The organism is Lysinibacillus telephonicus (assembly GCF_039654155.1).
Lineage (GTDB): Bacteria > Bacillota > Bacilli > Bacillales_A > Planococcaceae > Ureibacillus > Ureibacillus telephonicus.
This window is the reverse complement of sequence record NZ_CP155468.1, coordinates 3,575,832-3,691,174: the sequence shown is the minus strand read 5'-3', so window position 1 is coordinate 3,691,174 and position 115,343 is coordinate 3,575,832. Positions and strand designations below refer to the sequence as shown.

Below are 115,343 nucleotides of genomic sequence, written 5' to 3'. Positions count from 1 at the left end.
ACTCTCAACATAAGAGTTTCTCCTCCAATTTTTAGGCTTCTACAGTTAAATTCCAATAAGCAGATTGAACTTCTTTAACTTTAGCAATGTACTCCTTTTGAATATCAAATAACTCTTCAATTGGAAGATCTTTAAACCCTTCTATAAACGGATCTTCAACATCTGTTCGATATCCACTTAGTTCTTCTACAATAGCGAGTGAACAGAACGGCACATATGCAGCGCTATATCCACCTTCGTGACAAGCTACAAGCTTTCCATTACAATGTTTTTCAGCTAAATCAAGCATAAATCGCGTCATTTGTCTGTATCCTTCTGCATTTACCATCATTCGAGCAAGCGGATCAAACACACTGGCATCTTGTCCGGCTGATATGATGATTAAATCTGGTTTAAATTGGTCGGCAATTGGTTTTACAATTTCATTTAATGCGTGCATGTATCCTGCATTTCCCGTCCCTGCAGGAAGAGGAATGTTTACATTGCGACCAATACCATTTCCATTACCAGTATCTTCTCGATTTCCACGGCCAGGTGGATATAGGCGTTCTTGATGCAGAGAAATAAATAAAACGTTTGGATCGTCATAGAAAGCTGATTCTGTTCCATTTCCATGATGCACATCCCAGTCAAGAATCATTATTCTTTCTAGACCGAGTACCTTACGGGCGTATTTAGCAGCAATTGCAACATTATTGAATAAACAGAATCCCATTCCTAGCTCTGCCTCAGCGTGATGACCTGGGGGACGCGTCAAAGCATAAGCGTTATCTACTTCGCCTTTTACTACAGATTCAACTGCTGTAATTGCTCCACCAGCTGATAATAAAGCGATTTCATAAGAGCCTTTACCTACCAGTGCTAGTGCACCTGCATCTCCAAAACCAGCTTCGCTTAGTTCCTTTACCTTATTTATATACGATTCAGGATGATAAAATTTAATTTCCTCAACAGCAGCTTGTCGAGGTTTAATTTGGATTAATTTATCCATTAATCCGCTTACTTCAAGTAGATTTTTAAAGCGTCGTTTTGTTGCGGGATTTTCCGAATGAACATCAGTTTCGATATAACCACCAGGGGGCATAAATAAAGCACCATTCCCAGTATCATGCCAGAAATACTTTTCATCATAAATAAATGCCGTCTTCTTCAAATATAATCCCTCCACCTTTAATTTTTATTATTGCTATTTCCATTAAAATATTTTTATTAGAAACTTACTATTACCCAAGTGGGTGATTTTATAGAATATTCATAACATTTAAACTACAGAAATATATATAATTAGGAGATTAATAAGGAGGGAAATTATGACTAGTCATAGTTTGACAGCTAAGGAATACGAAAGAATTATCCATTTTTCGTCCGAAATTGCTTATCCAGTGGAAAATATACGCTTACACATTCAACATAAACTAGCTGACATTTTTGTGTATGATCAAACTATTTTTTGGTATGCAGACGATAATGGGAATTTAAGGGATCCTATTAATTACAAGCTTAGTGATAGAGCATTAATAGACTATCTTGTTGAATATCATCATTATGACTTATTACATCCGAATAAAAATGTTAATTTGTTTCGTGAAAAAAGAGCTATTCGATTAGTTGATCTTATGGCACCTAAACAGTATGAGAAATCTCCTTTTTACAGTGAGTTTATGAAGGAATATGGATATCATGATGAACTAGTAGTAGCATTACTTCATCAAGGAGTTTTTGTTGGAGTTATAGGAATGGCTCAAAAAAAAGATTCTTATAAATTTACAGCAAATGATTGCATAACATTACGCTTAGTATCAGATGTTATAGCATCTGTACTTCAACACCAATTTAATAATAAAAATGGTATCGGTCTTCTTTCCGAAAGAGAACAAGATGTTGCGATTTTAGTTAAAAAAGGGTGGACTAATTCAGCAATAGCTAAAGAATTGCATATCTCTATTAATACAGTAAAGAAACATTTGCAAAATATTTATGAAAAATACGATGTAAGTAATCGAACTCAGCTGGTACAAAAACTATAGTATTTGTTTTCCCTGCTCCTAAAAAAGAAAAAGAAATCATTTTATGGCTGCAAAATGTAAGAGAAGTGAGTATTTAAATGACATACTCACTTCTCTTAATTGGGAATTATAGGTGGATTAAGGATCACTAAATTTAATTAGGTATTATATTTAATTAAATTTCAGTTTGAATTTACAATGATCATCTCCGTCTGTTTTACAACAAACTCGGCGAACTTGATCCGTGTCCAGTACATTTTTAAACATTTCTGTCTCACAACGGCAAGCCATTTTAAACTCCTGTGCAACAGAATAGATAGGGCAGTTATATTCAATCAACTCAAAGGTTTGGTTATCTAATTGGGTAACATTTGCCATATAACCTTTTTCATTTTGTATGTTAACAAGTTCATCAATTTTTTCAGTTATTGATTTATTGTTCATTCGATTTTTGTATTCTTGAGTAAGTCGATTTTCTCTTCTCTCGAACAAAAGCTGGATGGATTTCTCACCATGAAGTTCTTCTATATCCCTAAGAAACTCAAGTGTTATTCCCTCGTAGTTTTTAGGGAAAATTTGATCCCCTTTATCTGTCAATGAGTAAACTTGAAGTGGTCGACCCATTGATTGTTTAGTTTCAGTAGATTTAACAAGTCCTTCATTTTCTAAAACAATTAGATGCTTTCTAACAGCCATATGAGTAATATTTAATAGCTCTGTTAGTTCATTAACTGACAATGAAACTTCTTTTTTCAGCAGCTCTAAAATACGATCTTTAGTATTGATTTTAGCTTTAATCATACAATTCACCTCAATTCTTAAGTAAATCCATACGATGATTTAAACCTGATTAAACTATAAAATGGGTTGGGAACTACCACACTACTTATTTATTATACTATAAAGTATAAAATGTAAAATAGGAACCATTGTCACAAATTTAAAAGCTAGTTTAAAAAAATAGAAAGTTAATAGAAATACATAAATTTTGCAAACACACTATCCAGTTAAAAAAGGTTTTAGCTTTTTAAAGAATATAGGAAAAGGATGTGAAAGATATAGTAAAAAATATTTATAGTCATCCTTTTAACTATAAAGTATATTTTAATTAGATAATGAGAACGGAATATTGTTCCTCATTTGAAAAAGGCAAATCTATCGAAAGGTAGAGACGCAAAGTCACAGATCTTCCGTAATTATACAAAGATGGCTGGGCTGCCAAATGAAGAATGGAGAAGCTACTCAGATAATACCTGAGTCTATCAAAATTCTTCCCTAATAAATTTTGGAGGGATTTTTTTATGTCAAAAAAGTATTTTATTAGTAATGTCAGAAATGTGTTGGCTACAAGTGTAATGGCAACGGCGTTTGCTTTTGGAAGTGGACAGGCATTGGCAAATGAAGAGCAGCCAGTTACTCAACAAGTTGAAGAGCAAGTTGTAGAAGAAAAAGAAGTTAAGGAAGTTGCACCTTCCGAGGAACAACAAACAACAGAAAATACTATCGATGATTCTAAAACTGTTGAAGGTGTAAACGAAGATTCATTAAGTAAAGTTGAATCTGAACCAAAAGTTACAAACGAGACTGAAGAAGGAACTAACGAAGAAACAGATGGTGAACCAGTAGTAGAGGAAAGCGAAGATACTGAAAAAATTGAAGAAGAACCTTCTTTAATACCAGGCGACTTTTTTTATTTTATGAAAAAATTAAAGGAAAATGTCCAATTGGCACTTACATTTGATGATGTAAAGGAATCAGAGCTACTAGCATCTTTTGCAGAAGAACGTATTGCAGAAGCAGAGGCATTACTTGCAGACGGTGAGGAAGAGTTAGCTAGTGAATTGCTAGAAAAAGCATTAGAACAGCAAGAACTAGCTTTAGAAAAATATGAAGAAGAAAAAGAAGCAGAACAAGAAGTTGAGGAAGAAGGAACTGAAAATACTGAAGAGACAGCTGCAGAAGAAGACGCTGATTCAGAAGGTTCTGAGCTAGAAACTAAATTCGCTGCAAATATCATTGCTTTACAAGCCGTTTTAGAAAAAATAGAAAACCCTAAAGCGAAAGAAGCAATTGCAAAAAATATCGAAAAAGCACAAGAAAAGCTTGAAAAGAAAATAAATAAAGAATTAACTAAGCAAGCAAAAAAAGCTGAAAAGAAAAGTGAAGAGCTTGAAGCTACTACTGATGAAAAAAGCTTAGAAGAAAATGTGGACGTTGAAAATAAAGAAGTAATTGTAGAAGAAAATGAAATTGATAATGATGCTGAAGCTGCAACTTCAAATCAAGAAACAACGAATGAATCAACTGTTAATACCGAGAAACAACAAAAAGCTGTAGAGGCTCAGAAGAAAGCAGCAGAAAAACAAGCTGAAGCTGTGAAAAAGGCTGAGGAAAACCAACTAGAGGCTGCAAGGAAGCAAGCAGAAGCTGTAAAAAAAGCGGAAGAAAAACAACTTGAAGCCGCAAAAAAAGCGGAAGAAAAACAGCTTGAAGCTGCAAAAAAAGCACAAGAAAAACAAGCAGAACAAGAAGCAAAGCAACAAGAGAAAATTAATAAAGCACAAGAAAAACAAGCTGAAGCTGCAGCAAAACAAGCAGAAAAGGAAAGTGAAAAAGCTGTAAAACAACAAGAACAGCAAAATAAAGAATCGGAGAAAAAAGCAGAAAAGGAAAGTAAAGGCAATGGAAAAGAAAAAGGAGAATAAAAAGTAGAAGTTTTTATTCTCCATCAAAAAATGTCCCGAAAGTATTCAAATCTATACTTTTGGGACATTTTTTAGTTTCGATTCGTTAATATAACCCCGCCAATTACAGCCAGTCCCCCTATTACTTGGGCAAGCTTAAGTTGTTCTCCTATGAAAACAGTGGCAAATATCGCTGAAAAAAATGGGATGAAATTTAAATAAATGCTTGCACGATTTGCACCAATTTGAATAACGCCGTAGTTCCAACTTAAAAAAGCAACGATGGATGCTAAAATGCCTACATAAAAGACTGCCCCTATTGTTTTAACAGACCAAATGATTGGACTATCTAATGTAATATGCTCATAAATTGCGAATGGCAATAGCATTAGTGCACCGATTGCAATACTTACTAAAAATGTTGAAAAACCTGGCAATCGATCAGCGTATTGTTTAACTAATAACGAATAAATACTCCAACAGAAAACAGCTACAATAACAATTAAATCCCCTTTATTAAATGTAAATTGCTGTAGACTTTCCAATGAACCTCCTGAAAGAATAAAAGTAACTCCTAAAAGTGAGATAGCAGTTCCAATCATTTGATTTCTGGATAAACGTTCTTTTAAAAAAATAAAGGAAAGAATATAAATAAAGATAGGTGTTGTTGAGTTCATTAAGGAAGCATTTATGGAAGTAGTTGAATAAACACCAATATAAACAAGTGTATTAAAAGCTGCCACTCCTGTTAATGCAAGGACAAGAACAATCTTCCAATGCCCTTTGAATTTTGGCCAATCTCGTTTAGCATGCTTAAAAGCAAGAGGAAAGAATACGAGAAATGCTAGACACCATCTTAAAAAGGCAAGGGTAAACGGAGGAATTTCACCTGTTACCGCGCGCCCAATTACAAAATTTCCTCCCCAAAGAATGGTCGCTAATATTAGTAAAATATATGGTGGGAATTTCATACAAAAACTCCTTCAATTTAATATATTTATTATAGCGATACAGTAATTGCTTGTTCAACGCCATTTTCATATTTCGGAATAGTTTAGAAAGAGTTATTTTATACCTCACCATAGAAGACGTTGGTTGTAGATACAAATAATCTGTATCAAAGCCCAAACAGGTACAAATAAATTTTGTACCGAAGCTTAGGACGCTGAGTAATTACGCTGATAAGTAATTGATATGGTACAATCTTTTTATCAAAGTCAGGGGGAAGTATAAATGAAAATTCGACCAAAGCGATTAAATATTGGGGATACAGTAGGCGTAGTGGCGTTAAGTAGCCCGCTTGCGATGGAAAAGCTGCCAGAAAAGCTGGAGTTTTTAGAATCACTCGGACTTCGTTATAAATTAGGCGAAACAGTTGGACTAACAGGCAACTATTTATCAGGAACAGATGAGGAACGGCTAAATGATTTACATAAAATGATACAAGATCCTGAAATAAAGGCGATTTTTTGTTTAAGAGGCGGCTACGGGGCTGCCCGTATTGCAGACCGTATAGATTACCAGCTGCTTACCGAAAACCCTAAAATCTTTTGGGGATTTTCAGATATAACATATTTCCACAACGCTTTTCAGGAATATTCAAATATCGTAACGTTCCATGGACCAATGCTGTCATCAGTTGGATCAAATCATTTTTCAGAGCTATCGAAAAAAATGTTCCAACAGCTTTTCATACCATTTGAAATTCAATACGATGCAAATATTTCCCCTCTTCAAACAATTGTGCCAGGGTCTGCCCGTGGGGAATTAACAGGTGGAAACTTGCATCGGCTAGTAAGTACATTAGGGACAAAATTTGAATTTGATGCAAAAGGCAAGATTCTGTTATTTGAAGATATTGGGGAGCCTCTGCAAAAAATAGACGGCATGCTTAATCAGCTCCGCCTTGCACGGAAGCTGGATGAGGCGGCTGGTTTTGTAATAGGCAATTTTTCAGAGCTTGAGGATGGAGCACAAATAGAAGATGTGTGGAACATTTTTGAAGAATATTTAAAACCGCTTAAAAAACCCGTTGTTACAGGATTTATGATAGGACATTGTGAACCAAACATAGCATTGCCATTAGGGGTAGATGCTATTTTAGATGCAGATTTAAAAATATTAAGGGTATTACCTGGGGTTGAATAATTAAAAAGAAGCCGTCTCAATTTGAGGCGGCTTCTAACATAACGTCTGTCAAAATTAAGATTACTATTAATCAAGTCTTGTGGGCTTTTACTATAGTTGGTTATTAGTTAAAGGTCACAAAGTAACAGGTTAAAGGTAATCGGTTTCACATTAAGTTTGCGTGGCAGGCAAAGGACAGATCGTTATGCCTCGGGTTGGAGTCTCACCTTCCCGAGGTTTACTAGAAGTAATTTGAATCGTCAAATTCAATTTCTACTTGATAATTTTTTGCGTTGATTAAGTTTGATAATCTATGAGCATCTTTTTCTAATTCATTTGCACGATTGCGATACTCAGCAGGATCGTACATCGCAACTTGATAGAAAATAATGTTGTCGCTAGTACTATATAGTCGTTCTCTTTCTTCTTTGCCGAGATCTTTATAAAGGCTGGCTTCAGCTCGTAATTGGGAAGCTAATTCAATTGCTTCAACTATCGGCAGTTCTTCCCCTTTAAAAGATATAGTATTGTCGATATTTGCTCGGTAAATAAGCTTATCAAGTGTCCGGGAGTCTTTGCGTACTTGAGCAAGTTCCTTCTCTACTTCATTAAGTGGTCTTCCAGATGGATTTGGTTTCTCCCCCTTTTCTACAACGGCATGAGAAACTAAATGAATTTCACTTATTAATTCTTGAATTTTTTTTGTCAAAATGCTCTTTAATTTAACCCCTTCTGCTAAAGGTATCTTTTTCACACAATCAGCTCCTCTAAATTGTTAATACTGGATTATCTTTTGTTAATAATTCCGTTGTATAGTCGCCGCCATTAATTTGTGTAAACATCTTACCGGCAGATTCCAGCAGCTCCTTGCATTCGTTTTCCTGCAGTGATGGGCGCAAATAAAAGATTTGAATTGCATCATGAGTTTCTTCAGTTACTGCAGTTCTTATTGAATCAACAAATGGACTACCGAAAGCCCCTTCTGCATCTTTACTAAATAAAATGTTTTTTAGCGAATTGAATCGGCCATTTAGTCCTTCATAGCCTGTTTCTTCATCGCCTAAAGCAATTTCAATATCTCCATGAATTTTTGCAATATCGTAAATGCCTATTGGAATTTCATATTGTAATGAAAAGAAATTATTTAAATCTACTGCTGAATGAAATGGAGTTAAATAGTTTTGTTTTGCAATACGACGTATTAAACTTTCAGCGGAATGGCGATAGCGGTTTGGGTCAGCGCCCAATGACTTCCAAATTTTCCGCCACTCTGCAATCCCAGGACGCTCAGTAACAGGATTTTCTTGAAGTTCTAAATATAGGTTCTCTTGATAAAGTTGTGTGCGTCCTTTTATCATTTGAGGAGATTCTGACACAATAATTTTGGTATAATGGATAATGCCGATTTTTAATTGGTCATTGGTAGTTAGAAGTGAATTGCTTAATGAAATGTTCATTGTTAAAATCACCTACTATAGTTAAATTACGCGTAATTTTGCGATGTTACCATAAATACTAACAGAAAAGGAGAAGGATGGGAAATGAAAATCGAATCTTTGCAATCCGAGTTAATTGAATACGCAAAATCAATTGGCGTCGATAAAATCGGTTTTACACATGCTTCTCCATTTAATGAGTTGAAAAACCGACTAAAACGCCAACAGGAATTAGGCTATCAATCAGGCTTTGAAGAATCCGATATCGAAAAGCGCACCGAACCAATAAGACTTTTAAATAGTGCGGAAAGTATTATTGCCATAGCCTTAGCCTACCCTTCGAAAATGAAGGATGCTCCAGTTGGAAAAAAAGGGTCGCGCCGAGGGATTTTTGCCCGCGCATCGTGGGGAATTGATTATCACGTGGCAGTTAGAGAACGCCTCAAATTAATCGAAGAATGGCTAAAAGAACGAGTGCCAACTGTCCAAGTTAAGTCAATGGTGGATACGGGAGAACTTGTTGATCGTGCAGTAGCTGAACGTGCGGGCATTGGTTGGAGTGGGAAAAATTGCTCCATCATCACACCTGAGTTTGGTTCATACGTTTACCTAGGTGAAATGATTACAAATATTCCGTTTGCACCAGATGACCCTATTGAAAATGAGTGTGGCGACTGTACACTTTGCTTAGACGTTTGCCCAACAGGTGCTCTAGTAGAAGCAGGTCAATTGAATGCTCAAAGGTGTGTCGCATTTTTAACGCAAACAAAAGACTTTCTGCCAGATGAATTCCGTACAGAAATTGGAAATCGGATTTATGGCTGTGATACTTGCCAAACTGTATGTCCAAAAAATAAAGGGAAAACGAATTGGATACATGAGGAATTTAAGCCTGATCCCGAGCTGGCAAAACCATTGTTACAGCCATTATTAAAAATTTCAAATAAAGAATTTAAAGCAAAGTTTGGTTCAATGTCTGGCTCATGGCGTGGGAAAAAGCCAATTCAGCGAAATGCAATTATTGCATTAGCACATTTTAGAGAACAGTCTGCAGTACCAGATTTAATTGATGTGATGAAAAAAGATGAACGACCAGTAATGCGCGGTACTGCTGCTTGGGCAATCGGCAAAATTGGGGGTCCGTTAGCAGAAGAAGCCTTATCAAAAGCTTATGAACAAGAGAGTGATGAGGACGTGCTTCGTGAAATAGAAAAAGGAATTAAACTATTAAATGTTTCATTATAATAGAAATTGTTTAGAAGAAGTATAAAATTTTTTGAAGAGTGTCTAACTCCAGCACCCGGCCCCTCGACATCGCGGTCTGCTCTCGCTCGAAAGCTAAAAAAGCTTCACGGATTCAGGCCCCGCAACACATGGATGTGCAAGTGCCGACAATGCCATACGATGTGACGTTTTATCGACACGGGGCTAAGCGGAGTGCTTACGCTTTTCTAAGAGGGAAGTGTCTAGTTTGCCATTGCATATTGTGTTATATCAACCTGAAATACCTGCAAATACAGGAAATATTGCGAGGACCTGTGCAGGAACAAATACATCATTGCATTTAATCCGTCCTTTAGGATTTTCAACTGATGATAAAATGCTAAAGCGCGCGGGTCTTGATTATTGGGAGCATGTTAATGTCGTATATCATGATTCGCTAGAAGACTTTTTGGAGTATTCAAAGGATGGCGATGTGTATTTAATCGAAACATATAGTGATGAGCCATTTACGACTCATGATTTTAGTAATCGTGAGCGAGATATTTATTTTATGTTTGGGAAGGAAACAACAGGTTTACCAAAGGATTTCGCATATGAACGCCGGGATATGTGCTTGCGTATTCCACAAAGTAATCATGTTCGTTCGCTAAATTTATCGAATACTGCAGCCATTGTCATTTATGAAGCTTTAAGGCAGCAAAATTATCCAGGCTTGAAATAAAAAAGCATTTTACTTCTACAAATGTAGGGGTAAAATGCTTTTTTATTTGCTTCATCTCAACATTTTAGCCATTGAGCTAGTGTAATAAACTCATACTTATAGTTTAATCTAAATCATTCACCCTCTAAAGTGAAGATGATTCGAATTCCAGAAGGATCAATAGTAGAAAACGCTTGGCTGCCGCCAAAATTAGGAGCCTCTTCAAAGTGCTCTATTTTTGCTCCGATTTTTGTTAAACTATCTTTAATTTGTTCAGTCTGTTCAAGATTATTTAATACAAGCGTAAATGATTTTAATCCAAGGCTATTTACTGGTGCAGGTGCCCCATCAGCGCTGTTCCAAATATTAAGCCCAATATGATGATGATACTTACCTGTTGAAATAAATAGAGCTTGAGTTCCGTAGCGCGCTACAACTTCGAATCCTAATCCTTCAGTATAAAATTTTTCAGAGTCATGTAAATTTGCGACAGAAAGATGGATATGTCCCATTACTGTCCCATTAGGGAGCCCATCCCACAAATTATTGGCATTAGCCAAAATCGAAGGGATATTGAGTTGTTCAGTTACCATATGGACTGTTGAATCACCGTACCAAATCCATTCATCTTCAGGTCGATCTGAATAAACTTCGATTCCATTTCCATCTGGATCATTTAAATATATAGCTTCACTAACATGATGATCTCCAGCACCTATTCGAACATTGTGCTTTATAATATGCTGAATAAAGTTTCCTAAATCTTTGCGGGTCGGTAAAAGGATTGCAAAATGATAAAGACCTGTTTGACCGTTTTGTAAAGGCTGTGCGTTTGGTACTTCTTCCAAAGAAAGAATACTATCTGTACCATCGATTGTTAAAATTGCTGTATTTGTAGTTTGTTCAAGCACTTTGAATCCAATAATCGTTTTATAATAATCAACTGAACTTTGTAAGTTTGATACTTTTATTTGAACATGGGAAACATAATTGTTAGGCTTTTTATGAAAATGTGTAGGCATATAAAGGCCTCCTTGTTTTTTAAACTAATGAAAACATTAACATAGGAAAAGAGCAAGCGCCTTGCTTGAAAAGTTAAAAAGGCGATAAGTTTATAAAAGAGAGCGATATTGTCACTAATATGGGCGATAAATTCACAAATTAGAGCGATAATTTCACAAAATCGGGCAATAATAAATCAAAAATCTCTACAATAGAATAAAAAAGAAGAAGTGACAACAATAGTTATCACTCCTTCTTTTGAGATTATTTTTCTGAAGTATAGTCACCTTCGTAGCCAGCTGTGAAGATAGCAACTAGGAAAGCTACAATAACACCAAGAATTAATAATAAGTTCATGGAAGTATCCTCCTCATGTTATAAAATCTCTATTTTTAGTATAGCTCATAGATAACAACTTTACTACATTAATTTATGTCTATAATGGTTCAGAACTTATTACTTGGCGGCATCATTATATATTTACTTGATAGTCCTTTAGATCCTCGCGGAGTTTTGCTTTTAAAAATTTACCTACAGATGTTTTCGGAATTTCGTTTATAAATACAACATCATCTGGCAGCCACCATTTAGCAAATTGTCCTTCTAAAAAGCTTATTAACTCCTCTTTCGTAGCGTCTTTCCCTTCTTTTAATACAACACATGCAAGGGGACGCTCTTGCCATTTTTCATGAGGAATAGCGATTACAGCTGCTTCAAAAACGGCTTCATGTGTCATTAATGCGTTTTCCAAATCAACAGAAGAAATCCATTCGCCACCGCTTTTAATTAAATCTTTTGTTCGGTCCGTAATCTTTATATATCCTTCAGGAGTAACTACTGCTATATCGCCTGTATAAAGCCATCCATCTTTAAATGCTTCTACTGTTCGTTCATCTTTATAGTATTCATCTGCAATCCAAGGACCGCGAATGCGAAGTTCACCCATTGTTTGACCGTCCCAAGGAACCTCGCCAGCTTCATTTACCACTTCTGTGTCCAATAAAGATACAGGTAATCCTTGTGTTGCACGAATATCTAATTTTTGTTCTCGAGTCCAATCTTCCATTTCAGAAGTATAGGTTGATAAAGAGACAATTGGTGTTGTTTCAGTCATTCCATACCCAACGACAAAAGGAACATTAAATTTGTCTTCAAATGTTTTAATAAGTCCTTTTGGAGAGGCAGACCCGCCGCAAACAACTGAGCGAAGAGATGATAAATCTCTCGGATTTTTCTCTTGCTCTTGAGCAACACCTAGCCAAATAGTTGGAACGCCAGCAGTAACTGTAACTTTTTCTTGTTCGATTAAATCAAGCAGTAGAGAAGGTGTGAACATAGGACCAGGTAGAACTTGAGTAGATCCATAGTTTACAGCAGCAAACGGCATTCCCCATGCATTTACATGGAACATTGGCACAATTGGCATAATGACATCTTTTTCACGAATACCCATGCTATCACTTAAACCAAGTGCAAGACTGTGTAGTACTAAACCGCGGTGTGAATAAACGACACCTTTAGGCATGCCAGTAGTTGCGCTTGTATAACACATGCCAGCAGGGGAGTTTTCATCTAAATCTTCAGGGAAAGCAAAGTTATCATCTGCTTCCGCTAATAGTTTTTCGTATGAGTAGACATTTGGGAAAGTTGATTCAGGAACTTCCATATTATCTTGCATTACAACAATATGTTTTACTGTTTTTAAGTATGGAATCGCTTTACTAAGCAGTGGGAACAAGTCCCCATCAATTAATAAAATTTCATCCTCGGCGTGGTTGATGACATAAATAATATGTTCAGGCGAAAGGCGAATATTAACCATATGCAAAATTGCCCCTGCACAAGGTACAGCAAAATAAGCTTCTAAATGACGATGATGGTTCCAAGCGAATGAACCAACTTTTGTCCCTTTTTTCATACCTAGTTTTGTTAATGCAGCAGCAAGTTTGTGAGTTCGCTTTACATATTCCTTGTACGTAATGCGGTGTATTGTTTCAGGGCTTGTTCTAGAGATGATTAATTTGTGAGGAAAATATCTCTCTGCACGTTTTAAAAAGCTTGTTAATAGTAAAGGTGTTTCCATCATAACGATCAGCTCCTTTTCAAAAATATTCCATACAAAAATTACGTGACCATGATAAAAAGGTCTTTCTTATTAATATATTTATAGTTCAAGAGTCTTAGAACGAGAATGATGGTAGAAATTAAATATATTTTTTTGAAATTTACTAAATAAGAATCTATTTTTCCAACGAAATTAAGAAAAAATTAAATAATTAAGCATATCTTTTAAGTAAAGATTACAGTTCATCGTATAATGGAAGATATTGAAAAAGGGGAGTGAGCAATTTGACAGTTATACCATCAAAAGTTTTAACAAATGGAGTGAATATGCCTTACTTAGGTCTAGGTGTGTTTAAAATGACTGATCCTGAGGAGGCTATTCAAGCAGTTTCAAAAGCCTTAGAAGTTGGGTATCGTGCAATTGATACAGCAGCACTTTATAAAAATGAGGGAGAGGTTGGAGAAGCAATTCGCAACTCTCGAGTTCCTAGAGAAGAAATTTTTGTTACAACAAAAGTATGGAATTCAGATCAAGGTTATGATGAAACATTACGTGCATTTGAAACATCATTGGAAAAACTTGGGCTTGATTATATTGATTTATATTTAACACATTGGCCTGTAGAGGATAAATTGGTGGATACTTACCGTGCAATTGAGCGACTTTATGAAGAAAAGTTGATTCGTGTACCAGGTGTATCAAATCATCATGCACACCATCTAGAAAAAATCTTCGCTACAGCGAACGTGAAACCTATGGTAAACCAAATTGAACTGCATCCTTATCTTACACAATTAGAGCTGCGTGAGTTTTGTAAAGAAAACGATATCGCTGTAACTGCATGGTCGCCTCTTGGACGTGGAGGAGTTTTACAGGATGCAACGATTACAAAAATCGCACAGCAATTAGAAAAATCAACTGCTCAAGTAATCCTGCGCTGGCATTATCAACATGGTATTATTTCGATACCAAAGTCTGTTACACCAAGCCGAATTGAAGAAAATATGCAAATTTTTGATTTTGAGCTTTCACAAGAACAAGTGGCCCAAATCGATAAATTAAATAAAAATCAACGTTTTGGTCAAAACCCCGACAATTTCCATTTTGATTTCTAATCGTTAGAGTAATTATAGGTTGACTCTCTTTGGGTCAGCCTTTTTTAATTGAAACATTGCAATGGCAAAACATACGCAATTGCAGGCAGTCATCTGAAATTTATCGTTAATTATTAATAGTTGACGGGTAATCGTTCTAACACTACAATGAGTAATGTGAGGTGAGGTAATTTGAAAATTCGAAAGTTTAATATGCAGGAAAGTGGTTTAAACCGCTTTTTCGGACCTCTAGAGGCAAAAATTATGGACATCCTTTGGGATAATGAACAGATGACGATTAAGGAAGTTCAATCAGTTCTCGAAAAAGAAAAATCTACAAATTTTAATACTGTAATGACTGTAATGAATCGTTTAGTGGAGAAGGGAATTCTTGATCGGAAAGTTGTAGGAAGATCCTCATATTATAATCCGATTCAATCAAGGCAGGATTTTTTAAATACACAATCAAAAGAAATGACACATGAGTTAATGGACGAGTTTGGAAATGTAGTCGTTAGTCATATGTTGGATGCACTTGAGGATGTTGATGACGATCTTGTAGCAAAGCTTGAATTGAAGATTAAAGAATTGAAAAAGGATAAACGCAATGAATAAATGTCAATCAACAAAAATGTTCTTCTTGTCTATTGTCATATCTGGAACGATTTTAATTCAAATGATTGCCTATTTAATTGCTCTATTATCTGGGACAAATTTAAATTTTAATATTATTGAAGTATGTCAAAATACATTAAAAATGATAGGTTTAACTTCACTTCAATATGCTGTTGATATATTAGTTTTGTCCACTGTTCTTTTTTCCTTATGGAAAATTGGCACCCAAATAATCCATACGATTCGTTTAAAGGCAAAATTACATCAATATGAAAATAAAAAACTATCAGAAGAATATAATTATCGTTACGGAACTGGAAAAGAGGACTTTATTGTCATTTCTTATCCTGTTCCAGTAGCTATTACAATAGGATTTATTTCCCCTAAAATTGTTCTGTCAACAGCATTAGTTGCAGTGCTTAGTGAAGAGGAATTAGAGGCGGTTATTTTTCATGAGATGTATCATAAGAAGAGCCATGATCCTTTAAAATTATTTTTACTTTCAATTAGTGCAGCAATATTACCTTACATTCCTATTTTAAAATGGTTTAATGAAAATTACCGCATTATTCAAGAAATTATGGCGGATGAAAATGCAATTGAAAAACAACAATCAGCAATTCATATTGGAAGTGCATTATTAAAAATGCTGAAAGTAGGAAAACTAGATTCAAAGTCTTTTGCATATGCCTCCTTTGCTGAGTCTTCTGTAAATTATAGAATTGAATATTTGTTAAACCCATTACAAAGTAATCAAATTAAGATACCTTTGGTTATGGCGATGTGGTCACTTATTGTATTTAGCTTAATTTGCATTATTTTTATTTACGCTTTAATTTAGCGTAAATTTTTTACCTAATTACACTACATAATGTAGTTTTGAGGAGCGAAATATTATGTCAAAGAAAATTTTTTGGATTATCGGTATCATAGCTGTCTGTTTAATCGGAATCATAGTGTTAACAGATGTTAGTGAAAAGTCAGCAGAGCTTTCATATGAAAATCAACCATTTGTTGGGGAAGAATCTGCACCTGTAGAAATCGTAGAGTTTGGGGATTATAAATGCCCGCATTGTGCAGAATTCAATAATACTCTTTTGCCTCTTATCCATGAACAATTTATAGATACAGGGAAAGCCAAGTTTTATTTTATGAATTATGCATTTATTTCAACTGATTCAACAACAGCGGCAACATTTGCAGAAACAGTTTATCAAGAATTGGGAAATGAAAAATTTTGGGACTTCCATGAACACTTATTTGCAAATCAAACAACTGTTGATGGAAAAGAAAACTTTATGAGCGAAGAATTTCTCGAAGCTGTTTTAGCTGAAGTAGCAACTGCTGAAGAAACTGAGCAGGTGATGCAAGCATTCGGTGAAAATAAAGGAAAAGATGGCCTTGAGAAAGATATGGATATGGCCAATAGTTTAGGCGTTAATTCAACTCCATCAATCTTTATCGGTGGAAAAAAGTTTGAAGGAATGACAATGGATGATTTCGCCAAGATGGTAGATGAGGCTGCTAATGGTCAATAAATCAATTTTACTTGCGTGGATTACATCGATTATTGCTATAAGTGGCAGTTTATTTTTTAGTGAACGCATGGGATTTGTACCTTGTACACTTTGTTGGTACCAACGAATTTTAATGTATCCACTCGTCATATTTTTAGGAATTGCGTTCTATCGAAATGATAAGGAAATATATAAATATATTTTACCGATTTCTTCTATTGGCGTGTTAATGGCTGCATATCATTATGCACTGCAAAAAATCCCTTCAATGAATGAATTTAGTGCCTGTACAAACGGCGTACCATGTTCGGGCCAGTATATTAACTGGTTTGGATTTGTGACGATTCCATTTTTATCACTAGTTGCTTTTACTATGATTACAATTGCTATGGTCATATTGTGGAAGCGTAAATAAAAAATTATGGAAATAAGGCCTGGTGAAATATGAACAATAAAAAGAAAACAAGGACGGTCGTTCGATTCTTAATACTAATCGTTTTATTTGGGGCTATTATTTTTACTATCTACTCTAGTTTAACAAAAGAAAAAGTTGAAGTTTTACAAATTGGAGATGAAGCGCCAGATTTTGAATTAATAGATTTGAACGGCGAAAAACATCGTTTGTCTGAATATAAAGGGCAAGGCATATTTTTAAATTTTTGGGGAACTTGGTGTGAGCCATGTAAACGGGAATTTCCTATTATTGACAGGCAATATCATGAGTATAAAGAGAAAGGTGTACAAGTGTTAGCTGTCAATATAGCTGAGTCCGATTTTGCTGTTCAAAATTATATCGATAGTAAAGGTTTAACTTTTCCAGTAGTAATTGATAAAAATAAAAGTGTTATGGAAGCATATAATATTAATCCATTGCCGACAACATTTTTAGTGAGTCCAGAAGGTAAAATAGAAAAAATAATTACTGGTGAAATGAATGAAACGATGATAAAGCAATACATGGAGCAAATAATGCCAGATGAACTGTAAATAGTAAGGGGGTGTCTCAGGATGACACCCCCTTTTTTAATTAATGTTTGAACGGCCATATCTCATATAGTGTGGTCATTATCCTTTATGGTAATTGTTTTGTTTAAAAATGGATGTTCAAATTCAAGCTGAATGGCATGCAGCTCATAGTCTCCTGATGCTGTTTTTCTAGCATTATACATTGTGTCCCCTACAATTGGGTGTCCGATATGAGCCATATGAACACGAATTTGATGTGTACGGCCAGTTTCAAGAACTAAATGAACAAGGCAGGTATTTTTAAACCGTTTTACTACTTCAAAATGGGTGACAGCATGCTGGCCAGACTTTGAAACGACACGTCGGGTTGCATGGTGGCGGTCCTTTCCGATTGGTGCATTAATCGTACCACTTTCTTGTCGTATATTGCCTTGCACTTCCGCTTCGTAAGTCCGAATTATAGATTTTTCTTCAATCATCCGGTCAAAAATTGATTTTGCAATTGGATGTTTTGCAACTAATAATAATCCTTTTGTTCCGCGGTCTAAACGGTGAACATGCTCTGCATACTGTCCACCGTTTTTTTGAATATGTGCAATAACCTGATTCATGCATGTATCTTTGTCTTGTGGGTCATTTGGATGAGTTGCCATCCCTTTTGGCTTTGACACGATTAAACAATGGTCATCTTCATATTGAATAGCTATGTCAAAAGAATCTGATGGTACGTAGTTTGACTTTGGTATATCAAATGTAAATTGAAGAATTGTTCCAGCTTCAAGATTATCCTTCCATTGTACTGGTGCACCATCTTTAAAAGTAACCGCTTTAGCCATTCGCAATTCATGGACAATCTTTTTCCCCAAACGCCACTTTGATCGCAGCAATTCTTCTATTGTTAATCCATCTTGTGTTATTTCATATTGAAACATCTAGTACCTCCAATAATATCGTAAAAAAGAAGACAAAGCCGATTTTCGACCTTGTCCTTCAGTTTATCCTTATTTTACTTGTTCTAAAAAATCATAAATAACTTGTTCTTTGTCTGAGTAATCACCAACAATGCGACTTACTTCTTTGCCATCTTTAAAATAAATTAAAGTTGGTGTATATTCCACGTTGTATTCATCCCAGCCTTGGTCATACTCCAGAATGTTTAATTGGTCGATGTGTACACCTACTTCATCTGCAATAGGCATTAATGCTGGTGTCATTTTCATACAGTGTGGACATTCAGGGCTAAACATATAAGCAACAACAGGCTCTCCAGAAGCAATTTTTTCTTCTAATGCTTCAGGCAGTATAATATTTTGATAATTTTCATTATCAAGCAAATCAATTGTTGATTGTCTTAAATTATCTGTTCCATATGGATTATCTTTTAATTTATTTTGATTCGCTAAGTTTGTAAGTAAAATGATTACGATAAATAATACTACAACAACTGCACCAATAATTCCTAATTTCTTCAATTATTTATCCCCCTTTAATTGTTTAATCATATAAAAGCTTGTAATGGCGATTAAAATAAATGCTACTCCAGCTAAAAATGGAATCGTAATAAATCCTAAAACATTAATATATTGTCCTGTACATGGAACTCGTCCACAAGCCGGGGCTGAATCCGCTAAAAAATCCAGCTTTTGAATTCCGTAATGGTAAATAGAAATAGCACCGCCAATACATGAGAAAACTGCAGTTGTAATCGCAATACGAGCATTTTTTTGTATGTAGGCTATCGTTGTCATAATGACAATTGGGTACATTAAAATACGCTGATACCAGCATAATTCACATGGTTCATAGCCGCGCACCTCGGAAAAGTAAAGGGACCCCAGTGTCGCTACTAATGATACAAGCCATATAAATAGTAAACTATTTTCTAGTTTTTCATTCATTACGCATCTCCTATATTAGATTCTATCGCTGTTTTGATTATAGAGTGTTCATAAATAGAAGTAAATTAAATTGAATTCAGTTCTCACTAACTATTATACACTGAAAATCCTTTTAACTTTGCCTAAATTTTAGAATGTAAACGAAACAAATTTCATCCAAAAGTATGAGTAGAGAAGAAATGCAGATATATTAGGTTCAATGATATGATAAAAAAGAATAAATTAGAGGTGAATCGGACATGTCTGTAAACGATCATTCCAATATTACAATTTTAAAAGAAATCGCCGAGCTATTGAATGAAGAAACCGAAATGATTCCTATGTTGAATGGAGCGTTAAGTAAGTTTTTAAATGGTACGAAATTTGAGACGGGTTGGATTTTTTTCATTAATGAAAAGGGAAAGTCGGAGTTGGTTGCTCATGAAAATTTGCCCGACGCCCTTGCCTTTAATCATTGCCAGCATTTAAGCAAAGGCGGCTGCTGGTGTGTTTCTAGATATCGAAATAATGAGTTAAGAAAGGCGTCTAACATTATTGAATGTCAACGAATTGAAGCTGCTATTGAAGCGGATATCGGGGATCATGCGGGCATTACCCACCATGCAACAGTCCCGCTGCAATCAGGAGATGAACGATTCGGCATTTTAAATGTTGCTACTCCAAACACGATTAGCTTTTCTGATGAGGAGCTTGAATTGCTTGAGTCAGTTGCATTTCAATTAGGTTCTGCAATTAAACGAATTTATTTAACAAAACAAGAACAGGAAATTGCTTTAGTACAAGAACGGAATCGACTTGCCAGAGATTTACATGATTCAGTAAATCAACTTTTATTTTCAGTAACGCTGACTGCTCGTGCAGGTATTGAAATGAGCGAGCAACAGGAAATTAAAGAAACCTTTAAGGAAATTCAACAGCTAACACAGTCTGCGCTGACTGAGATGCGGGCACTAATTTGGCAATTGCGGCCAAAAGGGCTTGAGAGTGGTTTAATCGAAGCAATAAAAGCGTATGCAGAGATGTTAAATATAAAACTAACTGTAAATGTTTCCGGGGTTATACAATTCCCATCTCGTATAGAAGAAACATTATTCCGAATTACACAAGAAGCATTAAACAATGTTAGAAAACATTCAGGTGTTCAAGAAGCAATTATTTATATAACTGTTACAGCCACTGATATTTTGCTTGTTATTAAGGATGAGGGAAGAGGATTTGTTATTGACCCAGAGTTAAGTATCCCATCAATCGGCCTGCAATCGATTCGGGATCGGGCAATTGCAGTTGGCGGAACTGCAGATTGGGTTACTGAAATCGGCAAAGGTACGGAGCTTTTAGTCCGTCTACCATATTAAGGGGGGAAGAAAAATGATTCGAGTTTTAATTGCAGATGATCACCATGTCGTCCGTAGAGGTTTATTGTTCTTTTTAAAAACTCAAAAGGATATTGAAGTTGTTGGGGAAGCAAAAAATGGACAAGAAGCTGTAGAACTTGTGGAAGCATTGCAGCCTGATATCGTTTTAATGGACCTAGTTATGCCTGAGATGGATGGAATTCAAGCAACAAAAAAAATAAAATCAAAATGGCCGAATATAGCGATTCTTATGCTTACTAGTTTTTCTGATAAGGATCATGTTCTGCCTGCTATTGAAGCAGGGGCGGCGGGCTATCAATTAAAGGATATTGAGCCAGATGATTTAGTTAACTCGATACGCCAAATAATAAACGGTGAAAATATTATCCATCCCGCTGCAACTTCTCAATTGGAAGAAACACTTCGTGAAGAGGAAAACTTGCCGCATGTGAAAAATGCTCTTACCCCAAGAGAACGTGATGTTTTGGCTGAGCTTACGAAAGGGAAAAGCAATCGGGAAATTGCCTCATCGTTATTTGTTACTGAAAAAACAGTTAAAACACATATATCCAATATCTTTACAAAATTAGAAGTACAGGATCGTACACAAGCAGCTCTTTACGCTGTTAAGCATGGGTTGACGGAGGGCAGTGAACAATCGATATGAGTGTGTAGTGGAAAAGTGTTCACTATCCTATTATGAAAATCGTTATAAAACACAGTAAAAAACCTACCTAGTAGCACGAATACTCGGTAGGTTTATTTATTAATTAGACTGCGATTTTTTATTAGAAATGATAATCCTCTTCAGTAGCAGTTTGAATCTCATGTGGTTCAATATGGACAAGTACTGTACTAAATGGATTAAATCGTTTGACAGTTGACTCAATTTTTTCTGTTATTCTATGGCTTTCCCAAACATTCAAGTGTGGATTAACTGTTACAGTAACATCAACAAAAGTCATATTGCCATGAGTTCGTCCTTTAAGATCCAATAAATGAATTACTCCGTCTACATTTTGTATAAGGACTGATAATGTTTCTGCCTCTTCTATATCAAATCCATCCGTCAATGTTTGAACTGATTCCCAAAAAATTTCAATGGCAGTTTTAATGATAATAATGGCAACAATGATTGCAGTGATTGTATCAAGTATTGGAAAACCAATAATGGCTCCAAATATCCCAATTGCCGTACCGATACTAACAAGTGCATCAGAACGATTGTCATATGCTGCTGCTTTTACTGCCGAGCTATTAATTTTCTTAGCTAATGATAAATTGTATCGATAAACACCGTACATGACAGCTGCACTGCCTAATGCGACGTAGGCAGTTAATGGGGCTGGAGTTTCTTGGGCAGGATTCCACAAATTCATTACAGAGCTGGCAAGCACCTGCAATCCAACAATCATCATAATAAATGAGGCAATTAAGGCCGCTATTGTTTCTGCACGAAGATGACCATATTGATGGTTTAAATCTGGAGGTCTTTGTGAAATTCTTAATCCAATTAAGACAGCAACCGATGCAATAATATCTGTTGTGTTGTTAAGACCGTCTGCTTTTAATGCTTCGGATGCCCCAAAATGGGCGATAATGAGTTTAATAGAGCTAAGCAAGAGATATGTACCAATTGATAGCCATGCGCCTTTTTCCCCTGCCCGTAAATTTGTATATAGCTCCACAATGTTTCCTCCCTACAAAACTTTAGAACATGATAAAACGACTTTCCAAGTGCTGGAAAGTCGTTAGTTTATGTTTAGTCTTCTTTTATTTCTTGGTCTTCTTCTGATTGATTTTCTAATTCTGGCAATTTTGTTACTTCAATGTAAAGAATATGATGGCCATCTAATTCTTTAATTTTAAATTCATATCCTTCAAAATCGAAGCTATCTCCTTCAACTGCATCAAAGCGTTGAGTTAAGAACCATCCACCGATTGTATCGATATCATCATCTTCAATATTAGTTCCTAACATATCGTTAACTTCTTCAAGCAACATTTTTGCGTCTAAAATATAGTGGCCACTACTAATTTCTTGAACTTCAGGGATCTCATCCTCATCGAATTCGTCTTGAATATCACCAACAATCTCTTCAATGATATCTTCGATTGTGACTAGTCCTGATGTACCACCATATTCATCCATTAAAATTGCCATATGGATGCGTTCCTGTTGGATTTTAAGTAATAAATCACTGATTGGAACGGTTTCGAAAACACGAATAATTGGCTGCATATAATCAATAACTGGTTTATCACCATTTGCTGGATTTTTTATAAACGCAGTTAATAAATGTTTTAAATTCACTAGCCCAATAACATGGTCTTTGTCGCCATCTGTTATTGGATATCGAGTATACTGTTCTACACCCATTACATCAAATACTTCTTTAACTGTTAAATCTTTTTCGATGCTAACAATTTCAGTTCGAGGTACCATAATTTCCTTCGCAGTACGATCAGAGAATTCGAAAATACTATTTACGTATTCGTATTCAGAGTGGTTAATTTCTCCACCTTTATAGCTATCTGCTAAAATCATGCGAAGTTCTTCTTCAGAGTGAGCTACTTCAGATTCAGAAGCCATTTTATATCCGAATAGACCGGATAAAGCACGTGCTGATCCATTTAATGCTCTAATAAAAGGATACATAATATTATGGAACAACAATAATGGTCCTGAAAGATTTAAAGTAAGTTCTTCTGATTTTTCGATGGCAAACGTTTTAGGTGTTAATTCCCCTACGACAACGTGTAAGTAAGTTACAATTACGAAAGCAACAACTATTGAAAGTACCCCGGATAATCTAGGATCTAAATGAAACATCTCAAATAAAGGATGTAAAATTAAATCGAAGGTAGGTTCACCTAACCAACCTAAACCAAGGGCAGTAATTGTAATCCCTAGCTGACAAGCAGATAAGTACTCATCTAAATTTGAGATAACTTTTTTTGCTTTCATTGCCTTTTTATTGCCTTCAGCAACTAGCTGATCAATTCGTGTTGTTCTTACCTTTACAATTGCAAACTCAGTTGCAACGAAAAATGCCGTAGCAGCAATTAACAAGAAAAATGCTGCCAACCTAATGGTTAACTCTACTATGTCTACGTCCAAATACATTCTTTGTTCCCGACCCAAATGAGGGGAGCGAACAAAGAGTACACCTCCTATAATAAAAAAATAATTGAATAATACAATGATAAAATATTTTAATTAAAAATACAAATTGTGAACGCGTTATAAAAAAGAAAATTTTGATTATTTTATAAAGTATAAGATTGTTAAAGTTATAGATTTAGATTGACTAAATATTTAACTGTTTCCTATATAGCTTTGCCAGTTATCTAAAAATTATTGACATTCAAATTTGTTGTGCTAATGTTAATGACATAACAAAAAATGTAAGAAAGTTATGGTATAGGTTATGACAAAAAAGCCGCCAGCAAATAAAATCATAGCCTAAGCCTGTATATAATTTTCTTTCATTTAGCTTAAACGCGCATAATTTAAGCATGGGGATACAAGCACTAGCTGCTTGTATTCCTTTTTTTCTTAAGAGCAATCAATATCATATAAATGCTACTAAAGAATATTTAAAATGTAATATTACTTAAGGTCATTCACGCTGGCCGCAGCCGACGTGTGAGCTAAAGTCTGCGATCGAAAATCGCAGACTTGGATCTCACACTTTGGCTCCTGCGGCATGAGAGGCGTGAATGAAAATCTATTTTGTTGAGAAGATAACCTACTTAAAATATATTCAAAATAAGTGATACATTATTTACTTGCTCTTATAATTAGAAACAATCTTTTTAGTCATACACATGAAAAAGCATTAGTTCGTGGACCATTTTTTCTACTGCTTCTTTTTCATTGGCGTCTGGGGTAATACCCAACCACTTAATCCCGCCATCTTTTTTATACTCTGCATTATAATATTGCTGTTTATAGTAGAATGATATAGCCCATCCAGGCAATTGCGTATTTTCATATAACGGTTTGAAGCTAAAGTGCTGAATCATTTGAATCCCCCTTGCAACATTCTAGTTACGATTTATCGTACTAAATGTTTGCAAGAAAGGCTAACATTATCTTTAGACTACATACCTTTGCTATAATTGTGGAAGAGTTTGAAAGAAATGAGAGGAATTATATGGAGAATGCAGTAATTACAATAATTTTCATGGCAATCGTCGGAGCTGCAATAGGTGGTTTTACAAATTTCTTAGCCATAAAAATGTTGTTTCGACCATACAAAGCAATTTATTTAAAAAATTGGCGGCTGCCATTTACACCTGGTTTAATCCCCAAACGGCGCGGAGAGCTCGCTAAACAATTAGGAGTTACAGTTACAAATTATTTATTAACACCTGAAGTCTTTCGGAAAAAATTATTTTCTGAAGAAATTCGCAGCTCCGTCTTAACGTTTGCTCAACAAAAAATTGAGAAAATGATATTTACAAACGACAAAACGATTTTGGATTGGTTGAAGCTTGCGGGCTTTGAACATTTGCCGCAAACAATCGAAAACAATGTGGATATTATAATTGATGATCAATTTTTAAATATGAAGAATACATTATCTACAAAGACGATTGAACAGCTTTTACCTAGCAACATGGAACAGTATATTAATAAAAAAATCCCAGAGGCTGCATCATATATATTAGAAAAAGGAAAAGAATATTTTACTTCATCTAAAGGTGAGATGACGATAAAAAATATGATGGATGATTTCTTAGAGTCTAAAGGTTCTTTTGGTGGTATGATTCAAATGTTCCTTGGAGATTCATCTAGTATAGTAAATAAAATTCAACGTGAAATCATAAATCTATTAAATGCACCTGGAACAAAAAATTTATTAGTTAGCATTTTCTCGCAGGAATGGGATAAAATTAAACAGCAGCCTGTTATGAATTATTTAACAGATGTTGATTTTGAACCAATTTTAAAAAATATTCAATCATACGTGAAAAAAGAGCTTGCCATCCATGATAGATTGAACAAACCAATCAATCATTATTGGAAAGACGGCAATGAATATGTCAAAACAAATCTGTTGCCAAATTTAGTTGATAAAGGTTTTGCACAAGCTGAAAACAAACTTGAAGATGTGCTAAATCGTTTAAACTTGCAGGAAGTAGTAAGAGAACAAGTTGATTCATTCCCACTAGAAAAATTAGAAGAACTTGTTATCAATATTGCAAACAAAGAGTTAAAAATGATTACCATTTTAGGTGCTGTTTTAGGTGGTCTAATAGGAATTATTCAAGGTTTAATTGTTTTAGTTTTAAATTAAAAAATGAGAGTAGGTAATCAATTGATTAACATTTACAATGACATTAACAAGTTAGAAGCAACTTTGCGCCAAACGGAAGAGTTTAAAGTGCTAAAGGAAACTGTTGAAGCAGTTCGAGCGGATGAAGAGGCTAAAAATTTATTTACAAACTTCCGCGATATTCAAATGAAACTACAGCAAAAACAAATGGCTGGTGAACAATTGCAAGAAGATGAACTAGTTTATGCTCAAAAAGCCGCGCAATTAGCACAACAAAGCACGAAAATTTTAGCAATGCTGGAAGCAGAAATGGCACTAAGTAAAGTAATAGAAGAAGTAAATCGCATCTTAGTAAAACCAATTCAATCATTATATGACGGGTTGTAATCTATACTTTTTTATTTAATAAGAATGACAGTTCAGATGTCTTCATTCTAACCACACAAGTTTGTGTGGTTTTTTTATTTTTAATTCAATAAAATAGTATAAGTGCTAAAAATTCAACACGCGTAAATATAAGTGAAAACCGCGTAAAAAGTAATGAAAATCACGTAAATAATTGTGCAATCTGCTTATATAAGAAGTGAAATCGCGTAAAAAATCAAATACGCGTAAATATAAGTAAGAACCGCGTAAAAAATAGTGAAAATCACGTAAATAATTGAGCAATCCGCGTAAATAAGTGTTGAAATCGCGTAAAAAATCAAATACGCGTAAATATAAGTAAGAACCGCGTAAAAAATAATGAAAATCACGTAAATAATTGAGCAATCCGCGTAAATAAGAAGTGAAATCGCGTAAAAAATCAAATACGCGTAAATATAAGTAAGAACCGCGTAAAAAATAATGAAAATCACGTAAATAATTGAGCAATCCGCGTAAATAAGTGTTGAAATCGCGTAAAAAATCAAATACGCGTAAATATAAGTAAGAACCGCGTAAAAAATAGTGAAAATCACGTAAATAATTGAGCAATCCGCGTAAATAAGAAGTGAAATCGCGTAAAAAATCAAACACGCGTAAATATAAGTAAGAACCGCGTAAAAAATGCTGAAATTTAAACCCGTATAAATAAACAGAAAATCACGTAAAATACCCTCGCAAGCATAAGAGGTTTGTTATATTAAGATGAAATGCTATAATTAACGTTTGGAATTTAACAATAAGATTTTTAAGGAAAGAGAGTTTAATCATGAAAAAGATTGAAGTAAACGAACTGTTTAAAGAAGATTGGAATCGTGTGTTAAATCATATTGCAAATTTATTTTTTGAAGACTCTAAGATTGTTGTAACTTCAGATGATGCTGAACTTTCTTTTCGTTTTCAGCATTCTATAGATAAAGATTTTACCATCCATACAGCAAGTGAATTAGTTGCTGAAGGTCAAACATATACAAGTACTTACTCAATCCGTTATGAGACAGAAGGAACAGAAAAAGAACAAGGCATTCGTATGAAAAGAGCTCTTTCTCACGTTATGCTTGATGTACTTGAGCAATATACCGGCATGACGCAGCAATGGGGAATTTTAACTGGTGTTCGCCCAACTAAGCTTTATCATAAATACCGTAAAGAAGGATTAAGCGACGGCGAAATTTTTGCTATTTTAAAGAAGGATTTCCGCATCTCAGATTCTAAAATTGCTTTAATGCGTGAGATTGTCGAGCGCCAATTGGTTACAATTCCTGATCTCGATGAAATTGGAAAAGAACTCTCTGTTTATATTGGTGTTCCATTTTGCCCGACAAAATGTGCTTATTGCACATTCCCTGCCTACGCTATTGCAAGCAATCGAAAAGCGGGTCGTGTTGAATCATTTATAGACGGACTGCATGTTGAAATCCGTGCAATGGGGAAATGGTTAAAGGAAAACAATATGAATATTACATCTGTTTATTGGGGTGGAGGTACGCCAACTTCTATTGAAGCTGATGAAATGGACGCTCTATATAAAACGATGTTTGAATCCTTTCCAAATCCGGATAAAATTCGGGAAATAACAGTAGAAGCAGGTCGTCCTGATACAATTACGCCTGAAAAAATAGCGGTCCTTAAGAAATGGGGAATTGACCGTATTTCTGTAAACCCGCAATCTTATACAGACGAAACATTAAAAGCGATTGGTCGTCATCATACGGTTCAAGAGACAATCGATAAGTTTTGGTTATCGCGAAATTCAGGCATGAACAATATTAATATGGATTTAATTATTGGGCTCCCCAACGAAGGTATTGAAGAATTTCAGCATTCTCTAGATGAAACGGAAAAAATGCAGCCGGAATCTTTAACTGTTCATACATTATCCTTTAAACGTGCATCTGAAATGACACATAACAAGGATAAGTATAAAGTTGCAGATCGTGAAACTGTAACAAAAATGATGGATATGGCAAGTGATTGGACAAAGCAAAATGGCTACAAACCATACTACTTATACCGACAAAAAAATATTTTAGGTAATTTAGAGAATGTCGGTTACTGTAAACCTGGTGAGGAAAGCATTTATAACATTGTTATCATGGAAGAAGTACAAACAATTCTTGGAATTGGCTGTGGTGCTTCATCTAAATTTGTAAATCCAAATAGCGGAAAAATTACTCAATTCCACAATCCAAAAGATCCAGCTGCCTATATCATGACATTCGAGGATGCAATAGAGAAAAAGATTGAGATGTTAAATGCTCTATATAATGGCATCATTGTAGAAAAATAATAAAAAACTCAGGGATCCCTGAGTTTTTTTTTCAGAAATGAAGGATAGAAACTATGAAAAAAATAATTATTTTGTTTTTAAGCATTTTATTAGCTGCTTGTTCAGATGGCAGTTCGGTTGAACAAACACACAGTACAGCCAATAATATTTCAGGGAAAGCCATGTCAGTACATTTTATTGATGTTGGACAAGGAGATTCAATTTTGATTGTAGGTCCAAATGGTAAAACGATGCTGGTTGATGGAGGAACGAAATCGGCTGGCGAAGATGTTGTTAGTTATTTGAGTAATCAAAATATAGACCATCTGGATTATGTTGTTGCAACTCATCCAGATGCAGATCATATTGGTGGATTAATATCAGTATTAAACTCAATTTCAATAAATAATTTTATTGATTCAGGTAAGCCTCATACATCTGCAACATATGAGGAAATGCTATACGCGATTCACAATAAAAATATTCCTTATATAATACCTAAAATAGGTGATGAAATAAAATTAGATGAGGAAGTCGCAATAAAAGTACTACATGCAGATGAACATGCTTCAGATAACAATGAAGCGTCTATCGTTTTAAAAGCTGAATATGGAGAAGTTTCATTTCTTTTAATGGGTGACGCTGATATTGACATGGAAAAGAAATTGATGGCAGCTCAAAATGTTAAAGCCACTATCCTTAAGGCAGGGCACCATGGTTCTAATACGAGTAGTTCTTTGCCTTTTATCCAAGCCGTAAATCCAGAAGCTGCAATATTGAGCTATGGTCAAGATAATTCTTATGGACATCCCCATGCTGAAGTGATTAATAATTTAAAGAAAGTTAATAGCAAAATTTATGGTACAGCCGAATCAGGAACAATTGTAGTAAAAACTAATGGGAATACATATCAAGTATTAGCTGATGAGTGGACGGGAATCGGCGCATCTAATTCAATTGTTCAGCAAAATACTAATAGTACTGGTGAAGTAGTAATTGACAGTAAGAATGTAGAGGATGAAATTGTAGCGATTAAAAATAATGGGACGGAATCAGTGAATTTAATGGACTGGCAGCTAGTTTCAGTGGAAGGTAATCAAATTTTTAATTTCCCGAATATTACATTACAACCCGGGGATACCATTTATATTACAAGTGGTCCTGAAGCTAAAGAAGGCAATGGTTACATTCAATGGACTCGTCGACAAATTTGGCTTAATTCAGGCGATGAAGCAAGACTTATTAATCCGGAAGGGGAAATTGTAAGTGAACTTCAATAACTATACATTAGACCGCTTTGAAGGAGACTACGCAATCTTTTTGAAACGTCCAGAAGAAATAGATCAGCTCCTTATTCATCGTACAGAAATCGATGTACCAGTAAAAGAAGGCGATATTGTACAAATTACGGATGATGGTGAAAAATACACATTCAAAGTACTAAAAGAAGACACAAAAAATAAAAAAGCAAGTATTGAAAAAATGATTGATGAATTAAAAAATAAAAATAAAATTTAGTAAAAATGTCGATTTCCCACAAGCCTTGTGAGAAATCGACATTTTCATTTCCTTTATGAAAATTTACTGTTGAATTTTTAAAATTGGTTTTATGACAGAACCATTTTTTGAAGCTTCAAATGCTTCGTTTATTTGGTCGAATTCAAAATATTTTACTAGTTTATCAAATGGAAACTTGCCTGCTTTATAATATTCCACCAGTTGAGGGATAAATACACGGGGTACTGCATCGCCCTCAATTACACCCATCATTGTTTTTCCCTCGGCCATTAAATCATTATGAACATCTATAGTCATTTCTGGTGTTACACCAACAATTGCTGCTGTACCAAGTGGTCGCAGCGCTTGTAAACATTGCCGTACCACTGGGGGAACTCCTGTTGTATCAACCGCATAATGAGTGCCGCCATTTGTAATTGCTTTTATTTCTTTTACTACATCTACTTTTGAACCATTAAATGTATGCGTTGCCCCTAGTTTCTTTGCTAGTTCTAAACGACTATCATGAACATCCACTGCTATTATTGTTTTACAGCCAACAATAGCCGCAGCCATTATAGCACTTAATCCAACTGCTCCTGCTCCATATATTGCGATTGTTGATCCAAATTCGGGTTGAATTCTATTTAACACTGTTCCTGCACCTGTTTGGATACCACATCCTAATGGACCAAGCAACGCCAAATCTACATCTTTATCTACTTTCACGACATTGCGTTCGTGTGAAATGGCATAAGTACCGAATGATGATTGTCCAAAAAAAGTTGAAAGGTCTTTTCCATCTTGACTTAAACGATGAGTATGATCGTCATTAATTCCTCCGAAGTTCAAGTCGTTAAACGTTTCACATACAGTAGGGTGGCCTGTTAAACAATTTTCACAATGTCCACAATGTGCAAATGATAGTACAACATGGTCCCCAGGTTGGATTGTTGTTACTCCTTCACCTACACGTTCAACAATTCCAGAGCCTTCGTGTCCGAGAACTGCCGGAAGTGGAGCAATTGCTGCATCACGTGCAACTGCGTCTGTGTGACAGACACCAGAAGCAACAATTTTTACTAACACCTCGTTTGATTTAGGATCTGCTAATTCAACTTCTTCAATTTTAAAGGGTTCTCCTTGGGCGTGGGTAATAGCTGCTTTAATTTTCATAACTACCTCCATTAACAGAAATTTCTGTAATAGTTTAGGCAAATAGTTATCGTATTATAAATTTTTATTAATAAATTTTACTCTTATTAGTTATATTAAAAAAATCCCAAAGGTTTCATAGTAAACCTTTGGGATATTCATTAAAGATTAGTTTTTAATAAATAAATCAAATATGTCGCCAAAATCTTCAGTATTGTATGTTTTACTATTTTCTTGCAACCATGTATTTGTAAACTCGACGATTGATTTAAACGAATCAGCTGGGGATGTTTGCCCATGACCTGTTGTTGCAAGACTTCTTGTCGCATACTCTAAGCTATCTAATGCATAATTTCTATTTTTCTCGTTTTCTCTCATGATGCGTTCAATTGTAATTAAACTTTTATATAAATCTCTAATCTTCTCAGCATAGTTTTTGTTAATATCGAGACTTAATGGAGTTTCTCCAATCGTAAATTTAATCTCAACATCAAGATCGATTGTTCCTGCTGTTTCAAGAGAGACATTGCGGATTGTGTTGAATTTATAATCATAGCGTCTTAAAGTACGCTTTTTGCTGACAGCAGAATCTCCATCAACGTGGATTAGTGCATAGTTTGTAAAGCAATATTCGTCTGCTTTTGTTTTGATTAGAAAATAAATTTTTTCTCCTTTTTCATGCAATACATAATCATCTGATTCAGTTTTATCGTAGTCTTGTGGTTCAATTACTTTCCCAATATCCGATAGTCCAAGTGCATCTGAAGCAAACTTTTTTAACATAGAATCCCTCTCCTTATTTGAAAAAAATAAAATTTTTGAATAATGGCTAGCGTATGCCAACGAGCATCTAAAGTTAATTTACCGGTCCCCGATTGGCACAAAGGTATTTTATGCATACAGGAGTGTGTAGTATGACTTTTTTCCAAAAGCTGTTCACAAAGGGAAAACTATAAACACTGCTCCTGAGATGGTACAGCCATTTTCGTAGAAAACTGTCGTCTCGAATCAGACGACATCTTTATTATAACGAAACTTTAACGGTTATCCTAACAATTCTGAAAATATGTTAAAATAAATATAAGAATACTATAAAAATACATAGGAGAATTTGAAATGTCAATAAATACCATCATATTTGATTTAGACGATACATTATTATGGGATAAAAAAAGTATAAAAACAGCTTTTGAGAAAACGTGTGATTATGCAGCACTCAAATGTGATGTAGACCCGGCAAAATTAGAAGAAGCGGTTCGACAAGAGGCTCGACGCCTTTATGAATCATATGAAATATATGATTACACTGTATTAATTGGAATTAATCCTTTCGAAGGGCTTTGGGGAACTTTTGATGATCCAACTGATTCATTTCAGAAGATGAAGGGAATTGTTCCAGAGTACCGAAAAAATGCTTGGACAAATGGACTAAATGCTTTAGGTATAGACAATGCTCAACTTGGTGCTGAACTAGGAGAACACTTTGTTGAAGAGCGCAAAAAATCACCTTTTGTATATGAAGATACTTTTGCAGTATTAGATGCGTTAAAAGGAAATTATCAATTAGTACTATTAACAAATGGAGCGCCAAGCTTGCAAAATTTAAAATTAGAAATTACCCCGGGAATTGTACCGTATTTTGATCATATTATTATTTCAGGTGATTTTGGTAAAGGGAAGCCAGATGCATCGTTGTTCGAATTTATGATGGACAAAGCAGGTATTACTGCAAGTGAAGGAATTATGGTCGGGGATAATTTAAATACGGATATTTTAGGCTCCTCTCGAGTTGGCATGAAAAACGTGTGGATTAATCGAGAAGGAAATATGAACAACTCACAAGTTACTCCAACATACGAAGTAAAATCATTAACTGAATTTAAAGAGCTTCTAAAAAGTCTATAAAAACAACAAAGCGAAATGATGAGATAATAGTCATTTCGCTGTTTTATTAAAGAAGAAGTATAAAATTTTTAAAGAGTGTTCACGGAAGAAGCACAGCCCCCGAGGTAATTTGTGTTCCACGGAATAAACGAAAATCTTCTAAATTTTTACCTTTACAACTTAATAAGAAAATTAATCTTTAACAAAGCGTTTCGCACTTTCCTATTACTCAATACTAATATTTGTGAAAAGCGGAATGATTGCAATAAGTAGAGCTAAAATAAAAACTGCAATTGAGCCTACTTTATTTTTTTCTTTCCAAAGCGTAATTGAAAAACCAACCGAATAAATTAACATTATCATTATGATTACCCAAATGAATACATTCAAATTTAATCTCTCACTTCTTGTAAATCTGGCAGTTCACTTTGACGACCGAACTCGCCAAACTTGATTTCTACTGAAATATTTACTTTCATACTTGGATATGTTTTCACCCAGTCAAAATTATCATATTCTGGAATTGTCAAGAATTCCTTCCTTCCTATTAGCGACCAACCAAATGGTTGACCTTTAAATTCCTCCTGCGTTCTCTTTACAAGATTATTAAATTTACTTGTTATTCTGTCATCTAAATATTTCTTTAAGTAATCTCTTTTTTCTTTGTTTTTTGCATAGTTAACCATGCTGTGGTTTGATAAAACTTCAATATAAAGTGGAATAGTAACGTCAATAGTAGGAGTTCCGTTTTTTAAGTTCATTTTCACTTTATTTTTACTTTTCTTCATAATTCTGGTGGTAATTCGATACTTTTCATTAAATGGATCAGGAAATGTTGTTAACATATCTTCTGCATTTAAAGATTCATTTAATATGGTAGAAAGCCGTGTTTCTTCACTATTTAGTTTTCCAACCATTTTACCTTCCTTAAAAACAGCTGATCCGCTAAATTGAGTATTATTTGTTTGTCCTTCTGTTATCAACTCTCCTGCTAAAAATTGATCTTCATCACCATGGTTTTGTCCGGAATTATTCCTCTCGGTTGTTCCATAAATTGCTAAATAGAGATCGGCATCTGCTTCGGTTATCCTAAAATATCCGTAAAGTCTTGAATCAGGTATATAGCCCTTTTCGATGCCATCATCAAGTATTAATTCAAAATATTTATGGATTCTTGTCTCGAGTTTAGGTTGATTTTCTTTTAAGAATCACTTGCATTTTCTTTTGTTACGATAAAACGTGTACTACGTTTAATTTCTCTATCTTTTGTAGCATCATACATCCATCTTATTAAATCCTTGTCCTTTGCTAATTCCTCTGATACTAAAAAGACACCTAATTGGCTATATGTTATTTCTTTTGCAACTACAGTATTTGCCATATCTTTGGCAGATATCAAATCGTTTGTTTGGAATGTAATAATTTCTCGTGGCGGTTCGTTACTTGAGCCCCCTTCTTGCTTTGAAAGCTCTGGATTTGTAATTAAATAAGTAATTTTAATTTGATTTTCATTATCGCCTTTATCTAAACCGATGGCAATTACATATGCTCTTTCATCTATTTTTGTTTGATCCCAGCATCCACTTAGGATTAGCAATAGAAATAAGAAATAAATAATTTTACTAAGAGGTTTTTGTTTTTTCAGGTTTAACATCCCCTTTCAGTTTTGCCAAAACCCATAATAGGAAGGGTAATAACAAAAATATAGGAGTTGCGGTGTGTAGAAGAGCTACTCTTAAATAAAAAATAGAGAAAGTTGGAGTCTCTGGTATTGAGCCTAAAAGTACGGTTACGGTTGCCAATGTAGGGATGATATATTCAAACTGGCGTATTTTAAATATCGTTCCAAAAAGTAAAGAGCTAATATAAAAATAAAACGCAAAGCGTGTAAAAGTAGAAAGCAGCCAAAAAGGGAAAAACAAGGATTCCACATTAGTTAAAAAACCGAATTGAATATATCGGATAGCCTCATGAAATGGATAAATAAAGTGATTAATAATGCAAGTAACCGTAAAATTCTTATAAAATTTCCGTATAAGAATCTCAAATAGTAGTCCTCGGAAGTATGGAAAAATGACCAAAAGGTAGCGGGCAGCACCAAAGAAGATGGGGAATTTTCCATCAATAAAACGATGAAGCCATCTTCAATAAATGAAGCTGCTCGGTCAGGTCTTTCAGTATATAAAATGGTTGGGAAAATGGAATTTTTACGTTCTTCAATATATTGTTCCATTAATGAAAGATTTTGAATTGAATCGACTTCTATGGAATTAACTTTTTCTTTAATAGTATTTAGCAATTCATTATTAACTAAATCTTTCTTATAAACTATATACAATTCATTTTTTGAAGTTTGGGAGACAGTAATTACTTCAACAACAAGATTTTCACTCTTAATTTTTTTCCTGATTAATGAGATGTTCGTGCTGCCTTTTTCATTAAACGCTTCTTTGGGACCTTTTAAAACAACCTCATTCTCTGTTTTTTCAATAGCTCTGCCTTGAAAGTTGCTGGAGCCAATTAGAAAGGCTTCCGAATATCCATCTACAAGAAGTGCTTCATTTCCTTTATTTATTTCCGACAGCACATCTTCAATTTTTTCAAAGGTTTTAATTGATTGAGCGGAGACGATATTTTCTATATCTTTAGAATCATCATTGTTTGAAAGTAAAGGCTCAATAACTTGTTTCTCAATTATTTTAGAATCTGAAATTGTACTAATATAAATAATTGAGGCTTTTTTGTTTAAACCGCCAATTAAAATGTTGCGGATTTTTATATCACTATTTAAAGGTATGGAATAAATCGTTTTTAAAATTTCAATTGTACTTTCTAAATTAGGGTCAATGCTTTTTTTCTTTAGAAGAGAATTTTGTTCTAATTGTTGATGCTGTTTTGATTGATTATCAAACAATTTTTTGTTTCCCCTTTTTTGTTTCTCTTTGCATACATTTCATTTATTTTGCTCTTAGAAAGAAAATTTATGTATTCATACCAAACTTATTGAGCCAATAAAAAGAGAGCCAGCAATATATGCGTGGCTCTTAACCGATTTAATATAAAGTTATAATGTAATTGCTTTTACTTCATCAATATTTTCAAGTTGAGCAACATATTCCAAGTCTAATGCCGTAACTTCATTATCAATTGTAAGCATCATTACAGCTGTACCGCCTACTTGATCACGTCCTACTTGCATTGTTGCGATGTTAATCTCTTTTTCAGCCAGCTTTGTTGCTACACGCCCGATTGCACCTGGTTTGTCAGTGTTTTTAATGTATAATAAGTGACCTTGTGGAATCACGTCTACTACATAGTTTTCAACTTTTACGATACGAGCACCTAAACCATTCAGTAATGTACCAGCTACTGAATGCACTTCGTTTTCAGTTTTTACTTCAACTGTAATTAAGTTAGTGAAGCCTTTTGCTGTTGTTGTTTTATGTTCATTAATTTTAATGCCAACACGCTCAGATAAGTAGCGTGCATTCACATCGTTTACGTGTTCGCCATGGTTTTTCTTTAATAGCCCTTTTAATCCGTTTGCAGTTAGCGGGCGAACATCATAATTTGCAACTTCACCAGCATATGAAATGTTGATTTCTTTTACTGGGCCAGCAGTAACTTGAGATAAAAATGCTCCTAATTTTTCAGCTAATTCAAAGAATGGCTCTACTTGTGCAAGCAATTCTTTTGGAATTGACGGCATATTAACTGGGTTTGTTACAGTGCCTGTTTTGAAGAATTTAATAATGTCGTTAGAGACGTCAACTGCTACAGATTCTTGAGCTTCAATTGTTGACGCACCTAAATGTGGTGTAGCAATTACTTGCGGCAACGTTAATAGTTTGTGATCTGTTGCAGGCTCTTCAACGAATACGTCAAGGGCTGCACCTGTTACTTTTCCTTCTACGATTGCATCGTATAGGTCATCTTCGTTAATAATACCACCACGAGCACAGTTAATAATACGTACGCCATCTTTCATCATAGCGAATTTTTCTTTGTTAATTAAGTTGCGTGTTTCAGGTAATAATGGAGTATGCACTGTAATAAAATCTGCAGCTTCGCAAATTTCTTCAACTGTTGCTTTTGTTACGCCAAGTTCTTTCGCACGTTCTTCTGTTAAGAATGGGTCATATGCCATCACTTCCATACGTTGACCTTTAGCGCGGTAAGCAACTTCTGCACCGATACGGCCGAAACCAACAACACCTAAAGTTTTATTTTTAAGCTCAACCCCAACATAAGATTTACGATCCCACTTACCATTTTTTAATGAATTATAAGCTTGAGGAATGTGGCGAGCAAGAGACGTCATCATTGCAATTGTATGTTCTGCCGCAGAGTTTGTGTTTCCATCTGGTGCGTTAACTACGATGATCCCATGTTCAGTTGCAGCAGCTAAGTCGATATTATCAACACCAACACCCGCACGACCAATTAATTTTAAATTTTTAGCAGCTTCAATAATTTCACGAGTAACTTTTGTTTGGCTGCGTACAAGTAAAACATGTATGTCTTCGATTTTTGCGATTAATTGTTCTGCTGTAAGACCTGTATCTATAATGACATTTAAGTTTAGTCCAGTTTCCTGACGAAGAGGGAAAATACCATCTTCACTTAACGGGTCAGCGATAAATACGTTAATTACATTAGTTGCAGTTGTAGTTTTTGTTACCATTGATTAAAACTCTCCTTTAAAAATAATTTTTCCAAATAATTTTGATAATTTTGTACCTAAACCACTAGCTCATCTTGTGGAAAGGGTAATAAATATAAAAAGCCTTTCACTCCCTACAATTATGTAAGGGGCGAAAGGCTAACTTAACATTACTTACGCGGTACCACCCTTTTTCGTTGCTGAAATACAATAAATATTTCAAACAACCTCGAAAGCAAATGCGTAACGTGCATGATTCGGATATGGCATACTACAATTTCCGCCTATCAATTCGGGAGTGGAACTACAGTCATTGAAAACGCTGATTTACACCAACCATCAGCTCTCTTTAGATTCCAAATGAAGGAGCATGTCTCCGTCATAATATTTTTTCGTTGATTTAATTGTTAACATCATAATCCCAATTGTTCAGCTTTGTCAACAGATTTTAATAAAAAAATTAAAATTCCTTATGAAAACGCTTAAGTAAACGTTAAAAACACGAACATTAAACAATTTAAATGCGAATAAAGTTCGTATAATAGAGTTTTTCTAATTTTTCAAAAATGACTATCACGGTTGTGATTTCCTGTTGAGAAATCAGAATATTATAGCGATTATATCAAAAATTCTCGTTAGAAAAATGTTCAGTAACTTTGTGAATAAAGCGAATGATAGCTTTATAACATGAACAAAAAAATAACTTGCAATTAAAGGGAAATAAAAAGGGAATCAAGAAGTTTTATATTAACTTTTACAAAGGGGTGGAAGTGTGAAATATGATGTCATTATTGTTGGGGCTGGACTTGCGGGATTGACAGCGGCATGTGAGTTAATTGACGCAAATAAAAATGTATTAATTGTTGATCAAGAACCGGCAAATTCAATTGGTGGGCAAGCCTTTTGGTCATTTGGAGGATTATTTTTAGTTGATTCACCTGAACAGAGAAGACTTGGAATAAAAGACAGCAAAGAGCTGGCTTGGCAAGATTGGCTGGGAACTGCAGGGTTTGATCGATTAGATGATGAAGATAAATGGGGATATCAGTGGGCGAAGGCGTATGTTGATTTTGCAGCCGGTGAAAAGTACCAATGGTTAAAGTCGCTTGGAATTAAATTTTTTCCTGTTGTAGGTTGGACAGAAAGAGGTGGCTCTTTGGCAGGGGGGCATGGAAACTCTGTTCCTCGTTTTCATATCGTATGGGGAACAGGCCCAGGACTTGTCGAGCCTTTTGCAAAAAAAGTAGAGCAAGCTGTAGAAGTTGGGAAAATTCAGTATAAACCACGGCATAAAGTGGATGAACTTCTTACAACGAATGGCTCAGTTGTCGGAATTCGAGGAAAAATTCTTGAAGAAAGCTCTATTCAACGTGGACAAGAAAGTTCCAGAGTAGAAATTTCTGATTTCGAATATTATGGAGATGCTGTCATTGTAGCAAGTGGAGGAATAGGAGCGAATTTAGAGCTTGTTCGAGAAAACTGGCCAACTAGACTTGGTACGCCGCCTAAAAGTATGGTATCGGGAGTGCCCGCTTATGTAGATGGAAGTATGTTGAAAATATCTGCAAATACTGGCGCGCGAATTGTAAATCGAGATCGCATGTGGCATTACACAGAAGGACTAAAAAATTGGAATCCGATTTGGAAAAACCATGGGATAAGAATATTACCCGGTCCATCATCTATGTGGTTTGACGCATTAGGAAACCGATTTAATGCACCTAACTTTCCGGGTTTTGATACATTAAGTACTTTAGAAGCGATACAAAAGACAGGTTATGAATATTCCTGGTTCATATTAACAGAAAAAATTATCGAAAAGGAATTTGCTTTATCTGGCTCTGAGCAAAATCCTGATCTTACAAATAAGAGTATAAAACAAATATTAAAACGTGTATTGCCAGGACCTCCAGTACCTGTGCAAGCATTTAAAGACCATGGTGAAGATTTTATCATTGCTGATAGTTTAAAAGATTTAGTGGATGGGATGAATAGACTTGCGGGCAATGAACTAATTGATTTTATTAAGATTAAGGATCAGATTCTTGCAAGAGATAGAGAGATGGATAATAAATTTACAAAAGATTTGCAAGTGATGGCAATTCAAAGTGCGAGAAATTATGTGGGAGATAAATTAATTCGAGTAGCTAAACCGCATAAATTACTTGCCCCTGAAAATGGTCCGCTTATTGCTGTTAGGCTAAATATTTTAACACGAAAAACGTTGGGTGGATTACAAACAAACTTAAATGGTCAAGTGCTTAATGAAGCTGGAGAACCAATTCAAGGATTATTTGCTGCGGGAGAGGTGAGTGGATTTGGTGGAGGCGGTGTTCATGGTTACAGATCGTTAGAGGGTACTTTTGTTGGAGGATGCCTGTTTACAGGAAGACAAGTTGGGAAATATTTAAGTAAATAAAGGAAAAGTGAAACAAGAAATTGAATATAGTTACTGAATGAACGTTCATTAATTAATTGGGGGTGGTCTTTGTGGCATATGAAACGATAAAAGTTGATATTGCAGATAGACGTGCAACTTTAACGTTTAACAGACCGAAAATAGCAAATGCAATGAATTTATTAATGATGCAGGAGTTAGCTGATTGTTTTGAGTTTTTGAAGGACAATCCAGAAGTTCAAATTTTAGTAATAAAGGGAGGAGGAAAAATATTCTCAGCTGGTGGAGACATCAAAATGATGATGACATCAGGAGATCCAGTCGACTTTGAAATTATTATGGGTTACATAACTCGAATGGTACTGGCTTTATACCAACTGCCGATGGTGACGGTAGCTCAAATACAAGGTGCTGCAGCAGGGTTAGGATTTAGTTTGGCACTTGGGTGCGATGTAATTGTTGTAGAAGAAAATAGTAAGCTTGCAATGAATTTTATCGGTATTGGACTTGTCCCAGATGGCGGTGGTCACTTCTTTATGAAAGAGCGAGTAGGTATAACTAAGGCAAAGCAATTAATTTGGCAAGGCAACATTATGGAACCAAAAGAAGCTTTAGATTTAGGATTAATTGATCAAATTGTTGAAAAAGGGGAGATGGAAGCTACGGTAGACCAGATAGTTGGTAAATTCCTTGCGTCTCCTATTTTAGCGGTACTTGAAACTAAAGCAATTTTGCATGCCCAAAAGCTGCCAGAGCTTAAAAAAGTTTTGGAAATGGAAGCAGCTGCTCAATCGAGAATGAGAAAAACAGATGATCACTTGGAAGGAATTAAAGCCTTTATAGAAAAACGTACACAGCAATTTAAAGGTAAATAAAAAATCGAGGCGGTTCGAAAATTTGGATCGCCTCGATTTTTGAATTTATATCGTATTATATTTCATTTGTGAAGTTACCGCCCTGATTAACAATATCGCCCATGTTTGTGAAGTTACCGTCCTGATTAACAATATCGCCCATGTTTGTGAAGTTATCGCCCTAATTTATGACAATATCGCTCTTAAATATGAAATAGAATAAGCTTCCCTGAAGAATTCACAAGTCGATGGGTTTTATCGGCTACTGCCATTTCTTCAATTTTTTTTTGTCCTTCTACTTTTGCCAGTGCTTCGCTTTCAAAAGTCCATACTTCATCGAATAAAACTTCCCCTGTTTTTTCAAATGCTGTAAAACGATAATTCTCCATAGTATCCAACCCCTTTAGATAGAAGATATTAACATTATACATAATATATTGAGATAATTCATGAAAAATATCGATTTATCGATGTATTAAAGGAATATTAGTTTTATATAGAGTTCATTATGTTTTCAATCGTTTCAGTTGTGTTCCCATGTTACAATAGAATTAAGAAAAAGAGAATAAAAAGTAATAAACGAATAAAGGAGTGTTTGCTTATGAAAGGAATTACACAACTCCAAGCGGGTGAGCCAGTTAATCAGTTTCTATTAATTAAACAAGCTATAAAAGGAGTTACAACAGTAGGAAAACCTTTCATGACACTCATCTTACAAGATAAGAGTGGGGATATAGAGGCGAAGCTTTGGGATACAAATGAAGAGCATGAAAAAATTTACCAACCAGAAGTAATTGTCCATATTGGTGGAGAAATTCATGACTATAGGGGAAAAAATCAACTTCGCATTAAGCAAATAAGAGTTGCGAAGGCTGATGAAGGAATTCAAATTAATGATTTATTGCCTTCTTCTACTACCCCTAAAGAGGAACTTTTTGAGGAGTTAACACAATTTTTCTTTGAAATTAAGAATCCTAGTATTTCTAGAATTACTAGATATTTAATTAAAAAGCATCAACCTGAGCTAATAGTTTTTCCAGCTGCATCTAAAAACCACCATGATTATGCTTCAGGTTTGCTCGATCATGTTGTATCAATGCTGCGGCTTGGAAAGACGATTTGTGACTTATATCCGTCCTTAAACCGTGATTTAATTTATGCCGGAATAATTCTGCACGATGTAGGTAAGGTAAAGGAACTTACAGGCCCTATTGCAACTTCTTATACAGTAGAGGGTAATTTATTAGGCCATATTTCAATTATGGTGGATGAGATAGGTCAAGCAGCAAAAGAGTTGGGTATTGAAGGTGAGGAAGTAGTAGTATTAAAACACATTGTTCTTTCTCATCATGGTAAAGAAGAATGGGGAAGCCCGAAAAAGCCAATGATTCAAGAGGCTGAAATTCTTCATTACATTGATAATATTGATGCAAAAATGAATATGTTAACAAGAGCATTGTCAAAAACTAAACCTGGCGAATTTACAGAAAGATTATTTGCATTAGACAATCGTTCATTCTATAAGCCAACGTTTGAATAAATAATTTTGAAGGCATCCCAAAGTTGGGGTGTCTCTTTTTTGATTACATACGCTTTGGCGGTCTATAAATTAAAGGTTCTATAATAAATGTTGGGGTTTTTAAACAATTTCTAAAATAAAAATGCACAACATCACCTATTTTACTATACTTGAATTGACGAGAAACAAGTAGTAAAGGTGAGTTGTGCAATATGAATTTTAACATGCATTTACCAGGATTAAAAGGAGTAAACCTTGAGGAAATTGTTGAACAAGAAAATAGAATTTTAGTGTATATTTCAATACCCATAAAAGAACACATTTGTCCAGCATGTGGTGAAAAGACGTCGAAAGTACATGACTATCGAATGCGTAAGATTGGGCATCTTCCAATGTGGGGACGTTCAACGCAATTGATGTATAAATGCCGCCGTTATCGTTGTATTTGTGGGAAGCGATTTGCCGAAAAGGCCCCATTTGTTGAGCGTTACCAGCGTTTTTCTAAGGAAACAAATCAAGCCATGATTATTCAATCGGTTAAATCAAAAACATTTAAAGATGCTGCAATGATACTCAGTACATCCATTTCAACGATACTACGTAGATTCAATAAACAGACAAAAGCAGCGTTACCAGAAGGGTTTCGTTTACCAAAGGCGATTGCCATTGATGAATATAAAGCAGATACAGATGCCGGGGAATATCAGCTAATTATAGCAAATGCGGAAACACATGAACCAATTGATATTTTGCCGAATCGGCGACTACAAACGATAAAAACATATTTACAAAAATATGGACAAGATGTAGAAATTGTTGTGATGGACATGAATGGAAGCTTTAAAGCAGCTGTCCATCAAGCATTAGCAAAGCCAATCATTGTAGCGGATCGATTCCATTATTGTCGTTATATTCATTGGGCTTTAGATGACGTCAGAAGGAAAGTTCAAAAAGAAATGCATGCTTATGATCGCAAAAAATGTAAACGTATGCGATTTGTTTTACATAAAAACTCTGCAAAATTAACAGAAGATGAGCGTTGGTATTTAAACCGTTATCTTGGATTATCACCTGAATTAAAAAAAGCCTATGAGTTAAAAGAAGCGTATAAAAAGTGGTTTACACAAGCTAAGGAAGAGAAGAATATTCAAAAGGTGAAGGAAGGTTTAGAAGCGTTTTACCGCAAGGTAGAAGAGGCAAACATTCCATCTTTTATAAAACGTATTCAAACGATAAAAAACTGGCAGGTAGAAATCTTAAATAGCTTTGTCTTTAACTATTCAAACGGGTTTTTAGAAGGTATTAACAATAAATCAAAAGTGCTCAAGCGAAATGCTTATGGCTTCCGCAAATATGAGCACTTTAAAGCAAAAATATTATTAGGTCACATGTATAGAAAAATAGGGTTGTATGTTGGGTGAGGGAGCGAAGCGAGCCGCGACCTACCCATACATTCCTTCCTCGCTACGCTTCGGAAGAAATGTATGGGCAGGAAAAGTTAATCTTATACTCAAATTCTCTTGTTCTCTCAAGTGTTACCCCAACATTTGACAAAGGACCAAATTAAAAAGATTGAAAAGTAATATAACCTTATATATACTTTTATAAATGGAAAATGGAGGATATAAAATTGAATTTACCAAATTGCCTGAAATGTAACTCACAATATACGTATCAAGATGGAGAGCTTTTCATTTGTCCAGAATGTGCATATGAATGGACAGTAGATGAGCAGGTTGAAGAAGGTTTAGTTGTTAAAGATGCAAATGGCAATATTTTAGTAGATGGCGACGCGGTTGTGGTTATGAAGGATTTAAAAGTAAAAGGGAGTTCATCTACTTTGAAAATAGGGACGAAGGTAAAAAATATTCGATTGGTTGAAGGAGATCACAATATTGATTGTAAGATTGATGGGTTTGGTGCAATGAAATTAAAATCAGAGTTTGTAAAGAAAGCTTAAATAAAGAATACAAGTATCATAAACGCAAAACCCTATGCTACTGGGATTATTCAGAACAAAACACACCGCATAAAAGTTACACGGTGTGTTTTGTTTATTATTATTTTATTATTTAGCTTCTTCTTTAGTCTCTTCTTTTGAATCTTCTTTAGCTCCGTCAGAATCTGATGATGTTGTGTAGTGATCTAAAGCTGCTTTTAAGTCTTCATCTTTAATATCGATATCAGCTTCTTTTACTAACTCTTTGATTTTTGCATTCCAGTCGCCTTTAGTAGCTGCAATTGCTTCTTTAATTTCATCTTTTTTCTCTTCTAAAGTGCCGTAATCTTTAACTTCACGCTTGTCCGTAACTTGGATAATATGGTAGCCGAATTGTGATTTTACTGGTTCACTAATTTCATTAACTTCTAATGCATAAGCAGCATCGTTAAATTCTGGAACCATTGAGCCAACAGTAAACCAACCAAGTTCTCCGCCGTTAGAAGCTGATCCATCTTGAGAATATTCTTCCGCTAATTTAGCGAAGTCTCCACCATTGTTAAGCTTCTCAACTACTTCATTTGCAGTTTCTTCATCTGCAACTAAAATATGACGGGCATTTAATTCATATTTACCTTGTTCATAGTAGTTTTTAATTTCTTCGTCTGTTACTTCAACATCTTTTGTAGCTTTTTCTTGTAGAAGTGAGAAACGTACATTATCCTTGAATGCACTTTCAGTTAGGCCGTTTGCTTCTAATACTGATTGGAAAGAGTCACCATATTGTTCTTTAACAGTATTGAATTGTTCTTCCACTTCTTCATCTGTTACTTCATAGTTATTTTCAAGAATTTGTTCAATGACTACTTGTTCTAATAATGCATTCCCAGCAAGGTTTTTTATGTCTTCATAAAATTGATCTTTTGTAATATCGCCATACGTTGTTGATACAACTACTTCATCGCCCGAGTTACATGCAGCTAGTGCGAAGACAGAAGTAGCAAGTGTTAATGCTAATAATGGTTTTTTCATCGGTATAATACTCTCCTAACATCATTTAAAATCAGTTAAATCAATAGTAACTATAACATAAACGATTAAAAAACAAAATGGTTGCATGTTCGTTTGCCTAGGTACCAATAACACGGGTGCATAATATAGACTTTGAAAGGGGGTGTCGTGATGGGAGGCAACTACGGTGGTGGCGAATACGGCCATGGTAATGGATTTGCGTTATTAGTTGTATTGTTCATCTTATTAATTATTGTTGGTGCAGCGTTCATCTACTAATATTTAACAAGTATAAATACAACTGGGAGCTAAAGGCAAACGCCTTTAGCTCTTTTTATTGTTCGAATTGCGATTCGAAACTTACATAGCGAAGGATACTTCAATATAAAAGGAAACTAATAGAATAGTTATAAGTACATTAATTGTACGGAATATTTTTTCATGTTTTTCTTCTGGTATTTCTTTCTGTATAACAAGTGCATATGTCATACGATTAATTTGAAATAAATAAAACACCGAGAATAGCACTACAACTAGAAGTAGCAAGTCTATTCCTCCCCTCTTTCACTTCCTTTAAGGATAACAAAAAAAGTTAAAATAATACAAGCAAATACACTTTTATAGCGCAGGCGGAACTAAAATTTCGTACCCTTTTGGAGTTTCTTCAATTACCGAGTTTTTTGGTGCAAGTATTAAATTTTTAACATATAGTATGTCGATTAAGCAAATACTACAATGATACGAAAGCAATAAACATATATAATGTGTAAATTGCGGGTAAGCTAATAAGAGAATAACTAATATGCAATTTATTAAAATAAATGGTGCAAGTAATGTTAATATATAACGTCTTTTTGGAATTAATGTCTTAATACGCATACGGATAATTGGGATAAATTTATGATCAATTCGGATGCGTAGTTTTACAGATTTTCTATATTCGAATAATGAAAAATAATGGACAACTTTATGAAATGGATAAAGTAGGATGACGGATATAGAAAAAAGCCAAAAATAATCATCCCGGTAAAGGGTAGGGTGTATCCGATCAAATAATACAAATGAAAATGAAAACACGATGACAAATAAAGTTACAGACATAATTGATAGCCATGCTGTTCCATATTCCGTTTTAATGTTAATTGTTTTCCAGCAATGCAAATTTGATAACCCCTTTAACGAGTGATAGTGAAAATATTGTATATGAAAAAAAGGTGAAATACTATACTTTTAAAACAAACAATTCAGGAAAAAGAAAAAGAGTGTATCGCTACACTCATAGTAATCCTTGACATTTTGTAAATTATTCATTCACCTAGTAAGTTTATCAAGTAATTTATTTATCTTTTAACACTAACTGTGTCAGCCTCTTCAACTAAAGATTCTTTAAAGTTTTTGAATGATCGTTCAAAGATTTCGATAAAATCTTCACCATAAATGTTTCGAATTACGGCCATCACATCTAAAAACTCTGGGAATCTACCATATAATTCTTTTAATGCTAGTGAGCCTTCAAGGATTGAATGATGTGTATCGTAATAATGATCATACATAAGTAAAATAAGCTCGGTACCTTTTTCTGTGAGTTCGACATATGTATTGCGTTTGTCGTCATCACGTTTTGAAAACTTCAATAAGCCTCTTTCTTCTAGCTTTTTCGAAAAATTGAAAGCGGTTGAAACATGCATTACGCCAAATCTCGCAACATCTGAAATAGATGCGCCCTTTAAATGGTATGAGATCCATAAAATGTGATGTTCATTGATGTTTAAATCATAAGGTTTAATCCATTGTTGCCAGTCTTTTTCTACAGCTTTCCAAAGTGCTTTTGACAATTGAGCAATTCTTTGACTATAAAGCATTGCTTCCTTCATTGTGTATGTTTCATCAGACAAAGCAATCACCTTCTTCTTTCATTAACATTATGAAAATATTATAGCAATAAAAGAAAAAAGTTTAAAGTTAGAAAAATTAAATAATTGGAAGTTGCCTAAAAAATGCCATAAATTACTTAAAAATGATTGAAAATTACTTAATGAAACGATATTTTTTAGGTAATTTTGAGTATAAATCTATCTATTCATTTTTCTTTTTATTATTTATTTCTGAAAGATTATTCTCGATTTCTGTAATGGTTTTCTGCAATCCTGCTATTTCTTCTTTTAACTTTAATGTTTCAGGTTCGATTTCATCCCTGAAATTGGTAATAGAATATTTTAAGTCATTAATTATTTTTGGTATATTATTTTTCGCTTCATATTTTAATGTCGAAAAAGACTCTTTTAATGATTGTGAATGCACTTTCATTTCTTTTAAAGTCGTCTTTGTTTTTTTTGCATTTGAAACGATATTCGAACGAATCTGCTGTCCAGATTGTGGTGTTGTCAATAAAATTGCTGCGATTCCTCCAATAACTCCTGTTGATAATCCGATTAAAAATGGTTTTCCGCGCATATTAGTCATCTCCTTATTTTACTTGTATAGTTATTACTTAATATGGGATAGGTAATCACTTTCTATTTAAAAAATTTTACTATTCTTAAACTTATTAAACCATGAAAAGGCAAATTAAAAAAGCAGAAGTGGCTGTTAAAAATGCTATAAGGAAATTCGTTTAAAGCCAAAAAAATAAGTGTAGACAAAGTCATATGAAAGACTTTGTCTACACTAACTAACTACGCTTGTGAAACCGATGTGTTGAAGTTCGAGCGTTTTAATAGACTTGTGATAATTGGGTAGATGATGATAAATGCAACAGCATTTAAAACAACAGCCGGTAATACTACAGCTGCGAAAAGTACACCAAAAGCAGCATCGCCAGGTAAACCTACTAATACTAGTGCCATAGATAGGAAAGTTACTCCAGAAAGAAGTGTTCCTAAGCAAACTAATACAGTTCCAACTGCAACCTTTTGTGCGGCATGTCGTAATAAAACAACAACAACAAAAAAGATTATGCCTGTAACAACTTTATCAATTATATTTGGTACAAATCCACCAGGGAATGATGAAAATAATCCGGAAAGGACACCAGTCGTAATTGCTAATAAAAATGTTTCTTTAAATGTAGGGAATAATAATATTCCGATAAACATCATTGTTAGCATAAAGTCCGGTTTCATCCCCTCACCGTAGCCTGGGATAATTAGATAAAGCGCAGCTCCTACACCAACTAAAAGCGCCATTAAAACAAGATTCTTTGTATTCAATTCAAATCTCTCCTCTGCAGTTCTATGCTCATCCATTTCCCAACGTGCACTCTTTGCCGTTAGCGAAACTTACATATGATTTTAATTGTAAAATAAATAATTTGCAACCTCATGTAATAGAATAGAAAAAACATAGTTTCATATTCTTTAAAGAGAGATGTTTCATAGTTGAATCTTTGCTGAAATTTATAGTATTTTCGGTTAATTCAAGATACTAAGCATTTAATTTATCATGAATTTGTGCAGCAATTGATTGTAATGCTTCAGGTGTAAATTCGTTTTGTTTTGTTTCCCATTTTACTTTTAGTCCATCATTTTCATCGTAGCGTGGTATAAAATGTAAGTGGTAGTGGAAAACAGTTTGTCCGGCAAACGCACCATTATTATTTAATGTATTCATACCAGCAGGGTTAAATGCCGATTTAATTGCATTAGCGATTTTTGGTGCAGCTCCATATAGATTTTTTGCTACTTCCTCTGGCATTTCAAAAAGATCTTTTACATGTTGTTTTGGAATTAATAAAGTATGACCTTTCGTTAAAGGTGCAACATCCATGAAAGCATAGACGTTCTCATCTTCATAGACTTTCACGCTTGGAATAGTACCATCAATAATCTTGCAAAAAATGCAATCGCTCATAGGAAACATCCTTTCAAACAAGTTTTAATTTATTTTAACATATGACAACTGATTCCATTCGCATTTTTTGTTAAACTGTAGAAAGAATAGGAGTGACGTTAAAAAATGACATTGTTACAACTAACTGATGTTACAGGCGGCTATACGAGAAAACCAGTAATTAAAGATTTATCTTTTTCTATAGAAAAAGGAGAGCTAGTTGGATTAATTGGTTTAAATGGTGCGGGAAAAAGTACAACGATAAAGCATATTATCGGTACACTCCTTCCACAACGAGGAAAAATTCGATTAAATGGCGTAACGTTAAATGAAAATATTGATTTATATCGATCATCATTTTCTTATATACCTGAAACGCCAGTATTATATGATGAATTAACTTTAAAAGAGCACCTTGAATTAACTGCAATGGCTTATGGAATAGATGAAAATACACTAAAAAATCGTTCACAGGAATTACTAAAGGAATTCAGAATGGAGAAGCGTCTTAATTGGTTTCCTTCGCATTTTTCAAAAGGAATGCGTCAAAAAGTAATGATAATGTGTGCGTTCCTAGTTAATCCTCAGCTTTATATTATTGATGAGCCGTTTGTCGGCCTTGATCCTCTTGGTATTCAGTCTTTGCTTGATCAAATGGATGAGAAGAAAAAGGAAGGCGCTTCAATTTTAATGTCCACGCATATTTTATCGACTGCTGAAAAGCATTGTGACCGAATTATTTTATTGCATGAAGGACAAGTTCGTGCACAAGGGACGATGGATGATTTAAGAAAAAGCTTTAATATGCCAAATGCTACATTAGATGATTTATATATCGCAATGACCGAGGAGACCTATAATGAATAATTTGCAGGAAGTTTGGTCAAAACGATTTAATCACTATATAAATGAAGTGCAAAAATATATGCGCTTTGTTTTCACAGGGCATTTGGCGCTCGTACTAGTCTTTGTCATTGGTGCGGTTGGATATCAATATAGTGAGTGGTTAAAAGTTGTTTCTGATGCGTTTCCTGGTGAATGGGTTGTAGCGGCTATTGTCGGCCTTATTTTAGCATTCAGTCGTCCTGTTACGTTATTGCGAGAACCTGACCAAGTGTATTTATTACCTTTGGAATCTAAAATGTCCTATTTCTTTAATAGAGCGCTCAACTGGACATTTTGGTCTCAAGTAGGACTTGCGGTTGTTGTTTACATTATAGGTATCCCATTATTAAATACAGTAACAGAGCTATCCTCTACATTTATTTGGCTGGGGCTAGCTGTGGTCGTTATTTTAAAATATTTGAATGTGCAAATTGAATTTAATTATCGCTATTGCAATCGAGGGAGCAATACGTTTGTAGATCGAATTGTTAGAGTAGTCATTTCAATACTAACAGTTCAAGCGATGCTCTCTTCTAATTTTGCATTGGCTATTATTTTTGTAGTGTTATTGATTTTCTATAATAGCTCGTTGAAAAGAAGGGTTAAGGTACAGCCAGTGCCTTATGAGCATTTTGTAAAATTAGAACAAAACCGTATGATGGGGTTCTATCGCTTTGCAAACTACTTTACTGATGTACCACATTTACGGGGGTCAATTCGACGTCGTGGCTGGCTAAACTTTGTTTATAATTTAATACCATATAAAAAAGAAAATGCTCATAATTATTTAGTGTTCAGAACGTTTATCCGCACAGATGACCATTTTTATCTCTGGGTTCGCTTAACGTTTATCTCTGGGGTGATAGCAATTTTTGTCAATATTCCAATTGTTATATGGGTTGTAGCCGGTGCTTTATCCTTTGCAACAACGCTTCAATTAAAATATGCGCTGCTGTCATCTTCAGACTTTCGAATGGATAGGCTTTATCCAATTGATAGCAATCTTAGAAAAAAAGCTGTTCAAAAAGTATTACGCATTTTTATGGTAGTACAAGCATTCATTGTTCTAATTTGTGCTATTGAACAACCATTATTTTTTGTACCTGCGATTGTTGTTATATTAATAAGTGAAATAACATTTATAATGTCTAAAGATCCTTCACGTGAATAAAAAAGTGCTGTAGAAGCAAGTATGTTAAATTGCTTTTACGGCACTTTTATTTTTTTAGTTTAAATAGATTTGCGTAAAAACAAGTAGAAACCGCATGAAAAATAAACCCGCGTAAATATGAATGGAAATCGCGTAAAAATAAGGGGAACCCGCGTAAAAATGGGACGAACCCGCGTAAATAATTGAGGAAACCGCGTAAAAAAGCGAGCTAACCGCGTAAAAAAATAAACCCGCGTAAATATGAATGGAAATCGCGTAAAAATAGGGCGGACCCGCGTAAATAATTGAGAAAACCGCGTAAATAAGTGAGGAAAAACCGCGTAAAAAAATAAATCCGCGTAAAAATGAGTGGAAATCGCGTAAAAATAGGGCGGACCCGCGTAAATAATTGAGGAAACCGCGTAAAAAAGCGAGAAAACCGCGTAAAAAAATAAACCCGCGTAAAAATGAGTGGAAATCGCGTAAAAATAGGGCGAACCCGCGTAAATAATAGAGTAAACCGCGTAAAAAAGCACGGCAACCGCGTAAAAAAATAAATCCGCGTAAATAATTGAGCAAACCGCGTAAAAAAATAAACCCATATAAATATGAATAAAAACCATATGAAAAGTTCCGAACCCGTGTTAAATAACAGCTCCTTTGAAGAAAAAACAGCATGTAAAATCTTATAATAAAACAGTACAATTCAGCACGATGCCCAATTGTACTGTTCTTACAGTTAAAATAACTTTTATTTATTCTTCAGATACCTTCCCAGAATAGGTAGTAATATAACTTGCTGCATTGAAAATATTTTGTTTTTTAACGCCGGGAGCTGGATCGGGTTTACTATGGGCATTTTTAAAAGACTGAGAGTTCTTCCAAGCTTCATATGAATTCGGACCAGTCCATTGAGTTAGTACGATGTATGTGTCTGAATCGAGTGGACGCAAAAGGCGAAATGCGATAAATCCTGGTTCATTTTCGATTGCACGGGCACGATTTAAAAAACGTTGTTCAAATATAGGCCTGCCTTCATCCGATACAGGTATATTATTTAAAACAAAATAGCCTCTTTGTTCAAGAACGTTTACTTGATCGATTACTTCGTATTTGCGAGGTGTAGCAAATAGTGATTTTTTTTCTGATTCATGAAGAAGCACAGAATTGCCTGAACCGTGTAATATAATCATATTTTCCTTCTCAACATACTTCTTGCGCATCTTCTCCATATAATCTGCTGTTCCTGAAGTAATATATACAAACATCTTTTAGTAAGCCCCTCTCTAGTTAGATTTTACAATTCTATAATTTTATTTAAAGAAATAATACTATTTTCTGTCAAAAAATAACGATTAAAAATTTTGCATTAACGAACAATTTTATGACATTTGGTCGATAAAACTATACAATACAAACGCAAAAGTATATATTTGAAAACGGATATCAATGAACAAACACTATATTAAAAGCTTATTCTGTATAGAATTGCCTATACTGAATAAAAACATGCCTTTGTAAATTTATAGCAAATTTTTTGTAAATAGTTTAACAGAGGGCTTATTAATTCGAGGGGAAGGTACAAAAATGAAAGCGATTAATGATACATTATTGCGAGCAGCTAGAGGAGAACGTACTGAATACACACCAGTTTGGTATATGCGCCAAGCTGGACGTTCACAACCCGAATATAGAAAAATTAAAGAAAAGTATTCACTAGAAGAAATTACACATCAACCTGAGCTGTGTGCATATGTAACGAGATTACCTGTAGAAAACTATAATGTTGACGCTGCAATTCTTTATAAAGATATTGTGACACCTTTACCAGGTATTGGCGTTGATGTGAAAATTAAAGCTGGTGTTGGACCTGTTATTTCAAATCCTATTCGTTCAGCAGCAGACGTTGAAAAGCTTGGTCAATTTAATGCGAAAGAACATACTCCATATGTTCTAGAAACAATTAAACTTTTAACTGAAGAACAATTAAATGTACCATTAATTGGCTTTGCAGGAGCACCTTTCACTTTGGCTAGCTATATGATCGAAGGCGGCCCATCAAGAAATTACAATAAAACGAAATCATTCATGGTTTCACAGCCGCAAGCGTGGTTCGCATTAATGGATAAATTAGGAGATATGATAATTTCCGACATTACAGCTCAAGTTGAAGCTGGTGCAAAAGCAATTCAAGTATTCGACTCTTGGGTTGGTGCCTTAAATGTTGAGGATTATCGTGTATTTATTAAACCGATTATGACTCGGATTTTTGCAGAACTACGAAAGGAAAACGTTCCTTTAATTCAATTTGGTGTTGGTGCAAGCCATTTAGTAAATGAATGGAATGACCTTCCAATTGATGTAGTTGGACTAGATTGGCGCATGCCTATACGAAAAGCACGCGAATTAGGTGTAAATAAAGCTGTACAGGGCAACCTTGATCCATCATTGCTTTTAGCAGATTGGTCTGTAATTGAGCAACGTACGAAAAATATTATCGATCAAGGGTTGGAAGTACCTGGCCACATCTTTAACCTAGGTCATGGGGTTTTCCCAGAAGTAAATCCTGATGTATTAAAACGTCTTACTACACTTATCCATGAATACAGTCGTCAACAAATAGGTCAAATGGATTAATGTGTTAATATAATTTAGTGAAATTGTAAAAAAATTTGAGGTGAAATTTATGAAACCCGTACGTGGATTATTAGTGATGGCATATGGCACTCCATATAAAGAAGAAGATATTGAAAGATACTATACACACATTCGTCATGGACGCAAACCTTCAGAAGAGCATTTAGAAGATTTAAAAAGCCGTTATAAGGCAATTGGTGGGCTTTCTCCACTTGCAAAAATGACGCAATTACAAGCTGAAACTCTTTGTAAACGTTTAAATGAAGTACAAAATGAAGTTGAATATAAAGTATTTATCGGTTTAAAACATATTGAACCTTTTATTGAAGATGCTGTGGAAGCTATGGTTAAAGAAGGAATTGAAGAAGCGGTATCGATTGTTTTAGCACCGCACTTCTCAACTTTCTCAATCAAATCATATAATGGCCGTGCGCAGGAAATGATTGAAAAATTAGGCAGCTCGATGAAGCTAACTTCAGTTGAAGCTTGGTACAATGAGCCGAAGTTTATTGAGTACTGGAAACAGGTGGTAAACAATGCGTTTGCTGAAATGTCTGAGGAAGAGCGCGAAAAAGCATGCTTAATCGTTTCGAATCATTCATTACCAGAGAAAATTAAAGCTGCAGGAGATCCATATGAGGAACAATTAATTGAAACTGCACGTTTAATTCAGCAAGCTACTGGGGTAAAAAATGTTGAAGTTGGTTGGCAATCAGCTGGACAAACACCAGAACCTTGGCTTGGTCCAGACGTTCAAGATTTAACTCGTGAGCTTTATGAAGAAAAAGGATTCCGTTCATTCGTATATATTCCTGTCGGCTTTGTAACAGAACATTTAGAAGTACTATATGATAACGATTATGAATGTAAAGTTGTTTGTGAAGAACTTGGGGCAAATTACAGACGACCACCAATGCCAAATACACATCCATTATTTATAGATGCAATGGTAGATGCGATTAATAAAAAGTTAGCGAACTAACGTAGAGAGTGATGATGAGGGTGACTTTAGGTAGACGAAAAGTTGCTGTTATAGGTGGTGGTATTACCGGCTTAACGACAGCATTCTATTTACAAAGATATGCACAACAAAACAATTTACCAGTTGATGTCGTTTTAATCGAATCATCTTTACGTGTAGGTGGGAAAATTCAAACTTTAAGAAAAGATGGATTTATTATCGAACGTGGTCCTGAATCGTTTTTAGATTATATGAACAGTGTTCGCGATTTAGCAAAGGACTTAGGAATTGAAAAAGAGATGGTTTCGAATAATGACGGGCAAACTTATGTTGCGGTAGGTAGTCAATTGTATCCTATTCCGTCTAATTTAATGTTCGGTGGGGCGCTTGAAGTCTCCTCATTCATTACATCAGGATTATTTTCATTAAGTGGAAAAGTCCGTGCAGCAGGTGATTTATTATTGCCAAAAACTAGAGAAGAAGAGGATGAACCAATAGGTGACTTTTTTAGACGTCGTTTTGGCAAAGAGGTTGTTGAAAATCTAGTAGAACCATTACTTGCAGGAACATTTGCTGGTGATATTGATCATTTAAGCATTCAATCAATGTTTCCACAGTTTTATCAGCTGGAAAAACAATATCGAAGTTTAATTCTAGGATTAAAAAAATCAGGGCTGTCTCACAGTAAAGATTATATTAAATCCTATCAAACGTTTAAGAATGGCCTCGAAACTTTAATTGAGTCATTGGAATCTCAATTGTTGCCTAACTCTGTTTTAAAAGGGATCAAAGTTGAATCGATTGATAAACTAAGCGATGGTTCAATTCAAGTTTATTTTAATAATATTGCTCCACTTAAATGTGATGCGGTAGTTATGACGACGCCTTTTAATGCAACAAAAAGGATTTTTAATAGTTATGGTTTACTAGAAGAAATGCCAGATATGAATTATGCAACCATTGCTACTGTAACGTTGGCTTTTAAGCAAGAAGAGATTAAAAGACATAAAGATGCAATGAACTTCTTTGTATCAAGAAATAGTGATTTAGCCATTACAACTTGTACATGGTGTAATCATAAATGGAATAATGTTGCTCCAGATGGCTATGACATGCTGCGAGTTTATATTGGACGCGTAGGAGATGAGACAATTGTAGAACTGTCAGATAGTGATATAGAAAAAACAGTTCTTCAAGATTTAAAGAAAGCAATTGGTATTTCTGAGGCTCCTTTATTTACTGTCGTTACTCGTTGGAATCAATCTATGCCGCAGTATACTGTTGGTCATGAAAAACGAATGGAAGAAATTCGTCAACAAATACAAACTGAGTTTCCTAAAGTAAAATTAGTAGGCAGCTCTTATGAAGGAATAAGTATTCCGAGTTGTGTTGCACAAGGAAAAAAAGCTGCTTCTGACGTACTAGAAGAAATGTTTGAGATGCAGTTAACATAAAGTTCTTTATTTAGTGGCCAGAGTAAAGATCCAATAAAAAGAGAAACGAAGGCGGAAATCTAAAGAATATAGTGGCACCGAAAGCGATGGTAGGCTGGTGTAATTGCGGGGAAAAATAATTGATTTAAAGTCGACAAGCTCAAAATACTTGAGATTGTCGATTTTTTTTCAATCAAAGTTCACATTTATACAGTAAGATGGCTATAGAGGTGATGGGCAAAAATGAACTATATAAAGACATTTATATTTCTTTTATTAATCACTGTAATTGCAGGTTGTAGAGATGAAAAATTTTCATCAATCAACCATCATCAATCATTCGTCGCCTCTGTAAGTATATTGGAGCCATCTGTTACCTTTTACAATCCATTAGGGGAAGAGATTGCAGTTTGGAACTTTAACAAAGCTTATACCGGTGCGGCATTAATACAGCAGGATCGAATATTATTATACGGCCATCAATTAGATGAAGCCGATATTTACGAGTTATCTTCTGGAAAGAAGCTCCAAACAATAAAAACCGGCATTGGAACGACAAATGTTTATTATGAAGAAAAAGAGAAAAAGATTTTTATTGCTAATAGTGAGCGAAATAGTGTCACTAGTTATGATGATAAAGGAAATAAATTAAATGAGTTAGAATTGCGTAATTACCCGATGTCAATGGCATCTTATAATGGCAAGCTCTATGTAGTGAATTATAAAGATACCCTTCTATCTGTAGTAAATATGGAGAATTTAAAGCTAGAAGCAGAATGGCCAATTGCAAAATCTTCAAACGGAGTTTTGATAATACCTGAAGAAAATACCATTTGGATAGGGGGCCATGGTGAGGGTAGTCGTCCAAATCAGTCAATAGATGTTCTAGACTTACAAACTGGGAACCTTGTAGATAAAATAAAAGTCTCTATGATGCCCATTGGTTTTTCCCGAAATGAAGATGTAGTATATATTGTCAATCATGGAGCAAATGAATTATATGCAATGGATTTAAAAGGCAATACATTATGGAAAACTGAAGTTGGTGCAAACCCATTTTCAGTTGCGATTATTGAAGATGAAGTTGTTGTAGCTGGCTACGATGATCATAAATTATATTTCTTAAAGAATGGACAAATCACGAAAGAAATTTATACAAACAAAGGCCCTTTTCAACTATTAGTAAGGGAGGTATAGAAGAAAATGACAACAGTATTAATAGTTGATGATGAACTAGATATGCGTAATTTAATTGAAGTGATGCTGTCGCAATCAAACTTTAAAACATTATCTGTGCCAAATGGAGAAGAAGCATATCAAATTATCGCCTATGAAGATATAGACATCGTATTGCTGGATGTCATGATGGATAGGGAAGATGGTTTTGCTGTATGTGAAAATATAAGAAAGCTTTCTCCTGTCCCAGTAATATTTTTAACGGCAAGAGATGCTAATGAAGATAAAGTGAGAGGGCTTACAATTGGTGGGGATGATTATATTGTAAAACCCTTTACAGCTAGTGAATTAGTTGCACGAATCAATGCTGTTTTAAGAAGAACTAAGCCTCAAAACGATTTTGTAAATCAGTCGAATATTGAATGTGGTGTTATAAAAATAGATGAAATTTCAAGGAAGGTTTTCATCCGTGAGAAATCTGTTCCGTTAACATTAAAAGAATTTGAACTGCTATATTTATTTATAAAAAACCCTGGTACTGTCTATTCGAGAGAACAATTACTTGAGAGAATTTGGGATATGGAATATTCAGGTGGGACAAGAACAGTTGATACTCATATAAAAACGTTAAGGCTAAAACTAGCGAAGGAATCGAAGGAAGCAAGCGAGTATATACAGACAGTTTGGGGTATTGGTTACCGCTTCGAGAAAAACGAATGAAAAAGATATTTGCTAAAATTTGGGGATTAATTGTACTGTTTATTGTGGTAACAATTGTTTTCATGTATGTCTTAACCGATTATTTATATGAGCAATTATATGTTGAAGACACAGAGGCCTCGATGATAGAAGTAGGTGACAAGCTTCAAACAAAGTATAAGGGCGGCAAAGTAACCGATGCATTAATTGCTGAAATAGAGGATTACAATACGTATTCAAATTTAGATGTATTTGCTGTTCGAAATCCCCGGGAATTAAGTGCGTGTGTTCCATTTGAAATTGATTATGATACACTCATTGGTCCTAATGAAAGACAGCATTTGCTTCAAGGTGAATCTGTTACAAAAATTGGCTATGAAGAGCGATTTCAAAGACAAATAATTTCAGTCATTTTTCCTTTAGTAGATCAAAATCGTTTAGAAGGGATAATTTATATATATTATCCATTGGCTAAAATAACAGAGCTAGCGAATGAAGAAGTACTGCTATTAATCGGAAGTGCCATTATTTTTTCTTGTATATTAGCAGCCTTCGTATATCAAGGAATTAAGCATATTTTGAGGCCTTTAAAGGAATTGCAGAGTGCAGTTGAAAAAATGTCAAATGGTGAATATAGCACTAGGGTAAATGTTTCATCCAAAGATGAAATGGGCAAGCTTTCCGAAGCATTTAATGAGATGGCAGCAGCGATTGAACGGGAAGATGATCAGCAAAAAACGTTTCTTGCAACGGTATCACATGAATTACGTACTCCGATTAGTTATGTTAAAGGCTATGGTGAAGCGATACAGAAGAATTATATTGAAGGCAAGGAACGGGAGCAAGCGATGAATTTAATCGTTAGAGAAGCTGAACGGATGGAGCGGCTCACGAATGAGCTTCTTGAACTAGTAAGAGGATCAAATGAAAATACAGCTGTAGAATTTTATCCAATCGTTTTATCAGAGACCGTTAGAGAAGCTATTCGCCTTCTAAAAAATCAGGCAGACTCAAAGGACATTCATTTTGTAACATCATTTGATGAACAAATAATCGTTGAGGGCAATGAAGAAAAACTAAAGCAAATTTTTATTAATGTAATTGAAAACGCCATTCGCTATTCAAATAACGATTCAAAGATTTCCATTTTGACTAAGATGATGAAAGATAATGCGGTGATAGAAATTACCGATCAGGGCATTGGCATCCCAGATAAAGATTTGCCTCATATTACAGAAAGATTCTACCGAGTGAAAAAGGCAAGAAGCCGAGCAGACGGTGGAAGTGGTTTAGGTTTGTCTATTGTTGAACAGCTAGTAAAACAGCATAAAGGTAATTTAACAATTCAAAGTGAAGTTGGAAAAGGAACAAAAGTAACAATTAATATTCCAATGATGGAGGAGTTATAAATGAAACAGTTATTTTTAGCTTTTATAGCAGTACCAGCATTATTAGTTGGATGTTTTTCAAATGAAACTGAGGTCGATACAAATGATGAGCCGGTAGATGTAGAAGCGCTGGAAGTAAAGGTTAATATTTTAACACCGGAAAAAGCAGCGGTTAATGAACCGATAGAACTTGCAGCACATGTTACACAAAATAATGAAAATGTAGATGATGCAGATAGTGTTCAATTCGAAGTATGGGAATCAGGCTACCGCGATGATGGGCAAATGATTGATGGTAAACTAGAAGGCGAGGGTGTGTATAAAGCAGAAATAACTTTCGATCACGATGGAGTTTATTATATGTATGCACATACTAATGCTCGCGGACTTCATGTTATGCCTAAACAACAAATTATCGTTGGCAACCCAGATATGAGCAAAGTTAAAGAAGATGAAGGCAGTGAATCAATGATGAATCATGAGCTTGAAACAGATGCTCATGAAGAAAGTGACATGAATCAGGAGCAAGATAGCAGCAGTAATCATCAGCATTAAATTATAGCAACTAGAAAACCCTCAAAGCTTGAGCGAGCTTTGAGGGTTTAATTTTTTTAGCGCAAGCCATACAGCCCATCGAGGACGCGGGCTCCTCTCGTCGATTAGGGCTTGAGCATAACCCTTTTGCGACGACAACGCAGCGAAGTAGTAGGACAATTACGCTTTTCTTTTTGTGTAAGCTATTTACTTATAGGTTCATCTCTTGAAATTAGGTCCCCTATACAGATTGTCAATAATATAGTGATTGTTTATAAAGAGTTACATTTATCACAAGTACTGCTGTAGCATTCACTTTGTTCTTCGATTTTTTCTCCACACTGAACACAAACTTTATCAGGCAAGTTTTTGAAAAATTCTACAACACTTTCTAACATGCGTAAGTCCCTCCTTTTGGACAATCTGTTATAATACTGTTTTGATATTTTTAATTGTATTATAACAGTTTGCATTCGTCAACACATAAATTACATTTTCGTGTAAAATAAATAAATGTAGCTTAGAAGGAGTGATGAACATGTATTTTATAGATAATAAGGGCATTACAGATCCACGAATCAACCTAGCAATAGAAGAGTATATATTAAGAAATATGGATATTGAAAAAGATGACTATTTACTGTTCTATATCAATCAGCCGTCCATTATCATTGGAAAAAATCAAAACACAATCGAAGAAATTAACACAGATTATGTAGAAGAGAACAATATTATTGTCGTTAGACGTTTATCAGGCGGTGGTGCTGTTTACCATGACTTAAATAATTTGAATTTTAGTTTCTTAACAAAAGATGACGGAAACAGCTTCCACAATTATAAAAAGTTTACGCAGCCAGTTGTTAATGCCTTAGCTAATTTAGGCGTTAACGCAGAGCTGTCAGGGAGAAATGATATTTTAGCAGAAGGACGCAAAGTATCAGGAAATGCGCAGTATGCTACAAAGGGGCGTATGTTTAGCCACGGAACATTAATGTTTAAAACTGATATTGATGCTGTCGCAAATGCGTTAAAAGTAAAAAAAGATAAAATTGAATCAAAAGGCATTAAATCAGTTCGCTCACGAGTAGGCAATATTTCAGATTTTATAAAAGAACCGATGACAGTAGAACAATTCCGAATGGAAATTTTAAAATCAATATTCGGCGGCGAAGAAAACATTCAATATTACGAGTTGACAGAAGAGGATTGGGAAAAAATCAATCAAATTTCAAAAGAACGTTATCAAACATGGGAATGGAATTATGGAAAATCACCACGTTTCAACATTCAAAAAACACATCGTTTCCCTTCAGGTAATATAGATATTCGTTTAGAAGTAAATAAGGGAATTATTGAAGAAGCAACAATTTTCGGAGATTTCTTTGGTGTTGGGGACGTAAAAGAGATTGAAAAATTACTAGTCGGCACTAAATACGACCGTGGAAATATTGCAGCAGCCCTTGAAGCAATCGATATCCCCCACTACTTCGGCGGCGTAACAAAAGAAGAATTTTTACAGTTGATTTACTAAGCTATATTAGTGCGTTTCTGAAGTTGTTGATTTCCATTAGAAAGCAAGTACCATTCATTATGTATCAAAGATTATATAACAGCTGGACAAGCACGAATGACAATTAGTTTACATTCTAAGGGACCATCTTTTATGAGATGGTTCTTTTTTGATAAAATGAAAGAATAACACCTTCCAAAAAATATCGGGGGAATGATTATGGAAAATCATCGAATATTTATCGTTGAGGATGATATAAAAATCGCCTCACTTTTAGCAGATACATTAAGAAAATATCAATACGAAGTAGAAATTGTGCAAAACTTTGAAGAAATCGTTGAGGAATGCCTTGCCTTTGCACCTCATATCGTGTTGCTTGATATAAATTTACCTTCTTATGATGGCTACTACTGGTGCCGCCAATTAAGGCAGCATACAAAATGTCCAATAATATTCATCTCTGCGCGTTCAGGTGAAATGGATCAAATATTTGCTCTAGAAAATGGTGGAGATGATTTTATTACAAAACCATTTAATTATGAAATTGTTCTAGCAAAAATTAAAAGTCATTTACGCAGAACATATGGTGAGTATTCGACTAGACATGAAGAACGAACGATTCAGCTTGGACAACTAACATTGTATTTAGAGAGAATGGAGCTTCATTTAAAAGATGTTGAGATTCCGTTGCAGAAAAAAGAATGCATCATTTTAGATTTACTAATGGGACAATCCCCAAAAGTTGTTTCTAGAGAAAAGCTGTTGGAGGAGCTTTGGGATGACCAAGCATTTGTAGATGAAAATACACTAAATGTAAATATGACACGTGTTCGAAAAAAGCTTGCGGATTATGGGGTGCTTTCAATCATTGAAACAGTGCGCGGTGCCGGATATCGGTTTGTTTTAAACTCGGAGGAAATGTAATGGGACTTAAATTGTTTATTAAGGAACATTTTTCATTTATCATTTTTGAATTAATAATTGTCATTTTTATCTTATCCTTATACTGGTTAGACGGATTTCGAAATGTTGATACTGCAATATACTCTATAACTATTAGCATAGTTTTAATGACGTCCTTTTTAGGGGTGCGTTATTATTTGCGTCAAAGCTATTTGAAAAAAATTACCCATCTTCCTACTACAATGGAAGATGCATTGCAGAAAAATGCTAAGACCATTGAATATATGCAAACAGAGCAATACTTGCATGAATTATACCGCGTATATCAACACGAAGTTCAAACATTATATGCTATCCAAAATAGACAAGAGAAATTTTTGAACCAATGGATCCACCAAATGAAAACACCTATTTCGGTACTGGAATTATTATTGCAAGAAGAGGGTAATCTTGATAAAAAAAGTGTTCAAGAAGAAGTGGATCGTTTGAAAAAAGGATTAGAAATGGTGTTAATGAACGCAAGATTAGAAAAATTTGAAGAAGATATGCAGGTTGAGCAAGTAAAGTTAAAGGAAATAGTCAGCGCAACAATAAACGAAAATAAACGTTTATTTATTACAAATCGTGTCTTTCCTGAAATGCAAATTGATGAAACGATTACAATTACTACCGATTCAAAATGGTTGAAATTTGTTATAGGGCAGTTTATTACCAATGCCGTTAAATACACATTTGAACAGAACAAGCGTATTATTGTTTCAGCAATTAAAAATGAATCAAATGTGCAGCTATTGATTAAAGATGAAGGAATAGGTATTCCAAAATCAGATTTAATTCGAGTGACAAAACCATTTTTCACAGGAGAAAATGGTCGTAAAACTGGAGAGTCTACTGGGATGGGTTTATATTTAGCAAACGAGATATGTGAAAAGCTGGGTCATAAGCTGGAAATTGATTCTGAAGTTGGAGTTGGAACGACGATTACACTAACGTTTTGACACGGTTAAAAAGGATAGTTCTATAAAAATTCAAGGGTACAATTTGACTAAAGTAAATTGATTAAAAAAAGAGGGAGCACTAATGTCAATATTACAAGTGAGAGATGTCACCAAGGTATATGAGGGAAAAGTGACGAATAGAGCCATTAATCAACTTACTTTCGATGTTGAAAAGGGCGAATTTTTAGCTATTATGGGACCTTCAGGAAGCGGGAAAACAACATTATTGAATTTAATTTCTACAATCGATAAACCAACATCAGGTGAAATTATATTCAATGATATAAAGCCTCTAAACTTAAATAATACCGAGCTTGCTTATTTTAGAAGACGTGAGCTGGGCTTTGTGTTTCAAGATTTTAATCTGTTACCGATGCTGACAGTCGAGGAAAATATCGTCCTCCCTTTAACGTTAGACCAAAAACCAGTTCAAGTAATGGAAGAAAGATTACAATCACTTGTGAACAGACTTGATTTAAAGTCATTTCTTTATAAGAGACCTAATGAAATCTCAGGTGGTCAAGCCCAAAGAGTAGCTATTGCAAGAGCTTTGATTCACGAGCCAACTATTATATTAGCAGACGAGCCTACAGGTAACTTAGATTCAAACAATTCTCGGGAAGTTCTCGAATTATTAAGCAAAATTAATAAAGAGAAACAGGCTACCATTTTGATGGTAACTCACGACCCGATTGCTGCAAGTTACTGTGACCGTGTTTTGTTTATAAAAGATGGAGAGTTCTTCAATGAAATTTATCGCGATGACAGACGCCAAACATTTTTCCAACGCATACTGAATGTACTTAGCTTATTAGGAGGAGGAAAAGTAGGTGACCTTTCATCAATTCGCTTACCGTAACGTCGTCCGAAACATCCGAATATACGCTGCTTTTTTCATGGCAAGCTTCTTTTCAGTATTTGTGTTCTTTATCTATTCAATGTTGGTATTTCACCCGAAAATTGAGAATGGTTTTCTAGGAACTGTACCAATTTTTTGGATGGTCATTGCTGAAATTATATTAGTATTATTTTCGTGGTTTTTCATCTTTTATTCGATGAAAGCATTTTTAGAAGCACGTACAAGAGAGTTTGCGATTTTGCTTCATCTTGGAATGGAGAGAAGACAGCTTAGTAAGCTTGTTTTTTTAGAAACCATTATAATCGGAACAATCTCAATTATGTTTGGGATTTTATTTGGCTATGCATTTTCGAAATTTTTCTTTATGATTGTTCGCGAAATATTAATGTTGGATGACCTGCCGTTGTATTTCTCATGGGAACCATTTGTTCTAACCATTGCGGTCTATTTAAGTGCATTTATTTTTATTTCTTTATTCAGCGTACATTTCGCACCTGAAAGAAAAATTATCGATTTAATGACGGGGTCGAAAAATGTTCATGTCAATGTATTGTATATGAAACGAAAAGCTATAATCGGGATTGTATTTATTATGGTCGGTTATATTTTAGCTTTGCTTACTACGAGAACGACTCTTTTTACATTTACGATGTTTATCCCGATTTTAATAACGATTGGTACATACTACTTTTTTTCTGATACTGCACAATTTATTGTCGATCGAGTTAAAAATAAGAAACAAGTTTACTGGAAAAAATCTAGAATGTTGCCGATAGCAGAACAAACTTTTATTTTAAAAAACAATGGGAAAATGTTTTTTGTTGTAACTTTAGTATCAACGCTGGCATTTTTATCTGTTGGGCTGCTTGCAGCTCTTTCTTCTTATACTTCACAATACGATACATTAAATCCATTAGGGTTAATTTATAAAGGGCATATTAATAACCCATATGAGGATGAACATATAGCTTCAATTGTTTCAGAATTAGAGGAAAAGGGATTATCCTATCATTTAACAAGCTTTACAGTACTAAAACAGACATCATCAACTACAGGTTATGGTGTGGAAGTATTTAAGGAATCTGATGTTAATAATTTATTGTTTTCTTATGGCTACCCAATGGTTCGTTTATCACAGGGGCAAGGAATGTTCATACCGTACTCTGAGGATGCAATAAATGACTTGTCAGAGAAAGTTGTTCACACTGTTTTACTAGAAAATAATGTATCCATAAAGATTGACCAAGTTTATCCAAAGTTAATTTTCCCTAGTTCTATCGTTGGCTTAAATTCTATTATCATTAGCGATGAGGACTTTAAAAAACTCATACATCCATACAATGGTTTTCCTGAATTTGAGCCAGGATATCATTTATTTACATTTGATATTCCACAATGGATTGAAACAAAGGAAATTGGGTTGCCAATTCAGCAAAAGGTTGCACAGGAATATTTAAAAGATGATTATTTACTGCCTTATTATTTTGAAAATGCAGGTCTGAATTATTCTTATTTATTATCAGCATATTCCTTATTTACTTTAGTAGGGTTATTAGTTGCTGCGGTATTCTTGCTCGCAGCTGGAAGCTTTATTTATTTTAAATTGCACACAAATCTCGATTCAGAGAAGAGAAAATTTGATGTATTGAAACGTATGGGAATTTCTGATGGTGAGCTAAAGAAGCTTGTAACAAAATATTTATTTCCGCAATTTTTCCTGCCTTGGGGAGTTGCGCTAATTCATAGTTTATTTGCTTTTATTGCTCTTCAAAATATATTAGAAAACATCGCCAACATCTCTATTGTAAAAGAACTTGTTCTTGCATTTGGTTTCTTAATTGCTATACAAGTAACCTATTTTTACTTAATAAGATGGCGTTATATTGCTCACGTACGAGACTGACAGAAATAAAGTTATTTGCAGAATAATATATCGTTTTCTAAGAAAAATGTGTAATGAATTAAAAAATTTCATTGTTTTATTAATATACTTAATTTATAATATTTAGAAAATGAATGATTATTCATTTCTTCACTTCAATTTTACTGGATATAAATTCTAGGTTTTTTGAAGTGAAATGCAAAGGGGGATGGGTGTTTTGAATATAGTTGAACGAGTTCGACAAACAGCATTGGAACAGCCAGCAAGACGTGCATATCATTTTTTAGGTAGTGATACTACATACGGTGAGTTTGAGCAAAAGGTCAGCCAATTTGCTTATGCACTACAACGATTAGGGGTGGGAAAAGGAGATCATGTGGCGTTGTTATTAGGAAATACACCACATTTTTTAATTTCGTTGTATGCAACTATGCGTATTGGTGCGACTGCAATTCCAATCAATCCTATGTATACGCAAGATGAAGTTAGTTATATTATTCGAAATGGGGATGTAAAAGCTGTCATTGCACTTGATATGTTGCTGCCATTTGTGGAAATTGGGGTAAAAGTATTGCCGCAAGTAGAAACATATATTGTATGTGAAACAACAGCAGATACAGTAGAAAAATTTAATTCGTTATCAATTGGGGCAAAAGAAAAAACCTATCTTTTCTCGCAGCTTCTTGCTTCGGCAACTTCGAGTGCTGACCCAGTTGAGTTGGATGATGACGATGTAGCGGTTATTTTATACACATCAGGCACTACTGGATATCCTAAAGGTGCAATGCTTAGCCATCGCAATTTATATTCAAATGCCCGGGATGTAGGCCATTTTTTAGGTATGACACCTGATGATCGTGTTATTGCTACATTACCTGTTTTTCACGTATTCGCATTAACAGTAGTTGTGAACGCACCACTGCTTCAAGGGGCAACAGTTTTGTTAGCACCTCGATTTAGTCCTAGTGAAATTTATGAACTTGCAGGCAGTCAAAAGGCTACCGTATTTGCTGGAGTACCTACAATGTATAATTTCCTCTACCAATTTGAAGGAAACGTTGAAAACTTCTCAAATTTACGGTTAGCTGTATCGGGCGGTGCACCGCTGCCAGTTCAAGTGCTTAATGATTTTGAAGAAAAGTTTAAGGTTAGGGTTTCTGAAGGATATGGATTATCAGAGGCTTCTCCAGTGACTTGCTTTAATCCGCTTGATCGCGAGCGAAAGGCAGGTTCAATCGGCACATCCATCTCCAACGTTGAAAATAAAGTGGTCGATGAATATGGAAATGAAGTTCCTGTAGGACAAGTTGGGGAACTAATCGTCCGAGGACCAAATGTTATGAAGGGCTACTATAAAATGCCTGAGGAAACAGCAAATGCTATACGAGATGGATGGCTATATACAGGTGATTTAGCGAAAAAAGATGAAGAGGGCTACTTCTTTATCGTTGATCGTAAAAAAGACATGATTATCGTAGGGGGCTTTAATGTCTACCCAAGGGAAGTGGAAGAAGTTTTATTTTCCCATCCTAATGTAATCGAAGCAGCTGTTGTTGGATTCCCTGATCCAAACTTAGGTGAAGCGGTTCATGCTTATGTTGTATTAAAAGATAATAGTATATCCGAGGAGGAGCTTCGACAATATTGTGCGCAGCATGTTGTGAAGTATAAAGTACCAAAAGTTATAGAAATACTAGATGAGCTACCGAAAAATTCAACAGGGAAAATTTTGCGTAGATCCTTAAAAGAACTACAAAAAACTAAATCATAAAATATTAAAAGATGTTTCTTAAATGGAACATCTTTCAGACTGTTGACAAACGCTTTCATCCTACGTTACTTGTCTCGCTCGTCCGCTCATGAAGGCAACTTCTATTCGCGTCTTCACTCGCCTTCGTGCCTTGGCTGGCAAGCGTTTTCAAGACAGTCTGGATATTCTTTACTTTTTAAGAATTACCTAAAAATACGTGTAGACAAAGTCGATTTTCGACTTTGTCTACACTCTGAAAGATGTTTCTTAAATGGAACATCTTTTTTCTGTTAAATTTTAATGGAATTGATTAATTTAGCAAGAAATGATGAATAAATTCCAAAGTGACATATGCAAGTATAGGCTGTAAAATGGTAAGAGAAAATTGAATTGAAAGTGAGTATACAAATGGCTGTTATACAAGGATTAATAGACTTCATTCTACATATTGACGAGCATTTAGTAGAGATTATTCAACAATTTGGAATATGGGCATATGGAATTGTTTTCTCAATTGTCTTTGTAGAAACGGGAGTCGTCATTATGCCATTCTTGCCAGGGGATTCATTGCTCTTTGCAAGCGGGGCACTGGCAGCTTTAGGGGCATTTAATTTGCCTACAATAATTATTGTTTTTATTGCTGCTGCTATACTAGGCGATACACTAAATTATCATATTGGTAAAAAGGTTGGAACATCTATTCCACCAAATTCGTTTATCGGACGTTTTATAAGTAAAGAAAGAATGGATGCTGCACAAAAGTTCTTTAATAAGCATGGCGGCAAAACAATAGTAATTGCACGCTTCATGCCTTTTATCAGAACCTTTATCCCGTTTGTTGCGGGTGCTAGTCGAATGAATTATAGATACTTCATTAGTTACAATGTGATCGGCGGAGTATTGTGGGTAGTTATTTGTACTTTTGCAGGATACTTCTTTGGCAATATCCCCGTTGTTAAGGAAAACTTCTCCACAGTAATTTTATTAATTATCTTTGTTTCTGTGTTGCCAGCAATTGTTGGTGCACTTCGTTCAAGAAAAAAATAATTGGAAAAGAGGTTATATAAAATGACAAAAATGAATGTTGAAAGTTTCAACTTAGATCATACAAAAGTTGCTGCACCTTATGTACGACTTGCAGGCATTAAAGAAGGAAAAAATGGCGATGTTGTTCGTAAATATGATGTTCGCTTTAAACAACCGAACAAAGAGCATATGGAAATGGCTGCACTTCACTCCATTGAACATTTAATGGCAGAAAATATTCGTAATCATACAGATCAAGTAGTAGATATGAGTCCAATGGGATGCCAAACTGGCTTTTATTTAACAATGATCAATCATGATGATTATGAAGATGTTTTATCCATTCTGGAAAAAACTCTTCAAGATGTACTGAATGCAAAAGAAGTACCTGCTTGCAATGAAGTTCAGTGTGGATGGGCTGCAAATCATAGCTTAGAAGGCGCTAAAGAGCTTGCAAAAGAAATGCTCGAAAAACGCAATGAATGGTCAACAATTTTTAAAGAAGACTAATCAAACATTTGACTGTCTCCAATTATGTGGGACAGTCATTTTTTATTTAAACTTTTAATTGATAGTTTCTATGGGAGAATTTGATTATAGAGCAATGTTCTTATATAAGTTAATTTAACTGAAATGCAATTAGAATTAATTTTTTTACATAAATGAATACCTCATGCTTACTTGTTAGAATAATAAATTAATCGATGTATATCCTTTAATGCCTCAATTTAGTAATAGATAGCAGTTTATTTTGATGAAGTTCTCTTTTTCATATGTCTTTGTTATAATCATCCAGAATAAATAGAGAATTTTATATAAGAGAGGAAATTTATGAGCAAAAAAAATAAGAATAAAGTATTTAATTCTAATGATACTATTCAAGAATATATTTATGTGCTTCTAGGAGCTGCAGTAATAGCATTTGGATTTAGCGTGTTTTTATTTCCGAATCAAGTAGCTTCCGGCGGTGTAAGTGGGATAAGTACAATCTTGAATGGCCTTTTTGGCTGGAATGCTGGAATAGTCCAATATGCTTTTAATATACCACTGTTTATTGCTGGAGTTCTTGTACTAGGGAAAAGATTTGGCTTTAAATCATTTATTGGAACGATTGCCTTACCGTTTTTCGTAATTTTAATGAATGATTGGTCTGCATGGACAGATAATGCATTGTTGGCAGCTATTTTTGGGGGAATAGTTGTTGGTTTAGGTATTGGCTTGGTTTTTAAAGGAAACGCCTCAACTGGTGGTACCGATTTACTCGCACAAATTATTACGAAATTTACTGGTTTAACTTTAGGTACCAGCGTCCTGCTAATAGACGGAATAATTGCCATTAGTGCAGCATTAGTTTTCGATTTAGAAAGAGGTTTATACGCATTAATCGGGTTATACGTCACTACTAAAACAATTGACATCGTTCAGTTAGGCTTCAGTCAATCAAAAATGGTTTATATTATTACGAATAAACAGGATGAAGTACGAGATGCAATTTACATGGAAATTGATCGGGGTGTTACAAAGATGCCAGCATTCGGTGGATATACAGGAGAACAAAAACTTATGCTAATGGTTGTTGTTTATCAAACAGAATTCACAAAGCTGAAACAAATCATTAAAACCGTTGACCCGTCTGCATTTGTCATCGTTTCTGATGCCTATGAGGTGCTGGGGGAAGGTTTCAAGCGAGTGTGATTTTGCTATAATTGGCAGTGTAATACACTTATTTATTCATTTTGGAGGGGTTCAAATGAAAAAAGCATGGTTAGCACTAGTATTCGGCTCAGCATTATTTCTAGCTGCTTGCGGCGGTGGCAATGAAGAAGGCAATGATACAAAGACTACTGATGAAACAGCTGGAACAGGAGAAACTGCAGCTGCAGATGGAGAAGCTTTAGTTAAAGAAGGCTGTGTAATGTGCCATGGAGGAAACCTGCAAGGTATGGGTCAAACACCTGCGTTATCTGACGTTGGTAGCCGTCTTTCAGAAGAAGAAATTTTAGATGTAATTTTAAATGGTAAAAACCAAATGCCTCCTGGACTACTAAAAGGTGAAGATGCTGAAGCAGCAGCAGCTTGGCTGGCAACTCAAAAATAATTCAATAAATGAACGTTTGAAAGGGCTTTCTAGAGAATGAGAATTTCTAGGAAGTCTTTCTTTTTTATATATAATCCCCCTTTTGACGTCTCAAAACGCTGTATTGGACGATACTATTTTCTTTTAGGTATATTTTAAATACATTCTATCTGTTACATGCTAAAATAAGTACTATATGCCAGGAAAGATAGGGGAGTTAAGGCTGATGATTCAAGTAAGGACAAAAGAAGTAATTGAAAAATTTAATTTAGAGTTAGTAAGTGGACATGAAGGAATTGGCCGATCCATCACAACGAGTGATATTTCACGTCCAGGACTTGAAATGGCTGGTTATTTTACACACTACCCTGCAAATAGAGTTCAATTAATAGGTAAAACAGAATTGTCTTTTTTTGAAATGCTTCCAACAGAATTAAAAAAAGAGCGAATGTTCAAACTTTGCTCGCAGGATACACCTGCAATTGTAGTATCAAGAGGATTAGAAGTCCCAAAAGAACTGATTGCTGCTTCTAATGAAAACCATGTTCCTGTATTATCAACTACTATGAAGACAACTAGGTTTTCTAGTAGATTAACAAATTATCTTGAAAGTAAACTTGCTCCAACAGCTGCTGTACATGGTGTTTTGGTCGATGTATACGGGATAGGTGTGCTAATAATTGGTAAAAGTGGAGTAGGGAAAAGTGAAACTGCTCTAGAACTTATTAAAAAAGGCCATCGTTTAGTTGCAGACGATTGTGTAGAAATTCGACAAGAAGCTGAAAATTTAATTATCGGTAGCCCACCGCCTCTTTTAGAACATTTGTTAGAAATTAGAGGAATCGGTATTATTGATATTATGACTTTGTTTGGTGCAAGTGCAATTCGTCCATTTAAACGAATTACACTTATTATTGAATTGGAAAACTGGGATCCAGATAAAACATATGACCGTCTTGGATTAGATGAAGAAAAAATGAAAATTATCGATACTGATATTACGAAACTAACAATTCCAGTACAGCCTGGTCGAAATGTATCAGTAATTATTGAAGTAGCAGCAATGAACTATCGTCTGAAAAAAATGGGTGTTAATGCTGCACAGGAATTTTCAAGACGCTTAGATGAAGTAATTTCAATACAAGATGAAATAGATGATTATTAATTTAAGAAAGAATTAAGTTTTTGAAAAAATGTCTGGCTCCAGCGCCCAGCCCTTCGAGGTCGCGGTCTGCCCTCGGTCGAAAGCTGGAAAAGCTTCGCGATTGGGGTCCTCCGCAGCACACGGATGTGCAAGTGCCGACAAGACATGCGATGTGGCACTTTTGTCGGCCAGCGCTTGGGGCTCACACGATGTGAGTCATGTCGACGAAGCCACACGATGTGGCGATTTCGTCGACGCGGGGCTAACAAGGGCGCTTGCGCTTTTTTATATGAGAGGAGTTTTATAATGGATCATATTTTACTTGCAATAGACCCTATTGCTTTTGAAATAGGCAGCATAAAGGTTCGTTGGTACGGGATTTTAATTGCATCAGGAATTGTACTAGCATATTTCATAGGACAAAGAGAAGCGGTAAAACGTGGATTGCCCGAAAATTTTTTAGCAGATTTATTGATTTGGGCAATTCCAATTTCTATAATCTGTGCTCGTATTTATTATGTAGTGATGAAATGGGAGTTTTACGGAGCAAATCCAGGGAAAATCATTCAAATTTGGAATGGCGGCATCGCGATTCATGGTGCTTTGATAGGTGCTGTCATTACTGCATATATTTTCTGCAGAAAAAGAGGAGTTAGTTTTTTAAAGGTAGCTGATATTGCTGCACCAAGTATTTTAGTAGGTCAGATTATTGGTCGCTGGGGCAATTTCATGAACCAGGAGGCATTTGGCGGGCCAGTAAGTCGAGACTTTTTAGAAAATCTAATGCTGCCAAACTGGATTATTGAACAAATGTATATCGAAGAGCTTGGCACTTATGTACATCCAACCTTCTTATATGAATCTCTATGGAACGTAGTAGGATTAATTATTTTACTATCATTGCGAAAAGTCAATTTACACCGTGGAGAAATTTTCTTCTCCTATATGATTTGGTATTCAATTGGGCGATTTTTTATCGAAGGTATGAGAACTGACAGCTTATATTTAATTGGCAATTTGCGTTCTGCACAGGTCGTTTCAATTATTGCAATCATTATCGGCATTGCCGCAATTGTTTACCGTAGAATGAAAGTCCGACCAGTTGTTCGTTACAAGGATAACAAATAGAGGGGAAATGGGATGTCATCGCTTCGAAAAGGATTAAATGCGGGGTTAAAAACTACATGGACTTTAAGTAAAGTAATTTTTCCGATTACATTAATCGTTACAATTCTCCAATTTACACCGGTATTAACATGGATTATTAATTTTGTGGAACCACTAATGGGATTACTAGGTTTAAGTGGAGAAGCAGCAATTCCGTTAGTGTTGGGAAATGCATTAAACTTATATGCTGGGATTGCGGGGATCTTGTCTCTTGAGTTAACTGTAAAGGAAGTATTTATACTCGCAGTTATGCTTTCCTTTTCACATAACTTATTTATAGAAACAGGAGTAGCTCTCCGCGTGGGAGTTAAATTGTGGGTAATACTTGCTGTAAGATTCGGATTAGCGATATTTTCTGCTCTTATCATAAGATTTGTATGGCAAGGTGGAGGAGAAATCGCAAAGTATGGCTTTTTTTCTGAGCAAACTCAAAATCCCACGGGTTGGGGAGAAATCGTTTTGCTAGGATTCGAAAAGGCAAGCCTCGGGATTTTACAGCTTGCTATTATCGTAATTCCGTTAATGATTATCGTACAATATTTACGTGATTTAAAATACTTAGAGAAAGTGTCTAATGCATTAGCTCCATTTACTAAAGTGATTGGCGTTCAACCAAATACGTCAATGACACTTGTAGCTGGGCTAATCATTGGCCTTGCCTACGGTGCAGGAATAATGATCCAAGCCGTGGAAGAAGATGGGGTAAGCAAAAAGGATGCAACTTTAGCGTTTATCTTTTTAGTGGCATGTCATGCAGTTATTGAAGATACATTAATTTTTGTTCCTTTAGGCATTCCGATATTACCATTGCTTATTATTCGAGTTGTCACAGCATTCGTCTTAACGATTATTGTTGCACATCTATGGAAAAGAGCAGATTTAAAAGCACATAAAGGAGTTACACAACTATGATAAAAGCTTTACTTTTTGATTTTGATGGAACACTTTTGAATACAAATGAATTAATTATCCAAACCTTTATGCATGTTTTGAATGAAAGATTTCCCGGGCAATATTCGCCACAGGATTGCATAAAATTTATTGGTCCGTCACTAATAGAGACATTCGAACAAATTACGCCAAATGAAGTAGACGAAATGGTTGAGAAATATCGTGAATGGAATCAAGCACATCATGATGAATTGGTAACAGAATATGATGGTGTGATTACGACTTTAGAGCAATTAAAAGAACAAGGCATTCGTTTAGCAATCGTTTCTACTAAACGAAGAGATACAATACAAAAAGGACTAAATTTGATGGGGGCAAACCATCTGTTCGAATTTTTAATTGGTTTGGATGATGTGAAAAATGTAAAACCACATCCTGAGCCGGTATTATTAGCAATTGAAAAACTAGGTATAAATAAAGAGGAAACGATGATGATTGGGGACAATTATCATGATATTGAAGCAGGGAAAAATGCAGGTGTCAAAACAGCAGGAGTAGCATGGTCAATTCAAGGTGAAGATTTCTTAAGACAGTATAATCCAGACTATATTCTTCAACATATGACTGATTTATTAACGATTGTGAAGGAGTCGTAAATCTATGAGAAAAACGGAACGATATCCAGTTCAAGGTGCCAACTCATTATGGAATGTTTACCAAACAGTGTCCTTTTGGAAAGTTATGAAGTGTTTTATATTTATCCAAATCGGACGCATTACACCATTTATGAGTGTGAAAAATTGGATATATCGGACGTTTTTAAATATGAAGATTGGTAAGAAAACTTCGCTTGCATTGATGGTAATGCCAGATTCGATGTTCCCAGAGAGAATTTCAATAGGAGACAATACGATTATCGGCTATAATACAACAATATTAGCTCATGAATATTTAATTGAAGAGTATCGTTTAGGAGATGTGAAAATTGGCAGCGAAGTAATGATCGGTGCCAATTCAACAATCTTACCTGGTGTAGAAATTGGCGACGGCGCAATTGTTTCTGCTGCAACACTTGTAAATAGAGATGTACCTGCAGGAGCAATGGCAGGAGGAAACCCTATGCGCATTATCTACACAGCTGAAGAAATGGCAGAAAGAAAAAGAAAGAATACCTAAATACTAAACTACTTCATTTATAAAAAAGCGAGAATCTGCTCATTCTGATTTAGGATGGAGTAGATTTTTTTATTATTGTTTGACCTTAATCGAATAAAAAAGTTCTCTTAATATAAGTAAGAGCTGAGTGAAAAACAGTAAAAGTGCGTAAAAAATAGAACCGCGTAAATAAAAAAAAAACGCGTAAAAGTTAGATAAAAGTGCGTAAATAATCAAGCAAACCACGTAAAAAAGCAATAAAACCGCGTAAAAAATAGAAACGCGTAAATAAAACAAAAAACCGCGTAAAAGTTAGATAAAAGTGCGTAAATAATCGAGCAAACTACGTAAAAAAGCAATGAAACCGCGTAAAAAAATAGAACCGCGTAAATAAAACAAAAAACCGCGTAAAAGTTAGATAAAAGTGCGTAAATAATCAAGCAAACCACGTAAAAAAGCAATAAAACCGCGTAAAAAAACACCCCCCTGTAAATATAAAAACCCTCTCATTAACGTAAGAATGCTCACTATTTTTAGAATAATAAGTCTTTTCAATTAAATAACATGTATAATTGTTCATAGAAAGATCAAGAAAAGTTGAACATGAAGGTTGACTACAGAAGGTTAATTCGATAAAATACTTTCATATACTAACTCTCTAATTCTCTAGTGTGTTAAAGTAAAAATGGTAGGATGTGTTAATATGTCATCGTTAAAAATGTTTGAAAAGCCATTAGGAATGCGCGATACATTCCCAATTACATATGAAAAGGTCGAGGCAATTCGCCAAACAGGACGTGATTTCCTGCGTGCACGTGGTTATGATTTTATCAAAACACCAAGTTTAGAATATTTCGATACAGTCGGAAAAGCATCTGCTATTTACGATGCAGCATTATTTAAACTTGTAGATAGTCAAGGAAATACGCTTGTCCTACGTCCTGACATGACGACACCCATTGCACGAGTTGCGACATCTAAATTACTAAAAGAACAAATTCCATTAAGGCTAGCTTATTTTGCTAACGTTTTCCGAGCACAGCAAACAGAGGGCGGCCGTCCTGCTGAATTTGGGCAAATGGGAATTGAAATTATTGGAGACGGAACGGTTTTTGCAGATGCAGAAGTAATTATTACAGCTATTAATCTAATACAAGCATTCGGCATTGACTCTTTTAAAATTACAATCGGCCACGCTGGCGTATTAAATTGCATCTTAAAGGACTATACAGAAAGTGCTGAACAAGCCGATAAATTAAGAACATTATTAGTTGAACGCAATTATGTTGGATTTGAAGAAGCGGTTGCAGCATTCGATCTACCAAAAACGAAATCAGACGCTTTACTTCAATTTATTAATGAAGCTACGAATATTGGTGCTATAGAAGATATCGAAAAATATGTAAGGAAAAATGATGCATTAGAATATATGCAACAGCTTATGGAATTGATTAGTTTTGCAAACCTATCTCAATATGTTGCACTGGATTTCACACTTTCAAGTCATATGAATTATTACACAGGAATGCTATTTGAAGTGTTTGCAGAAGGCAGTGGATTTGCCCTTGGCAACGGAGGCCGCTACGACGGATTGCTGCACCATTTTGGAAGCAAAGTAGGGGCTACGGGATTTGGAATTCGAGTAGACCGATTGCTCGAAGTTGTACCTTCAAATAAATCTGCTAAACAAACTGTTGCAATTATATTTAACGATGAACAGTTTACTAAGGCACTTGAGCATGCAAAAAAGCTACGCGAAGAAGGAAAGCGTGTAACATTGCAGGCGAAAAAAGGACTTGTGGATGAAGAAGCATTTACAAAACAGTTTGACACGATTGTTTACGTCAGCCAGGAGGATTTAGCGTAATGAGTGAATTAACAATTGCAATGCCAAAGGGACGAATTTTTGAAGAAGCATACCAAATGCTAATTGATGCAGGATTTAATTTACCTGAGGAAGTAGAAATGTCACGCAAGTTAATGATTGAAATACCGGAGGAAAAAATTCGATTTATTTTAGCAAAGCCAATGGACGTACCTGTTTATGTAGAACATGGTGTTGCAGATATCGGGATTGCTGGGAAAGATGTATTGCTTGAGCAAAGACGAAATGTTCATGAATTATTGGACTTGAAAATTAGTCAATGTTATATCGCTTCAGCGGGTTTACCAAATACGAAGATGAATGAAATAGCACCCCGCATTGCAACAAAATACCCAAACATTGCAATGAACTATTATAAAGAAATTGGTGAACAAGTTGAAATTATCGAGCTGAACGGTTCAATTGAATTAGCGCCGATGATAGGTTTAGCTGACCGCATTGTCGATATTGTATCAACAGGAAGAACGTTGAAAGAAAATGGTCTTGTTGAATATGAACACATTACAGATGTATCTTCTCGTTTAATTGCAAACCCAGTAAGCTATCGAATGAAAAGTGCACGTATCCAAGAATTAGTATTTCGTTTGAAGAAATTTGTCAATTAGAGAGAAGGGTTATTTGTGAAAATTACAAAGTTATCAAACTCAATTTCCTTAAAAAGACAACTTGAAGGTGGAAATGAAGAACAATTAAAAACAGTACGCCAAGTTCTCCAAGATGTTCGTGAAAATGGAGACATGGCAGTACGTAAATATAGTGAGATGTGGGATGGAATCTCTCTGGATGATTTTCTTGTTACGCAAGAAGAAATCGATGAAGCTGTTGCTAATTTTGATGAGCAGTTAAAACAGGATTTGCAAGAAGCAGCAGATAATATTCGCTTCTATCATGAAGCACAAAAAAGAGAGGGCTATAAACTATCATTACCTGATGGCTCCTGGTTAGCGCAGCGGATTATTCCGCTTGATGCAGTAGGTTTATATGTACCAGGGGGATCAGCAGCCTATCCATCTTCCGTTTTAATGAATGTAATCCCTGCACAAGTGGCAGGTGTGGAACGGATTGTCATTACTTCTCCAGCTGGCAAGGATGGTAAATTACCGGCAGCGGTACTCGTTGCAGCTTCGATTTTAGGCATTACAGAAATTTATAAAGTTGGCGGCGCACAGGCAATCGCTGCCTTAGCATACGGAACTGAAACAATTGCACCAGTTGATAAAATTACAGGGCCAGGTAATATTTTTGTGGCTCTAGCAAAACGAGAAGTTTTTGGTGAAGTGGCAATTGATATGATTGCGGGACCAAGTGAAATTGCTGTATTGGCAGATGACACTGCTTTTGCAGATGAGGTTGCAGCGGATCTTTTATCGCAGGCAGAACATGATGCGTTAGCATGTGCTGTATTGGTGACAACAAGTGAGCGATTTGCAAAAGAAGTCGCAGACCAAGTTGAACAACAATTACGTGAGCTTCCTCGTGAAGCAATTGCGCGTAAAGCGATTGAAAACTTCGGTCAAATTTATATCGCTGATACGATGGAGCAAGCAATTGAAGCAATTAATTCTCTAGCTCCTGAACATTTGGAGGTTGTTACAGCAAATGCTGAGGAGGATTCATTAAAAATCCGCCATGCGGGTGCGATATTTATCGGTCGTTATAGTTCTGAACCGGTAGGAGATTATTTTGCAGGTACAAACCATGTATTACCTACAAATAGTACTGCACGCTTTGCTAGTGGATTAAACGTAGATGACTTTATTAAAAGATCAAATATTGTTTATTATAGCGAGAAAACATGGGAAGAAAATGCACCAAAAATTGCGCGTCTTGCAAGAATGGAAGGACTTGAAGGGCATGCACGTGCAGTAGAATCTCGTGGTTGGACTAAGGGAGATGAATAAGTTGGCTGAACAAAAACAACGCTTTGCTAAAATAGAACGTAATACGAATGAAACGAAAATTTCCGTAGAATTAGACTTGGATGGTGAAGGGATTGCAGAAGTAAATACTGGTGTTCCTTTTATGGACCATATGCTTGATTTATTTATTAAACATGGTTTGTTTAATGGGAAGATCGTTGCTGATGGCGATACACATATAGATGATCACCATACTACTGAAGATATTGGAATTGTTTTAGGTCAGGTTATTCGAGAAGCGCTTGGCGATAAAAAAGGAATTAAACGTTATGGCAATGCTTTTGTTCCAATGGATGATGCTTTAGCACAGGTAGTTATTGACTGCTCTAATCGTCCACATCTAGAGTACCGAGTGGAACCTGAATTAAAACAAAAGGTTGGTACATTTGATACGGAGCTTGTTCATGAGTTTTTATGGAAACTTGCTTTAGAAGCACGAATGAACGTGCATGTCATTGTTCCTTATGGTCATAATACGCATCACATTATTGAAGCTATATTTAAAGCACTTGCTCGTGCAATAGATGATGCGGTACAAATTGATCCACGTGTAAAAGGCGTACCGTCAACGAAAGGGTTGTTGACATGAAAATAGGTGTTATTGATTACGGAATGGGTAATTTATTCAGTGTTGAACAGGCATTAAAACGTTTGGACTGCGAAGTGGTAGTATCATCAGATGCAACAGCCTTAGCCGCAGCAGATGCTTTAATTTTACCGGGGGTTGGTGCCTTTCCAGATGCAATGAAACGTTTATCTGAAACAGGACTAGAGCAATTTATCCGAGGTCAAGTTGATGCCAAAAAGCCTTTACTAGGTATTTGCTTAGGAATGCAATTGCTTTTTGAAGAAAGTGAAGAAGTTACTCCAACAAAAGGTTTCAGTTTTTTCAAAGGAACGATTACACGTTTCACGGGAATCTCACAATCTGGCGAGCAATATCGTGTTCCACATATGGGATGGAATACTTTGCAGTTCAATTCAATTCCTACATGGCTGGAAAATGCACAACTTCCTGAAAGTAAATTTGTGTATTTTGTACATTCATTTTATGGAGTGAATATTGATAAAGAACAGCTAGTAGCAAGCGCTGATTATTTTGGTGTTGAAGTGCCTGGAGTAGTGCAGGCTGGAAATGTAACGGGTATGCAGTTCCACCCTGAAAAATCAGGAGACTTTGGTGTGTTCTTGCTTGAACAATGGTTAAAAGGTGTGGGGGTGCTTACATGCTAACAAAACGTATCATTCCTTGCCTTGATGTAAAGGATGGCCGTGTAGTTAAAGGAATTCAATTCGTTGAACTGCGTGATGCTGGTGATCCGGTTGAACTGGCAAAGTTTTACGATGAACAAGGTGCAGATGAATTAGTATTTTTAGATATTTCAGCATCTCATGAAGGCCGTGAAACAATGGTGGATGTAGTAAGAAAAACTGCATCTTCGTTGGCAATTCCATTTACAGTTGGTGGTGGAATTCGTACATTAGAAGACATGAAGAGAATTCTGAGAGCTGGTGCAGATAAAGTATCAGTCAACACTTCTGCATTAGAGCGACCTGAGCTTATTAAAGAAGGCTCCGATTTCTTTGGTGCACAATGTATCGTTGTAGCTATCGATGCTAGATACAGCGAGGAAGATGGTACTTGGATGGTTTATACCCATGGAGGACGTAATAAAACAGAATGGCAGGCAGTTGAGTGGGCCAAAGAAGCGGTGCGACTAGGTGCTGGAGAAATCCTTTTAACGAGTATGAATCAGGACGGCGAGAAATCAGGTTTTGATTTGGCTTTAACGAAGGCAGTTCGAGATGCTGTAACAGTCCCTGTCATTGCAAGCGGCGGTGCAGGAAATGCTGAACACTTTTTACAAGTACTGCAAGATGTCGATGCAGATGCAGCTCTTGCAGCATCTATTTTCCATTATAAAGAAACAAGCGTAGCCGAAGTGAAAGCAACTTTGCGCGAAAAAGGAGTTTGTGTCAGATGATTGAAGGCTTAAAATTTGATGAAAAAGGTTTAATTACAGCGGTTGTACAAGATGCACAATCAAAAGAGGTATTAACAGTTGCCTATATGAATGAGGAATCCTTGCAAAAAACGCTTGAAACTGGCGAAACATGGTTTTATTCCCGTTCAAGAAACGAGCTTTGGCATAAAGGTGAAACGAGCGGCAATACGCAGAAAGTAATTTCAATTAAAGCAGATTGCGATAAAGACGCGTTAGTAGTTGAAGTGCTGCCTGCTGGACCAGCATGCCACAATGGGACTACTTCTTGTTTTACTGAAACAGTATTAGAAAACGATAGAGTTGGTTCAGTTGAAATTATCCCACAATTAGCAGAAATCATTCGCAAGCGTGAAGTAGATATGCCTGAGGGTGCATATACTACATACTTATTTGAAAAAGGGATCGATAAAATTTGCAAAAAAGTAGGAGAAGAAGCTACTGAAGTTGTAATCGGTGCAAAAAATCGAGATGCGGAAGAAGTAAAATGGGAAGCCGCTGATTTAATCTATCACCTATTAGTATTATTGCAGGAACAAAAGATTAATATTTATGACGTACTAGCTGTGCTTAAAACTCGCCACGAAGAAAAAAGAGCAAGCACAAAAAAATAAAATCGATTCGTGGTGCGAAGCTAAACTAATGACGTTGTATATAAATATGTTATAATAAACCTAATTGTCTAAAGGAACGTAGCAATACGTTCCTTTAACTTTGTTAAAAGGTTACTTTAACAAATAGAGTTAGGCTTTGGAGGATTTATTTTGGGAAATCAACGTCAAAAAGAGAAATTAAATAATGTCGTTTCGTTTATTCCAAACGGAGATTATTATTTCAATAAAGCGCTTAAAGCAATGGATAAAGACCAGATGGATAAAGCGTATAAATATATGAAAAGGGCTGCAGAATTAAGTCCAGATGATGCACACGTTTTAATGCAATTTGGCATTTTAGAAATGGAAGCTCAAAACTTTGAAAAGGCTTATGAATTGATACACACTGCATACAGTCTAGATCCAAGCGAGCCTGAGCATGTGTTTTTTCTAGCTGAAATTTCAGGCTGTATCGGCATGATAAGGGATGCTCAAAAGTTTGCAGAAATGTATTTGCAAATGGAGCCGGATGGTATGTATGCCTTGGAAGCAGAAGAAATTTTAGAGTACTTTCAGTATGAAGAGAATGAAATAGAACAATTTGACGAAGACGATTCGGAAAAACTAATCGCCCAAGAAAAAGCACGCCGCTTTATGGAAAATAGCCAATTTCATAATGCTATTGAAGTATTAGAACAACTAATTGAACGCTATCCGGACTTATGGGCAGCTTACAATAATTTATCATTAGCATATTTTTATGTTGGAGATACAGAGCAGGCAAAAGCTTTGCTAAATAATGTGCTGCGGGAAAACCACGGCAATCTCCATGCAATTTGCAATCTAGCAGTCATTGCATATTATGAAAAAAATGATGAAGAGCTTGCAACGCTTTTAGAAATGCTGAAAAAAATCAATCCGTATGATTGGGAAAATCGCTATAAGCTCGGTGCAACTTTAGCATTAGTTGGTCAATATGAGTTAGCATATAAATGGCTTCAAAGTATGAAAAAGCGCGGCTATCAAGGAGATTCAGGATTTTACTTTTGGTTAGCTCAATCTGCTTACTTTTCAGGTCGGGTAGAAGAAGGAAAAGCAGTATGGAAGTTGTTAGTTGAAATCGATCCAGCTAAGGATGGTTTTGAACCTTGGCTTCACTTAAAAGAAGAAACAAACAGTGATTCATTAGAGCATAATCGTGAGTTTATCATCGAAAAAATAAGCAGCAAATATAGTACTCATCGGATGCTTGGTTTCTTCCTTTTAAGCAAATCCATTTATAAACAAGAAATAATCGCACATCCTAAACTAATAGATCTTGCAAAATATAGTGGCATTGAAAAGCTTTGTCTTGCGTACGCACTACAGCATGATTTCAATAAAGAAAATGAAATCGAAAAATATTTTATGAGATCAATGGAAGTTGCAGAAGAATTATTTACTAGCTGTTCAACAGTGACATCAGAAATTCAATATTTATTTCAAATGTGGTTTGTCCTTAGTGAACGAGCTTTAAAAAATGGCTACAAGTTTAAAAATGTAAAAGCATTGGCTGCTTCGGTAGAGTATATGTTTTATTCAACAATTAATAGTAAAAACATAACGAAAAAACAATATGCTGAAAAGTACGGCATTTCAGTTTCAACGTTAACAAAGTATGTAGAACAATTAATAGAGTTTTTGCCATTTGACTAAGAAAAGTGGAAGCATCCTTTAGCTAACATAAGACAATTTATTTGAAGTTCCTGAAGCAATGCAATAGGATAATATATACAAAAGTTATTATTAAATTTGAAGTTTAGCTAGCCTATTAGCTTTTTACCTGAGGAGGCAATATCATGTCTGAAAAAATTTATGACGTAGTAATTATCGGAGCAGGTCCAGCAGGGATGACAGCTGCAGTTTATGCATCACGTGCAAACCTATCTACAATAATGATAGAACGTGGTATACCTGGTGGACAAATGGCAAATACAGAAGAGGTAGAAAACTACCCAGGATTTGAAACAATTTTAGGGCCTGAGCTTTCTACAAAAATGTTTGAACATGCCAAAAAATTTGGTGCAGAATATGCTTATGGCGACGTATCTGAAATTATTGATGGTGAAGAATATAAAATTATTAAAGCTGGAGCTAAAGAATATAAAACACGTTCAATTATTATTACAACAGGGGCAGAGTACAAAAAGATGGGTGTTCCTGGAGAAAAAGAACTTGGTGGACGTGGAGTAAGTTATTGTGCGGTATGTGATGGCGCATTCTTTAAACAAAAGAATTTAGTTGTTGTAGGTGGAGGCGACTCAGCGGTTGAAGAAGGAGTTTACTTAACACGTTTTGCTGACAAAGTAACGATTGTTCACCGTCGCGATAAACTACGTGCACAAAAAATTCTTCAAGACCGTGCTTTTGCAAATGAGAAAATTGATTTTATTTGGAATCACACAGTAAAACAAATTAATGAAAAAGATGGTAAAGTTGGCAGTGTAACACTTGTATCAACTGTTGATGGCAGCGAGCAAGAATTTGCAGCTGATGGTGTATTCGTTTATATCGGAATGGTGCCTTTAACACAGCCTTTCAAAGATTTAGGCATTGTAAATGAGCATGGTTATATCGTAACAAACGATAAAATGGAAACATCAGTAAAAGGAATTTTTGCAGCAGGAGACGTTCGCGAGAAAATGTTACGCCAAATTGTAACTGCTACAGGCGATGGAAGTATTGCAGCTCAATCAGTGCAAAGCTATGTTGAAGAGTTAAAAGAAAAAATTAATCAATAATTATTATGGAAAATTATTGATATATTGATTTAATTATCCTGTAACTTTATTGCAATATTAAAAAGGTATACTTTGGGTATAAACTCAAACCCCCATTTTTTGAATTATTTTGGTTGTTTCCAATTTTTAATGGAAGCAACCTTTTTTTGGCGGAAACTAAGTGAATGTGTATGCATAGCATAACTTCGGAACTAACTAACTTCCGTCGTCCATGCTAAAGCATGATTTAATTTCCATGCACAATTATGAATGTGTATGATTTTCATTATTCTTAGTTTTCAAACGTATTATTTTGTAAGATTGACATTTTAAAAGGTATAATAATGATTAGGGAGTAACGAAGATTTGAGGTGTGTGTAATGCAACGGATAGCAAATTTACTAGCAATTCAAGATGGGCAAGTTTTACTTCTCCAAAAGCCAAGAAGAGGTTGGTATGTTGCTCCAGGAGGAAAAATGGAAAGCGGTGAATCCATTTATGAAGCAGCGTTAAGGGAATTTCATGAAGAAACAAACGTTAAACCAAAGAATATCCATTTAAAAGGCGTCTATACAATGGTTATAAAAGATGGAGAAGAAAAAGTTGATGAATGGATGCTATTCACGTTTGTTGCCCATGGAGTAGAGGGAGAGCCATTTAAACAGACAAGAGAAGGTGTATTAGAATGGCATCCTTTGGAAAGCTTGCATGAACTTCCAATGGCTGAAGGAGATCGAAGAAATTTATTGTTTGCTGCATTAAAAGAAGGCATACAATATGGTACATTTGAGTATACAAAAGATTTTGTACTACTAAATGAAAAAATACAAACGTCGAGTGAACTTAAATAGAGGAGATGGTCGTCATGGGTAATAGTGAAATCTATTCACATGAGATAGTCATTATTACAGGCATGTCAGGAGCAGGCAAAACTGTTGCAGTTCAAAGTTTTGAAGATTTAGGGTATTATTGCATCGATAACTTACCTCCTGCTTTACTTACTACATTTTTAGCGCTAATGAAGGAGTCAGAACGAAATATTACACGCATTGCAGCCGTGATGGATATGCGTGGTGGAGAGTTTTTCGATTCACTAATAGATGCACTAGATTTGTTAGAGAAGGAAGCATATATTAATACACGAGTATTATTTTTAGATGCAAATAATGAAACCCTCGTTCGACGTTATAAGGAATCACGAAGATCCCATCCTTTAGCACCGCAAGGATTACCCCTAGAAGGCATTCAAAAAGAGAGAGAAATGCTTGCTGAGTTAAAGGGGCGAGCAAAATTTGTTTATAACACATCACAAATGAAGCCTAGAGAACTGAGGGAACGAATTGGCAACGAATTTTCAAATTCAAACAGTCCAAAGTTTTCAATTAATGTAATGTCTTTTGGCTATAAGAATGGAATTCCTATTGATGCTGATCTAGTGTTTGATGTTCGTTTCTTAAAAAATCCATATTATGTGGAGGAGCTGCGTCATAAAACGGGTTTGCAAACAGAAGTATCTTCTTATGTACTAGCATCTGAGGAAACAAATGAATTAATAGCAAAGCTGACAGATTTATTTAAATTTATGATTCCACAATATATAAGTGAAGGAAAATCACAACTTGTAATCGCATTTGGCTGTACAGGTGGACAGCATAGATCTGTTACGTTGGCAGAATACTTTGGAAAGCTCTTTAGTGACAGATACAAAACAGCAATTACGCATCGAGATATCAATCGCAGAAAGGATTGAAGTAATGAAAAATAAAAAGACGAGTATCGTAGTCATCGGAGGAGGTACAGGACTATCTACGATGTTGCGCGGATTAAAAAACTATCCGTTTGACATAACTGCAATTGTAACAGTTGCAGATGATGGTGGGTCTTCTGGACGTCTTCGAGATGACTACGATATCCCGCCGCCGGGTGACATACGGAATGTGATTGCTGCACTTTCCGATACAGAACCTTTAGTCGAGCAGATGTTTCAATATCGTTTTTCACAATCTGTTGACTTAGGTGGGCATTCGTTAGGAAATTTAATGCTAACTGCTTTAACTGACATCACTGGAGATTTTAGTCATGCGATTGCAGAAATGAGCAAAGTACTTAAAGTTCATGGTAAAGTAATTCCCGCAGCAAATAAAAAAATCACATTACATGCTGAATTAATCGATGGCACAATCATTGAAGGCGAATCAAAAATTCCAAAATCCCATCTTCCACTAAAGCGTGTATTTTTAGTTCCAAATAATGTGAAACCGCTTCCCGAAGCAATACGAGCTATTAGAAAAGCAGATTTCATATTAGTGGGGCCAGGAAGCCTCTATACGAGCATTATTCCAAATTTATTAGTGAAAGAAATTGGAGATGCTTTAGTGAATGCTAAAGGACGAAGAATTTATATTTGTAATCTGATGACGCAAAAAGGAGAAACAATTCATTATCGTGCGACAGATCATGTCCAAGCAATTTATGACCATGTAGGAAAGCCATGTTTAGATGCCATTTTAGTAAATGACATTGAACTGCCTTTGCCAATAAAAGAAAACTATAAAGAAGAAAATGCAGAGCCTGTCATGTTTGATATTGAAAAATTGGAAAGCATGGGGCTAGAGGTAATTAAAAAAGAAATTGCTACAATCCAATCTGGTGTAGTAAGACATGAGTCGAATAAAATAGCGCAATGGCTATGTGATTATGCCTCCAGCTACAACATAAAACAAACAAAGCTCTAGATACGAATAGTATGTTATGATTATCTTCATACATATTTGAGAGGGGGGGAAGAGATGTCATTTGCTTCCGAAACTAAAAAAGAATTAACGCAAATAGAAGCCGATGAAAGCTGTTTAAAGGCTGAAGTATCTGCCCTAATCCGCATGAACGGGACACTATCATTTACAAATCGGCAGTTAAGCTTAGATGTGCAAACAGAAAATGCTGCTATTGCAAGAAGGCTATATACAATAATAAAAAAGCTATATTCATACAATGTTGAACTATTAGTTCGAAAAAAAATGCGTTTAAAGAAAAATAATGTATACATTTGCCGTGTTCGTGAAGGTGCCCGTGAATTATTAACAGATTTAGATATTTTGTCAGAAGATTTCCAGTTGAATCATTCGCTATCCAATTCTTTATTAGCTAATAAAAATCAAAAACGGGCTTATTTACGTGGTGCGTTTTTAGCAGGTGGCTCTGTTAACAACCCTGAAACGTCTTCATATCATCTAGAGATTTACTCATTATATAAAGAACATAGTGAAGCACTTGTAGATTTAATGAACAAGTTTAACTTAAATGCAAAAACTATAGAGCGCAAAAAGGGATTTATTACGTATTTAAAAGAAGCTGAAAAAATTTCTGATTTTTTAGGAATGGTTGGCGCATTCCAGGCAATGTTAAAATTTGAGGATGTACGAATTGTCCGAGATATGCGAAATAGTGTGAATCGAATTGTGAACTGTGAAACAGCTAATTTAAACAAAACAATTGGTGCTGCTATACGGCAAGTCGAAAATATTCGGTTTATTGAAAATACAATCGGCCTTGATCAGTTACCTGAAAAACTGCGTGAAATCGCTAGACTTCGTGTAGAATATCAGGACGTAACATTAAAAGAACTAGGTGAAATGGTGTCGACTGGAGCTGTAAGTAAATCAGGCGTCAACCACCGATTGCGTAAAATTGATGAAATTGCAGAAGCTTTAAGACGCGGTGAAACAATAAAGTAGTATTTTTGTCAAAAAATTGTAGGAATCTAACATTGTTCTTTTCATACAATTTAGATAAGATAAAAATATAGTGATGAACGGTGTGAAAGGGAGTATCGTAAAATGGTTGAAACCAATGTGGAAGTAAAATTAAAATCAGGTTTGCAAGCAAGACAAGCGGCGCTTTTTGTTCAAGAAGCAAATCGCTATAAGTCTGAAGTGTATTTACAAAAAGATGAGAAAAAAGTAAATGCTAAATCTATCATGGGTATTATGAGCTTAGCTATAGCAAGAGGAACATCAGTGACACTTATTGCTGACGGCAAAGATGAAAATGAAGCACTAGATGGATTAATTAAGCTTATTCAAAAAGAAGAATAGGCAGAGCTTTGTAAACGCTCGCAGTAAGGGTCCGTCTAAAAAGGCAGTTTGGACTGCCCCTTGTGCCGAGGATAGGCATGTTTTGGTGTAACCATCATAAAAAGCAAATATTATACTTAGATTAAAGCAAAGGGCTTGTTCAGAAAATAGTTTCTGGGCGGCTCTTTCTTATTTAAGAAGCAAAACCAATATTAGTGAATAAATATATAATAACCGTACAAAAAATTAAGCCCATACAAAAAAGCACAATCCAGCTTTTAAAGCTGAATTGTACTCTTTTTAGAATGAGCTGATATAGGTATTAAGCTTTCTCGTTACTACGTGTAATAATACCGTCGATTAAACCATATTCTTTCGCTTGTTCTGCAGTCATGAAATTGTCACGGTCAGTATCTTGTGCAATTTTTTCTAAAGGTTGGCCAGTACGCTCAGATAAAATTTTATTTAATTTATCGCGTAAGAATAAAATGCGTTTCGCAGCAATTTCAATTTCAGTTGCTTGACCTTGAGCGCCTCCAAGTGGTTGGTGAATCATAACCTCTGCATTTGGTAATGCATAACGCTTACCTGGTTCACCAGCAGCTAGTAAAAATGCACCCATTGATGCTGCCATACCGATACAAATTGTTGATACTTTAGGTTTAATAAATTGCATTGTATCGAAAATCGCCATGCCAGCAGTAATTGATCCACCAGGTGAATTGATATATAGTGAAATATCTTTATCTGGATCTTCAGCTGCTAAGAATAACAATTGCGCTACGATTGAGTTCGCAACATTGTCATCAATAGCACTACCAAGTAAAATAATGCGGTCTTTTAATAAACGAGAATAAATGTCATAAGCACGTTCGCCGCGATTTGTTTGTTCAATAACTGTAGGAATTAAATTCATTATTAAATCCTCCTTATTAAAGGTTAATTTGTTTACATAATGCTGAAGTAATCTTCAGCTGTAACAATATCATACACAGAATAGTCAAGGAAGGTCAAATATAAACTCTGAGGATGAGAAAATATTATTCACTACCTATTGTATGGATAAAAAAGAAATAATCACCACGTTAAATAAATAATAATTGGAAACGACTTTTACTTTACAGTTGAATTATGATACAGACATTTGTATAATAGTAAAGTCGTCATTTGAACAAAATGATGTTTAAAATATTTCCTTGTTTAATGTGTAAACCTATTTATAAGTGTCCTCGTGGTGTAATGGATAACACAGAAGATTCCGGTTCTTCCGCTGGGGGTTCGATTCCCTCCGAGGGCGCCATTTTACTGTTTAAGATACCTATATATAATATGAGAAAACCGTGCAAACATTGAGTATCAACGTTTGTGCGGTATTTTAACGTTTTAGTGCATGTTCGAGGTAACGATAATAAAACGACGCTCAAATACTATACATTTTCTCTCTATTCGTAATGAATGTGATTATTTAGAGCTGTGCTATTGGAAAACATACTGTACACTAAATGCTTCATGAGTTTGATGAAGATTTTGGAATCTAAGTTCTTTAATGCCGAGTTTGTTTAAGTTTCGGTTTAATTGTTTATTAACTGCAATATTACTTACCACTTTAACTTTTCCATCTAACTTGAAAATTAAACCATTTTTTTCAACTTCATATTCATTTAGTTTTTTACTTCCTTCATACGTTAATGTATTTTTCAGTTTCTTTTTAATGGGCACAGAGCTACTAATTTAGGCTTTTCTTGTATAGTCTATTAAGATATAACAGTACTATTATTAAAGAGCGTGCTACCTTTAAAATACGGATAAATAGATTACTATACACGACTTAACTTGAATGTTTTTTAATTAACAGGATTCACATGAGCAGGGAAGGGGAAAAATTGAAGTTTCTAGATATTAACAAATAACTAGTTTATTAAATATTTTTCAAAAAAACTATTCAAAACGGTTGATTATTTCCTTGAAAGCTAGTACATTAGTTAATGTTGTGATTTATAACGAATGATAAGTTTTTATTAGTGCTACATATCAAGCCATCAAATTATTGATTTGTAGCTGTTTTTCGTTTGTTACAATATGCCCTATAAGGGCGCCATTTTACTGTTTCAAATAAATAATATAAAAGCTAGACCTTGCTGAAGTTTATTAGTTTAGCAGCCTAATAAACTTCAGGGGGAATGAAAAATATGGGGTAAAATGCAATTACTGTACCAATTCATTTTACCCTTAATTCATTCTCTTTAAACTATCATTACCTATCATTTCATATAAAATTTTTATGAGTAACGATACATTGTATAATTTTAGTTTGAGGTTTGAATGATAAACGGGTATCCCAAAGTGAACTTTGGAATACCTTTTTTATTTTGAAATAGATGACATGAAAATGGGTTCTATAATAAATGTTGGGGTTTTTAAACAATTTCTAAAATAAAAATGCACAACATCACCTATTTTACTATACTTGAATTGACGAGAAACAAGTAGTAAAGGTGAGTTGTGCAATATGAATTTTAACATGCATTTACCAGGATTAAAAGGAGTAAACCTTGAGGAAATTGTTGAACAAGAAAATAGAATTTTAGTGTATATTTCAATACCCATAAAAGAACACATTTGTCCAGCATGTGGTGAAAAGACGTCGAAAGTACATGACTATCGAATGCGTAAGATTGGGCATCTTCCAATGTGGGGACGTTCAACGCAATTGATGTATAAATGCCGCCGTTATCGTTGTATTTGTGGGAAGCGATTTGCCGAAAAGGCCCCATTTGTTGAGCGTTACCAGCGTTTTTCTAAGGAAACAAATCAAGCCATGATTATTCAATCGGTTAAATCAAAAACATTTAAAGATGCTGCAATGATACTCAGTACATCCATTTCAACGATACTACGTAGATTCAATAAACAGACAAAAGCAGCGTTACCAGAAGGGTTTCGTTTACCAAAGGCGATTGCCATTGATGAATATAAAGCAGATACAGATGCCGGGGAATATCAGCTAATTATAGCAAATGCGGAAACACATGAACCAATTGATATTTTGCCGAATCGGCGACTACAAACGATAAAAACATATTTACAAAAATATGGACAAGATGTAGAAATTGTTGTGATGGACATGAATGGAAGCTTTAAAGCAGCTGTCCATCAAGCATTAGCAAAGCCAATCATTGTAGCGGATCGATTCCATTATTGTCGTTATATTCATTGGGCTTTAGATGACGTCAGAAGGAAAGTTCAAAAAGAAATGCATGCTTATGATCGCAAAAAATGTAAACGTATGCGATTTGTTTTACATAAAAACTCTGCAAAATTAACAGAAGATGAGCGTTGGTATTTAAACCGTTATCTTGGATTATCACCTGAATTAAAAAAAGCCTATGAGTTAAAAGAAGCGTATAAAAAGTGGTTTACACAAGCTAAGGAAGAGAAGAATATTCAAAAGGTGAAGGAAGGTTTAGAAGCGTTTTACCGCAAGGTAGAAGAGGCAAACATTCCATCTTTTATAAAACGTATTCAAACGATAAAAAACTGGCAGGTAGAAATCTTAAATAGCTTTGTCTTTAACTATTCAAACGGGTTTTTAGAAGGTATTAACAATAAATCAAAAGTGCTCAAGCGAAATGCTTATGGCTTCCGCAAATATGAGCACTTTAAAGCAAAAATATTATTAGGTCACATGTATAGAAAAATAGGGTTGTATGTTGGGTGAGGGAGCGAAGCGAGCCGCGACCTACCCATACATTCCTTCCTCGCTACGCTTCGGAAGAAATGTATGGGCAGGAAAAGTTAATCTTATACTCAAATTCTCTTGTTCTCTCAAGTGTTACCCCAACATTTGACAAAGGACCTGAAAATGTAACAAGAGAATTAGATTTCCTCTTATACTGATTATTTTGAAAAAATAAAAAGTTATATTTATAAATTTTTTCAATAGTTAAAAAGCCCAACAATTCCTTATGTTTCGACTTTTTTCTCCATCTTTGATTGTATAAAATGACTATAATTTTTCATATTTATTATTCTTTTATTGAATTTTGTATTGTATAAAAATTTCGAAATTTATATAATGTAAAATATCATATAGTTGTTTTCAATAATCAGACAATTGTTGTTGGAAATAATAAATTACTTAATAGGGGGTTTCAATATTGAAAAAAATTAAATTCTTATCAATGTTTATGATTTTTGCAGCAGTATCTATTATTCTTGCGGCTTGTGGTACAAGTGGCTCGGAATCTGAAACATCTTCTGGTTCAACAGGTTCAGAAGGCGGAGATGAAATTACTAAATTAGTAGTGGGTACAGAGGCTACATACGCACCATTTGAATATATGGACGACAAGGGAAATGTTGTTGGGCTTGATGTTGATATTCTTAATGCTATTGGAAATGAAATTGGTGTTGAATTTGAAGTTCGTAATGTTGGCTGGGAGCCGGTATTCCAACAAGTAACAAATGGTGAAATTGATATGGGGGCTTCAGCGATTACGATTACAGATGAACGTAAAGAAACTTATGATTTTACAGATCCATATTATGAAGCTACTCAATTAATAATCGTAAAAGAAGGTTCAGATATTAAATCATTAGCTGATTTAGCAGATAAAAAGGTTGCAGTTCAAATTAACACAACAGGACATATGGCAGCACAAGATTTACAAGGTCAAACAAGTACAAATATTATGGCTTATGAAAACCTTCCAATCGCTATTCAAGAAGTAGTAAATGGTACAGCTGAAGCGGCTATTGGTGATAACGCAGTAGTCCTTCAATACATTAAAAACAATCCAGAACAAAAATTAGTTTCTATTGAAGATGATAGCTTCGAAAGTGAATACTATGGATTTATGGTGAAAAAAGGAAATACAGAAGTGCTTGATAAATTGAACGAAGGACTTCAAAAAATTAAAGATAATGGCAAGCTAGCAGAAATTACAGGTCAAGAAATCGAATAATAATTGGGGGTGTTTCAGATGGACTTCTTAGATTTACGCTGGGACATTATCTGGAACTACCGTGAGTTATTTTTACGTGGTATCTGGGTAACGATCGTATTAACAGTTTGCGGTTATATCGGCGGTATCATATTAGGTATTTTAGTAGGGCTTGGTGAAACCTCTAAAAGAAAATGGATTTATTGGCCTTGTAAAATCTATGTTGACTTATTCCGTGGTACGCCAATGCTTGTACAAATTTTGATTATTCATTTAGCATTTATTCCCGCGGTTTTCGGTCAATCATTTGGATTTATGGTTTCAGGTATAACAGCACTTATTTTAAACAGTGGTGCATATAACGCAGAAATTATTCGCGCCGGAGTTCAGTCAATCGATAAAGGGCAAATGGAAGCAGCTCGTTCCCTTGGTTTAACACAGGGCCAGGCTATGCGAAAAATTATTTTGCCGCAAGCATTCCGTCGTATGATTCCTCCATTAGGGAATGAATTTATCGCATTATTAAAAGATTCTTCACTTGTTACTGTTATTGCTGCCAACGACATTTTATATGCTGCAAAAGTAGTTGCAGGTGCATACCAACGTTTCTGGGAACCATACTTAGTAGCAGCGATACTGTACTTAATATTAACTTACCTCGTAACGAAGGTAGTTGCATTTGTTGAAAAGAGATTTAGCAATGACTACAATCCGCGAAGAAAACGAGAAGGGCGGGTTGAAGCATGATAAAAGTAGAAAATTTACACAAATATTTTGATAAGCTTGAAGTATTAAAAGGAATTGACTACGAAGTTCATGAAAAAGAGGTTGTCTGTGTTATTGGTCCTTCTGGGTCAGGTAAAAGTACATTTTTAAGATGTATCAATTTACTAGAAGAAATAACAGATGGTGCAGTATATATTAACGGAGTCAAAGTTAATGATTCGTCAACAAATATTAATGATATTCGTACAGAAGTTGGGATGGTATTTCAGCAATTTAATCTTTTCCCGCATATGACGGTGATTGATAATATTACGATGGCGCCTATGCTTATTCGAAAAATGTCAAAGCCAGATGCAGAGAAGTTGGCACTGGAGTTGCTTGATAAAGTAGGGCTTCGCGAAAAAGCACATAATTATCCGCAGCAATTATCAGGTGGTCAACAACAACGTGTAGCCATCGCACGTGCCCTTGCTATGAAGCCAAAAGTTATGTTATTTGATGAACCAACCTCTGCCCTAGATCCTGAAATGGTAAATGAAGTTTTAGATGTAATGAAACAGCTGGCATTTGAAGGAATGACAATGGTAGTTGTAACCCATGAAATGGGCTTTGCACGAGAGGTTGCGGACCGAGTTGTATTCATGGACGGCGGTTACATTGTGGAAGAAGGAAAACCGGCCGAAATATTCAGTAATCCTAAAAATGAACGTACAAAAGCATTTTTAGGAAAAGTATTATAAAAGTAAAATCCATTTGATGGTTTGACTAGCCATCAAATGGATTTTTTAATGTACTAAAAAAGTAGAGAGGCTTCCGCTTTTCTAGCTCCAGCTACGGCGGCTTGGCTCTCGTGTCGCTTCAGCTTCCTTCTGCGCGTGCAAGCACGCTTGGCGGAAGGCTTCCAGCGCAAGTCGAGCCAGAACAGCCGCCTCCGCTTTTCTGAATGTCTAGCTCCAGCGCCCAGCCCCTCGAGGTCGCTTCGGTCCCTCGGTCGAAAGCGGGCTTTCGATTCGGGCCATCCGCCGCACACTGATGTGCAAGTGCCGACAATGCCACACGATGTGGCGCTTTTGTCGGCCAGCGCATGTCGGGGCTAACCAGGGCGCCTCCGCTTTTCTTATTGTCCAGCTACGGCGGCTTGGCTCTCGTGTCGCTTCAGCTTCCTTCTGCGCGTGCAAGCACGCTTGGCGGAAGCTTCCAGCGCAAGTCGAGCCAGAACTAGCCGCCTCCGCTTTTCTTATTAGTTAGGCATATCTTTTGCTTTGTCAGCTTGTCCGTACATATTTAACATTGCTTGCATATCTTGAGGTGAAAGCTGTGGAACTTGGTAGTATCCATTTTTGTTTTGATATAGCGATAATTCGTATGCCATTTCAATACAGTTTTGAATAGAATCTTGTAATACACGTCTTACTACAGGGTTTGTTGACTCAAGTGCAGCTGTTGTTTTACCTGTAGCACCCATTTTGTGGCAGCTTAACAAGAAGCCAGAGATAATAGCGTCGTTAATTTCATTTGCTGATTGCATTGGTTTTTTAGGCTGACCTGGTGTTAAACCATATTTAGTATCGTTGCCCATTTGCATTTTGTATGAACCTGTTGGGTGGCTTGGATCTTGTCCAGTTTTAAAACATTCAGCAGTGATGTTATACTCATCAAGCATAAATGCGTATTGTCTGTCCAAAATATTAAGAAGTTCTTGGTCTTGTACATGTGGACGTAAGAAAATAAATGTATTCATTGCACCGATCGATGCGCTAAGAACTTCATGAACATCTAAAATTTCATGTGCACCATGGTTCGTCGAAAGAGGCATATTACCTTGCATAGCTTGAGATTCAAATTGATTTTCCATTAATTACACTCCTCCTAGATTTTAATGTACAAAAACGTACAGCATTAGTTTGCGTAACTTAAATTTGATTATTCATCACTTTTTTGCGATGCTAATTTAAAATACCTTTTATTTTTATAGAAGGTTAAAAACTTAAGAAAAATCGAATAAGAATTTAAGTTTCATTTTAATTTGGAGGAGTTTGAAATGAAAGTACAATTTTATAGTAGACCGGATTGTCCGTTATGTGTTGAAGGACTATCAGTATTAAAGCTTGTTCAAGAAGATGTAGAATTTGAAATTGAAGTTATTAATATAGAAGATGATGATCAAATACACGAAAAATATATGCTAATGATTCCCGTAGTTGAAAGGGAAGGAAAAGTAATCCAATATGGGAATTTGGATTATGTTACTTTGTTGGAAGCACTTCAGTAATTTTACGTACATTTATAGTGATGAATTTGTGAGTCCTCATCAAGAAAGTAAGCAAGACTCCATTAGCAGGGATTACAATTCATCACGTGTTTAATTTTTATTAATTCGAAAATTTGTAAACTTTAGGCTAAAATCATTGTCGAATTTTACTTAAAAATGTATACTTTATATATAAATTATTTTTTTGCTTTAATTGGGGCATTTTTTATAATGTGGGGCAATTAATACCCAAGTGAAAGCTGAAGGTGTATTCTTTGGATAAAAATTTCGCAAGTGATTCAGTGCAACAACTTGTACCAGAACTGCCGGCCTTACTTCAACTAAGGTATCGAATTTTACAAACGATATCAGTTTCTGGTCCAACTGGAAGAAGGGCGATACAAGATGCTTTAAAAATTACTGAACGATCTGTTCGCAACGAAACAACTTTGCTTAAAAATCAAAAGCTAATAAAAATTACAACAAAAGGAATGGTTTGTACTGAAAATGGGTTTGCAATACTTGAACAGTTAAAACCAATTTTTCAGGAATTATCAGGCTTGGCTCAAAAGGAAAAAGCATTGGCAAAACTTCTGGGAATAGAAAAGGTTGTTATCGTACCAGGTAATCTGGAAGAAGACGAAGGGATAAAACAACTTCTTGGAAAAGAAGCTGTAGCTCACTTAACAGCTATTGCGAAAAAAGATAATACCGTTGCCATTACTGGTGGAAGCAGTGTAGCTTCATTATCTAATTTTTTAACGCCAAGCAAGTCTTTAAATACATTATCCTTTGTTGCTGCACGAGGCAGTATTGGTGATGAAATGAAATACCAAGCAAATACGCTGGTTTCAGAATTTGCATCGAAGTGCCAGGCAACATTTCGCACCCTGTATTTACCTGAAAACTTAAGTAAAAATGCGTATGAAGCCATTATTAAAGAACCTGTTATTAAAGAAATTTTAGATCTTTATGAAAAAATTGATATTGTTATTCACGGAATAGGCACAGCAAAAGAGATGGCAGTTCGACGCAATGCAACCTCAGAACTAGTTCAATTGTTAGAACAAAAACATGCTGTTGGTGAAGCTTTTGGATATTATTTTGATGAGTTGGGGCAAATTATATACCGAATCAACACTATTGGCATCCAGCTTAATCAGGTGAAAAAAAGCCCGAAAATAATTGCGGTTGCTGGAGGAGCTTTTAAAGCCAAAGCTATCCAAGCTTATTTTAAAAATGCTGCAAGTCAAACTACATTAATTACTGATGAAGGGGCAGCAAATGCAATTTTGAATGGTTAATTAATTTTTCTCTAGGCAAAACTGTGTTAGAGCCTTTAGAAATTTTATAAATAAATAATTATTTATTTGGAGGAAAAAACAATGACAATTAGAATAGCAATTAACGGTTTTGGACGAATTGGAAGATTAGTTTTTCGTGAGGCAATTAATAACCCAGAATTTGAAGTAGTTGCAGTAAATGACTTATCAGATGCTCATCAACTAGCACACTTATTAAAATTTGATTCAGTACATGGCATTTATAATGGAGAAGTGCTTTCAGAGGACGATGCTTTTATTGTTGATGGTAAACGAGTACAAGTATTGTCAGAAAAAGATCCTTCAAAATTACCTTGGGGAGAGCTGGATATCGACGTTGCAATTGAATCTACTGGACGTTTCCGTTCACTAGAAGAAGTATCGATGCACGTACAGGCAGGAGCGAAAAAGGCAATTCTTTCAGCACCAGCTAAAGGAGATATGCCAACATACGTAATGGGAGTAAACCATACTCAATATGACCCATCACAGGACGTTATTTCAAATGCATCATGTACAACAAACTGTTTATCACCAGTAGCAAAAGTGTTAGACGAAAAATTTGGTATTAAACGTGGATTAATGACAACAATTCACTCTTACACAAATGACCAACGTATTTTGGACTTCCCACATAGCGATCCAAGACGTGCACGTGCAGGAGCAGTTTCTATGATTCCAACAACTACTGGTGCTGCTGTTGCTGTAGCAAAAGTATTACCGCAGCTAAAAGGAAAACTAGATGGTTTCTCAATGCGTGTTCCAACACCGAACGTATCATGCGTTGACCTTGTAGCAGAGCTAAATACAACTGTAACTATTGAAGATGTAAATAATGTTTTAAAAGAAGCCGCTAATGGCGAATTAAAAGGCATTCTAGACTATAATGAATTGCCTCTAGTTTCAATTGACTATAATGGAAACAAACATTCATCTACTGTTGATGGTCTTTCAACAATGGTTTTAGATAACAATATGATTAAAGTATTAGCATGGTATGATAATGAAATTGGTTACTCTAATCGATTATTAGATTTAGCATACTATATTACTCAACAAGGAAAATAATAAAAGCCATTTGTTGAATGTGACATACTTTTTAAAAATATGTGACATATTTATCTAGTTAAGCACAAAAAGTATAGCCTTTATAATTATTACCATTTATAATGATGAAGGGTAAGGGAGCGGTGGTACATACCCATCGCTTCTTTTTTTAAGATAAGAAAATTTAAAATTTTGCTTTGCATAAGTGGCTTAAAAGTATTCCGCATTTCTATTAGGATTTGAAGGAAACTCTTTCTTGAAAAGAAAGTTCCACTTAGAAACAATTAAAATATCGGCATATTTAAAATTTGAAGGAGGGTTTTCTTCAATGTTTATAAAAAAGACGATGAAGGACGTAGATGTTAAGGGAAAGCGAGTATTTGTACGTGTAGATTTTAACGTTCCAATGGAGGACGGAGAGATTACGGATGATACTCGAATTCGTGCAGCAATTCCAACAATACAGGATTTAGTAAATCGAGGTGCGAAAGTCATATTAGCCTCACATCTTGGGCGTCCAAAAGGCGAAGTGAAAGAAGAATTTCGTTTAACACAGGTTGGAAAACGTTTGGAAGAGCTGATGAATCAACATGTAACAAAACTTGATGAATCAATTGGCGAAGCAGTAGAGACTGCTGTTGAAAATATGCAAGATGGCGATATTATCCTACTTGAAAATGTTCGTTTCCATAAAGGCGAAGAAAAAAATGATGAGCAGCTTGCTAAATCTTTTGCACAACTTGCAGACTTATACGTCAATGATGCATTCGGTGCAGCACACCGTGCACATGCTTCAACGGAAGGGATTGCAAAGCATATCCCTGCAGTTTCAGGGTTATTAATGGAAAAAGAATTAGATGTTTTAGGAAAAGCTTTATCAAATCCTGAAAGACCATTTACTGCAATTATCGGTGGTGCAAAAGTTAAAGATAAAATTGGTGTTATTGAAAACTTACTTGATAAGGTAGACCACTTAATTATTGGTGGAGGTTTATCCTTCACATTTATAAAAGCTCAAGGATATTCAATCGGAAAATCTTTATTAGAGGAAGATAAAATTGAGCTAGCTCGCGACTTTATCGAAAAAGCAAAAGAAAAAGGCGTTCAGCTTCATATGCCAATTGATACTGTAGTAGCAAACGAATTTTCAAAAGATGCTGAAACAAAAGTTGTTGATATTGAAAATATCCCTGAAGACTGGATGGGGCTAGATATCGGTCCAAAAACGGCTGAAAAATATTCAGAAGTTATTAAACAATCCAAACTGATTATTTGGAATGGTCCAATGGGTGTATTTGAAATGGAAAAATTCGAAAATGGTACAAAGACTGTTGCAAATGCGATGGCACAAACAGAAGGATATACAATTATCGGTGGAGGCGACTCAGCTGCTGCTGTAGAAAAATTTGACGTTGCAAAAGAAATGGATCATATTTCGACTGGTGGAGGAGCTTCACTAGAACTAATGGAAGGAAAACAACTTCCAGGTATAGTTGCTTTAAACGATAAGTAAATAGGGAGGCAATTTCATGCGTAAACCAATCATTGCAGGAAACTGGAAAATGTATAAAACATTTGACGAGGCAGTTGAATTTGCAGAAGCAGTACGTGAGAAAATTCCGTCAGAAGATAAGGTAGATTCAGTAATTTGTGCCCCAGCACTTTATTTGCCTACTTTAGTTGATATTGCCATTGAAACTGATCTAGCAATTGGTGCACAAAATATGCATTTTGAAAACGAAGGTGCGTTTACTGGGGAAATTAGCCCAGCACAATTATCAGCAATTAATGTGGATTACGTTATATTAGGACACTCAGAACGACGCGAGTATTTTAATGAAACAGATGAAGCGATTAATAAAAAGGTCAAAGCAGCACTATCACATGGTATTGTACCTATCATTTGCTGTGGGGAAACTCTTGAGGAACGTGAAGCAGGTCAAACAGAAGCAAAGGTTTCAAGCCAAGTAAAGGCAGCACTAGAAGGTTTTACGGACGAAGAAGTAAAGCATATGGTCATTGCGTATGAACCAATATGGGCAATTGGTACAGGTAAAACAGCTACAGCAGACGATGCAAATAGTGTATGTGGTAAAATTCGCGAAACAGTTGGAGGGCTATATGGCTCAGACACTGCAGAAAGTATTCGAATTCAATACGGCGGCAGTGTAAAACCAGAAAATATTGAAGAACTATTATCAAAAGAACATATTGATGGTGCACTTGTAGGCGGAGCAAGCCTAAATGTAGATTCATATTTAGCTCTATTAAATAGTGTTCGCTAAAATATTTTTACATTCTTCTTAATTAGGGAATAAGGCAATAGCCTCGGCAAATATGCTGTATTAGGTTTAGCCGAGGCGAAATTGATATAAATTGGAGGCGGCAGTCAATGCCTAAACAACCCGTTGCATTAATTATTTTGGACGGCTTTGCATTTCGCGATGAGGTGTTTGGAAATGCAGTAGCACAAAGCAAAAAACCAAACTTTGACCGATACTGGAACCAATTTCCTCATGCAACGTTAACAGCAAGTGGGGAAGCGGTAGGTCTTCCAGATGGTCAGATGGGGAATTCAGAAGTAGGCCACTTAAACATTGGTGCGGGTAGAATTGTGTACCAAAACCTAACTCGAATTCATAAATCAATTCGTGATGGCGAATTTTTCAAAAACGATAAATTTTTAGCGGCAGTTCAACATGCAAAAGAAAATAATTCAAAACTCCATTTGATGGGACTTCTATCAGATGGTGGTGTGCATAGCCACTATGAGCATTTATTTGCTTTACTTAAATTAGCAAAAGCAAACGGTCTAGAAGAAGTATATGTACATGGCTTTTTAGATGGTCGTGATGTAGGGCCGTCTACAGCAATTGGCTACATTGAAGAAAGTGAAAAGCAAATGAATGAGATTGGTGTTGGTAAATTTGCTTCAATCCACGGTCGCTACTATGCAATGGACCGTGATAAACGTTGGGAACGTGTTGAATTAACGTATAAAGCGTTAGTTGATGGAATTGGCCAAACAGCAGTATCAGCAAAAATAGGTGTTCAATCCTCCTATGAACGAGAAGTATATGATGAATTTGTTATTCCTTTCGTAATTACAGAAGAGGGTAAACCAGTGGCAACAATTGATTCAAATGATGCCGTTGTATTTTTCAACTTCCGACCAGACCGTGCAATCCAATTATCTACTGTATTTACAAATGATACATTTATTGGATTTAAGCGTTCAGAAAAGCACCCGAAAAATTTAAAATTTGTTTCTTTCACGCACTATAGTGTGGATGTAAATGCACTTGTTGCGTTTGAAAATGTTGATTTGGTCAATACTGTCGGTGAAGTCATTTCAAGAAATGGGCTCACTCAGCTCCGTATTGCTGAAACAGAGAAGTATCCACACGTAACATTCTTTATGAGTGGTGGACGTGAAGCGAAATTCCCAGGAGAAGAACGAATATTAATTGCCTCTCCTAAAGTCGCTACATATGATTTAAAACCAGAAATGAGTGCCTATGAAGTAACAGATGCGCTACTAGCAGAAATTGCAGCAGATAAATTCGATGCAATTATTTTAAACTTTGCAAATCCAGATATGGTTGGGCATAGTGGAATGCTTGAACCAACGATTAAGGCAATTGAAGCAGTTGATGAATGTTTAGGTAAAGTTGTTGACGCAATACTTGAAAAAGGCGGCGCGGCAATTATAACTGCTGACCATGGGAATTCTGATGAAGTAGTTACTTTAGAAGGTGAACCAATGACAGCACATACAACAAATCCTGTCCCTGTTATTGTGACAAAACCTAATTTAATTTTACGCGAAGATGGTATTTTAGCAGACCTTGCACCAACTATGTTAAAATTATTAGGTGTAAAGCAGCCACAGGAAATGACAGGAAAACCACTTATTAAGGAGATTTGATAACCATGCCATTTATTACACAAGTTTACGCTCGAGAAGTATTAGACTCACGCGGTAACCCAACAGTTGAAGTTGAAGTATTTACAGAGTCAGGTGCGTTCGGTCGTGCAATCGTTCCATCTGGTGCATCTACTGGAGAATATGAAGCAGTTGAATTGCGCGATGGCGACAAATCTCGCTATCTAGGTAAAGGTGTTTTAAAAGCAGTTGAAAATGTGAACACTATTATTGCTGAAGAATTAGAAGGAAACTATTCTGTTCTTGATCAAGTAGTAATTGATAAAGCATTAATCGAACTTGATGGAACTGAAAATAAAGGCAAATTAGGTGCCAACGCTATCCTTGGTGTATCTTTAGCAGTTGCACATGCTGCAGCAGATTACTTAGATGTTCCGTTATATCAATATCTTGGTGGAGTAAATGCAAAACAACTTCCTGTACCAATGATGAATATTCTAAATGGTGGAGCTCACGCGGATAACAACGTAGACATTCAAGAATTTATGGTTATGCCAGTGGGTGCTGAATCATTCCGCCATGCACTTCGCATCGGTGCAGAAATTTTTCATAGCTTAAAAGCAGTATTAAAAGCTAAAGGCTACAACACTGCTGTAGGTGATGAAGGTGGTTTTGCTCCAAATTTAGGCTCTAACGAAGAAGCAATTACAGTTATTTTAGAAGCAATCGAAAAAGCTGGCTACAAACCAGGTGAAGAAGTTCGTTTAGCAATGGACGTAGCATCTTCTGAATTATTCAATAAAGAAGATGGCAAATACCACTTAGCTGGTGAAGGTGTTGTGAAAACATCAGAAGAAATGGTTGCTTGGTATGAAGAATTAACATCTAAATACCCAATTATCTCAATTGAAGATGGTTTAGATGAAAACGACTGGGAAGGTCATAAATTACTGACAGAACGTATCGGAAATCGTGTTCAATTAGTTGGTGACGACCTATTCGTTACAAATACGAAAAAACTTGCTCAAGGTATTGAACAAGGTGTAGGAAACTCAATCCTTATTAAAGTTAACCAAATCGGTACTTTAACTGAAACATTCGATGCAATCGAAATGGCAAAACGTGCTGGTTATACAGCGGTTATTTCTCATCGTTCTGGTGAATCAGAGGATGCTACTATTGCGGATATCGCTGTAGCAACAAACGCTGGTCAAATTAAAACTGGTGCTCCATCACGTACAGACCGTGTAGCAAAATACAACCAACTTCTTCGCATTGAAGATCAACTAGGAGCAACAGCTCAATATCTTGGATTAAAATCTTTCTATAATTTAAAATAAAACTTAAACTGCTGGGCCTACTTCTTAGGGCTCAGCAGTTTTTTATTAGGTTTTTTAAATTTATTCTTCTTCATCAAAATAAAAATTAAATAGCTATAGATTGCATAGATTTCAACTGTCATTGAGAAGACATAGAAAACATATAATCAAAGGGAACAGCTAAGTGGTATATTGCAATCTTTCTTGTAAGTATTGGCTATGTTCAAATCTTACATAACAGTTTTTTAATAAGTTACCCTTGGAATAATTATTCATGATAACGACATCAAAACAAGAGTAAATAGAAAGCGTTATCAAAGAGGAGCAAGACAATGGGATGTTCGAAAAAATGACTGCTTTTAATTATGGTTATAAAGGTGGTTATGGCTAAAAGAAAGAGTATGGTGTTGAACGTTTTGTTGAAGGAACATCAGAAATTCATAGCACTTTTGCTACTTTTAATTTGATAAAAGAAATAAGGAGGAGTTAAGTGGCAGATTTACTTTACCAAACGATTGGTCAATTGTTAGAGAAAAAAGCGCAACAATATCCGAATAGGGAAGCGCTTGTCTATTCAGACAGGGATTTAAGAATGTCGTATAAAGAGCTGGATGCACTATGTGATCAAGTAGCGAAAGGTTTAATGGCACTTGGCATTGAAAAAGGCGAACATATTGCAGTTTGGACAACAAATACACCTGAATGGGTAACGCTGCAATTTGGCACTGGAAAAATGGGTGCACCGCTCGTTACGGTAAATACAAATTATCGTTCGACTGAACTTGAATATTTATTAAAACAATCGGACTCCACAACACTTATATTGATTGAACAAGTAAAGGATCATAGATTTATTGATACGGTATTTGAATTGTGTCCGGAATTAGAACATTGCAAGCCAGGTCAATTAAAATCCAAGCGCTTGCCAAAATTAAAAAATGTCATTATTTTAGGTGAGAATTCCTACAGTGGAGTTTACAATTGGTCACATATTTTAAATGCCGCAAGCCTTGTTACGGATGAACAACTAGCTGAGAGAAAAGCATCCCTCCATTATGATGATGTCATTAATATTCAATATACTTCCGGAACGACAGGCTTTCCAAAGGGTGTTATGTTAACTCACTCTAATCTAATTAATAACGCCGTTAATATTGCAGAATGTATGAAATTGACTCATGAAGATCGACTATGTATCCCGGTGCCTTTCTTCCATTGCTTTGGTTGTGTTATTGGGACATTAGCGATTGTAAGCTGTGGAGGAACAATGGTGCCCGTTCAAGATTATCATCCGGAAATCGTTCTTCAAACGGTGGAAAAAGAAAAATGTACGGCACTTCACGGTGTTCCAACGATGTTTATTAGTGAATTGAACTTACCAAATTTTGCGGATTTTGACCTTTCATCATTACGTACAGGTGTAATGGCAGGATCAAACTGTCCGGTGGAAGTAATGAAAGCTGTCATTCAGAAAATGGGAATGAAAGATGTCACGATTTGTTATGGCCAAACTGAATCTTCCCCTGTCATTACACAGACAAGAGCAAATGATCCGTTTGATTTAAAAGTAGAAACAGTGGGTAGAGCATTACCAAATGTAGAAGTGAAAATTGTGGATCCACTAACGAACAAAGAAGTGCCTCCTAATACGCATGGGGAGCTTTGTACGCGCGGCTATCATGTTATGAAAGGATATTATAACAATCCTGATGCAACGAGAGAAGCAATTGATGCCGATAACTGGCTGCATACAGGAGATATCGCAACAATGGATGAAAATGGCTATGTCAGAATAACTGGCCGTTTAAAAGATATGATTATTCGTGGAGGGGAAAATATTTATCCACGTGAAATAGAAGAGTTCCTTTACACATTTCCAAAAATTTTAGACGTGCAAATTGTCGGAGTACCGGACGAAAAATACGGTGAAGAAGTAGCAGCGTTCATCATTTTGCGTGAAGGTGAAACGGCGACAGAGGAAGAAATCCGTGACTATTGTAAAAATAAAATTTCACGGCATAAAATTCCGAAGTACATTCTCTTTATAGATAGCTATCCAATGACAGCATCAGGTAAAATTCAAAAATATAAATTAAGAGAGCAATTTGCTGGAGTTGTTAAATAAATAATGCAGAGGATTCTTTAATAGAATCCATTAGGTTCATTATTTAGGTAGCACTGTTTAGCTTAATAGCAATAAATTATGAATTATTAGGTATAGATTTCTTTACATTAATTTACATACTAACGTAGTGCTACTGCTATTACATTATGGAATAAGGAACAACATTCAAAATTCATTAAAAAGTAAGATATATGCTGTTTATATATAAAAGTTTTAGAAGCTTTTGTAAACAATTCTATAGTTAAGATAAAAGAGAAAGCCCATTTATAAAATGGGTTTTTTTATGTTTGAAATTGTTAAAGTTCAACAATTATTCACATTAATTAACATAAATTATTCTCTTTTAATGTATAATTAAACCATTCTTACTTTATGGATATATTGGGGAGTATTAATAATCTCCTAAAGAATGGTGGGGTAAAATGTTACCGATTGAGAGACAACAACAAATTTTATCATGGCTGGAAAATGAGGGAACACTGCGAGTTTCAGAAATCAGCAAAAGACTGCAAGTAGCGGAAATGACTGTTTACCGAGATTTAAAGCCTTTAATAGCGCAAAAAAAAGTTTTTAAAACATCAAATGGCATTACACTTTCTATGGAAACACACATTTCCTCAAATCGATGTTCTTATTGCTATAAAGATACAAACTCAAGATTTTCGGTTCAGTTAATAAAAAAGAATCAACAAATTGAACAAGCTTGCTGCCCACATTGTGGTCTTCTAAGATATAACGATATTGAAAATGAAGTCTCGCAGATTATTTGCCGTGACTTTTTGAAAGATACAACGATAAGTGCCAAAACGGCTGCCTTTCTTTTGAATGCGGAACTCAACTTGAATTGCTGCGAGCCACAAGTCATTGTCTTTGATTCTACGAAACAAGCTGCAAAATTCCAGCAGGGATTTGGAGGGGAAATATATAGTTTTAACGAAGCTATTCAAGCCATAATAGCAGAAATGAATAGCAAAGCTTGTTGTCATAAAGAGTGAGGTGGAAAAACATGAGTTCTATAAAAGAAGCAACAAATAAAAAAAATACAAAAGCATCCCTGTACCAAACAGTATGGAGATGGCATTTTTATGCAGGGATTATTTTTGCACCATTTCTTATTATTCTAGCTATAACGGGTTCTATATATTTATTCAAGCCACAAATTGAGAATGTTATTTATCAAGATTATTACGAGGTTAATCCACAAGAAGATCGAATAACAGCCACAGAGCAAATTGAAGAGGCCAAAAGGTTGTACCCTGATTCGGTAGTGACAAAGTATCGTCCGGGAGAAAATGATGAACGTTCGAGCGAAGTAAGTATAATGACATCAGATAATGAGTCTTTGGCAGTTTTTATTGACCCCTATACAGGGAAATCACTTGGAGAGTTAAATAATGCTGATCGTATAATGGATAGGATTGAAGAATTTCATGGGGAATTAATGGCTGGAACTTTGGGGGATCGAATTGTTGAATTAGCTGCCTGCTGGGCGATAGTCCTCATTGTTACAGGTCTTTTTTTATGGTTCCCAAGGAAGAAAAAAGACTTGTCTGGTGTACTTATTCCCAGATTTAATAAGGGGAAAAAGATTTTTAGAAGAGACCTTCATGTAGTACCTGCATTTTGGATTACAGCAGGGATGTTATTTCTGATTATGACAGGTTTGCCGTGGTCAGGTTTTTGGGGAAATCAGTTCCAGGCACTTGTTACTAATACGGGCTTTGGATATCCGCCATCTGTATGGATAGGAGATGCCCCTTCCTCTATAGTCCAGACAAAAGATATAGCAGATGTTCCATGGGCAGCAGAAACATTGGAAGTACCGAAGTCGGAAGTTCAAGGGCTTATTCCTATTTCGATTGATGAGGTTGTTGAAATAGCGAACAGTGAAGGAATGCATCCAAGTTATACGGTTATTTTCCCAAATGATAAAGAAGGAGTTTTTACGTTATCTGCATTCCCTCCAAAAGCTCAGGATGAAGCCACAATCCATATAGATCAATATACAGGAGCTGTTCTGGCAGATTACCGCTATGATAATTATGGTTTAATAGGTAAGATAGTTGCCTGGGGAATAACTTTACATAAAGGTACTCAGTTTGGTTTAATTAACCAATTAATTAGCCTTTTAATTTGTCTGGGCATCATTCTAGTAGCAGTTAGTGGTTTTTACTTATGGTGGAAACGTAAGCCGAAAAAAGATTTAGGGGCTCCAAAAGCGATTAGTATTAAGAAAATGAAATTTTTCCTTCTATTAATGATTGGTCTGGGAATAGTATTTCCTTTGGTAGGTTTGTCTCTTATTGTAGTTCTAGCAATAGATTGGCTAATTATTAAAAGAATTCCTAGGTTACGGAAGTTCTTAAATGCATAATTCAATATGTAAAAGGTGGTTTTTGGAGTGAAAAAAAATATTTTTATTATTTTTATCCTTATTATAAGTGCTGTACTTAGTGGATGTTCCCTTAAACCGAACGTGGAAAAACTATATAAAGAAGAGACTCCCCTAGAGGCGGAAATCATTATTCCCAACAATTTTTCAGATAATGAAAAAGAGACTATCCAGGTTAATCTTACCCAAGAGGGAGAAAAAGTGAAGGATGCAGATTTTGTTCATTTTGAGATATGGAAACAAGATGGCACTGTAAAGTATTATATGGAAGAAGCTAATAATCAGGGGAATGGTACTTACAGTATCAGTAAAGATTTTGACAGTGAAGGCCTGTATTTTGTAAAAGTACACGCAGGGAATAAGGGTTCCATTATTATGCCTAGAAAACAATTTGTTGTAGGGGAACTTTCTGAAAGTGATCTAGACTTCTTGCGAAAAGGGACACAAAGCGAAATAGAAGTCCATGAACACCATCACTAAATACAAGGGGTTAAATATTTAGATTTTATTCTTTTAGAGAGTATAAGATTATTCATTTAACTTAGCTTTACAATATTCAACAATCAAGCACTTTCCTAGAATAAGGAAAGTGCTTTTTCATTGAAGGGACCGAATAACACCTATAATGAAAATTGGATATATATGTTAGTATATAGTTAAGGTTGTGAAGTACTGCACTTCAACAATTATTTGGGATTTAATGTAATGGGTAGTGAAAGGGTGTCTTGATGAAATTAATATTTTCGATATTATTCGTACTTATTGTAATCATTTCAGGTTGTAAAAACGTAGATGATGAAATAGAAACAGAATTAAATACGATACAACAAGCTTCATTAGAAAGTGGTATTCCATCAGCAGATATTATTTATAAAAAGGAAATAACGGATAATGATGCATTCTCTCTTTTTCAAATTCCAGATGGATATGGAGTTCTGCACTTTACTAGTAAAGAAGATGGGTGGGGTTATCGAGGACATTCCGGTTATCAGTATGATATTGGCGATATAACATCTTTTACATTAAGTCAGTCAGCTTGGCATAAAGGGGATATTTCCTTGGATAAAGACAGTCTTTATACAACGGTATTCTTAGGTGAAATAATTGACCCTAAGATTAATAAAATTATTGTTGAATATGACAATATAAAAAGAGAGGCAAGTATTGTAAAAAATAAGGATAGAAGGTTTTGGTATTTATTATCTGAGCAGGAGGACGGTAATGAAAGTGTAAACATGGTTTCTGCCTACTCTTCTGAAGGAAAATTGCTTTATATAGAGGAAGGTTGAGAAGTTTTGATTTTTAGTTACTTAAGGAGAAAAACTTATAAGCTCTACTATTTTAGGCTTGTTTTCAGACGGTAAAGTAATTGAACAGATAACAAAATAATGTTAACTTTCTTATTCAACATAACGTGCATGATTAATTAAGAATGATAAATTCTCTTTTAATGTGAGGTGAAAACATGATAAAAGGAATATTAATTGGAGCTTCATTTGGAGCAGTTCTTTCAGTATGCTTTTCATTTATTTTCATGTTTATTGGTCAAGGAATAGCTGGGGGATATGTATCTTTTTGGGGTGAGAGTTGGTTATACTTTGCTGCTTTATTTCCTTGTGTAATTACTTTCATATATTTATCAACGTACTTTTTTAGAATTGATACTCCTTCAAATAAGAAAATGTGGATACTAAGTTTTTTCGTAACACTTTTTTTGATATGGTATATTTCAACATTAGGAGCATTAACGGGCGAATATATTGTACGAGGATTAATTCAAAAAAGAGAGACGATTGGTGTAAATGAATTAGGTACTTTGGGTTGGGGTAGCGTTTACGCATTAATATTAACACCGATATTAACTCCTATTAATAGATGGTTGCTTGAATTGTTTTACAACATTCTCACAAAATTTAAAGCTACTAAGTCGAGTTTGAATTAACTAATCCATTAATTGTCACTTCTTTTCAGAAAACGATATAGAATTTGATATGACCCAAAAGAAGTTAGAAGCAAAGCTAATGCTAATGATGTTTTTGAATTTTAGGAAGAATCTATCAAAGATTCTTGAAAAAAATTATTCTCACTGGAGAAAACTCACCTAAATGTCCTTTGGAAGCAATTAAGCTGGATGGAACATTGATTAAAAATGTTTGTTGAACTAAACGGAGGCATGAGTTCCTATAATAGGAGTTGAAACTTATGGAACAATACAATTATGAGGAATTTCTTAAGGATTTAAGTATGGGCAGAGAAATTCATTTTATTTATAAAGACGAAGAATACTATATTGGTTCTGGAACAGGTCATTTCATGTTTTGGAGGTTCTATGATTCTGCAAGTGAAATTATAGGAGAAGATATTGAAGATTTGCTTATAAAAGTTAAATTGGACGAGAAAGAAATTAAGGAAGTATGGGACTTAATTGAGATTAATTCTATTTTCTGATGAGTTTAAAATGTATATGTAATATAAGCCGTTACGCTAACGTGGGCTTTGGTTAAATAACAATATTCAACAATGGGTTGCCTTCTAGAAAAAGGAAAATGTTTTTAGGCAATAAAATTGAGTTATTTACAGTTTAATTGAAACCATTTAAAACTCTGTAAGCATATTTAGTTATTTTATTTAGAAGTAGGGAATTGAAAGAGAGCACTATCTTTAGCGCTGGAACACGGAACTCCCTTGTTGTTCTTCCTTTGGCATTAGCTTTACCTGAGTCTTGGGCAAATAAAGCGGCGGCTGTGATTGCAACACAAACTATTGTGAAGTTAATAGGAGAATTAATCTAATAAAGGCAGTACCTAATTTGATATTGAAAGATTCTCCAAAAAATAAAGATTAGTTATTCTTCCTCATGTTGATAATGAACAATACATAGAAATCGCTTAGTCGTCTTCAATATGGTCCACTATTTTCCACCAATATCTAAAACGTCAAAAATCCCTACTTTTTTACTGAAAGCAGGGATTTCATTTGTGCAATTAGAATTTTATAGAAACGAAATACAAGATATTAGGTCTTATTTTTTTCTAAACAGTGTATCCCCAAGAGGGACTCCAAACACAATACCCACAACCGTTAAAACTACCAAAGCTTCTAAAAGAAAATACCCAACTTGATCGAACATCGTTTATCTCTCCTTCTCCTAATATAATTTTTCCCCTATATTCATAATTATCCAAATTTTTACTGTAAAGTCAAACTAATATAGAGCATAATCATTTGTGCTTTTAAAAAATAGTTTACTTCATTACAAGCGTAGGTATGCAGGGATTATATTTTGTTTTTACCACTAAGAACGTTAGTACGATAATGAAGAAGAGTTTATTGGAGTATGTTTAATCAAATGTTCTCGATTGCAGCTGATTAAAACTCCTGATACACGAGCAACTCTTTTATTGCATAGTAGACGTATACAGCGCAACGATAAACTTCAAGTTATCGTTAAAAGTTATCTTCAACTACAGTTTCTTCTAATTTTATTTAAAATCCTCACCCGGCACTTCTTAAATAGGAGATATACAATAAAGTAAACTAGGGTTGTTGAGATTAGTATATTGATAACTGCACCTGATAGAAATAAGAATCCACTGGAGTGAGGGCCAACAATACCTTTATAGGTATGATGAATAGCATTTATGTATTCAACATCATCAAGTTCATCTACCTTTGATTTCCCATCGAAAATTAAGCTCCCAACTTTATAATTTAATAAGAAAAGTAGTGGCCAAATAGGAGTTCCTATAATACCACCAATAAGGGCTGAAACTGTATTGGCCTTTACTAGTCTTGCCAAACCAACCGAAAGGACGGGACCTAGCCCGAATGTAGGAATCCAGCTTGGGATAAGACCCATAGTTAGACCTAATGCTACATGATGTGGACTAGATTTAAGTCGAAATAAACGGATTAAATTAAATTTAATTCTACGTGTTATTTTCATCTATGTATATCCTTTCTAAGTACCTTAACACGATTTTAAGAGTCAATGTTTGTAGTGTATTATTACGATAATTTTTCCGGTGCAACTGCAGCAATAAACACCCATTAGGGGAAATTTTAAAGGAAAAGTTATTCCCATTAACTTATTAGTAAATCCCTTGCTTCTAGATGAAAAAAAGGCAGTTATTTAAATACATTAACTATTTTTTATCCTTTTGACTAATAGATTTAATAAATAAATTATATATGTAGGGGCAGCAATATATATTAGGTAAGGAAACTTTCCGTAAGTTCCTTTATATATAAGATATAATAAACATCCTAAAAAAATCGTAACAATTGTGCCGTACTTTGGTAGCGGTACTTCTTTTAAACTGGGTATTCTTATCCTACTAACCATTAAAAAACAAAGCATCGTAAAGATAACTGTTATAATAATATTCGGAATAAGATAACCAAACAAACTAAGTAATGCTAAAATACCACCCGCTGCAGTAATTGGTACGCCAATAAAATATTTTTGAGACGTTTTATTGGTACTAATATTAAATCTCGCTAATCGAAAAGCACCGAACAACGGGAACAATCCAGCAACTGCCAATCCTAGTAATCCAAATTGATAAAAATAAGTGTAGTAAATTAGAAAAGATGGAGCGATTCCGAACGTAACAATATCTGCTAAGGAATCTAATTCTTTACCTAAAGTACTATCAGCTTTTAAAACTCTAGCTAACCTACCGTCCATACTGTCTAACATCATACCAATTATGATCAAAATCGCCGCGTTTTTAAAATGACCATTTGCAGCAAATCCTATTGAAAGAAAACCACAATATAAATTACCTAAAGTTAACATATTGGGGATACTCTTTGTAAAGCGCATACTCAATCACCTACTTCTTTTAATTATAAATATCGAACAGTATTTCTTGCTCTATTTAATGGTTATATATTCATCTCGAATCCTACTATTTTATCACTTACATTAGGGTGTGTCGATTATGTATTTTTTAATATGTTGCTAGAAGGAAATGAGTATCTCTTTTAGGGTTTCATCGGGTTCTTAAATTGAACAAAACAAAGTTATTTGCTACTCAGTATAAATATACTCTGAAATAGAAAATATTTTTCCGCAATAGGTCGCTTACCTGTAGTAAGGTAAGTTGTTTTTTCATTAAGGGTCCATTTTCTAAAATAAAATCTATTAACTTTATGGTAAAATATGTTAAGTAATCGATATGCTAAGTGTAAATGAAGATTAATTTATGGATGACTAACGGGGGTGAGATTTTTGATAAGTTTTATTATTTCTTCCATAATCATATTTTGATTAGGAATACTTTCAGAAATTTATATAAGAAAGAAATTTGGAATTGAAAAACGTGAGGGTTTTATCTATAAAGGCGTCAATGAGTTACAAAGATGGGTTGAGGGCAGTATTTTAGTAATATTCCTTATATTATTTTGGTTTTTAATTGATTATGTATTTCACCTGCTTATATTTTATTTTGTCATACTGAACCTTTTCCGTGCCTTAATGGAGTGGAGATATGAAAGAGAAGAAAAGAGATACTTATTAACTTTACATTTAATTATTATATATCTTCTCATCTTAGGTTCATTATCAATATTTTATTTAAATGAATAAATACATACATTGGGTTTATTTCATATTTGCGGACCGGATTAAGTCCTTACTGGCGCCCCGACTACCGTTATAATAAAACCTTAAAGAAAAAGGTGAACCAGAAAAATCTAATTAATCTTATATTACAATCGATGCTTTCCTTGAAAAAGGAAAGTTTTTTTATTTAAAGGCGAGAATGTTAAAAATTGAACTTAACGAGGGAATTTTGATAAAAGGAATGTATCACACTAAAACAAACAGCGCAGAAGATTTTATTTCCATAAAAAGCCTTCTTCTTCTTGAAAAAAAGATAATTAAGGTTATAATTAGTACCAGGTATTAACACTAACTTATAGTAAATGGAGTTGAGTGAATGTTAGGAGCAAGAATAACAGCTATAGGGACTTATGTGCCCGAAAGAAGGTTAACAAATTTTGACCTTGAGCAAATGGTTGATACAAGTAATGATTGGATTATTCAAAGAACGGGAATTCATGAACGTAGAATAGCCCGTCCTGATGAATTTACTAGTGACTTGTGTGTCTCTGCCGTAAATGATTTAATGCAAAGATATAATAAAACAGTAGAAGATGTAGACATGATTATTGTGGCAACAAGCACACCCGATTTTCCATTTCCTTCTGTCTCAAGTATTATACAGAACCGTTTGAATATATCCCAAACAGGTGCCATAGATTTAAGTGCAGCTTGTGCAGGATTTGTTTATGCCTTGCATACAGCAAATAGTTTAATTTCTTCAGGCCTTCACAAAAAAATACTAGTTATTGGAGCCGATAGCCTCTCTAAAGTTACAGATTATACCGATAGAAGTACATGTGTTTTATTTGGTGATGGAGCTGGTGCGGTATTAGTAGAAAGAGATGAACTG

119 protein-coding genes, 1 tRNA gene, 1 pseudogene and 1 riboswitch (1 of these 122 only partly in view) are annotated in these 115,343 nt (G+C 35.1%); of the genes and pseudogenes, 85 read left to right on the top strand and 36 right to left on the bottom strand.

Annotation, left to right across the window (positions count from 1 at the left end):
- Positions 1-31 precede the first annotated feature (31 nt).
- Positions 32-1,153: a class II histone deacetylase gene (locus MKY04_RS17920; RefSeq protein ID WP_346234870.1), complete on the bottom strand. Its 1,122-nt coding sequence runs from the start codon at positions 1,151-1,153 to the stop codon at positions 32-34.
- A 157-nt stretch (positions 1,154-1,310) separates the two neighbouring features.
- Here MKY04_RS17920 and MKY04_RS17915 point away from each other — a divergent pair, with 157 nt between their 5' ends.
- The gene (locus MKY04_RS17915) at positions 1,311-2,027 is read left to right on the top strand and encodes a LuxR C-terminal-related transcriptional regulator (RefSeq protein ID WP_346234869.1); all 717 of its coding nucleotides are present in this window, start codon (positions 1,311-1,313) and stop codon (positions 2,025-2,027) included.
- 150 nt (positions 2,028-2,177) lie between these two features.
- Here the strand turns inward: MKY04_RS17915 and MKY04_RS17910 are convergent, their stop codons facing one another.
- Positions 2,178-2,807 carry a metalloregulator ArsR/SmtB family transcription factor gene (locus MKY04_RS17910; RefSeq protein ID WP_346234868.1) on the bottom strand — a complete coding sequence of 210 codons (630 nt, stop codon included), beginning with the start codon at positions 2,805-2,807 and terminating at the stop codon, positions 2,178-2,180.
- A gap of 337 nt (positions 2,808-3,144) precedes the next feature.
- A riboswitch (cyclic di-GMP riboswitch) is annotated at positions 3,145-3,229 on the top strand.
- Between the two features lie 78 nt (positions 3,230-3,307).
- Here MKY04_RS17910 and MKY04_RS17905 point away from each other — a divergent pair.
- Positions 3,308-4,711, top strand: coding sequence for a DUF5667 domain-containing protein (locus tag MKY04_RS17905; RefSeq protein ID WP_346234867.1), 1,404 nt, complete (start codon positions 3,308-3,310; stop codon positions 4,709-4,711).
- Between the two features lie 71 nt (positions 4,712-4,782).
- Here MKY04_RS17905 and MKY04_RS17900 read toward each other — a convergent pair whose 3' ends face one another.
- The gene (locus MKY04_RS17900; RefSeq protein ID WP_126293475.1) at positions 4,783-5,661 is read right to left on the bottom strand and encodes a DMT family transporter; all 879 of its coding nucleotides are present in this window, start codon (positions 5,659-5,661) and stop codon (positions 4,783-4,785) included.
- A 262-nt stretch (positions 5,662-5,923) separates the two neighbouring features.
- Between MKY04_RS17900 and MKY04_RS17895 the strand changes: the two genes are divergently transcribed.
- Complete coding sequence (locus MKY04_RS17895) at positions 5,924-6,838, top strand: S66 peptidase family protein (RefSeq protein WP_126293474.1); 915 nt, start codon at positions 5,924-5,926, stop codon at positions 6,836-6,838.
- Between the two features lie 220 nt (positions 6,839-7,058).
- Here MKY04_RS17895 and MKY04_RS17890 read toward each other — a convergent pair whose 3' ends face one another.
- On the bottom strand, positions 7,059-7,571 hold the full coding sequence (locus MKY04_RS17890) for a hypothetical protein (RefSeq protein ID WP_126293473.1): 513 nt from the start codon (positions 7,569-7,571) through the stop codon (positions 7,059-7,061).
- 13 nt (positions 7,572-7,584) lie between these two features.
- Positions 7,585-8,274 carry a B3/B4 domain-containing protein gene (locus tag MKY04_RS17885; protein ID WP_126293472.1) on the bottom strand — a complete coding sequence of 230 codons (690 nt, stop codon included), beginning with the start codon at positions 8,272-8,274 and terminating at the stop codon, positions 7,585-7,587.
- Between the two features lie 84 nt (positions 8,275-8,358).
- Here MKY04_RS17885 and queG point away from each other — a divergent pair, with 84 nt between their 5' ends.
- Together queG and trmL are read left to right on the top strand one after the other, a co-directional pair.
- Positions 8,359-9,498, top strand: a complete 1,140-nt coding sequence (queG, locus tag MKY04_RS17880; RefSeq protein WP_126293471.1) for a tRNA epoxyqueuosine(34) reductase QueG — start codon at positions 8,359-8,361, stop codon at positions 9,496-9,498.
- A 226-nt stretch (positions 9,499-9,724) separates the two neighbouring features.
- The gene (gene trmL, locus MKY04_RS17875) at positions 9,725-10,198 is read left to right on the top strand and encodes a tRNA (uridine(34)/cytosine(34)/5-carboxymethylaminomethyluridine(34)-2'-O)-methyltransferase TrmL (protein ID WP_126293502.1); all 474 of its coding nucleotides are present in this window, start codon (positions 9,725-9,727) and stop codon (positions 10,196-10,198) included.
- Positions 10,199-10,311: 113 nt separating this feature from the next.
- On the opposite strand, the gene MKY04_RS17870 is transcribed toward trmL, so the two are convergent.
- Both MKY04_RS17870 and MKY04_RS17865 read right to left on the bottom strand, forming a co-directional pair.
- Positions 10,312-11,199, bottom strand: coding sequence for a VOC family protein (locus MKY04_RS17870; RefSeq protein ID WP_126293470.1), 888 nt, complete (start codon positions 11,197-11,199; stop codon positions 10,312-10,314).
- A 452-nt stretch (positions 11,200-11,651) separates the two neighbouring features.
- Entirely contained in the window at positions 11,652-13,265 is a 1,614-nt protein-coding gene (locus tag MKY04_RS17865) for a long-chain fatty acid--CoA ligase (RefSeq protein ID WP_346234866.1), read from the bottom strand.
- Between the two features lie 305 nt (positions 13,266-13,570).
- On the opposite strand from MKY04_RS17865, the gene MKY04_RS17860 reads away from it, so the two are divergent.
- The 6 genes from MKY04_RS17860 to resA all read left to right on the top strand — a co-directional run bounded on the left by MKY04_RS17860 (position 13,571) and on the right by resA (position 17,457).
- Positions 13,571-14,359, top strand: a complete 789-nt coding sequence (locus MKY04_RS17860; RefSeq protein ID WP_185807656.1) for an aldo/keto reductase — start codon at positions 13,571-13,573, stop codon at positions 14,357-14,359.
- Between the two features lie 171 nt (positions 14,360-14,530).
- Positions 14,531-14,953 (top strand): BlaI/MecI/CopY family transcriptional regulator, encoded by a 423-nt coding sequence (locus MKY04_RS17855; RefSeq protein ID WP_246020207.1) that lies wholly within the window; start codon positions 14,531-14,533, stop codon positions 14,951-14,953.
- Complete coding sequence (locus MKY04_RS17850) at positions 14,946-15,794, top strand: M56 family metallopeptidase (protein WP_346234865.1); 849 nt, start codon at positions 14,946-14,948, stop codon at positions 15,792-15,794. The genes MKY04_RS17855 and MKY04_RS17850 overlap by 8 nt, the downstream gene beginning before the upstream one ends.
- 55 nt (positions 15,795-15,849) lie before the next feature.
- Positions 15,850-16,491 (top strand): DsbA family protein, encoded by a 642-nt coding sequence (locus tag MKY04_RS17845; RefSeq protein ID WP_126293466.1) that lies wholly within the window; start codon positions 15,850-15,852, stop codon positions 16,489-16,491.
- Positions 16,481-16,885, top strand: a complete 405-nt coding sequence (locus MKY04_RS17840) for a disulfide oxidoreductase (RefSeq protein WP_126293465.1) — start codon at positions 16,481-16,483, stop codon at positions 16,883-16,885. The genes MKY04_RS17845 and MKY04_RS17840 overlap by 11 nt, the downstream gene beginning before the upstream one ends.
- Positions 16,886-16,914: 29 nt before the next feature.
- Positions 16,915-17,457 carry a thiol-disulfide oxidoreductase ResA gene (gene resA / locus MKY04_RS17835; protein ID WP_346234864.1) on the top strand — a complete coding sequence of 181 codons (543 nt, stop codon included), beginning with the start codon at positions 16,915-16,917 and terminating at the stop codon, positions 17,455-17,457.
- 62 nt (positions 17,458-17,519) lie between these two features.
- On the opposite strand, the gene MKY04_RS17830 is transcribed toward resA, so the two are convergent.
- The 3 genes from MKY04_RS17830 to MKY04_RS17820 all read right to left on the bottom strand — a co-directional run bounded on the left by MKY04_RS17830 (position 17,520) and on the right by MKY04_RS17820 (position 19,334).
- Entirely contained in the window at positions 17,520-18,368 is an 849-nt protein-coding gene (locus tag MKY04_RS17830; RefSeq protein ID WP_126293463.1) for an RluA family pseudouridine synthase, read from the bottom strand.
- 69 nt (positions 18,369-18,437) lie between these two features.
- Positions 18,438-18,908, bottom strand: coding sequence for a thioredoxin family protein (locus MKY04_RS17825; RefSeq protein WP_126293462.1), 471 nt, complete (start codon positions 18,906-18,908; stop codon positions 18,438-18,440).
- Entirely contained in the window at positions 18,909-19,334 is a 426-nt protein-coding gene (locus MKY04_RS17820) for a disulfide oxidoreductase (RefSeq protein WP_346234863.1), read from the bottom strand.
- Positions 19,335-19,573: 239 nt separating this feature from the next.
- On the opposite strand from MKY04_RS17820, the gene MKY04_RS17815 reads away from it, so the two are divergent.
- Complete coding sequence (locus MKY04_RS17815; protein ID WP_126293460.1) at positions 19,574-20,689, top strand: GAF domain-containing sensor histidine kinase; 1,116 nt, start codon at positions 19,574-19,576, stop codon at positions 20,687-20,689.
- A 13-nt stretch (positions 20,690-20,702) separates the two neighbouring features.
- On the top strand, positions 20,703-21,356 hold the full coding sequence (locus tag MKY04_RS17810; RefSeq protein ID WP_126293459.1) for a response regulator: 654 nt from the start codon (positions 20,703-20,705) through the stop codon (positions 21,354-21,356).
- Positions 21,357-21,477: 121 nt separating this feature from the next.
- Here the strand turns inward: MKY04_RS17810 and MKY04_RS17805 are convergent, their stop codons facing one another.
- From MKY04_RS17805 to MKY04_RS17795, 3 genes are all read right to left on the bottom strand, one after another.
- Complete coding sequence (locus tag MKY04_RS17805) at positions 21,478-22,377, bottom strand: cation diffusion facilitator family transporter (protein ID WP_346234862.1); 900 nt, start codon at positions 22,375-22,377, stop codon at positions 21,478-21,480.
- A 74-nt stretch (positions 22,378-22,451) separates the two neighbouring features.
- The gene (locus MKY04_RS17800) at positions 22,452-23,816 is read right to left on the bottom strand and encodes a hemolysin family protein (RefSeq protein WP_185807655.1); all 1,365 of its coding nucleotides are present in this window, start codon (positions 23,814-23,816) and stop codon (positions 22,452-22,454) included.
- A 692-nt stretch (positions 23,817-24,508) separates the two neighbouring features.
- Positions 24,509-24,718: a YheE family protein gene (locus MKY04_RS17795; RefSeq protein WP_126293457.1), complete on the bottom strand. Its 210-nt coding sequence runs from the start codon at positions 24,716-24,718 to the stop codon at positions 24,509-24,511.
- 131 nt (positions 24,719-24,849) lie between these two features.
- Here MKY04_RS17795 and MKY04_RS17790 point away from each other — a divergent pair, with 131 nt between their 5' ends.
- The 5 genes from MKY04_RS17790 to MKY04_RS17770 all read left to right on the top strand — a co-directional run bounded on the left by MKY04_RS17790 (position 24,850) and on the right by MKY04_RS17770 (position 30,184).
- A complete protein-coding gene (locus MKY04_RS17790) occupies positions 24,850-25,995 on the top strand; it encodes a DUF445 domain-containing protein (RefSeq protein ID WP_346234861.1) in 1,146 nt (381 codons plus the stop codon).
- 21 nt (positions 25,996-26,016) lie between these two features.
- Entirely contained in the window at positions 26,017-26,361 is a 345-nt protein-coding gene (locus tag MKY04_RS17785; RefSeq protein ID WP_346234860.1) for a YlbF family regulator, read from the top strand.
- A gap of 805 nt (positions 26,362-27,166) precedes the next feature.
- Positions 27,167-28,687, top strand: coding sequence for a coproporphyrinogen III oxidase (locus tag MKY04_RS17780; RefSeq protein ID WP_346234859.1), 1,521 nt, complete (start codon positions 27,167-27,169; stop codon positions 28,685-28,687).
- A 53-nt stretch (positions 28,688-28,740) separates the two neighbouring features.
- Positions 28,741-29,946, top strand: a complete 1,206-nt coding sequence (locus tag MKY04_RS17775) for an MBL fold metallo-hydrolase (RefSeq protein WP_346234858.1) — start codon at positions 28,741-28,743, stop codon at positions 29,944-29,946.
- Entirely contained in the window at positions 29,933-30,184 is a 252-nt protein-coding gene (locus MKY04_RS17770) for a DUF3006 domain-containing protein (RefSeq protein WP_126293451.1), read from the top strand. Before MKY04_RS17775 ends, MKY04_RS17770 begins: the two co-directional genes overlap by 14 nt.
- A gap of 63 nt (positions 30,185-30,247) precedes the next feature.
- Here MKY04_RS17770 and MKY04_RS17765 read toward each other — a convergent pair whose 3' ends face one another.
- Both MKY04_RS17765 and MKY04_RS17760 read right to left on the bottom strand, forming a co-directional pair.
- Positions 30,248-31,339: an NAD(P)-dependent alcohol dehydrogenase gene (locus MKY04_RS17765; protein WP_126293450.1), complete on the bottom strand. Its 1,092-nt coding sequence runs from the start codon at positions 31,337-31,339 to the stop codon at positions 30,248-30,250.
- 147 nt (positions 31,340-31,486) lie between these two features.
- On the bottom strand, positions 31,487-32,101 hold the full coding sequence (locus MKY04_RS17760; protein WP_126293449.1) for a PH domain-containing protein: 615 nt from the start codon (positions 32,099-32,101) through the stop codon (positions 31,487-31,489).
- 333 nt (positions 32,102-32,434) lie between these two features.
- Here MKY04_RS17760 and MKY04_RS17755 point away from each other — a divergent pair, with 333 nt between their 5' ends.
- Entirely contained in the window at positions 32,435-33,223 is a 789-nt protein-coding gene (locus MKY04_RS17755; RefSeq protein WP_126293448.1) for an HAD family hydrolase, read from the top strand.
- Positions 33,224-33,427: 204 nt separating this feature from the next.
- Here the strand turns inward: MKY04_RS17755 and MKY04_RS17750 are convergent, their stop codons facing one another.
- The 6 genes from MKY04_RS17750 to serA all read right to left on the bottom strand — a co-directional run bounded on the left by MKY04_RS17750 (position 33,428) and on the right by serA (position 37,886).
- On the bottom strand, positions 33,428-33,565 hold the full coding sequence (locus tag MKY04_RS17750; protein WP_185807650.1) for a hypothetical protein: 138 nt from the start codon (positions 33,563-33,565) through the stop codon (positions 33,428-33,430).
- A gap of 29 nt (positions 33,566-33,594) precedes the next feature.
- Entirely contained in the window at positions 33,595-34,185 is a 591-nt protein-coding gene (locus MKY04_RS17745; RefSeq protein WP_346234857.1) for a Ger(x)C family spore germination C-terminal domain-containing protein, read from the bottom strand.
- A 218-nt stretch (positions 34,186-34,403) separates the two neighbouring features.
- Positions 34,404-34,856, bottom strand: a complete 453-nt coding sequence (locus tag MKY04_RS17740; RefSeq protein WP_346234856.1) for a hypothetical protein — start codon at positions 34,854-34,856, stop codon at positions 34,404-34,406.
- Entirely contained in the window at positions 34,825-35,157 is a 333-nt protein-coding gene (locus MKY04_RS22315; protein ID WP_400195070.1) for a GerAB/ArcD/ProY family transporter, read from the bottom strand. The genes MKY04_RS17740 and MKY04_RS22315 overlap by 32 nt, the downstream gene beginning before the upstream one ends.
- A complete protein-coding gene (locus tag MKY04_RS17735; RefSeq protein ID WP_346234855.1) occupies positions 35,139-36,116 on the bottom strand; it encodes a spore germination protein in 978 nt (325 codons plus the stop codon). The genes MKY04_RS22315 and MKY04_RS17735 overlap by 19 nt, the downstream gene beginning before the upstream one ends.
- Positions 36,117-36,266: 150 nt before the next feature.
- Positions 36,267-37,886, bottom strand: coding sequence for a phosphoglycerate dehydrogenase (gene serA, locus MKY04_RS17730; RefSeq protein WP_346234854.1), 1,620 nt, complete (start codon positions 37,884-37,886; stop codon positions 36,267-36,269).
- A 751-nt stretch (positions 37,887-38,637) separates the two neighbouring features.
- Here serA and MKY04_RS17725 point away from each other — a divergent pair.
- A complete protein-coding gene (locus MKY04_RS17725) occupies positions 38,638-40,284 on the top strand; it encodes an FAD-binding dehydrogenase (RefSeq protein WP_346234853.1) in 1,647 nt (548 codons plus the stop codon).
- Positions 40,285-40,355: 71 nt separating this feature from the next.
- Positions 40,356-41,138, top strand: coding sequence for an enoyl-CoA hydratase (locus tag MKY04_RS17720; protein ID WP_346234852.1), 783 nt, complete (start codon positions 40,356-40,358; stop codon positions 41,136-41,138).
- 182 nt (positions 41,139-41,320) lie between these two features.
- Here MKY04_RS17720 and MKY04_RS17715 read toward each other — a convergent pair whose 3' ends face one another.
- Positions 41,321-41,506, bottom strand: coding sequence for a YhzD family protein (locus tag MKY04_RS17715; RefSeq protein WP_126293441.1), 186 nt, complete (start codon positions 41,504-41,506; stop codon positions 41,321-41,323).
- A gap of 212 nt (positions 41,507-41,718) precedes the next feature.
- Between MKY04_RS17715 and yhaM the strand changes: the two genes are divergently transcribed.
- From yhaM to MKY04_RS17700, 3 genes are all read left to right on the top strand, one after another.
- Entirely contained in the window at positions 41,719-42,657 is a 939-nt protein-coding gene (gene yhaM / locus MKY04_RS17710; protein WP_126293440.1) for a 3'-5' exoribonuclease YhaM, read from the top strand.
- A 191-nt stretch (positions 42,658-42,848) separates the two neighbouring features.
- Positions 42,849-44,057 (top strand): ISL3 family transposase, encoded by a 1,209-nt coding sequence (locus MKY04_RS17705; RefSeq protein WP_346234717.1) that lies wholly within the window; start codon positions 42,849-42,851, stop codon positions 44,055-44,057.
- Between the two features lie 209 nt (positions 44,058-44,266).
- Positions 44,267-44,596 (top strand): zinc ribbon domain-containing protein YjdM, encoded by a 330-nt coding sequence (locus MKY04_RS17700; protein WP_246020203.1) that lies wholly within the window; start codon positions 44,267-44,269, stop codon positions 44,594-44,596.
- Between the two features lie 108 nt (positions 44,597-44,704).
- On the opposite strand, the gene MKY04_RS17695 is transcribed toward MKY04_RS17700, so the two are convergent.
- A complete protein-coding gene (locus tag MKY04_RS17695; protein WP_126293438.1) occupies positions 44,705-45,607 on the bottom strand; it encodes a peptidylprolyl isomerase in 903 nt (300 codons plus the stop codon).
- Positions 45,608-45,757: 150 nt separating this feature from the next.
- Here MKY04_RS17695 and MKY04_RS17690 point away from each other — a divergent pair, with 150 nt between their 5' ends.
- On the top strand, positions 45,758-45,865 hold the full coding sequence (locus MKY04_RS17690) for a YjcZ family sporulation protein (RefSeq protein WP_126293437.1): 108 nt from the start codon (positions 45,758-45,760) through the stop codon (positions 45,863-45,865).
- An 81-nt stretch (positions 45,866-45,946) separates the two neighbouring features.
- On the opposite strand, the gene MKY04_RS17685 is transcribed toward MKY04_RS17690, so the two are convergent.
- From MKY04_RS17685 to MKY04_RS17660, 6 genes are all read right to left on the bottom strand, one after another.
- Positions 45,947-46,132, bottom strand: coding sequence for a hypothetical protein (locus MKY04_RS17685; protein ID WP_126293436.1), 186 nt, complete (start codon positions 46,130-46,132; stop codon positions 45,947-45,949).
- Positions 46,133-46,204: 72 nt separating this feature from the next.
- Complete coding sequence (locus tag MKY04_RS17680) at positions 46,205-46,747, bottom strand: DUF3267 domain-containing protein (protein WP_126293435.1); 543 nt, start codon at positions 46,745-46,747, stop codon at positions 46,205-46,207.
- A 179-nt stretch (positions 46,748-46,926) separates the two neighbouring features.
- Positions 46,927-47,487, bottom strand: a complete 561-nt coding sequence (locus MKY04_RS17675; protein WP_185807654.1) for an HTH-type transcriptional regulator Hpr — start codon at positions 47,485-47,487, stop codon at positions 46,927-46,929.
- A gap of 175 nt (positions 47,488-47,662) precedes the next feature.
- Positions 47,663-48,040, bottom strand: a complete 378-nt coding sequence (locus MKY04_RS17670; RefSeq protein WP_126293433.1) for a YtxH domain-containing protein — start codon at positions 48,038-48,040, stop codon at positions 47,663-47,665.
- A 221-nt stretch (positions 48,041-48,261) separates the two neighbouring features.
- Entirely contained in the window at positions 48,262-48,795 is a 534-nt protein-coding gene (locus MKY04_RS17665) for a tryptophan transporter (protein ID WP_346234851.1), read from the bottom strand.
- 214 nt (positions 48,796-49,009) lie between these two features.
- Entirely contained in the window at positions 49,010-49,435 is a 426-nt protein-coding gene (locus MKY04_RS17660) for an HIT family protein (RefSeq protein ID WP_346234850.1), read from the bottom strand.
- Positions 49,436-49,540: 105 nt separating this feature from the next.
- Between MKY04_RS17660 and MKY04_RS17655 the strand changes: the two genes are divergently transcribed.
- Positions 49,541-50,281: an ABC transporter ATP-binding protein gene (locus MKY04_RS17655; RefSeq protein WP_346234849.1), complete on the top strand. Its 741-nt coding sequence runs from the start codon at positions 49,541-49,543 to the stop codon at positions 50,279-50,281.
- Positions 50,274-51,470, top strand: a complete 1,197-nt coding sequence (locus tag MKY04_RS17650) for an ABC transporter permease (protein WP_126293429.1) — start codon at positions 50,274-50,276, stop codon at positions 51,468-51,470. The genes MKY04_RS17655 and MKY04_RS17650 overlap by 8 nt, the downstream gene beginning before the upstream one ends.
- A gap of 734 nt (positions 51,471-52,204) precedes the next feature.
- Here MKY04_RS17650 and MKY04_RS17645 read toward each other — a convergent pair.
- Positions 52,205-52,717 (bottom strand): antibiotic biosynthesis monooxygenase, encoded by a 513-nt coding sequence (locus MKY04_RS17645; RefSeq protein WP_346234848.1) that lies wholly within the window; start codon positions 52,715-52,717, stop codon positions 52,205-52,207.
- Positions 52,718-53,036: 319 nt separating this feature from the next.
- On the opposite strand from MKY04_RS17645, the gene hemE reads away from it, so the two are divergent.
- The 7 genes from hemE (at position 53,037) to MKY04_RS17610 (ending at position 60,298) form a co-directional block, all read left to right on the top strand.
- On the top strand, positions 53,037-54,086 hold the full coding sequence (gene hemE / locus MKY04_RS17640; RefSeq protein ID WP_346234847.1) for a uroporphyrinogen decarboxylase: 1,050 nt from the start codon (positions 53,037-53,039) through the stop codon (positions 54,084-54,086).
- Between the two features lie 49 nt (positions 54,087-54,135).
- Complete coding sequence (hemH, locus tag MKY04_RS17635) at positions 54,136-55,068, top strand: ferrochelatase (RefSeq protein WP_126293426.1); 933 nt, start codon at positions 54,136-54,138, stop codon at positions 55,066-55,068.
- An 11-nt stretch (positions 55,069-55,079) separates the two neighbouring features.
- Positions 55,080-56,501 (top strand): protoporphyrinogen oxidase, encoded by a 1,422-nt coding sequence (hemY, locus tag MKY04_RS17630; protein WP_346234846.1) that lies wholly within the window; start codon positions 55,080-55,082, stop codon positions 56,499-56,501.
- Positions 56,502-56,723: 222 nt separating this feature from the next.
- Positions 56,724-57,677, top strand: coding sequence for a YncE family protein (locus MKY04_RS17625; RefSeq protein ID WP_126293424.1), 954 nt, complete (start codon positions 56,724-56,726; stop codon positions 57,675-57,677).
- 6 nt (positions 57,678-57,683) lie between these two features.
- Positions 57,684-58,376: a response regulator transcription factor gene (locus MKY04_RS17620; protein ID WP_126293423.1), complete on the top strand. Its 693-nt coding sequence runs from the start codon at positions 57,684-57,686 to the stop codon at positions 58,374-58,376.
- A complete protein-coding gene (locus MKY04_RS17615) occupies positions 58,373-59,764 on the top strand; it encodes a sensor histidine kinase (RefSeq protein WP_126293499.1) in 1,392 nt (463 codons plus the stop codon). The genes MKY04_RS17620 and MKY04_RS17615 overlap by 4 nt, the downstream gene beginning before the upstream one ends.
- The gene (locus MKY04_RS17610) at positions 59,765-60,298 is read left to right on the top strand and encodes a FixH family protein (RefSeq protein WP_346234845.1); all 534 of its coding nucleotides are present in this window, start codon (positions 59,765-59,767) and stop codon (positions 60,296-60,298) included.
- A gap of 251 nt (positions 60,299-60,549) precedes the next feature.
- Here MKY04_RS17610 and yhfH read toward each other — a convergent pair whose 3' ends face one another.
- Positions 60,550-60,675, bottom strand: a complete 126-nt coding sequence (yhfH, locus tag MKY04_RS17605) for a protein YhfH (protein WP_126293421.1) — start codon at positions 60,673-60,675, stop codon at positions 60,550-60,552.
- 140 nt (positions 60,676-60,815) lie between these two features.
- Between yhfH and MKY04_RS17600 the strand changes: the two genes are divergently transcribed.
- The 29 genes from MKY04_RS17600 to MKY04_RS17460 all read left to right on the top strand — a co-directional run bounded on the left by MKY04_RS17600 (position 60,816) and on the right by MKY04_RS17460 (position 88,892).
- The gene (locus MKY04_RS17600) at positions 60,816-61,808 is read left to right on the top strand and encodes a lipoate--protein ligase (RefSeq protein WP_126293420.1); all 993 of its coding nucleotides are present in this window, start codon (positions 60,816-60,818) and stop codon (positions 61,806-61,808) included.
- 198 nt (positions 61,809-62,006) lie between these two features.
- Positions 62,007-62,711: a response regulator transcription factor gene (locus tag MKY04_RS17595; RefSeq protein WP_126293419.1), complete on the top strand. Its 705-nt coding sequence runs from the start codon at positions 62,007-62,009 to the stop codon at positions 62,709-62,711.
- Positions 62,711-63,688, top strand: coding sequence for a sensor histidine kinase (locus tag MKY04_RS17590; protein WP_126293418.1), 978 nt, complete (start codon positions 62,711-62,713; stop codon positions 63,686-63,688). Before MKY04_RS17595 ends, MKY04_RS17590 begins: the two co-directional genes overlap by 1 nt.
- 82 nt (positions 63,689-63,770) lie before the next feature.
- Positions 63,771-64,547 carry an ABC transporter ATP-binding protein gene (locus MKY04_RS17585; protein WP_126293417.1) on the top strand — a complete coding sequence of 259 codons (777 nt, stop codon included), beginning with the start codon at positions 63,771-63,773 and terminating at the stop codon, positions 64,545-64,547.
- Positions 64,519-66,450, top strand: a complete 1,932-nt coding sequence (locus tag MKY04_RS17580; RefSeq protein WP_126293416.1) for an ABC transporter permease — start codon at positions 64,519-64,521, stop codon at positions 66,448-66,450. Before MKY04_RS17585 ends, MKY04_RS17580 begins: the two co-directional genes overlap by 29 nt.
- 196 nt (positions 66,451-66,646) lie before the next feature.
- Positions 66,647-68,200: a fatty acid--CoA ligase family protein gene (locus MKY04_RS17575; RefSeq protein WP_346234844.1), complete on the top strand. Its 1,554-nt coding sequence runs from the start codon at positions 66,647-66,649 to the stop codon at positions 68,198-68,200.
- Positions 68,201-68,587: 387 nt separating this feature from the next.
- Positions 68,588-69,226 (top strand): DedA family protein, encoded by a 639-nt coding sequence (locus MKY04_RS17570; RefSeq protein ID WP_126293498.1) that lies wholly within the window; start codon positions 68,588-68,590, stop codon positions 69,224-69,226.
- Between the two features lie 21 nt (positions 69,227-69,247).
- Positions 69,248-69,715 carry an S-ribosylhomocysteine lyase gene (locus tag MKY04_RS17565; RefSeq protein WP_126293414.1) on the top strand — a complete coding sequence of 156 codons (468 nt, stop codon included), beginning with the start codon at positions 69,248-69,250 and terminating at the stop codon, positions 69,713-69,715.
- Positions 69,716-70,036: 321 nt separating this feature from the next.
- Entirely contained in the window at positions 70,037-70,900 is an 864-nt protein-coding gene (locus MKY04_RS17560) for a YitT family protein (protein WP_346234843.1), read from the top strand.
- 55 nt (positions 70,901-70,955) lie between these two features.
- Positions 70,956-71,303 (top strand): cytochrome c551, encoded by a 348-nt coding sequence (cccB, locus tag MKY04_RS17555; RefSeq protein ID WP_126295160.1) that lies wholly within the window; start codon positions 70,956-70,958, stop codon positions 71,301-71,303.
- Positions 71,304-71,508: 205 nt separating this feature from the next.
- A complete protein-coding gene (gene hprK / locus MKY04_RS17550) occupies positions 71,509-72,447 on the top strand; it encodes an HPr(Ser) kinase/phosphatase (RefSeq protein ID WP_126295159.1) in 939 nt (312 codons plus the stop codon).
- A 285-nt stretch (positions 72,448-72,732) separates the two neighbouring features.
- Positions 72,733-73,554 carry a prolipoprotein diacylglyceryl transferase gene (gene lgt, locus MKY04_RS17545; protein ID WP_126295158.1) on the top strand — a complete coding sequence of 274 codons (822 nt, stop codon included), beginning with the start codon at positions 72,733-72,735 and terminating at the stop codon, positions 73,552-73,554.
- Between the two features lie 12 nt (positions 73,555-73,566).
- Positions 73,567-74,505 (top strand): nucleoside recognition domain-containing protein, encoded by a 939-nt coding sequence (locus MKY04_RS17540; protein ID WP_126295157.1) that lies wholly within the window; start codon positions 73,567-73,569, stop codon positions 74,503-74,505.
- Positions 74,502-75,140: a pyrophosphatase PpaX gene (gene ppaX, locus MKY04_RS17535; protein ID WP_126295156.1), complete on the top strand. Its 639-nt coding sequence runs from the start codon at positions 74,502-74,504 to the stop codon at positions 75,138-75,140. Before MKY04_RS17540 ends, ppaX begins: the two co-directional genes overlap by 4 nt.
- A gap of 4 nt (positions 75,141-75,144) precedes the next feature.
- The gene (locus tag MKY04_RS17530; RefSeq protein WP_126295155.1) at positions 75,145-75,660 is read left to right on the top strand and encodes an acyltransferase; all 516 of its coding nucleotides are present in this window, start codon (positions 75,145-75,147) and stop codon (positions 75,658-75,660) included.
- A 682-nt stretch (positions 75,661-76,342) separates the two neighbouring features.
- Positions 76,343-77,506 carry an ATP phosphoribosyltransferase regulatory subunit gene (locus MKY04_RS17525; protein WP_126295154.1) on the top strand — a complete coding sequence of 388 codons (1,164 nt, stop codon included), beginning with the start codon at positions 76,343-76,345 and terminating at the stop codon, positions 77,504-77,506.
- Positions 77,506-78,129 carry an ATP phosphoribosyltransferase gene (gene hisG / locus MKY04_RS17520; protein ID WP_126295153.1) on the top strand — a complete coding sequence of 208 codons (624 nt, stop codon included), beginning with the start codon at positions 77,506-77,508 and terminating at the stop codon, positions 78,127-78,129. Before MKY04_RS17525 ends, hisG begins: the two co-directional genes overlap by 1 nt.
- A 15-nt stretch (positions 78,130-78,144) precedes the next feature.
- Entirely contained in the window at positions 78,145-79,425 is a 1,281-nt protein-coding gene (hisD, locus tag MKY04_RS17515) for a histidinol dehydrogenase (RefSeq protein WP_126295152.1), read from the top strand.
- 1 nt (position 79,426) lies between these two features.
- Entirely contained in the window at positions 79,427-80,032 is a 606-nt protein-coding gene (hisB, locus tag MKY04_RS17510; RefSeq protein ID WP_246020388.1) for an imidazoleglycerol-phosphate dehydratase HisB, read from the top strand.
- Positions 80,029-80,676 (top strand): imidazole glycerol phosphate synthase subunit HisH, encoded by a 648-nt coding sequence (gene hisH, locus MKY04_RS17505; RefSeq protein WP_126295151.1) that lies wholly within the window; start codon positions 80,029-80,031, stop codon positions 80,674-80,676. The genes hisB and hisH overlap by 4 nt, the downstream gene beginning before the upstream one ends.
- Entirely contained in the window at positions 80,670-81,428 is a 759-nt protein-coding gene (gene hisF, locus MKY04_RS17500) for an imidazole glycerol phosphate synthase subunit HisF (protein WP_346234842.1), read from the top strand. The genes hisH and hisF overlap by 7 nt, the downstream gene beginning before the upstream one ends.
- Complete coding sequence (gene hisIE / locus MKY04_RS17495) at positions 81,425-82,060, top strand: bifunctional phosphoribosyl-AMP cyclohydrolase/phosphoribosyl-ATP diphosphatase HisIE (RefSeq protein ID WP_126295149.1); 636 nt, start codon at positions 81,425-81,427, stop codon at positions 82,058-82,060. The genes hisF and hisIE overlap by 4 nt, the downstream gene beginning before the upstream one ends.
- Before the next feature lie 150 nt (positions 82,061-82,210).
- Positions 82,211-83,734 (top strand): tetratricopeptide repeat protein, encoded by a 1,524-nt coding sequence (locus tag MKY04_RS17490; RefSeq protein ID WP_126295148.1) that lies wholly within the window; start codon positions 82,211-82,213, stop codon positions 83,732-83,734.
- 140 nt (positions 83,735-83,874) lie between these two features.
- Entirely contained in the window at positions 83,875-84,819 is a 945-nt protein-coding gene (gene trxB / locus MKY04_RS17485) for a thioredoxin-disulfide reductase (RefSeq protein ID WP_126295147.1), read from the top strand.
- A gap of 359 nt (positions 84,820-85,178) precedes the next feature.
- Positions 85,179-85,649, top strand: coding sequence for an NUDIX domain-containing protein (locus MKY04_RS17480; protein WP_126295146.1), 471 nt, complete (start codon positions 85,179-85,181; stop codon positions 85,647-85,649).
- A gap of 5 nt (positions 85,650-85,654) precedes the next feature.
- Positions 85,655-86,548, top strand: coding sequence for an RNase adapter RapZ (gene rapZ, locus MKY04_RS17475; RefSeq protein WP_400195018.1), 894 nt, complete (start codon positions 85,655-85,657; stop codon positions 86,546-86,548).
- 4 nt (positions 86,549-86,552) lie between these two features.
- Positions 86,553-87,533: a gluconeogenesis factor YvcK family protein gene (locus tag MKY04_RS17470; protein WP_126295163.1), complete on the top strand. Its 981-nt coding sequence runs from the start codon at positions 86,553-86,555 to the stop codon at positions 87,531-87,533.
- A gap of 54 nt (positions 87,534-87,587) precedes the next feature.
- Positions 87,588-88,532, top strand: coding sequence for a DNA-binding protein WhiA (gene whiA, locus MKY04_RS17465; RefSeq protein ID WP_126295144.1), 945 nt, complete (start codon positions 87,588-87,590; stop codon positions 88,530-88,532).
- 102 nt (positions 88,533-88,634) lie between these two features.
- A complete protein-coding gene (locus tag MKY04_RS17460; RefSeq protein WP_126295143.1) occupies positions 88,635-88,892 on the top strand; it encodes an HPr family phosphocarrier protein in 258 nt (85 codons plus the stop codon).
- A gap of 301 nt (positions 88,893-89,193) precedes the next feature.
- Here MKY04_RS17460 and clpP read toward each other — a convergent pair whose 3' ends face one another.
- Positions 89,194-89,787, bottom strand: a complete 594-nt coding sequence (clpP, locus tag MKY04_RS17455; RefSeq protein WP_126295142.1) for an ATP-dependent Clp endopeptidase proteolytic subunit ClpP — start codon at positions 89,785-89,787, stop codon at positions 89,194-89,196.
- A 309-nt stretch (positions 89,788-90,096) separates the two neighbouring features.
- On the opposite strand from clpP, the gene MKY04_RS17450 reads away from it, so the two are divergent.
- Positions 90,097-90,171 (top strand) — tRNA-Arg (locus tag MKY04_RS17450).
- A 176-nt stretch (positions 90,172-90,347) separates the two neighbouring features.
- Here MKY04_RS17450 and MKY04_RS17445 read toward each other — a convergent pair.
- Positions 90,348-90,590, bottom strand: coding sequence for a hypothetical protein (locus tag MKY04_RS17445; RefSeq protein WP_126295141.1), 243 nt, complete (start codon positions 90,588-90,590; stop codon positions 90,348-90,350).
- A gap of 790 nt (positions 90,591-91,380) precedes the next feature.
- Between MKY04_RS17445 and MKY04_RS17440 the strand changes: the two genes are divergently transcribed.
- From MKY04_RS17440 to MKY04_RS17425, 4 genes are all read left to right on the top strand, one after another.
- Complete coding sequence (locus MKY04_RS17440) at positions 91,381-92,589, top strand: ISL3 family transposase (protein WP_346234717.1); 1,209 nt, start codon at positions 91,381-91,383, stop codon at positions 92,587-92,589.
- Between the two features lie 439 nt (positions 92,590-93,028).
- A complete protein-coding gene (locus MKY04_RS17435; protein ID WP_246020386.1) occupies positions 93,029-93,835 on the top strand; it encodes a basic amino acid ABC transporter substrate-binding protein in 807 nt (268 codons plus the stop codon).
- An 18-nt stretch (positions 93,836-93,853) separates the two neighbouring features.
- The gene (locus tag MKY04_RS17430; protein WP_126295140.1) at positions 93,854-94,561 is read left to right on the top strand and encodes an amino acid ABC transporter permease; all 708 of its coding nucleotides are present in this window, start codon (positions 93,854-93,856) and stop codon (positions 94,559-94,561) included.
- Positions 94,558-95,280 carry an amino acid ABC transporter ATP-binding protein gene (locus tag MKY04_RS17425; protein ID WP_126295139.1) on the top strand — a complete coding sequence of 241 codons (723 nt, stop codon included), beginning with the start codon at positions 94,558-94,560 and terminating at the stop codon, positions 95,278-95,280. Before MKY04_RS17430 ends, MKY04_RS17425 begins: the two co-directional genes overlap by 4 nt.
- A 500-nt stretch (positions 95,281-95,780) precedes the next feature.
- Here the strand turns inward: MKY04_RS17425 and MKY04_RS17420 are convergent, their stop codons facing one another.
- A complete protein-coding gene (locus MKY04_RS17420) occupies positions 95,781-96,395 on the bottom strand; it encodes a spore coat protein (RefSeq protein ID WP_126295138.1) in 615 nt (204 codons plus the stop codon).
- Between the two features lie 186 nt (positions 96,396-96,581).
- On the opposite strand from MKY04_RS17420, the gene MKY04_RS17415 reads away from it, so the two are divergent.
- The 15 genes and pseudogenes from MKY04_RS17415 to MKY04_RS17345 form a co-directional block, all read left to right on the top strand.
- On the top strand, positions 96,582-96,812 hold the full coding sequence (locus tag MKY04_RS17415; RefSeq protein ID WP_126295137.1) for a glutaredoxin family protein: 231 nt from the start codon (positions 96,582-96,584) through the stop codon (positions 96,810-96,812).
- Positions 96,813-97,066: 254 nt separating this feature from the next.
- A complete protein-coding gene (locus tag MKY04_RS17410; protein ID WP_126295136.1) occupies positions 97,067-98,095 on the top strand; it encodes a sugar-binding transcriptional regulator in 1,029 nt (342 codons plus the stop codon).
- An 81-nt stretch (positions 98,096-98,176) separates the two neighbouring features.
- Entirely contained in the window at positions 98,177-99,181 is a 1,005-nt protein-coding gene (gap, locus tag MKY04_RS17405) for a type I glyceraldehyde-3-phosphate dehydrogenase (RefSeq protein ID WP_126295135.1), read from the top strand.
- 307 nt (positions 99,182-99,488) lie between these two features.
- On the top strand, positions 99,489-100,673 hold the full coding sequence (locus MKY04_RS17400; RefSeq protein WP_126295134.1) for a phosphoglycerate kinase: 1,185 nt from the start codon (positions 99,489-99,491) through the stop codon (positions 100,671-100,673).
- Between the two features lie 16 nt (positions 100,674-100,689).
- The gene (tpiA, locus tag MKY04_RS17395; RefSeq protein WP_126295133.1) at positions 100,690-101,445 is read left to right on the top strand and encodes a triose-phosphate isomerase; all 756 of its coding nucleotides are present in this window, start codon (positions 100,690-100,692) and stop codon (positions 101,443-101,445) included.
- Positions 101,446-101,552: 107 nt separating this feature from the next.
- Positions 101,553-103,088, top strand: a complete 1,536-nt coding sequence (gpmI, locus tag MKY04_RS17390; RefSeq protein ID WP_126295132.1) for a 2,3-bisphosphoglycerate-independent phosphoglycerate mutase — start codon at positions 101,553-101,555, stop codon at positions 103,086-103,088.
- 5 nt (positions 103,089-103,093) lie between these two features.
- A complete protein-coding gene (gene eno, locus MKY04_RS17385; RefSeq protein ID WP_126295131.1) occupies positions 103,094-104,386 on the top strand; it encodes a phosphopyruvate hydratase in 1,293 nt (430 codons plus the stop codon).
- A gap of 469 nt (positions 104,387-104,855) precedes the next feature.
- Positions 104,856-106,490, top strand: coding sequence for an AMP-binding protein (locus MKY04_RS17380; RefSeq protein WP_346234841.1), 1,635 nt, complete (start codon positions 104,856-104,858; stop codon positions 106,488-106,490).
- A 422-nt stretch (positions 106,491-106,912) separates the two neighbouring features.
- Positions 106,913-107,485, top strand: coding sequence for a DeoR family transcriptional regulator (locus MKY04_RS17375; RefSeq protein ID WP_346234840.1), 573 nt, complete (start codon positions 106,913-106,915; stop codon positions 107,483-107,485).
- A gap of 11 nt (positions 107,486-107,496) precedes the next feature.
- On the top strand, positions 107,497-108,864 hold the full coding sequence (locus tag MKY04_RS17370; RefSeq protein WP_346234839.1) for a PepSY domain-containing protein: 1,368 nt from the start codon (positions 107,497-107,499) through the stop codon (positions 108,862-108,864).
- A 27-nt stretch (positions 108,865-108,891) separates the two neighbouring features.
- Positions 108,892-109,362: a FixH family protein gene (locus MKY04_RS17365; RefSeq protein WP_346234838.1), complete on the top strand. Its 471-nt coding sequence runs from the start codon at positions 108,892-108,894 to the stop codon at positions 109,360-109,362.
- Between the two features lie 248 nt (positions 109,363-109,610).
- A complete protein-coding gene (locus MKY04_RS17360) occupies positions 109,611-110,171 on the top strand; it encodes a hypothetical protein (RefSeq protein ID WP_346234837.1) in 561 nt (186 codons plus the stop codon).
- Positions 110,172-110,347: 176 nt separating this feature from the next.
- Positions 110,348-110,824: a hypothetical protein gene (locus MKY04_RS17355; protein ID WP_346234836.1), complete on the top strand. Its 477-nt coding sequence runs from the start codon at positions 110,348-110,350 to the stop codon at positions 110,822-110,824.
- 260 nt (positions 110,825-111,084) lie between these two features.
- Positions 111,085-111,330, top strand: coding sequence for a hypothetical protein (locus tag MKY04_RS17350; protein WP_346234835.1), 246 nt, complete (start codon positions 111,085-111,087; stop codon positions 111,328-111,330).
- 209 nt (positions 111,331-111,539) lie between these two features.
- Positions 111,540-111,727, top strand: a pseudogene (locus tag MKY04_RS17345) (arsenic resistance protein); the annotation flags it as partial.
- 615 nt (positions 111,728-112,342) lie between these two features.
- On the opposite strand, the gene MKY04_RS17340 reads toward MKY04_RS17345, so the two are convergent.
- Together MKY04_RS17340 and pssA are read right to left on the bottom strand one after the other, a co-directional pair.
- Positions 112,343-112,828: a DUF2062 domain-containing protein gene (locus MKY04_RS17340; RefSeq protein ID WP_346234834.1), complete on the bottom strand. Its 486-nt coding sequence runs from the start codon at positions 112,826-112,828 to the stop codon at positions 112,343-112,345.
- Positions 112,829-113,023: 195 nt separating this feature from the next.
- Positions 113,024-113,710, bottom strand: coding sequence for a CDP-diacylglycerol--serine O-phosphatidyltransferase (gene pssA, locus MKY04_RS17335; RefSeq protein ID WP_126296246.1), 687 nt, complete (start codon positions 113,708-113,710; stop codon positions 113,024-113,026).
- Between the two features lie 453 nt (positions 113,711-114,163).
- Here pssA and MKY04_RS22310 point away from each other — a divergent pair, with 453 nt between their 5' ends.
- Together MKY04_RS22310 and MKY04_RS17330 are read left to right on the top strand one after the other, a co-directional pair.
- Positions 114,164-114,475, top strand: coding sequence for a DUF4181 domain-containing protein (locus MKY04_RS22310; RefSeq protein ID WP_428833908.1), 312 nt, complete (start codon positions 114,164-114,166; stop codon positions 114,473-114,475).
- Positions 114,476-114,827: 352 nt separating this feature from the next.
- Positions 114,828-115,343, top strand: the 5' portion of a protein-coding gene (locus tag MKY04_RS17330; protein WP_126296208.1) for a ketoacyl-ACP synthase III. 492 nt of this gene lie beyond the right edge of the window; the window shows 516 of its 1,008 coding nt (coding positions 1-516); the start codon lies at positions 114,828-114,830; the stop codon falls past the right edge of the window.

Bases quoted from the DNA above. Each gene is read 5' to 3' on its own strand.
- MKY04_RS17915 (WP_346234869.1), top strand. From the start codon at position 1,311: ATGACTAGTCATAGTTTGACAGCTAAGGAATACGAAAGAATTATCCAT.
- MKY04_RS17910 (WP_346234868.1), bottom strand. From the start codon at position 2,807: ATGATTAAAGCTAAAATCAATACTAAAGATCGTATTTTAGAGCTGCTG.
- MKY04_RS17905 (WP_346234867.1), top strand. From the start codon at position 3,308: ATGTCAAAAAAGTATTTTATTAGTAATGTCAGAAATGTGTTGGCTACA.
- MKY04_RS17900 (WP_126293475.1), bottom strand. From the start codon at position 5,661: ATGAAATTCCCACCATATATTTTACTAATATTAGCGACCATTCTTTGG.
- MKY04_RS17895 (WP_126293474.1), top strand. From the start codon at position 5,924: ATGAAAATTCGACCAAAGCGATTAAATATTGGGGATACAGTAGGCGTA.
- MKY04_RS17885 (WP_126293472.1), bottom strand. From the start codon at position 8,274: ATGAACATTTCATTAAGCAATTCACTTCTAACTACCAATGACCAATTA.
- queG (WP_126293471.1), top strand. From the start codon at position 8,359: ATGAAAATCGAATCTTTGCAATCCGAGTTAATTGAATACGCAAAATCA.
- MKY04_RS17870 (WP_126293470.1), bottom strand. From the start codon at position 11,199: ATGCCTACACATTTTCATAAAAAGCCTAACAATTATGTTTCCCATGTT.
- MKY04_RS17865 (WP_346234866.1), bottom strand. From the start codon at position 13,265: ATGATGGAAACACCTTTACTATTAACAAGCTTTTTAAAACGTGCAGAG.
- MKY04_RS17860 (WP_185807656.1), top strand. From the start codon at position 13,571: ATGCCTTACTTAGGTCTAGGTGTGTTTAAAATGACTGATCCTGAGGAG.
- MKY04_RS17850 (WP_346234865.1), top strand. From the start codon at position 14,946: ATGAATAAATGTCAATCAACAAAAATGTTCTTCTTGTCTATTGTCATA.
- MKY04_RS17845 (WP_126293466.1), top strand. From the start codon at position 15,850: ATGTCAAAGAAAATTTTTTGGATTATCGGTATCATAGCTGTCTGTTTA.
- MKY04_RS17840 (WP_126293465.1), top strand. From the start codon at position 16,481: ATGGTCAATAAATCAATTTTACTTGCGTGGATTACATCGATTATTGCT.
- resA (WP_346234864.1), top strand. From the start codon at position 16,915: ATGAACAATAAAAAGAAAACAAGGACGGTCGTTCGATTCTTAATACTA.
- MKY04_RS17830 (WP_126293463.1), bottom strand. From the start codon at position 18,368: ATGTTTCAATATGAAATAACACAAGATGGATTAACAATAGAAGAATTG.
- MKY04_RS17820 (WP_346234863.1), bottom strand. From the start codon at position 19,334: ATGAATGAAAAACTAGAAAATAGTTTACTATTTATATGGCTTGTATCA.
- MKY04_RS17815 (WP_126293460.1), top strand. From the start codon at position 19,574: ATGTCTGTAAACGATCATTCCAATATTACAATTTTAAAAGAAATCGCC.
- MKY04_RS17810 (WP_126293459.1), top strand. From the start codon at position 20,703: ATGATTCGAGTTTTAATTGCAGATGATCACCATGTCGTCCGTAGAGGT.
- MKY04_RS17800 (WP_185807655.1), bottom strand. From the start codon at position 23,816: ATGTATTTGGACGTAGACATAGTAGAGTTAACCATTAGGTTGGCAGCA.
- MKY04_RS17795 (WP_126293457.1), bottom strand. From the start codon at position 24,718: ATGATTCAGCACTTTAGCTTCAAACCGTTATATGAAAATACGCAATTG.
- MKY04_RS17790 (WP_346234861.1), top strand. From the start codon at position 24,850: ATGGAGAATGCAGTAATTACAATAATTTTCATGGCAATCGTCGGAGCT.
- MKY04_RS17780 (WP_346234859.1), top strand. From the start codon at position 27,167: ATGAAAAAGATTGAAGTAAACGAACTGTTTAAAGAAGATTGGAATCGT.
- MKY04_RS17775 (WP_346234858.1), top strand. From the start codon at position 28,741: ATGAAAAAAATAATTATTTTGTTTTTAAGCATTTTATTAGCTGCTTGT.
- MKY04_RS17765 (WP_126293450.1), bottom strand. From the start codon at position 31,339: ATGAAAATTAAAGCAGCTATTACCCACGCCCAAGGAGAACCCTTTAAA.
- MKY04_RS17760 (WP_126293449.1), bottom strand. From the start codon at position 32,101: ATGTTAAAAAAGTTTGCTTCAGATGCACTTGGACTATCGGATATTGGG.
- MKY04_RS17755 (WP_126293448.1), top strand. From the start codon at position 32,435: ATGTCAATAAATACCATCATATTTGATTTAGACGATACATTATTATGG.
- MKY04_RS17750 (WP_185807650.1), bottom strand. From the start codon at position 33,565: ATGATAATGTTAATTTATTCGGTTGGTTTTTCAATTACGCTTTGGAAA.
- MKY04_RS17740 (WP_346234856.1), bottom strand. From the start codon at position 34,856: ATGTTAAACCTGAAAAAACAAAAACCTCTTAGTAAAATTATTTATTTC.
- serA (WP_346234854.1), bottom strand. From the start codon at position 37,886: ATGGTAACAAAAACTACAACTGCAACTAATGTAATTAACGTATTTATC.
- MKY04_RS17715 (WP_126293441.1), bottom strand. From the start codon at position 41,506: ATGGAGAATTATCGTTTTACAGCATTTGAAAAAACAGGGGAAGTTTTA.
- yhaM (WP_126293440.1), top strand. From the start codon at position 41,719: ATGAAAGGAATTACACAACTCCAAGCGGGTGAGCCAGTTAATCAGTTT.
- MKY04_RS17705 (WP_346234717.1), top strand. From the start codon at position 42,849: ATGAATTTTAACATGCATTTACCAGGATTAAAAGGAGTAAACCTTGAG.
- MKY04_RS17695 (WP_126293438.1), bottom strand. From the start codon at position 45,607: ATGAAAAAACCATTATTAGCATTAACACTTGCTACTTCTGTCTTCGCA.
- MKY04_RS17690 (WP_126293437.1), top strand. From the start codon at position 45,758: ATGGGAGGCAACTACGGTGGTGGCGAATACGGCCATGGTAATGGATTT.
- MKY04_RS17670 (WP_126293433.1), bottom strand. From the start codon at position 48,040: ATGCGCGGAAAACCATTTTTAATCGGATTATCAACAGGAGTTATTGGA.
- MKY04_RS17660 (WP_346234850.1), bottom strand. From the start codon at position 49,435: ATGAGCGATTGCATTTTTTGCAAGATTATTGATGGTACTATTCCAAGC.
- MKY04_RS17655 (WP_346234849.1), top strand. From the start codon at position 49,541: ATGACATTGTTACAACTAACTGATGTTACAGGCGGCTATACGAGAAAA.
- MKY04_RS17650 (WP_126293429.1), top strand. From the start codon at position 50,274: ATGAATAATTTGCAGGAAGTTTGGTCAAAACGATTTAATCACTATATA.
- MKY04_RS17645 (WP_346234848.1), bottom strand. From the start codon at position 52,717: ATGTTTGTATATATTACTTCAGGAACAGCAGATTATATGGAGAAGATG.
- hemE (WP_346234847.1), top strand. From the start codon at position 53,037: ATGAAAGCGATTAATGATACATTATTGCGAGCAGCTAGAGGAGAACGT.
- hemH (WP_126293426.1), top strand. From the start codon at position 54,136: ATGAAACCCGTACGTGGATTATTAGTGATGGCATATGGCACTCCATAT.
- hemY (WP_346234846.1), top strand. From the start codon at position 55,080: ATGATGAGGGTGACTTTAGGTAGACGAAAAGTTGCTGTTATAGGTGGT.
- MKY04_RS17625 (WP_126293424.1), top strand. From the start codon at position 56,724: ATGAACTATATAAAGACATTTATATTTCTTTTATTAATCACTGTAATT.
- MKY04_RS17620 (WP_126293423.1), top strand. From the start codon at position 57,684: ATGACAACAGTATTAATAGTTGATGATGAACTAGATATGCGTAATTTA.
- MKY04_RS17615 (WP_126293499.1), top strand. From the start codon at position 58,373: ATGAAAAAGATATTTGCTAAAATTTGGGGATTAATTGTACTGTTTATT.
- MKY04_RS17610 (WP_346234845.1), top strand. From the start codon at position 59,765: ATGAAACAGTTATTTTTAGCTTTTATAGCAGTACCAGCATTATTAGTT.
- yhfH (WP_126293421.1), bottom strand. From the start codon at position 60,675: ATGTTAGAAAGTGTTGTAGAATTTTTCAAAAACTTGCCTGATAAAGTT.
- MKY04_RS17600 (WP_126293420.1), top strand. From the start codon at position 60,816: ATGTATTTTATAGATAATAAGGGCATTACAGATCCACGAATCAACCTA.
- MKY04_RS17595 (WP_126293419.1), top strand. From the start codon at position 62,007: ATGGAAAATCATCGAATATTTATCGTTGAGGATGATATAAAAATCGCC.
- MKY04_RS17590 (WP_126293418.1), top strand. From the start codon at position 62,711: ATGGGACTTAAATTGTTTATTAAGGAACATTTTTCATTTATCATTTTT.
- MKY04_RS17585 (WP_126293417.1), top strand. From the start codon at position 63,771: ATGTCAATATTACAAGTGAGAGATGTCACCAAGGTATATGAGGGAAAA.
- MKY04_RS17570 (WP_126293498.1), top strand. From the start codon at position 68,588: ATGGCTGTTATACAAGGATTAATAGACTTCATTCTACATATTGACGAG.
- MKY04_RS17565 (WP_126293414.1), top strand. From the start codon at position 69,248: ATGACAAAAATGAATGTTGAAAGTTTCAACTTAGATCATACAAAAGTT.
- MKY04_RS17560 (WP_346234843.1), top strand. From the start codon at position 70,037: ATGAGCAAAAAAAATAAGAATAAAGTATTTAATTCTAATGATACTATT.
- cccB (WP_126295160.1), top strand. From the start codon at position 70,956: ATGAAAAAAGCATGGTTAGCACTAGTATTCGGCTCAGCATTATTTCTA.
- hprK (WP_126295159.1), top strand. From the start codon at position 71,509: ATGATTCAAGTAAGGACAAAAGAAGTAATTGAAAAATTTAATTTAGAG.
- lgt (WP_126295158.1), top strand. From the start codon at position 72,733: ATGGATCATATTTTACTTGCAATAGACCCTATTGCTTTTGAAATAGGC.
- MKY04_RS17540 (WP_126295157.1), top strand. From the start codon at position 73,567: ATGTCATCGCTTCGAAAAGGATTAAATGCGGGGTTAAAAACTACATGG.
- ppaX (WP_126295156.1), top strand. From the start codon at position 74,502: ATGATAAAAGCTTTACTTTTTGATTTTGATGGAACACTTTTGAATACA.
- MKY04_RS17530 (WP_126295155.1), top strand. From the start codon at position 75,145: ATGAGAAAAACGGAACGATATCCAGTTCAAGGTGCCAACTCATTATGG.
- MKY04_RS17525 (WP_126295154.1), top strand. From the start codon at position 76,343: ATGTCATCGTTAAAAATGTTTGAAAAGCCATTAGGAATGCGCGATACA.
- hisG (WP_126295153.1), top strand. From the start codon at position 77,506: ATGAGTGAATTAACAATTGCAATGCCAAAGGGACGAATTTTTGAAGAA.
- hisH (WP_126295151.1), top strand. From the start codon at position 80,029: ATGAAAATAGGTGTTATTGATTACGGAATGGGTAATTTATTCAGTGTT.
- hisF (WP_346234842.1), top strand. From the start codon at position 80,670: ATGCTAACAAAACGTATCATTCCTTGCCTTGATGTAAAGGATGGCCGT.
- hisIE (WP_126295149.1), top strand. From the start codon at position 81,425: ATGATTGAAGGCTTAAAATTTGATGAAAAAGGTTTAATTACAGCGGTT.
- MKY04_RS17480 (WP_126295146.1), top strand. From the start codon at position 85,179: ATGCAACGGATAGCAAATTTACTAGCAATTCAAGATGGGCAAGTTTTA.
- rapZ (WP_400195018.1), top strand. From the start codon at position 85,655: ATGGTCGTCATGGGTAATAGTGAAATCTATTCACATGAGATAGTCATT.
- MKY04_RS17470 (WP_126295163.1), top strand. From the start codon at position 86,553: ATGAAAAATAAAAAGACGAGTATCGTAGTCATCGGAGGAGGTACAGGA.
- whiA (WP_126295144.1), top strand. From the start codon at position 87,588: ATGTCATTTGCTTCCGAAACTAAAAAAGAATTAACGCAAATAGAAGCC.
- MKY04_RS17460 (WP_126295143.1), top strand. From the start codon at position 88,635: ATGGTTGAAACCAATGTGGAAGTAAAATTAAAATCAGGTTTGCAAGCA.
- clpP (WP_126295142.1), bottom strand. From the start codon at position 89,787: ATGAATTTAATTCCTACAGTTATTGAACAAACAAATCGCGGCGAACGT.
- MKY04_RS17440 (WP_346234717.1), top strand. From the start codon at position 91,381: ATGAATTTTAACATGCATTTACCAGGATTAAAAGGAGTAAACCTTGAG.
- MKY04_RS17430 (WP_126295140.1), top strand. From the start codon at position 93,854: ATGGACTTCTTAGATTTACGCTGGGACATTATCTGGAACTACCGTGAG.
- MKY04_RS17425 (WP_126295139.1), top strand. From the start codon at position 94,558: ATGATAAAAGTAGAAAATTTACACAAATATTTTGATAAGCTTGAAGTA.
- MKY04_RS17420 (WP_126295138.1), bottom strand. From the start codon at position 96,395: ATGGAAAATCAATTTGAATCTCAAGCTATGCAAGGTAATATGCCTCTT.
- MKY04_RS17415 (WP_126295137.1), top strand. From the start codon at position 96,582: ATGAAAGTACAATTTTATAGTAGACCGGATTGTCCGTTATGTGTTGAA.
- gap (WP_126295135.1), top strand. From the start codon at position 98,177: ATGACAATTAGAATAGCAATTAACGGTTTTGGACGAATTGGAAGATTA.
- MKY04_RS17400 (WP_126295134.1), top strand. From the start codon at position 99,489: ATGTTTATAAAAAAGACGATGAAGGACGTAGATGTTAAGGGAAAGCGA.
- tpiA (WP_126295133.1), top strand. From the start codon at position 100,690: ATGCGTAAACCAATCATTGCAGGAAACTGGAAAATGTATAAAACATTT.
- gpmI (WP_126295132.1), top strand. From the start codon at position 101,553: ATGCCTAAACAACCCGTTGCATTAATTATTTTGGACGGCTTTGCATTT.
- eno (WP_126295131.1), top strand. From the start codon at position 103,094: ATGCCATTTATTACACAAGTTTACGCTCGAGAAGTATTAGACTCACGC.
- MKY04_RS17375 (WP_346234840.1), top strand. From the start codon at position 106,913: ATGTTACCGATTGAGAGACAACAACAAATTTTATCATGGCTGGAAAAT.
- MKY04_RS17370 (WP_346234839.1), top strand. From the start codon at position 107,497: ATGAGTTCTATAAAAGAAGCAACAAATAAAAAAAATACAAAAGCATCC.
- MKY04_RS17360 (WP_346234837.1), top strand. From the start codon at position 109,611: ATGAAATTAATATTTTCGATATTATTCGTACTTATTGTAATCATTTCA.
- MKY04_RS17355 (WP_346234836.1), top strand. From the start codon at position 110,348: ATGATAAAAGGAATATTAATTGGAGCTTCATTTGGAGCAGTTCTTTCA.
- MKY04_RS17350 (WP_346234835.1), top strand. From the start codon at position 111,085: ATGGAACAATACAATTATGAGGAATTTCTTAAGGATTTAAGTATGGGC.
- MKY04_RS17340 (WP_346234834.1), bottom strand. From the start codon at position 112,828: ATGAAAATAACACGTAGAATTAAATTTAATTTAATCCGTTTATTTCGA.
- pssA (WP_126296246.1), bottom strand. From the start codon at position 113,710: ATGCGCTTTACAAAGAGTATCCCCAATATGTTAACTTTAGGTAATTTA.